The organism is Streptomyces mutabilis, from assembly GCF_046628145.1.
In the GTDB taxonomy this organism is placed as follows: domain Bacteria; phylum Actinomycetota; class Actinomycetes; order Streptomycetales; family Streptomycetaceae; genus Streptomyces; species Streptomyces mutabilis.
Genome location: NZ_CP176874.1, coordinates 628,956 through 741,202, shown reverse-complemented (window position 1 = coordinate 741,202; position 112,247 = coordinate 628,956). Strand labels below are relative to the sequence as shown.

Annotated in this window: 103 protein-coding genes and 3 pseudogenes (1 of these 106 only partly in view); 43 read left to right on the top strand and 63 right to left on the bottom strand. The window is 73.4% G+C overall.

What is annotated here, in order from left to right:
- Both ACLIN4_RS02940 and ACLIN4_RS02935 read right to left on the bottom strand, forming a co-directional pair.
- Window positions 1–566 carry the start of an alpha-1,4-glucan--maltose-1-phosphate maltosyltransferase gene (locus ACLIN4_RS02940; RefSeq protein ID WP_307653282.1) on the bottom strand. 1,435 nt of this gene lie to the left of the window's left edge, so only the first 566 of its 2,001 coding nucleotides appear in the window; its start codon is at window positions 564–566; its stop codon lies beyond the left edge, outside the window.
- Window positions 567–618: 52 nt separating this feature from the next.
- Window positions 619–891, bottom strand: a complete 273-nt coding sequence (locus ACLIN4_RS02935; RefSeq protein ID WP_100047243.1) for a DUF5133 domain-containing protein — start codon at window positions 889–891, stop codon at window positions 619–621.
- A gap of 236 nt (window positions 892–1,127) precedes the next feature.
- Between ACLIN4_RS02935 and ACLIN4_RS02930 the strand changes: the two genes are divergently transcribed.
- Window positions 1,128–1,643: a hypothetical protein gene (locus ACLIN4_RS02930; RefSeq protein ID WP_043376230.1), complete on the top strand. Its 516-nt coding sequence runs from the start codon at window positions 1,128–1,130 to the stop codon at window positions 1,641–1,643.
- Window positions 1,640–3,787: a glycogen debranching protein GlgX gene (gene glgX / locus ACLIN4_RS02925; protein WP_289907860.1), complete on the top strand. Its 2,148-nt coding sequence runs from the start codon at window positions 1,640–1,642 to the stop codon at window positions 3,785–3,787. The genes ACLIN4_RS02930 and glgX overlap by 4 nt, the downstream gene beginning before the upstream one ends.
- A 13-nt stretch (window positions 3,788–3,800) precedes the next feature.
- Here the strand turns inward: glgX and ACLIN4_RS02920 are convergent, their stop codons facing one another.
- Window positions 3,801–4,604 carry a VOC family protein gene (locus ACLIN4_RS02920; protein WP_179350409.1) on the bottom strand — a complete coding sequence of 268 codons (804 nt, stop codon included), beginning with the start codon at window positions 4,602–4,604 and terminating at the stop codon, window positions 3,801–3,803.
- A gap of 227 nt (window positions 4,605–4,831) precedes the next feature.
- Between ACLIN4_RS02920 and ACLIN4_RS02915 the strand changes: the two genes are divergently transcribed.
- Complete coding sequence (locus tag ACLIN4_RS02915) at window positions 4,832–5,155, top strand: ANTAR domain-containing protein (protein ID WP_179342312.1); 324 nt, start codon at window positions 4,832–4,834, stop codon at window positions 5,153–5,155.
- Between the two features lie 3 nt (window positions 5,156–5,158).
- Here the strand turns inward: ACLIN4_RS02915 and ACLIN4_RS02910 are convergent, their stop codons facing one another.
- The gene (locus ACLIN4_RS02910; RefSeq protein ID WP_107476764.1) at window positions 5,159–5,950 is read right to left on the bottom strand and encodes a SigB/SigF/SigG family RNA polymerase sigma factor; all 792 of its coding nucleotides are present in this window, start codon (window positions 5,948–5,950) and stop codon (window positions 5,159–5,161) included.
- 301 nt (window positions 5,951–6,251) lie between these two features.
- Here ACLIN4_RS02910 and ACLIN4_RS02905 point away from each other — a divergent pair, with 301 nt between their 5' ends.
- Window positions 6,252–6,776, top strand: coding sequence for a hypothetical protein (locus ACLIN4_RS02905; protein ID WP_100047247.1), 525 nt, complete (start codon window positions 6,252–6,254; stop codon window positions 6,774–6,776).
- Window positions 6,777–6,793: 17 nt separating this feature from the next.
- On the opposite strand, the gene hemC is transcribed toward ACLIN4_RS02905, so the two are convergent.
- The 4 genes from hemC to ACLIN4_RS02885 form a co-directional block, all read right to left on the bottom strand.
- On the bottom strand, window positions 6,794–7,729 hold the full coding sequence (gene hemC, locus ACLIN4_RS02900) for a hydroxymethylbilane synthase (protein ID WP_411575464.1): 936 nt from the start codon (window positions 7,727–7,729) through the stop codon (window positions 6,794–6,796).
- 74 nt (window positions 7,730–7,803) lie between these two features.
- A complete protein-coding gene (locus ACLIN4_RS02895) occupies window positions 7,804–8,583 on the bottom strand; it encodes an NPP1 family protein (RefSeq protein ID WP_107476734.1) in 780 nt (259 codons plus the stop codon).
- A 136-nt stretch (window positions 8,584–8,719) separates the two neighbouring features.
- The gene (gene ligD / locus ACLIN4_RS02890) at window positions 8,720–9,700 is read right to left on the bottom strand and encodes a non-homologous end-joining DNA ligase (protein ID WP_411575463.1); all 981 of its coding nucleotides are present in this window, start codon (window positions 9,698–9,700) and stop codon (window positions 8,720–8,722) included.
- Between the two features lie 98 nt (window positions 9,701–9,798).
- Window positions 9,799–11,253, bottom strand: a complete 1,455-nt coding sequence (locus ACLIN4_RS02885; RefSeq protein WP_290012144.1) for an MFS transporter — start codon at window positions 11,251–11,253, stop codon at window positions 9,799–9,801.
- 230 nt (window positions 11,254–11,483) lie between these two features.
- Between ACLIN4_RS02885 and ACLIN4_RS02880 the strand changes: the two genes are divergently transcribed.
- The 4 genes from ACLIN4_RS02880 to ACLIN4_RS02865 all read left to right on the top strand — a co-directional run bounded on the left by ACLIN4_RS02880 (window position 11,484) and on the right by ACLIN4_RS02865 (window position 15,533).
- Entirely contained in the window at window positions 11,484–12,155 is a 672-nt protein-coding gene (locus ACLIN4_RS02880) for a TetR/AcrR family transcriptional regulator (RefSeq protein ID WP_107476765.1), read from the top strand.
- Between the two features lie 135 nt (window positions 12,156–12,290).
- Window positions 12,291–12,671: a DoxX family protein gene (locus ACLIN4_RS02875; protein WP_107476737.1), complete on the top strand. Its 381-nt coding sequence runs from the start codon at window positions 12,291–12,293 to the stop codon at window positions 12,669–12,671.
- The gene (locus ACLIN4_RS02870) at window positions 12,668–13,135 is read left to right on the top strand and encodes a peroxiredoxin (RefSeq protein WP_107476738.1); all 468 of its coding nucleotides are present in this window, start codon (window positions 12,668–12,670) and stop codon (window positions 13,133–13,135) included. Before ACLIN4_RS02875 ends, ACLIN4_RS02870 begins: the two co-directional genes overlap by 4 nt.
- A 55-nt stretch (window positions 13,136–13,190) precedes the next feature.
- A complete protein-coding gene (locus ACLIN4_RS02865) occupies window positions 13,191–15,533 on the top strand; it encodes a SpoIIE family protein phosphatase (protein WP_289907863.1) in 2,343 nt (780 codons plus the stop codon).
- 73 nt (window positions 15,534–15,606) lie between these two features.
- Here the strand turns inward: ACLIN4_RS02865 and ACLIN4_RS02860 are convergent, their stop codons facing one another.
- Window positions 15,607–16,437, bottom strand: a complete 831-nt coding sequence (locus ACLIN4_RS02860; protein ID WP_289907864.1) for an aldo/keto reductase — start codon at window positions 16,435–16,437, stop codon at window positions 15,607–15,609.
- A 159-nt stretch (window positions 16,438–16,596) separates the two neighbouring features.
- On the opposite strand from ACLIN4_RS02860, the gene ACLIN4_RS02855 reads away from it, so the two are divergent.
- Window positions 16,597–17,574, top strand: coding sequence for a TauD/TfdA dioxygenase family protein (locus ACLIN4_RS02855; protein WP_107476740.1), 978 nt, complete (start codon window positions 16,597–16,599; stop codon window positions 17,572–17,574).
- Window positions 17,575–17,712: 138 nt separating this feature from the next.
- On the opposite strand, the gene ACLIN4_RS02850 is transcribed toward ACLIN4_RS02855, so the two are convergent.
- Window positions 17,713–18,468, bottom strand: coding sequence for a dienelactone hydrolase family protein (locus tag ACLIN4_RS02850; protein ID WP_107476741.1), 756 nt, complete (start codon window positions 18,466–18,468; stop codon window positions 17,713–17,715).
- A 121-nt stretch (window positions 18,469–18,589) separates the two neighbouring features.
- The gene (locus ACLIN4_RS02845) at window positions 18,590–19,210 is read right to left on the bottom strand and encodes an L-threonylcarbamoyladenylate synthase (RefSeq protein ID WP_179342313.1); all 621 of its coding nucleotides are present in this window, start codon (window positions 19,208–19,210) and stop codon (window positions 18,590–18,592) included.
- A gap of 168 nt (window positions 19,211–19,378) precedes the next feature.
- On the opposite strand from ACLIN4_RS02845, the gene ACLIN4_RS02840 reads away from it, so the two are divergent.
- Window positions 19,379–20,911: a helix-turn-helix domain-containing protein gene (locus tag ACLIN4_RS02840; RefSeq protein WP_107476767.1), complete on the top strand. Its 1,533-nt coding sequence runs from the start codon at window positions 19,379–19,381 to the stop codon at window positions 20,909–20,911.
- Between the two features lie 124 nt (window positions 20,912–21,035).
- Here ACLIN4_RS02840 and ACLIN4_RS02835 read toward each other — a convergent pair whose 3' ends face one another.
- The 3 genes from ACLIN4_RS02835 to ACLIN4_RS02825 are packed head-to-tail and all read right to left on the bottom strand — an operon-like array spanning window position 21,036 to window position 23,589.
- Entirely contained in the window at window positions 21,036–22,076 is a 1,041-nt protein-coding gene (locus tag ACLIN4_RS02835; protein WP_411575462.1) for an NAD(P)-dependent alcohol dehydrogenase, read from the bottom strand.
- Window positions 22,077–22,118: 42 nt separating this feature from the next.
- Entirely contained in the window at window positions 22,119–22,913 is a 795-nt protein-coding gene (locus tag ACLIN4_RS02830) for an SDR family NAD(P)-dependent oxidoreductase (protein WP_381944981.1), read from the bottom strand.
- Between the two features lie 10 nt (window positions 22,914–22,923).
- Window positions 22,924–23,589, bottom strand: coding sequence for a TetR/AcrR family transcriptional regulator (locus ACLIN4_RS02825; RefSeq protein ID WP_179342314.1), 666 nt, complete (start codon window positions 23,587–23,589; stop codon window positions 22,924–22,926).
- 339 nt (window positions 23,590–23,928) lie between these two features.
- On the opposite strand from ACLIN4_RS02825, the gene ACLIN4_RS02820 reads away from it, so the two are divergent.
- The gene (locus ACLIN4_RS02820; RefSeq protein ID WP_100047261.1) at window positions 23,929–25,587 is read left to right on the top strand and encodes a catalase; all 1,659 of its coding nucleotides are present in this window, start codon (window positions 23,929–23,931) and stop codon (window positions 25,585–25,587) included.
- 3 nt (window positions 25,588–25,590) lie between these two features.
- Here ACLIN4_RS02820 and ACLIN4_RS02815 read toward each other — a convergent pair whose 3' ends face one another.
- The gene (locus ACLIN4_RS02815; RefSeq protein ID WP_411575461.1) at window positions 25,591–26,460 is read right to left on the bottom strand and encodes a fructosamine kinase family protein; all 870 of its coding nucleotides are present in this window, start codon (window positions 26,458–26,460) and stop codon (window positions 25,591–25,593) included.
- A gap of 99 nt (window positions 26,461–26,559) precedes the next feature.
- Between ACLIN4_RS02815 and ACLIN4_RS02810 the strand changes: the two genes are divergently transcribed.
- Together ACLIN4_RS02810 and ACLIN4_RS02805 are read left to right on the top strand one after the other, a co-directional pair.
- Entirely contained in the window at window positions 26,560–26,883 is a 324-nt protein-coding gene (locus ACLIN4_RS02810; RefSeq protein WP_043376270.1) for a hypothetical protein, read from the top strand.
- 227 nt (window positions 26,884–27,110) lie between these two features.
- The gene (locus tag ACLIN4_RS02805; protein WP_179342315.1) at window positions 27,111–27,626 is read left to right on the top strand and encodes a hypothetical protein; all 516 of its coding nucleotides are present in this window, start codon (window positions 27,111–27,113) and stop codon (window positions 27,624–27,626) included.
- Window positions 27,627–27,719: 93 nt separating this feature from the next.
- Here ACLIN4_RS02805 and ACLIN4_RS02800 read toward each other — a convergent pair whose 3' ends face one another.
- Window positions 27,720–29,033, bottom strand: coding sequence for an MFS transporter (locus ACLIN4_RS02800; protein ID WP_411575460.1), 1,314 nt, complete (start codon window positions 29,031–29,033; stop codon window positions 27,720–27,722).
- Between the two features lie 386 nt (window positions 29,034–29,419).
- On the opposite strand from ACLIN4_RS02800, the gene ACLIN4_RS02795 reads away from it, so the two are divergent.
- Both ACLIN4_RS02795 and ACLIN4_RS02790 read left to right on the top strand, forming a co-directional pair.
- On the top strand, window positions 29,420–30,427 hold the full coding sequence (locus tag ACLIN4_RS02795) for an NAD-dependent epimerase/dehydratase family protein (RefSeq protein ID WP_289908020.1): 1,008 nt from the start codon (window positions 29,420–29,422) through the stop codon (window positions 30,425–30,427).
- On the top strand, window positions 30,424–31,233 hold the full coding sequence (locus ACLIN4_RS02790; RefSeq protein ID WP_107476769.1) for a glycosyltransferase family 9 protein: 810 nt from the start codon (window positions 30,424–30,426) through the stop codon (window positions 31,231–31,233). The genes ACLIN4_RS02795 and ACLIN4_RS02790 overlap by 4 nt, the downstream gene beginning before the upstream one ends.
- A gap of 57 nt (window positions 31,234–31,290) precedes the next feature.
- Here the strand turns inward: ACLIN4_RS02790 and ACLIN4_RS02785 are convergent, their stop codons facing one another.
- From ACLIN4_RS02785 to ACLIN4_RS02770, 4 genes are all read right to left on the bottom strand, one after another.
- A complete protein-coding gene (locus tag ACLIN4_RS02785) occupies window positions 31,291–31,854 on the bottom strand; it encodes a hemerythrin domain-containing protein (RefSeq protein WP_107476747.1) in 564 nt (187 codons plus the stop codon).
- Window positions 31,855–31,930: 76 nt separating this feature from the next.
- The gene (locus tag ACLIN4_RS02780) at window positions 31,931–32,476 is read right to left on the bottom strand and encodes a DoxX family protein (protein ID WP_107476748.1); all 546 of its coding nucleotides are present in this window, start codon (window positions 32,474–32,476) and stop codon (window positions 31,931–31,933) included.
- Between the two features lie 154 nt (window positions 32,477–32,630).
- Complete coding sequence (locus ACLIN4_RS02775) at window positions 32,631–33,122, bottom strand: hypothetical protein (protein ID WP_107476749.1); 492 nt, start codon at window positions 33,120–33,122, stop codon at window positions 32,631–32,633.
- The gene (locus tag ACLIN4_RS02770) at window positions 33,119–35,656 is read right to left on the bottom strand and encodes a molybdopterin-dependent oxidoreductase (protein WP_411575459.1); all 2,538 of its coding nucleotides are present in this window, start codon (window positions 35,654–35,656) and stop codon (window positions 33,119–33,121) included. The genes ACLIN4_RS02775 and ACLIN4_RS02770 overlap by 4 nt, the downstream gene beginning before the upstream one ends.
- A 109-nt stretch (window positions 35,657–35,765) precedes the next feature.
- Here ACLIN4_RS02770 and ACLIN4_RS02765 point away from each other — a divergent pair, with 109 nt between their 5' ends.
- Window positions 35,766–36,404, top strand: a complete 639-nt coding sequence (locus ACLIN4_RS02765; protein ID WP_411575458.1) for a GNAT family N-acetyltransferase — start codon at window positions 35,766–35,768, stop codon at window positions 36,402–36,404.
- A gap of 33 nt (window positions 36,405–36,437) precedes the next feature.
- Here ACLIN4_RS02765 and ACLIN4_RS02760 read toward each other — a convergent pair whose 3' ends face one another.
- Genes ACLIN4_RS02760 through ACLIN4_RS02750 form a run of 3 tightly spaced genes read right to left on the bottom strand, consistent with a single transcriptional unit; the run spans window position 36,438 to window position 38,184 of the window.
- Window positions 36,438–37,163, bottom strand: coding sequence for a metallophosphoesterase family protein (locus tag ACLIN4_RS02760; protein WP_107476751.1), 726 nt, complete (start codon window positions 37,161–37,163; stop codon window positions 36,438–36,440).
- Window positions 37,163–37,477: a BON domain-containing protein gene (locus ACLIN4_RS02755; RefSeq protein WP_289907875.1), complete on the bottom strand. Its 315-nt coding sequence runs from the start codon at window positions 37,475–37,477 to the stop codon at window positions 37,163–37,165. The genes ACLIN4_RS02760 and ACLIN4_RS02755 overlap by 1 nt, the downstream gene beginning before the upstream one ends.
- The gene (locus ACLIN4_RS02750) at window positions 37,474–38,184 is read right to left on the bottom strand and encodes a nucleotidyltransferase family protein (RefSeq protein WP_100044095.1); all 711 of its coding nucleotides are present in this window, start codon (window positions 38,182–38,184) and stop codon (window positions 37,474–37,476) included. The genes ACLIN4_RS02755 and ACLIN4_RS02750 overlap by 4 nt, the downstream gene beginning before the upstream one ends.
- Before the next feature lie 173 nt (window positions 38,185–38,357).
- Between ACLIN4_RS02750 and ACLIN4_RS02745 the strand changes: the two genes are divergently transcribed.
- Window positions 38,358–38,669 carry a hypothetical protein gene (locus tag ACLIN4_RS02745; RefSeq protein WP_107476752.1) on the top strand — a complete coding sequence of 104 codons (312 nt, stop codon included), beginning with the start codon at window positions 38,358–38,360 and terminating at the stop codon, window positions 38,667–38,669.
- 26 nt (window positions 38,670–38,695) lie between these two features.
- Here the strand turns inward: ACLIN4_RS02745 and ACLIN4_RS02740 are convergent, their stop codons facing one another.
- Complete coding sequence (locus ACLIN4_RS02740; protein WP_107476753.1) at window positions 38,696–39,880, bottom strand: PP2C family protein-serine/threonine phosphatase; 1,185 nt, start codon at window positions 39,878–39,880, stop codon at window positions 38,696–38,698.
- Between the two features lie 168 nt (window positions 39,881–40,048).
- Between ACLIN4_RS02740 and ACLIN4_RS02735 the strand changes: the two genes are divergently transcribed.
- Together ACLIN4_RS02735 and ACLIN4_RS02730 are read left to right on the top strand one after the other, a co-directional pair.
- Window positions 40,049–40,462, top strand: coding sequence for an SRPBCC family protein (locus ACLIN4_RS02735; RefSeq protein ID WP_411575457.1), 414 nt, complete (start codon window positions 40,049–40,051; stop codon window positions 40,460–40,462).
- Window positions 40,463–40,556: 94 nt separating this feature from the next.
- Entirely contained in the window at window positions 40,557–41,174 is a 618-nt protein-coding gene (locus ACLIN4_RS02730) for a hypothetical protein (protein WP_107476754.1), read from the top strand.
- A 24-nt stretch (window positions 41,175–41,198) separates the two neighbouring features.
- On the opposite strand, the pseudogene ACLIN4_RS02725 reads toward ACLIN4_RS02730, so the two are convergent.
- Window positions 41,199–42,065: pseudogene (locus ACLIN4_RS02725) on the bottom strand (MBL fold metallo-hydrolase).
- Window positions 42,066–42,393: 328 nt separating this feature from the next.
- Here ACLIN4_RS02725 and ACLIN4_RS02720 point away from each other — a divergent pair.
- On the top strand, window positions 42,394–43,635 hold the full coding sequence (locus ACLIN4_RS02720; protein WP_381915660.1) for a cytochrome P450: 1,242 nt from the start codon (window positions 42,394–42,396) through the stop codon (window positions 43,633–43,635).
- A gap of 9 nt (window positions 43,636–43,644) precedes the next feature.
- On the opposite strand, the gene ctaD is transcribed toward ACLIN4_RS02720, so the two are convergent.
- Window positions 43,645–45,360 (bottom strand): cytochrome c oxidase subunit I, encoded by a 1,716-nt coding sequence (ctaD, locus tag ACLIN4_RS02715; protein WP_381915658.1) that lies wholly within the window; start codon window positions 45,358–45,360, stop codon window positions 43,645–43,647.
- A 227-nt stretch (window positions 45,361–45,587) separates the two neighbouring features.
- On the opposite strand from ctaD, the gene ACLIN4_RS02710 reads away from it, so the two are divergent.
- The 3 genes from ACLIN4_RS02710 to ACLIN4_RS02700 all read left to right on the top strand — a co-directional run bounded on the left by ACLIN4_RS02710 (window position 45,588) and on the right by ACLIN4_RS02700 (window position 48,836).
- Entirely contained in the window at window positions 45,588–45,773 is a 186-nt protein-coding gene (locus ACLIN4_RS02710; protein ID WP_229830492.1) for a hypothetical protein, read from the top strand.
- A gap of 815 nt (window positions 45,774–46,588) precedes the next feature.
- Window positions 46,589–47,881, top strand: coding sequence for a cation:proton antiporter (locus ACLIN4_RS02705; RefSeq protein WP_382025088.1), 1,293 nt, complete (start codon window positions 46,589–46,591; stop codon window positions 47,879–47,881).
- 511 nt (window positions 47,882–48,392) lie between these two features.
- Window positions 48,393–48,836 (top strand): hypothetical protein, encoded by a 444-nt coding sequence (locus ACLIN4_RS02700; protein WP_289907882.1) that lies wholly within the window; start codon window positions 48,393–48,395, stop codon window positions 48,834–48,836.
- A 181-nt stretch (window positions 48,837–49,017) separates the two neighbouring features.
- Here ACLIN4_RS02700 and ACLIN4_RS02695 read toward each other — a convergent pair whose 3' ends face one another.
- Both ACLIN4_RS02695 and ACLIN4_RS02690 read right to left on the bottom strand, forming a co-directional pair.
- Window positions 49,018–50,181 (bottom strand): S1 family peptidase, encoded by a 1,164-nt coding sequence (locus ACLIN4_RS02695; RefSeq protein WP_381944402.1) that lies wholly within the window; start codon window positions 50,179–50,181, stop codon window positions 49,018–49,020.
- Between the two features lie 210 nt (window positions 50,182–50,391).
- The gene (locus tag ACLIN4_RS02690; RefSeq protein ID WP_411575456.1) at window positions 50,392–52,824 is read right to left on the bottom strand and encodes a GH92 family glycosyl hydrolase; all 2,433 of its coding nucleotides are present in this window, start codon (window positions 52,822–52,824) and stop codon (window positions 50,392–50,394) included.
- A gap of 283 nt (window positions 52,825–53,107) precedes the next feature.
- Here ACLIN4_RS02690 and ACLIN4_RS02685 point away from each other — a divergent pair, with 283 nt between their 5' ends.
- Genes ACLIN4_RS02685 through ACLIN4_RS02675 form a run of 3 tightly spaced genes read left to right on the top strand, consistent with a single transcriptional unit; the run spans window position 53,108 to window position 56,136 of the window.
- The gene (locus ACLIN4_RS02685; protein WP_107476760.1) at window positions 53,108–53,608 is read left to right on the top strand and encodes an SRPBCC family protein; all 501 of its coding nucleotides are present in this window, start codon (window positions 53,108–53,110) and stop codon (window positions 53,606–53,608) included.
- Window positions 53,601–55,220 (top strand): phytoene desaturase family protein, encoded by a 1,620-nt coding sequence (locus ACLIN4_RS02680; protein WP_411575455.1) that lies wholly within the window; start codon window positions 53,601–53,603, stop codon window positions 55,218–55,220. Before ACLIN4_RS02685 ends, ACLIN4_RS02680 begins: the two co-directional genes overlap by 8 nt.
- Before the next feature lie 34 nt (window positions 55,221–55,254).
- Window positions 55,255–56,136 carry an SDR family oxidoreductase gene (locus ACLIN4_RS02675; protein ID WP_100044083.1) on the top strand — a complete coding sequence of 294 codons (882 nt, stop codon included), beginning with the start codon at window positions 55,255–55,257 and terminating at the stop codon, window positions 56,134–56,136.
- 78 nt (window positions 56,137–56,214) lie between these two features.
- Here ACLIN4_RS02675 and ACLIN4_RS02670 read toward each other — a convergent pair whose 3' ends face one another.
- From ACLIN4_RS02670 to ACLIN4_RS02660, 3 genes are read right to left on the bottom strand one after another with little or no spacing between them, the layout of a single operon-like run.
- Window positions 56,215–57,771 (bottom strand): FAD-dependent oxidoreductase, encoded by a 1,557-nt coding sequence (locus tag ACLIN4_RS02670; protein ID WP_411575454.1) that lies wholly within the window; start codon window positions 57,769–57,771, stop codon window positions 56,215–56,217.
- Complete coding sequence (locus ACLIN4_RS02665) at window positions 57,768–58,499, bottom strand: methyltransferase domain-containing protein (RefSeq protein ID WP_289907888.1); 732 nt, start codon at window positions 58,497–58,499, stop codon at window positions 57,768–57,770. The genes ACLIN4_RS02670 and ACLIN4_RS02665 overlap by 4 nt, the downstream gene beginning before the upstream one ends.
- A gap of 41 nt (window positions 58,500–58,540) precedes the next feature.
- Complete coding sequence (locus ACLIN4_RS02660) at window positions 58,541–59,743, bottom strand: lycopene cyclase family protein (protein WP_411576727.1); 1,203 nt, start codon at window positions 59,741–59,743, stop codon at window positions 58,541–58,543.
- 500 nt (window positions 59,744–60,243) lie between these two features.
- Between ACLIN4_RS02660 and crtI the strand changes: the two genes are divergently transcribed.
- The 4 genes from crtI to ACLIN4_RS02640 are packed head-to-tail and all read left to right on the top strand — an operon-like array spanning window position 60,244 to window position 64,274.
- Window positions 60,244–61,761 carry a phytoene desaturase family protein gene (gene crtI, locus ACLIN4_RS02655; protein ID WP_307653294.1) on the top strand — a complete coding sequence of 506 codons (1,518 nt, stop codon included), beginning with the start codon at window positions 60,244–60,246 and terminating at the stop codon, window positions 61,759–61,761.
- The gene (locus ACLIN4_RS02650) at window positions 61,758–62,756 is read left to right on the top strand and encodes a phytoene/squalene synthase family protein (RefSeq protein WP_100044079.1); all 999 of its coding nucleotides are present in this window, start codon (window positions 61,758–61,760) and stop codon (window positions 62,754–62,756) included. The genes crtI and ACLIN4_RS02650 overlap by 4 nt, the downstream gene beginning before the upstream one ends.
- The gene (locus ACLIN4_RS02645; protein WP_257101579.1) at window positions 62,753–63,775 is read left to right on the top strand and encodes a Rieske (2Fe-2S) protein; all 1,023 of its coding nucleotides are present in this window, start codon (window positions 62,753–62,755) and stop codon (window positions 63,773–63,775) included. The genes ACLIN4_RS02650 and ACLIN4_RS02645 overlap by 4 nt, the downstream gene beginning before the upstream one ends.
- A 16-nt stretch (window positions 63,776–63,791) precedes the next feature.
- Window positions 63,792–64,274, top strand: a complete 483-nt coding sequence (locus ACLIN4_RS02640; protein ID WP_411575453.1) for an MSMEG_6728 family protein — start codon at window positions 63,792–63,794, stop codon at window positions 64,272–64,274.
- 7 nt (window positions 64,275–64,281) lie between these two features.
- Here the strand turns inward: ACLIN4_RS02640 and ACLIN4_RS02635 are convergent, their stop codons facing one another.
- Complete coding sequence (locus ACLIN4_RS02635; RefSeq protein WP_107477567.1) at window positions 64,282–65,031, bottom strand: hypothetical protein; 750 nt, start codon at window positions 65,029–65,031, stop codon at window positions 64,282–64,284.
- Window positions 65,032–65,255: 224 nt separating this feature from the next.
- On the opposite strand from ACLIN4_RS02635, the pseudogene ACLIN4_RS02630 reads away from it, so the two are divergent.
- Window positions 65,256–66,174, top strand: a pseudogene (locus ACLIN4_RS02630) (EamA family transporter).
- Here the strand turns inward: ACLIN4_RS02630 and proP are convergent.
- Window positions 66,138–67,625, bottom strand: a complete 1,488-nt coding sequence (gene proP / locus ACLIN4_RS02625) for a glycine betaine/L-proline transporter ProP (protein ID WP_381915303.1) — start codon at window positions 67,623–67,625, stop codon at window positions 66,138–66,140. The pseudogene ACLIN4_RS02630 and the gene proP overlap by 37 nt on opposite strands.
- 1,119 nt (window positions 67,626–68,744) lie before the next feature.
- Here proP and ACLIN4_RS02620 point away from each other — a divergent pair.
- Window positions 68,745–69,803, top strand: coding sequence for a hypothetical protein (locus ACLIN4_RS02620; protein ID WP_411575452.1), 1,059 nt, complete (start codon window positions 68,745–68,747; stop codon window positions 69,801–69,803).
- A 46-nt stretch (window positions 69,804–69,849) separates the two neighbouring features.
- Here the strand turns inward: ACLIN4_RS02620 and ACLIN4_RS02615 are convergent, their stop codons facing one another.
- The 7 genes and pseudogenes from ACLIN4_RS02615 to ACLIN4_RS02585 form a co-directional block, all read right to left on the bottom strand.
- A complete protein-coding gene (locus ACLIN4_RS02615) occupies window positions 69,850–71,193 on the bottom strand; it encodes a lipase family protein (protein ID WP_411576726.1) in 1,344 nt (447 codons plus the stop codon).
- Window positions 71,194–71,418: 225 nt separating this feature from the next.
- Window positions 71,419–71,526 (bottom strand): annotated as a pseudogene (locus ACLIN4_RS02610) (DNA polymerase III); the annotation flags it as partial.
- Window positions 71,527–71,609: 83 nt separating this feature from the next.
- Window positions 71,610–73,679 carry an iron ABC transporter permease gene (locus ACLIN4_RS02605; protein WP_107477565.1) on the bottom strand — a complete coding sequence of 690 codons (2,070 nt, stop codon included), beginning with the start codon at window positions 73,677–73,679 and terminating at the stop codon, window positions 71,610–71,612.
- A gap of 7 nt (window positions 73,680–73,686) precedes the next feature.
- On the bottom strand, window positions 73,687–74,670 hold the full coding sequence (locus ACLIN4_RS02600; RefSeq protein WP_107477564.1) for an iron-siderophore ABC transporter substrate-binding protein: 984 nt from the start codon (window positions 74,668–74,670) through the stop codon (window positions 73,687–73,689).
- The gene (locus ACLIN4_RS02595) at window positions 74,667–75,527 is read right to left on the bottom strand and encodes an ABC transporter ATP-binding protein (protein ID WP_307653300.1); all 861 of its coding nucleotides are present in this window, start codon (window positions 75,525–75,527) and stop codon (window positions 74,667–74,669) included. The genes ACLIN4_RS02600 and ACLIN4_RS02595 overlap by 4 nt, the downstream gene beginning before the upstream one ends.
- 103 nt (window positions 75,528–75,630) lie before the next feature.
- The gene (locus tag ACLIN4_RS02590) at window positions 75,631–76,194 is read right to left on the bottom strand and encodes an MSMEG_1061 family FMN-dependent PPOX-type flavoprotein (protein ID WP_107477562.1); all 564 of its coding nucleotides are present in this window, start codon (window positions 76,192–76,194) and stop codon (window positions 75,631–75,633) included.
- 99 nt (window positions 76,195–76,293) lie between these two features.
- Window positions 76,294–77,472, bottom strand: a complete 1,179-nt coding sequence (locus ACLIN4_RS02585) for a spore photoproduct lyase family protein (RefSeq protein WP_100044068.1) — start codon at window positions 77,470–77,472, stop codon at window positions 76,294–76,296.
- A 159-nt stretch (window positions 77,473–77,631) separates the two neighbouring features.
- Here ACLIN4_RS02585 and ACLIN4_RS02580 point away from each other — a divergent pair, with 159 nt between their 5' ends.
- Window positions 77,632–77,817 (top strand): hypothetical protein, encoded by a 186-nt coding sequence (locus ACLIN4_RS02580; RefSeq protein ID WP_100044067.1) that lies wholly within the window; start codon window positions 77,632–77,634, stop codon window positions 77,815–77,817.
- A gap of 20 nt (window positions 77,818–77,837) precedes the next feature.
- On the opposite strand, the gene ACLIN4_RS02575 is transcribed toward ACLIN4_RS02580, so the two are convergent.
- The 7 genes from ACLIN4_RS02575 to ACLIN4_RS02545 form a co-directional block, all read right to left on the bottom strand.
- Window positions 77,838–78,629, bottom strand: a complete 792-nt coding sequence (locus ACLIN4_RS02575) for an SAM-dependent methyltransferase (RefSeq protein WP_100044066.1) — start codon at window positions 78,627–78,629, stop codon at window positions 77,838–77,840.
- 112 nt (window positions 78,630–78,741) lie between these two features.
- Complete coding sequence (locus tag ACLIN4_RS02570; protein WP_411575451.1) at window positions 78,742–79,383, bottom strand: sugar O-acetyltransferase; 642 nt, start codon at window positions 79,381–79,383, stop codon at window positions 78,742–78,744.
- Window positions 79,384–79,467: 84 nt separating this feature from the next.
- Window positions 79,468–81,519 (bottom strand): glycoside hydrolase, encoded by a 2,052-nt coding sequence (locus tag ACLIN4_RS02565; RefSeq protein WP_411575450.1) that lies wholly within the window; start codon window positions 81,517–81,519, stop codon window positions 79,468–79,470.
- Window positions 81,520–81,651: 132 nt separating this feature from the next.
- A complete protein-coding gene (locus tag ACLIN4_RS02560) occupies window positions 81,652–83,697 on the bottom strand; it encodes a beta-galactosidase (RefSeq protein WP_289907898.1) in 2,046 nt (681 codons plus the stop codon).
- 104 nt (window positions 83,698–83,801) lie between these two features.
- Window positions 83,802–85,142: an ABC transporter substrate-binding protein gene (locus ACLIN4_RS02555; protein ID WP_107477558.1), complete on the bottom strand. Its 1,341-nt coding sequence runs from the start codon at window positions 85,140–85,142 to the stop codon at window positions 83,802–83,804.
- Between the two features lie 81 nt (window positions 85,143–85,223).
- Window positions 85,224–86,177 carry a carbohydrate ABC transporter permease gene (locus tag ACLIN4_RS02550; RefSeq protein ID WP_107477557.1) on the bottom strand — a complete coding sequence of 318 codons (954 nt, stop codon included), beginning with the start codon at window positions 86,175–86,177 and terminating at the stop codon, window positions 85,224–85,226.
- Between the two features lie 6 nt (window positions 86,178–86,183).
- Window positions 86,184–87,110: a carbohydrate ABC transporter permease gene (locus ACLIN4_RS02545; protein WP_369179384.1), complete on the bottom strand. Its 927-nt coding sequence runs from the start codon at window positions 87,108–87,110 to the stop codon at window positions 86,184–86,186.
- A gap of 203 nt (window positions 87,111–87,313) precedes the next feature.
- Here ACLIN4_RS02545 and ACLIN4_RS02540 point away from each other — a divergent pair, with 203 nt between their 5' ends.
- From ACLIN4_RS02540 to ACLIN4_RS02530, 3 genes are all read left to right on the top strand, one after another.
- Window positions 87,314–88,381 (top strand): LacI family DNA-binding transcriptional regulator, encoded by a 1,068-nt coding sequence (locus ACLIN4_RS02540; RefSeq protein WP_373420291.1) that lies wholly within the window; start codon window positions 87,314–87,316, stop codon window positions 88,379–88,381.
- A gap of 298 nt (window positions 88,382–88,679) precedes the next feature.
- A complete protein-coding gene (locus ACLIN4_RS02535; RefSeq protein ID WP_289907899.1) occupies window positions 88,680–90,482 on the top strand; it encodes a thiamine pyrophosphate-requiring protein in 1,803 nt (600 codons plus the stop codon).
- Window positions 90,479–91,603, top strand: coding sequence for an SDR family oxidoreductase (locus ACLIN4_RS02530; protein WP_289907900.1), 1,125 nt, complete (start codon window positions 90,479–90,481; stop codon window positions 91,601–91,603). The genes ACLIN4_RS02535 and ACLIN4_RS02530 overlap by 4 nt, the downstream gene beginning before the upstream one ends.
- A 109-nt stretch (window positions 91,604–91,712) precedes the next feature.
- Here ACLIN4_RS02530 and ACLIN4_RS02525 read toward each other — a convergent pair whose 3' ends face one another.
- A complete protein-coding gene (locus tag ACLIN4_RS02525) occupies window positions 91,713–92,510 on the bottom strand; it encodes a ribonuclease BN (RefSeq protein ID WP_100044059.1) in 798 nt (265 codons plus the stop codon).
- A gap of 163 nt (window positions 92,511–92,673) precedes the next feature.
- On the opposite strand from ACLIN4_RS02525, the gene ACLIN4_RS02520 reads away from it, so the two are divergent.
- Entirely contained in the window at window positions 92,674–93,783 is a 1,110-nt protein-coding gene (locus ACLIN4_RS02520) for a glucose 1-dehydrogenase (protein WP_307653306.1), read from the top strand.
- A 152-nt stretch (window positions 93,784–93,935) separates the two neighbouring features.
- Here ACLIN4_RS02520 and ACLIN4_RS02515 read toward each other — a convergent pair whose 3' ends face one another.
- The 11 genes from ACLIN4_RS02515 to ACLIN4_RS02465 all read right to left on the bottom strand — a co-directional run bounded on the left by ACLIN4_RS02515 (window position 93,936) and on the right by ACLIN4_RS02465 (window position 104,485).
- Window positions 93,936–94,337: a hypothetical protein gene (locus tag ACLIN4_RS02515; RefSeq protein WP_107480166.1), complete on the bottom strand. Its 402-nt coding sequence runs from the start codon at window positions 94,335–94,337 to the stop codon at window positions 93,936–93,938.
- Between the two features lie 136 nt (window positions 94,338–94,473).
- Entirely contained in the window at window positions 94,474–95,697 is a 1,224-nt protein-coding gene (locus ACLIN4_RS02510; RefSeq protein WP_381915287.1) for a cytochrome P450 family protein, read from the bottom strand.
- Window positions 95,694–96,926, bottom strand: coding sequence for a cytochrome P450 (locus tag ACLIN4_RS02505; protein ID WP_381944367.1), 1,233 nt, complete (start codon window positions 96,924–96,926; stop codon window positions 95,694–95,696). Before ACLIN4_RS02505 ends, ACLIN4_RS02510 begins: the two co-directional genes overlap by 4 nt.
- On the bottom strand, window positions 96,923–97,540 hold the full coding sequence (locus tag ACLIN4_RS02500) for a GTP-binding protein (protein WP_269959334.1): 618 nt from the start codon (window positions 97,538–97,540) through the stop codon (window positions 96,923–96,925). The genes ACLIN4_RS02505 and ACLIN4_RS02500 overlap by 4 nt, the downstream gene beginning before the upstream one ends.
- Window positions 97,521–97,868 carry a DUF742 domain-containing protein gene (locus ACLIN4_RS02495; protein ID WP_100044056.1) on the bottom strand — a complete coding sequence of 116 codons (348 nt, stop codon included), beginning with the start codon at window positions 97,866–97,868 and terminating at the stop codon, window positions 97,521–97,523. Before ACLIN4_RS02495 ends, ACLIN4_RS02500 begins: the two co-directional genes overlap by 20 nt.
- Window positions 97,865–98,272, bottom strand: a complete 408-nt coding sequence (locus tag ACLIN4_RS02490; protein WP_100044055.1) for a roadblock/LC7 domain-containing protein — start codon at window positions 98,270–98,272, stop codon at window positions 97,865–97,867. Before ACLIN4_RS02490 ends, ACLIN4_RS02495 begins: the two co-directional genes overlap by 4 nt.
- Window positions 98,269–100,128: an ATP-binding protein gene (locus tag ACLIN4_RS02485; RefSeq protein ID WP_289907903.1), complete on the bottom strand. Its 1,860-nt coding sequence runs from the start codon at window positions 100,126–100,128 to the stop codon at window positions 98,269–98,271. The genes ACLIN4_RS02490 and ACLIN4_RS02485 overlap by 4 nt, the downstream gene beginning before the upstream one ends.
- Before the next feature lie 179 nt (window positions 100,129–100,307).
- Complete coding sequence (locus ACLIN4_RS02480; protein ID WP_381944363.1) at window positions 100,308–101,621, bottom strand: cation:proton antiporter; 1,314 nt, start codon at window positions 101,619–101,621, stop codon at window positions 100,308–100,310.
- Between the two features lie 81 nt (window positions 101,622–101,702).
- Complete coding sequence (locus ACLIN4_RS02475; protein ID WP_107479759.1) at window positions 101,703–102,395, bottom strand: GAF and ANTAR domain-containing protein; 693 nt, start codon at window positions 102,393–102,395, stop codon at window positions 101,703–101,705.
- A 129-nt stretch (window positions 102,396–102,524) separates the two neighbouring features.
- Entirely contained in the window at window positions 102,525–103,169 is a 645-nt protein-coding gene (locus ACLIN4_RS02470) for a response regulator (protein ID WP_100044051.1), read from the bottom strand.
- Window positions 103,166–104,485 (bottom strand): sensor histidine kinase, encoded by a 1,320-nt coding sequence (locus ACLIN4_RS02465; protein ID WP_381944360.1) that lies wholly within the window; start codon window positions 104,483–104,485, stop codon window positions 103,166–103,168. The genes ACLIN4_RS02470 and ACLIN4_RS02465 overlap by 4 nt, the downstream gene beginning before the upstream one ends.
- Before the next feature lie 197 nt (window positions 104,486–104,682).
- Between ACLIN4_RS02465 and ACLIN4_RS02460 the strand changes: the two genes are divergently transcribed.
- Entirely contained in the window at window positions 104,683–105,771 is a 1,089-nt protein-coding gene (locus ACLIN4_RS02460) for an FtsX-like permease family protein (protein ID WP_289907906.1), read from the top strand.
- Window positions 105,768–106,451, top strand: a complete 684-nt coding sequence (locus tag ACLIN4_RS02455) for an ABC transporter ATP-binding protein (RefSeq protein ID WP_381915298.1) — start codon at window positions 105,768–105,770, stop codon at window positions 106,449–106,451. Before ACLIN4_RS02460 ends, ACLIN4_RS02455 begins: the two co-directional genes overlap by 4 nt.
- A gap of 7 nt (window positions 106,452–106,458) precedes the next feature.
- On the opposite strand, the gene ACLIN4_RS02450 is transcribed toward ACLIN4_RS02455, so the two are convergent.
- Window positions 106,459–106,893 carry a hypothetical protein gene (locus ACLIN4_RS02450; protein ID WP_269959339.1) on the bottom strand — a complete coding sequence of 145 codons (435 nt, stop codon included), beginning with the start codon at window positions 106,891–106,893 and terminating at the stop codon, window positions 106,459–106,461.
- Between the two features lie 99 nt (window positions 106,894–106,992).
- On the opposite strand from ACLIN4_RS02450, the gene nsrR reads away from it, so the two are divergent.
- Window positions 106,993–107,439, top strand: a complete 447-nt coding sequence (gene nsrR / locus ACLIN4_RS02445; protein ID WP_107479757.1) for a nitric oxide-sensing transcriptional repressor NsrR — start codon at window positions 106,993–106,995, stop codon at window positions 107,437–107,439.
- 69 nt (window positions 107,440–107,508) lie between these two features.
- A complete protein-coding gene (locus tag ACLIN4_RS02440) occupies window positions 107,509–108,705 on the top strand; it encodes a globin domain-containing protein (protein WP_107479756.1) in 1,197 nt (398 codons plus the stop codon).
- A 24-nt stretch (window positions 108,706–108,729) separates the two neighbouring features.
- Here the strand turns inward: ACLIN4_RS02440 and ACLIN4_RS02435 are convergent, their stop codons facing one another.
- Window positions 108,730–109,080, bottom strand: coding sequence for a hypothetical protein (locus ACLIN4_RS02435; protein WP_043376371.1), 351 nt, complete (start codon window positions 109,078–109,080; stop codon window positions 108,730–108,732).
- Window positions 109,081–109,236: 156 nt separating this feature from the next.
- On the opposite strand from ACLIN4_RS02435, the gene ACLIN4_RS02430 reads away from it, so the two are divergent.
- Window positions 109,237–109,920: an adenosylcobinamide amidohydrolase gene (locus ACLIN4_RS02430; protein WP_100044046.1), complete on the top strand. Its 684-nt coding sequence runs from the start codon at window positions 109,237–109,239 to the stop codon at window positions 109,918–109,920.
- A gap of 9 nt (window positions 109,921–109,929) precedes the next feature.
- On the opposite strand, the gene ACLIN4_RS02425 is transcribed toward ACLIN4_RS02430, so the two are convergent.
- Both ACLIN4_RS02425 and snpA read right to left on the bottom strand, forming a co-directional pair.
- On the bottom strand, window positions 109,930–110,190 hold the full coding sequence (locus ACLIN4_RS02425; protein ID WP_100044045.1) for a hypothetical protein: 261 nt from the start codon (window positions 110,188–110,190) through the stop codon (window positions 109,930–109,932).
- 134 nt (window positions 110,191–110,324) lie between these two features.
- Window positions 110,325–111,008, bottom strand: coding sequence for a snapalysin (snpA, locus tag ACLIN4_RS02420; RefSeq protein WP_355563812.1), 684 nt, complete (start codon window positions 111,006–111,008; stop codon window positions 110,325–110,327).
- Window positions 111,009–111,249: 241 nt separating this feature from the next.
- Between snpA and ACLIN4_RS02415 the strand changes: the two genes are divergently transcribed.
- Window positions 111,250–112,239 carry a LysR family transcriptional regulator gene (locus ACLIN4_RS02415; protein ID WP_307653311.1) on the top strand — a complete coding sequence of 330 codons (990 nt, stop codon included), beginning with the start codon at window positions 111,250–111,252 and terminating at the stop codon, window positions 112,237–112,239.
- The last annotated feature ends 8 nt before the right edge of the window (window positions 112,240–112,247 follow it).

The following is a 112,247-nucleotide window of genomic DNA, read 5'->3' as shown; positions in this document are numbered from 1 at the left end:
AGCGGGTCGGAGGTGGTGACCAGCTCCCGCAGCGGGTACCGGGCCAGCACCGCGTCCACCTCCGGCGTCAACGCCCCCGCCAGCCGGGTGGCCACGGGGAGCGTGTCGTCGAGCAGGGTCTCGGCGGCGTCCAGCACCACGGCACGGCCGGCGTCCTTCGGCACCCCCGCGGCGGCCCGCCGGTACAGTTCGGCGCCCTCCTCCAGGACCAGTCCGGTGTCGATGCCGGCCGGTACCTTGATCCGGGCGTGTCGCTGCCAGGTGGTGACCGGATCGCTCCACGCCTCGACGCGGTAGGTCCAGTTGCCCGGGGCGTCCGGGGTGACCTCGGCGCCCCAGCGGTCGCTGCCCGGGGCCAGCTCCCGCATCGGCGTCCACGGGCCCGGCCGGCCCTCTGGGTCCTTGAGTACGACGTTGGCGGCCACCGCGTCGTGTCCCTCGCGGAACACGGAGGCGGTGACCTGGAACGTCTCTCCCGCCACCGCCTTCGCCGGGCGCCTGCCGTGATCCACCACCGGGTGGACGTCCCGTACCGGGATACGCCCGATCTCCACGGTCGTGCTCATCCGTTCTCACCTCCGCCGTGCTCGGGGCCGGGCGCCGGCCCGGCCGAATGGGTCAAGCCGCGCCGGAGGGGGTCTTCCGCCCCGACGGGGAGAGCAGTTCCGGCTGCTCCTGCGCACAGGTGACCAGGTTCGTCCGCAGGTACCGTTCGGCCGCCTCCGCGGCCTCGCGTGCGCACCGCTTTCCCATCAGCACGCACAGGGTGTAGCCGGAGTCCTCGAAGGTCGCCCGGACGGAGACGTCCGAGGGGGACGCCAGCATGGAGCGTTCCCAGGCGCGGTAACGCCGCAGCTGCCGGGCGACCTCTGACTTCGCAGGGAGCAGCATGGCCGGTCACCTTCCGGACGGTCCGGTACGGACGATCGAGTTCTTCACACATGGTGCACGCGCGGTGACTCGCCGTCTTGTTGGATCTTCAACCGCTCTCTCGTGTTGCACGAATGGACTACGGCTCCCACTCTGGAGTGACTCAGAAGCGATCAATGCTCACGCTTCGTGATCGGGGAGCCCGTCCCCCACGGGACGAGGAGGAGCGAGAGCCTTCGCGGTGAGGAGCCACGACGATGAAGACCGCAGTGCCCTGCTACTACCACCTCGACGTGGAAGTGAGCCCGGAACGGGTCGGACAGGTCAGGCGCATCCTGGCCGCCCACCTCCGGTTCTGGGACCTGGAGAACCTCGTCGAACCCGTGTGCACCGGCGCCGAGATGCTGCTCAGGGCGATCGACGAGCACGCGAGCGACAAGCACACGTCGATAGAGATGTGGTGGAACCGCCAGCACCTCATCACGGCAGTGGGGGGCAACGACCACGCGCTCCGTCCCGACCAGGACCTGCGCACCTGCCTGCAGCACCTCGCCGCGACCAGCGACGGCTGGGGCTGCTGCGCCGCCGACACGGGGGCCAAGGTCATCTGGTTCTCGCAGCGGGCCCGGGCCGGCGAGCGCGTGCCGCTGGTCGCGAAGGGGCCGGAACCGATCACCCAGGAGGGGCTGGAAGTGCCGCGAGAGATCATGCCGATGGCCCGGCTGGGCCGTCCCGCCGACATCGTGAACGGCGTTCTGGAGGAGGCCCGGTGACCCGCTCCCGGCCGAACTGGAAGGGGGCGCCCGTGTGGAGCGGGCTCCCCTGTCCCCTGGGGGCCGTGTACGACGGGCAGGGCACCAACTTCGCCCTGTTCAGCGAGGTCGCCGAACGCGTCGACCTCGTCCTCGTCGACGACGACGGCACCCACAGCACGATCCCGCTGCCCGATGTCGACGGCTTCGTCTGGCACTGCTACCTGCCCGGCGTCGGCCCGGGGCAGCGCTACGGCTACCGGGTCCACGGTCCGTGGGCCCCGGCCGTGGGCCACCGGTGCAACCCCAAGAAGCTGCTCCTGGACCCGTACACCCGCGCGGTGGACGGCCAGGTGGACAACCACGCCTCCCTCTTCGAGCGGGCCCAGAGCAAGGCCGACCCGGGCGACAGCGCCGGGCACACCATGCTCGGCGTGGTCACCGACCCGTTCTTCGACTGGGGCGACGACCGCCCGCCCCGGCGCCCGTACTCGGAGACCGTGATCTACGAGGCCCACGTGCGCGGCCTCAGCCGCACCCACCCCGACGTGCCCGAGGAACTGCGCGGCACCTACGCGGGGCTCGCGCACCCCGCGATCGTGGACCACCTCAAGTCCCTCGGCGTGACCGCCGTGGAGCTGATGCCGGTGCACCAGTTCGTGCACGACGGCCACCTCCAGGACCGGGGCCTGTCCAACTACTGGGGCTACAACACCATCGGCTTCTTCGCGCCCCACAACGGCTACGCCGCCCTGGGCACCCGCGGCCAGCAGGTCACCGAGTTCAAGTCGATGGTGAAGACCCTGCACGAGGCCGGCCTCGAAGTGATCCTCGACGTGGTCTACAACCACACCGCCGAGGGCAACGAGAAGGGCCCCACCCTCTCGTTCCGCGGCATCGACAACGCCTCCTACTACCGCCTGGTGGACGGCGACTGGCAGCACTACTACGACACCACCGGCACCGGCAACAGCCTCCTGATGCGGCACCCCTACGTCCTCCAGCTGATCATGGACTCGCTGCGGTACTGGGTCACCGAGATGCACGTCGACGGCTTCCGCTTCGACCTCGCGGCCACACTCGCCCGGCAGTTCCACGAGGTGGACCGGCTCTCCGCGTTCTTCGACCTCATCCAGCAGGACCCCGTGATCAGCCGCGTCAAGCTGATCGCCGAGCCCTGGGACGTCGGCGAGGGCGGCTACCAGGTGGGCAACTTCCCGCAGCTGTGGTCGGAGTGGAACGGCATGTACCGGGACGCGGTACGGGACTTCTGGCGGGGCGAGGACCACACGCTCGGCGAGTTCGCCTCCCGGCTGACCGGCTCCTCCGACCTCTACCAGCACAGCAGGCGCCGCCCCCGCGCCAGCGTCAACTTCGTCACCGCGCACGACGGGTTCACCCTGCGCGACCTCGTCTCGTACAACGACAAGCACAACGAGGCCAACGGCGAGGGCAACCGGGACGGCGAGAGCCACAACCGGTCGTGGAACTGCGGCGTCGAGGGCGAGACCAAGGACCCGGCCGTCCGGGAGCTGCGCGGCCGCCAGCAGCGCAACTTCCTGGCCACGCTCCTGCTCTCGCAGGGCATCCCGATGCTCTGCCACGGCGACGAACTCGGCCGCACCCAGCGCGGCAACAACAACGCCTACTGCCAGGACAACGAGATCTCCTGGATCGACTGGCGGCTGAACGACGAGCAGCGCGCGCTGCTGGCCTTCACCCGGCGCCTCATCGCGCTGCGCGCCGACCACCCCGTGCTGCGCCGGCGCCGCTACTTCCGCGGCGAGACCGTCACCCACGCGGACCAGCCGCTGCCCGACCTCGTGTGGCTGCGTCCGGACGCGCGGGAGATGACCGACGACGACTGGCGACGCGGAGACGCGCACACCGTCGGCGTCTTCCTCAACGGCGACGCCATCGCCGAACCGGACCCCCGGGGTCGGCCCGTGACCGACGACTCCTTCCTGCTGCTGCTCAACAGCCACTGGGAGTCGGGCCGCTTCAGGCTGCCCGACGCCACCTACGGCGAGCGCTGGACGACCCTGATCGACACCGCAGACCCGGAGGGCGTCCCCGACGAGGCGGAACACAAGGCGGGCACCCGGGTCCACGTCGAGCAGCGCAGCCTGGTGCTGCTCTCCCGGCCCTCCCGCAGCGGCCGGTGAGCAGCCCGTGAGGTCAGCCGCCGAAGCGGCGCGCGGTCACCGTGAACTGCGCGCCGTCGGCGTCCCGCAGCACGGCCTCGTCGCCGCCAAGCGACAGCACGCTGCCGCCGTGCCGCTCGGCCGTGCGGGCACAGGCGGCGACGTCCTCGACCGCGAAGTGCACCTGCCAGTGCGGCCGGATGGCCGGGTCGGGCGCCGCTTCCAGAGCGCCCGACTCGATGCGCGCCACCACGTCCCCCTGGCTGCGCAGAACCACCTCGTCGCCCTCGTACTGGACCTCGCAGCAGCCGTCGGGTCCCGCCCAGTCGAAGATCTCGCCGTAGAAGATGGCGGCGTCGAAGGCGTCCCGCGTGTGCAGCCGGATGAAGGCGGGCCGGGAGGCGCGCCACGTCTCCCAGTCGGAGAACAGCTCGCCCTCCCAGATGCCGAAGGTCGCGCCGTCCCGGTCGGCCAGCAGGGCCGCCCGCCCGGGCGGCAGGGAGATCGGCCCGACCGCGGCCGTGCCGCCGCGCTCGGCCACCCGCGACACCGCCTCGTCCGCGCTGCGCACGGCGAAGTACGGCGTCCACGCCACCGCCATCTGCCACATCGCGGCGACCGCGGCGATCCCGGCGACGGGCGCCCCGTCGGCCAGCGCGATGCGGAACGGCTCGCCCAGCTTGGCGGGCCGCCACTGCCAGCCCAGCACGGCGGTGTAGAACTCCTCGGTGGCCTTGAGATCACGGCTGGTCAGGCTCACCCAGCAGGGGGCCCCGTACACGGAGTGCGTGGACAGGAGGCTCTCCCCGCCGGCGGGGATGGGCATGTCGTGTTTCATGGCAGTCGCGTCCTGGTCTCGTCCACCGGCAGCCACCGGCTCCACACCAGTGTCCGGCCGGGAGTGCGGCGGGCGCCTGCCGAGTACCCCCGGCGCGGCGCCGAAACGGTGGTGGTCCGGCCCCGGACGGCCCAGTGGCGCGGGGCGGCACATGTGACCACGATGGATGCGTCGGAGCCGTCCCGCGCGGCACAGGCGGCGGTGACCCGCCGGATCCGGAGGTGACCATGCCCACGGACTGGGGCTCGGACCAGATCTTCCAGCTGCAGGAACAGGTCAGGCAGCTGAAGGAGGCGGTCGTCTCGCACGCCGTCGTCGACCAGGCGATCGGGATGATCGTCGTCCTCGGCCGCGTCACCCCGGACCAGGGGTGGATCGTACTGAAGGAAGTTTCCCAGCATACGAACATCAAACTGCGCAATGTGGCAGAAATGATACTCATCTGGGGGCGCACCGGAGTGATGCCGGCGGAGATCCGGGCCGCGCTCGAGGACGCCCTGGACCGGCACGGCCCGACCCAGATCCCCGGGGCCCCGCCCCAGGTCGGCTGACGGTCAGCGCGCCTCCGTGAGGATCTCCTCACGGATCCGGTCGAAGCAGCCGCTGAGCAGCCGGGAGACGTGCATCTGGGAGATGCCGAGCTGCTGCGCGATGCGGCTCTGCGTCATGCCGCCGAAGAACCGCAGGTACAGGATGGTGCGCTCGCGCTCGGGCAGCGCCTCCAGGCACGGTCGCACGGCCACCCGGTCCACCACCGCGTCGAAGGCCGGGTCCGGGCCGCCGAGCGCGTCCCCCAGGGCGTACCCGTCGGTGCCGGGCATCTCCGCCTCCAGGGAGAGCGCCGAGAAGCACTCCAGGGCCTCCATCCCGGTACGCACCTCGGCCGTGGTCAGCTGGGCGTGCTCGGCGATCTCCTCGACCGTCGGCGCGCGTCCCGGTGTGGTCTGGGCCAGCTCCTTCGCGGATCTGCGGACCCGGTTGCGCAGGTCCTGGATGCGGCGCGGCACGTGCAGGGTCCACATGTGGTCGCGGAAGTGCCGTTTGATCTCGCCGGTCACGGTCGGCACGGCGTACGCCTCGAAGGCGTGGCCGCGCTGCGGATCGTAGTGGTCGACCGCCTTCACCAGTCCCAGGGCCGCCACCTGGTAGAGGTCCTCCAGGTTCTCGCCGCGGCCCCGGAAACGGACCGCGATCCGCTCGGACATGGGCAGCCAGACCCGGATCAGTTCGTCCCGCAGCGCCTGGCGCTCGGGGCCTTCGGGCAACCCGGCGAGCCGGTCGAACGCCGCGGCCGTGTCGGGGGCGTCGTCGTGGGGGTGGGGCTTGGTTCTGCCGGCGATACGCATCAGGCGCACCTCCCTCAGCAGGGGTGCTGGCAAGTCCTCATATATATGGATACTGAGCGCGAAAGCCCCGGACTGCCACCCGAACGGCGGCGGACCGGTGACCGGGCCGCCGCAGCCGCCGGACGTGATGTGCGGCACGCCGCGGATGATCGCCCCGGACCGGCCCCGGCGGATCGTTGCTGGGCAACGCTTGATCACCGATCAAAAGGGGTGAAGCCGCTGGCCACAGCGCATTCCACTCATTTGACAGTGCGCTGAGAGCACAGATAGGAAGCAGCGTCGAGAGGTCGAGAGGGGCACCGTGTACGAGCCGAACGTGGTCGGGGACTGGCAGGAGTACGACGGGCACGCCGGGCTGCGGGTCCGCGTCCACCGTCTGGAGCCGGCCGAGCCGCCGCGTGGGCGCGACGACGCCGCCGAGGGGCTGACGTACTTCTGTGTCCGGGTGACCGTGGAGAACCGGGGACCCGGGCACGTCACCGTCCACCTGGAGGACGGTCAGATCGACGTACGGATCGGCCCCGACGGGGAGAGTGCCTTCATCGACTGGCGCAACTCCCAGTTCATCGAGGGCTTCGACGTCTACCCGCTGCGCCGGGCCACCGCCGTGCTCTACGCGGCCGGGCCCGAGGCGAGCCTCGGCCAGGTGGACGTCCAGGTGCAGTTGCGGGTGGACGAGGAGTGGGCCGACCGCCGGCTGTGGACCGGCGGCCTGGGGCTGCCCGACGGGGAGTGCGGAGCCCTCCCCGGTACGGTGCGCGAGGACGGGCTGGCGCACCAGGTGAGCGCCTTCCTGCGGGACCAGGCGGAGGAGGGCACCGCCTGACCCACGGCGCGCGGCGCTCAGTGCGCGATGCCGTCGATGATCTCGCGGGCCCCCTGCCGCAGCAGCGCCACGGCGACCGAGGTGCCCAGGGTCGCCGGATCGAGCCGGCCGGCCCACTCGTGGGCGTTCAGCCGGGTCTTGCCGTCCGGGGTGAAGACGCAGGCCCGCAGGGAGAGTTCCCCGCTGCGGTCCACCCGGGCGAACCCGGCGATCGGGCTGTTGCAGTGCCCCTGCAGGACGTGCAGGAACATGCGCTCCGCCGTCGCCTCCCGATGGGTCTCCGGGTGGCCGAGGCCGCTCACCGCGTCGATCACGTCGCTGTCGCCCTCGCGGCACTGCAGGGCGAGGATGCCCGCACCGATCGGCGGCATCATCGTCTCGGGGGAGAGGACCTCGCTGATCACGTCGCGGCGGCCGATGCGCTCCAGTCCCGAGACCGCGAGCAGCAGGGCGTCCGCCTCGCCGGCCGCGAGCTTGGCCAGCCGCCGGTTGGCGTTGCCGCGGAACGGCACGCACGTGAGGTGCGGGTGGGTGGCGGCCAGCTGGGCGACGCGGCGCACCGAGGAGGTACCGACGCGGGCCCCGGCCGGAAGCTCGTCCAGGGTGAGCCCGCCCGGGTGGACCAGGGCGTCCCGGATGTCGTCCCGCTCGAGGAAGGCGGCGAACACCGTGTCGGCCGGCAGCGGGCGGTCGGCGGGCACGTCCTTGACGCAGTGCACCGCGAGGTCGGCCTCGCCCGACAGCAGCGCGGCGTCGACCTCCTTGGTGAACGCGCCCTTGCCCTCCACCTGCGACAGGTCGCCGAGCCACTTGTCGCCGGTGGTCTTCACCGGTACGACCTCGGTGCGCACGCCGGGGTGGAGGGCCGCCAACTCGGCCCGGACGCGCTCGACCTGCGCCAGGGCCATGGGGGAGTCACGGGAGACGATGCGGATCAGTTCGGGGACTGCCATGCGGACACGATAGTGCGCGCGGGGGAGGTCCGGGGTCGCGGTTCGCTCGACCGGCCCTGTTCTCTCCGGTTGTCTCAGGCGTTCGGGTCGAAGGGGATGCCGGCCGGCTTGGCGGCGGCCAGGTGGGAGGCGAAACTTCCGTCCTTGAGGCCGAAGTTGGCGCTGCCGAAATCGTAGGAGCTCAGCTTCTCGCGCACTCCGGCGGGATAGCCGTTCCAGCCGACCAGGGTCGGATACTGCCACCCGCCCTTGTGGTTCTCCGGCGGCTCGTCCCCGGCGCCGGCCAGGCGGAAGCAGTGGGTGCTGATGCCGTCCTTGTGGTAGACGATCTTCGGATGCGTGCCGTCGAAACGGACCGCCGACCTCGCGTGCACGCTGAACGAGCCGTGGTTGGACGTCGAGACGTACTCGACCACGCCGTCGCGCACCCACACCACGACGTGCTCCCAGTCGTGCCGGTGACCGCCGAGGCTGCTGCCGGGCAGCGCCTGGTCCTTCTCGAAGTAGAGGCCGTACATGTAGGCGCACCAGCCGTTGTCGCACTTGGCGCGTGCGTAGCCGTTGGTGTTGTCCAGGTCCGCCGCGTCCCGGCAGTTGCCGTTGAGGGCGCCGGTCGGGTTGAGCCCGCCGTTGACCGTACCGTCGGCACCGATGGCCGGAGTCGGGTAGCAGCCGTCGGTGTCGTAGTCGTAGGCGGGCTGGTACGCCCGCTCCAGGCTGTCGGCGTTGCCGGGCAGTCCCGGGGGCGGGGCGGCGAAGGCGGTGGCGGGGAAGGCGACGACGAGGGCGAGGGCACCGAGCGGTGCGGTGAGCCATCTCTTGCGGCGGGCGGGGGTGGTGGCACGCGACGGCATCGCGTCCTCCTCTGAGTCCGGGCGCAGCCCAACGGCTGTGGGGGGAAGGGGAGTTCAGGGTGCCGTCATTCCACTTCCGTGCCAAGGGCGCACAGGCGTCCCTGTGGTGAAGACCGGCCCAATACTTGATCACACGTCACGTCAGGTCGTCCGGAAGGTCGGCGGCCGACTCCTCGGGAGCCAGATCCGGGCGGAGCCTCAGCCAGGACGGCTGGCGCAGCATGCCCTGGCGGGTTCGGGTGCTGTAGCGGACCTCGCCGACCAGCCGGGGCACCACCCAACGCGCTCCCGGAACCGGCGGCACGGGGTCGAAGGGGCACACGTCCGTCGCCGCGGACCGCAGCAGCGCCGCCAGTTCGGTGCGCTCGGCCGAGCTCCAGCCGGTGCCGACCCCGCCGACGTAGCGGAGCCGGCCCGCGGCGCGCTGGCCGACCAGGACGGCGCCCGGGAGTCCGCCGAGCCGTCCCTTGCCGGGCAGCCAGCCGCCGACCACGACGTCCTCGCTGCGCATGTTGCGGATCTTGATCCAGGCACGGGAGCGGACCCCCGGTTCGTACACCGAGTCCAGCCGCTTGCACACCAGGCCCTCGAGACCGTGCTCCCGGGTGGCCCGCAGGGCCTGTTCTCCGTGGCCGACCAGTGCGGCCGGGGTCGACCAGGACGGACCGCCCAGGCCGAGGTCCGTGAGCCGTTCGCGGCGGCGGGTGTAGGGGAGCCGGAGCAGGGGCTCGCCCGCCAGGTGCAGGACGTCGAAGAGCACCAGATGGACGGGGGCCTTCGCCGCCCGGTGCGCGGCCCGGCCCGGGGTGTGCGCCAGGCCCATGCGGGACTGCAGCAACTGGAAGTCGGCGCGGCCCTGTTCGTCCAGGGCCAGTACTTCCCCGTCCAGTACGGCCGGAGTGGGGCCGAGCGCGGTGGCGAGCGGCGCCAGTTCCGGATAGGCGGCCGTGATGTCCTGTCCGGAACGGGCCCGCAGCAGCACGCTTCCGTCGCCCGGCAGGTAGACGATCACCCGCTGGCCGTCCTGCTTGGTCTCGTAGGCCCAGCGCGCGTCCTGCGCGGCGGGCGGCAGGGTGCCGGAGGTGGCGAGCATCGGAGGGATCAGCGGCAGCTCCACGGGTCAGTCTTCGACGCGCCCGCACGCCCTCACGCGGGTTGCCCGGCAGGTTCGCCTGAACGGCGCCGGTCCCGCGGAGCGGGCCGGCGCCGTCGCCGTCAGTGGACGGAGGCGGCCCGAGCCCCGACGTCACCGGTGGGTGCCGGGTGCGCCGTGCCGGCGGCGGGACGGTGCCGCGGGATGAAGGAGGCGATCACGAAGGCGAGGAGGGCCGCGCCCGCCCCGATGCCCATGACCACCTTGAAGGCGTTCTCGGACGGCAGGGCGAAGCCGCCGAGGCTGATGGTCATCTGGGCAAGGACCACGCCCGCGAGCGCGCTGGCGAGGGACGTGCCGATGGACCGCATGAGGGTGTTGAGGCTGTTCGCGGCGGCCGTCTCGCTCGCCGGCACCGCACCCATGATCAGGGCGGGCATCGCGCCGTAGGTGAAGCCGATGCCCGCGCTGATGACACAGGAGGCCAGCACCAGCTGCCACACCTCGGCCATCAGCACGATGTTCAGGCCGTAGCCCGCCGCGACGATCAGCGCGCCGATCATCAGGGTCACCTTCGGGCCCTTGGCCTTGGAGACCTTGGCGGAGACCGGGGCGAACGCCATCATCACCAGGCCGGACGGTGCCATGACCAGGCCCGCGGTCAGCAGGGAACGGCCGAGGCCGTAACCGGTCGCCTCGGGCAACTGCAGGAGCTGCGGGAGGACCAGGGACATCGCGAACATCGAGAAGCCGATGGCGATCGACGCCAGGTTGGTGAACAGCACCTGACGGCGGGCGGTGGTGCGCAGGTCCACCAGCGGCTGCGGGGTGCGCAGCTCCCACCAGCCCCACACCAGCAGGATCACCACGGCCGCCGCGAACAGGCCGAGGGTGGTGCCGCCGGTCCAGCCCCAGTCGGCGCCCTTGGAGATCGCCAGCAGCAGGCACACCAGGCCGGCCGCCATGCCGACGCCGCCGGGCACGTCGAAGCGGCCGCCGGTGCGCACCGCCGACTCGGGCACGAGCGCCAGCACCAGCACCAGGGCGACGGCGCCGAGCGCGCCGGAGAGCCAGAACAGCATGTGCCAGTCGAGGTTGTCCGCGATCAGTGCGGCGGCGGGCAGGCCCAGCGCGCCGCCGACCCCGAGCGAGGCGCTCATCAGGGCCGTGGCGCCGGCCAGCCGCTCGGCGGGCAGCTCGTCGCGCATGATGCTGATGCCGAGCGGGATCACCGCGGCGGACAGGCCCTGCAGGGCACGGCCGACGACCATCGGCACCAGGGTGTCGCTCAGTCCGCAGACCGCCGAACCGGCTATCAGCAGCACCAGGCTGAGCAGCAGCATCCGCCGCTTGCCGACCATGTCGCCGAGCCGGCCGACGACCGGAGTGGCCACCGCCGCGGCGAGCAGCGTGGCGGTCACCGCCCAGGCGGCGTCCGAGGCCGGCGCGTCCAGGAGCTCGGGCAGCTCGGGCACGATCGGGATGACCAGGGTCTGCATCAGTGAGACGACGATCCCGGCCAGGGCCAGTACCGCCACCACGGCGTTGGGCCGCAGCGCGGTGGGGGAAGCGGGCATGGAGCAGCCTTTCCAGGGTCGGTGCGAAGTCGAGGGGCGAGTACTTAAGTCAGTCGCTTGAATTACTCTAAGGGGCAGAGGAGCGGGCATGCTCGTCGGGGCCCCTGCGGCGCCCCGGATCCGCTGCCCCGTACGCTGCCTGGAGAGCCCGCCGCACGGCGGCGGACCTGCGACGACTCGAGGGACTGGCCGTCGTGGGCCGTGAGGAGAGAGTCCCGGCGGTGGTGATCATGGCGGGCAGGACGGTACGGACGGAACAGGTCAGCGCGACCCGGCAGCTGATCCTGACCACCGCCGAGCGGTTGTTCGCCGAGCACGGGGTGTACGCGGTCTCCAACCGTCAGGTCAGCGAGGCCGCGGGACAGGGCAACAACGCCGCCGTCGGTTATCACTTCGGGACCAAGTCCGACCTCGTCCGGGCCATCGCCCAGCGGCACTCGGAACGGGTCGAGGCCCTGCGGGCCCGGCAGCTCGCCGCCCTCGGCGACTCGGCGGAACTGCGGGACTGGGTGGACTGCCTGGTGCGACCGCAGTTCGACCACCTGGCGGCGCTGGGCAGCCCCACCTGGTACGCGAGGTTCTGCGCCCAGGTCATGACCGACCCGGCGCTGCGGGAGATCATGACCGCGGAGTCCCGCGCCTCGTCCTCGCTGCGCGAGATCGTCAAGGGCCGGGACCGCTGCATGCCCGCGCTGCCGGGCGAGGTCCGGGCCGAGCGGGGGGACATGGCCCGCCACCTCATCGTCCACGTGGCGGCCGAGCGGGAGCGCGCCCTCGCCGAGGGGCGGCCCACCCCCCGCGCCAGTTGGCAGGACGCCGCCGACGGGCTCGTCGACGCGATCGTGGGCATGTGGCTGGCGCCCGTCACGCCCCGGGGGCGGGGCGTGACGGGCGCGCGGTGAGCGCGCGGGAGCCGCCAGGGATTCGCCGTACGCCCACGGACCGGTGCGCCCTCGCCCGCGGCCGTACCCCGGTCGGACGCACCCCAGTGCCTACCGTCGAGTAATATCGCGCGGCAGCCCCCTGGAGGAGGAACCGTGCCCCGTTCCCGACGCTCACCCCTGCTGCTCGCCGGCCTGCTGGCCACCGCGGGCGCCGCCCACTTCGCGCGCCCCCGCACCTTCGACGCGATCGTCCCGCGAGGCCTGCCCGGCACGGCCCGCGCCTGGACGTACGCCAGTGGCGTCGCCGAACTGGCGCTGGCCGCGGGCATCGCCGTGCCCCGCACCCGCAGGGCCGCCGCGCTGACCACGGCGGCCTTCTTCGTCGGGGTGTTCCCCGCCAACGTCAAGATGGCCGTGGACTGGCGGCACCGCCCCGCGCCCCAGAAGGCCGCCGCCTACGCACGCCTGCCGGTGCAGGTGCCGCTCGTCCTGTGGGCCCGCGGCGTCGCCAAGGGCAGCGAGGGCCGGTCGTGAGCCGGACGCCGGCCGTCGGTGACACGGTCGACGACTTCATGTTGCCGGACGAGACCGGCACCCCGCGCCGCCTGTCCGAGCTGCTCGCCGACGGCCCGGTCGTGCTGTTCTTCTACCCCGCCGCCCTGACCCCCGGCTGCACGGCGGAGGCCTGCCATTTCCGCGACCTCGCCGCCGAGTTCGCCGCGGCCGGTGCCCGTCCCGTCGGCGTCAGCGGCGACCCCGTCGAGCGGCAGCGGGAGTTCGCCGGGCGCCACACCCTCGGCATGCCGCTGCTGTCCGACACCGACGGCGCCGTCCGCGAGCTGTTCGGGGTGAAACGGGGCTTCAGCCTGGCCCCCACCAAACGGGTCACCTTCGTCATCGCCCAGGACCGGACCCTGCTGGAGGTCGTCCGCAGCGAGCTGCGGATGAACACGCACGCCGACCGCGCCCTCGCGGCACTGCGCGCCCACCGAGCGTAGGCATTCGTGCCCGTTGCGGTTGAAACCCCGCCGCAACGGGTCAATCCTGGACGCTATGGAGCAAGCCTCCGCCGTGGCGACCCTTGACATCCGCGGCACGGTGACGGGGTGGAGCGAGGGCGCCCGGCGGCTGACCGGCCACTGCGCCGAAGACGTCGTGGGGCGGGACGCGCGAGAACTGCTCGCCCGGGACGTGCCGCCCGAGGCGGTGTCCGAACTGTCCGCCACCCTGCTGCTCCGGCACCGCGACGGCTCGACCGTGTCCGCGCCCGTGCGCGCCCTGCCACTGCTCGGGGCGGCCGGCACCCCGCAGGGGTACGCGGTGACCGCGGGCCCGCCCGACGACGGGACGCTCCTGCTGACCGGGGAGACCTTCCAGCAGGCGTCCTTGTCGATGTCCGTGCACGACACCCGGCAGCGCTACCTGAGGGTCAACGACACGGCGCGCCGCATGCTGGGACTGCCGCAGGAGAATGTGATCGGACGGCGGCTGTCGGACGTCATGGAGGAGATCGACGCCGACGGGGCGGGCTTCATGCGGCACCTGCGGGAGGTCACCGAAACCGGTCGATCCCTGCGGTACGAGACATACACCCCAGCTTCCTCCCGGCTCGGCGAACATGCCTGGACCGTCGAGATGTGGCCGGTCCGCGACGCGTCGGACCAGGTGACCGCCGTGGCCGTGGCGGGATTCGAGACCACCGCCCAGCGCCGGGCGAGCCAGCGGCTGGCCCTGCTGAACGAGGCCGCCGCCGGTATCGGCACCACCCTGGACGTCGTGCGCACCGCCGAGGAGCTCATCGCCTTCCTCGTCCCGCGCTTCGCCGATTTCGCCAGCGTCGACCTGCTCGAATGGGTCCTCGGCACGGAAGAACCGATCGCGGCGCCGACCGCGGGCATCGCCCTGCGCCGCGTCGCCCACGACGCCGCCGACGAGGGGAGCCCCCGGCCCTCCGTGCACCTGGGCGAGACCGATGTCTACCCGCCGTACTCGGCACCCGCCCGGTCGCTGGCCCAGGGGCGGCCGGTGCTGTCCGGACCGGGGGATCCGGACTTCGACCGGTGGATGCGGGTCCGCAACGAGCAGGCCCCGCACAACCGCCCCTATCGGGAACGCGTCCGCTCCGCCCTGGCCGTGCCGCTGATGGCCCGCGGCACCACCCTGGGAGTCGCGGTGGCCGTTCGCGTCGCACCCCAGGAACCGTACGTCGACGACGACATCGTCCTCGCCCAGGAACTCGCCAGCCGGGCGGCCGTCTGCATCGACAACGCCCGCCGCTTCGCCCGCGAGCGTGCCACCGCGCTGGCCCTCCAGCACAGCCTGCTGCCCAGGGGCCTGCCCGGACCGGCGGCGGTCGAGGTTGCCCACCGCTACCTGCCCTCCGCCTCCGCGGCCGGCATCGGCGGCGACTGGTTCGACGTGATCCCGCTGTCCGGCAGCCGGGTCGCCCTCGTCGTCGGCGACGTCGTCGGTCACGGCATCCCGTCCACGGCGACCATGGGCCGCCTCTGCACCGCCGTCCGCACCCTGGCCGACGTCGACCTGCCGCCCGACGAGCTCCTCACCCACCTCGACGACCTCGTCACCCACCTCGTGGCCGGCGACACCGGGAACGAGGTCGCGGAACTGGGCGCCACCTGCCTCTACGCCGTCTACGACCCGGTCACCCGCCGCCTCACCGCGGCCGGCGCGGGCCACCCCGCACCGGCCGTCGTCCTGCCCGACGGCACCACCCGCATGTTCCCGATGACCGCCGGACCCCCGCTCGGCGTCGGCGGGCTGCCCTTCGAGGCGACCGAGCTGGAACTGCCCGAGGGCTCCGTCGTCGCCCTCTACACCGACGGCCTGATCGAGGACCGCGACCGCGACGTCGACCACGCCACCGGGGAACTGCGCCACGCGCTGACCGCGCCGGCCGCCTCGCTGGAGGCCCTGTGCGACAGCGTGCTCAAGGCCGTCCTGCCGGAGGAGCCCAGCGACGACGTGGCGCTGCTGCTGGCCCGCACCCGTGCGCTGGGCGCGGACCAGATCCGCACCTGGGACATCCTCCCGGACCCGGCGCACGTCGCCGCCGTGCGGCGGTCCGCCACCGAGGCGCTGACGGCGTGGGGACTGGACGAGGCGGCGTTCGTCATGGAGCTCGTCGTCAGCGAACTCGTCACCAATGCCATCCGGTACGGCGATCCGCCCATCCAGCTCCGCCTCATCCGCGACGGCGCCCTCATCTGCGAGGTCTCCGACGGCAGCTCCACCTCACCGCACCTGCGCAGGGCCCACGCCTACGACGAGGGCGGCCGGGGCCTGCTCCTGGTCGCCCAGCTCACCGAGCGCTGGGGGAGCCGGCAGACCACCACCGGCAAGACGATCTGGGCCGAACAGTCGCTGCCCACCGGGTGACCCGCCGCCCCGCAGAATGCCCACCTGCCGCTTCTTCCCGGGGTGACCGGCGCCGACGGAACCGGGTATCCGGTCAGAACTCCTCGTGCGCCTCCGGGTCGCCGCCGATCCGTCGGTGTGCGCGGTCCGCGATCGCGCGCATCTGCGCGTCGTCCAGCTCGAAACCGAAGACGTCCAGGTTCGCCCGCTGCCGGGCGGGGTCGGCGGACTTGGGGATCGGCACCGCGCCGAGCTGCGTGTGCCAGCGCAGGACCGCCTGGGCGGGCGTCACGCCGTGCGCGTCGGCGACCGCCGCCACGGCGGGATCGTCCAGCAGGTCGCTGCCGCGGCCCAGGGGACTCCAGCTCTCGGTGCGGATGCCCTTGCGCTCGTGGAAGGCGCGCAACTCCTCCTGCGGGAAGAGCGGGTGCAGTTCGATCTGGTTGACGGAGGGCAGGACGCCGGTCTCCTTCTCCAGCCGTTCGATGTGCCCGGCCGTGAAGTTGGAGACGCCGATCGAGCGCACGAGCCCGTCGTCGCGCAACTTCACCATGGCCTTCCAGGAGTCGGCGTACTTGTCGACCCGGGGCAGCGGCCAGTGGATCAGGTACAGGTCGACGTACTCCAGGCCGAGCCGCGCGCGGGACTGCTCGAAGGAGGCGAGCGTCTCCTCGTAACCGTGGTGCCGGCCGGGCAGCTTGGTCGTCACCACGATCTCCTCGCGCGGGACGCCGCTGTCGGCCACGCCGCGGCCGACGCCGGTCTCGTTACGGTAGTTGGCCGCCGTGTCGATCAGGCGGTAGCCCGTCTCCAGGGACTCGCGGACCGCCCGCCGGGCCTCGTCGTCCGTCATCGGCCAGGTGCCGAGCCCCAGAGCGGGGAGCGCGGTGCCGTCGTTGAGCGTGTGCGTCGGGATGCTGATCACCGTGGGACCTTCCCTCGAATGTGCGCGGCGGTGTGCTGCCCGTCCAGCCTCGCCCAGCCGGGCGGTGGTGATCAACCGGACGGGGCGGGCGCGGCCCGTCCGTCTGCCACGATCAGTCCCGGAGCCGAAACGGACGACCGACCGACCACGGGAGCGCGCATGACGACGGACAGGGAAACGGCGGCACGTACGGCGGCGGACGCGGCCGGGATCGAGGTGGCGCCGGCGGCCGGGCACATCGGCGCCGAGATCCACGGCGTCGACCTGGCAGCCGGCCTCGACGCGGCGCGGGTCGCGGCGATCCGGGCGGCGGTGCTGCGCTGGAAGGTGGTGTTCTTCCGCGGTCAGCGCCTCGATCACGCCGGACACGTCGCGTTCGCGCGGCACTTCGGCGAGCCGGTCGTGCTGCCCCGGCGCGGCAAGGCCTCGCCGGCCGGCCACCCGGAGATCGAGACGACCGCCGACCGACTGGAGCTGGGCGGGCGGTTCGGGATGGACCACGAGGAGTGGCTGCGGCGCCGCCGGCACACCCTGCTGCGCGGCTGGCACTGCGACCACGGCGCCCGCGTCGACCCGCCGGCCTTCACGATCCTGCGCGCCGAGACCGTCCCGCCGTACGGCGGCGACACCACCTGGTCGAACCTCGCCGCCGCCTACGCCGGACTGTCCGCCCCGATGCGCGCGTTCGTCGACGGACTGCGCGCCGAACACCGCCTCGGCGTCGGCTACCAGCCCCGGCCGGGCGACGACGCCTACGTCCGGCACCTGCTGGACCACCAGACGGCTACCGTGCACCCGCTGGTCCGCGTCCACCCGGAGACGGGGGAGCGGGTGCTGTTCGTCAACGGCTACTACGTCGAGCAGATCGCCGGCCTGACCCGCCCCGAGAGCGCGGCGGTCCTGGAGCTGCTGCTGGAGCAGGCGACCCGGCCCGAGTACACCGTCCGCTTCCGCTGGGAGCCGGGCAGCGTCGCCTTCTGGGACAACCGGGCCACCATCCACCTGGCCCCCAGCGACAACGCCCACCTCGACCACCCCCGGACCATGCACCGCGTCATGCTCGCGGGTGACGTACCGGCCGGGGTCGACGGCACCCCCTCCGAGGCGATCGTCGGCAGCGAGCCGGGACGCTGGTGAACCGTCGGCCGAGCGGGACGGTCACCCGATGGGCGAGCGGGACGGCCACCCCGTCCTCGACCCGCGGGCCGACCTCCTGCCCCGGTCGCCGGTGGCGGCGCGGCGGCGCGGCCGGAGGGCGGTACGCGGGGAAGCGGGTCAGAACGTGCGCTTCAGCAGGTCGAGCAGCGCCTCCCAGTGCCGCTCGGTCGCCGCCGGGTCGTACGCCGCGGTGTCGGCCTGCGTGTATCCGTGGTGGGCTCCCTCGTACACCTCGCAGCGGTGCCGGACGCCGGCCTCGCGCAGGGCCGCGGTCAGGCGCTCCTGCTGCTCGGCGGGCATGCCCCGGTCCTGGTCCGCGTGGCCGAAGTACACCTCGGCGGTGATCCGGCCGGCCATCAGGTGCGGACTGTCCGGCGCCTCGGTGGCCAGGTTGGCGCCGTGGAAGCCGGCCGCCGCGGCGACCCGGTCCGGGTGGGCGCCGGCCGTGCGCAGGGCGAGACCCGCACCCATGCAGTACCCCGTCAGCGCGACCGGGCCGTCGGCCGCCGCCGGACACCGCTCCAGCCACCGCAGGTAGGCGTCCGCGTCCCGCGTCGCCCGGTCGGGCGTGAGCGCCTCGAAGGCCGGTCCGAGGAGCCGGAACAGCTCCGGCCGCGCCGCCGGGTCGATGAACTCGGGCAGCTCCACGATCGGCGCCCGCCCGTTCCGGTAGAAGACGTTCGGCACCAGGACGGTGTACCCGGCGCCGGCCAGCCGGTCGGCCATCTTCCGCAGCTGCGGGCGCAGCCCGAAGGCGTCCATGTAGAGCAGCACCGCGGGACGCGGTCCACCGTCGGCGGGGTGCGTCACGTAGGCGTCGGCGGTGCCGTCCTCGGTGCGGATGTCGACGGCGGTTCCCTGTACGGCGGTCACGGCGGGCCTGCCTCTCGTTCGGATGCTCGCGGGCGACCCGCCGGCCGCACCGGCGGATCATGGCCATCTTGGCACGCCGGACCCGGGGGGACGCCCAGCCCCCCGCACGGCGGGCGGCCCGCTACTCGAACCGGTCCGTGTCGCCCGCGCCCCGCCGCACGATCTCCGCCTCACCGCCGGAGAAGTCGACGACCGTGGTCGGCTCGGTGCCGCAGTCGCCCGAGTCGATCACCGCGTCCAGCACGTGGTCGAGCCGGTCCTTGATCTCCCAGCCCTGCGTCATCGGCTCGTCCTCACCGGGCAGCAGCAGCGTGCTGGACAGCAGCGGCTCGCCGAGTTCCGCGAGCAGGGCCTGGGCGACGACGTGGTCGGGGATGCGCACGCCCACGGTCTTCTTCTTGGGGTGCTGGAGCATGCGCGGCACCTCCCGCGTCGCGGGCAGGATGAACGTGTAGCTGCCGGGCGTGGACGCCTTGATCGCCCGGAACACGTCGTTGTCGATCTGCACGAACTGGCCGAGCTGCGCGAAGTCCTGGCAGACCAACGTGAAGTGGTGCCGGTTGTCCAGTTGCCGGATCGACCGGATGCGGTCCGTGCCGTCACGGCTGCCCAGCCGGCAGCCGAGCGCGTAGCAGGAGTCCGTGGGGTACGCGATCAGCGCGCCGGAACGGACGCTGTCGGCGACCTGGGCGATGCTGCGCGGCTGGGGGTTGTCGGGGTGCACGTCGAAGTACTTCGCCATTCACCGAGCTTATGCCCGCCGGCGCGCACCGACCGGCAGGCCCGGTCGACGGCAACGGCGCGAGCCCCTGGCGACGGCCCGATCCGGCCGGGGCACCGTGCGCGCGGGGCCATGCGGTACCGTCCGCACTTGGGCCGGGGTCGAGGCGAGGACGAGGAGAAGGCCGACGTGGCGGGCCGAGAGGACGGGACGCGGCAGCGGACGGCGGGAGCCGGTGCGCACGCCGACTGGGCGGCGGAGCTGCTCGATCACCTGCGGCCGGCCGGACGCGACGTGCACAGGGTGGTGACCTGGCTGGCCTCGGCCGCGCACGCGACCGTGTCGTTGCAGGACGGCACCGGCCGTCTGCTGGCCGGCACCCGTGCCTGCCCGGACGCGTCACTGGCGGCCGACATCACCTCGGGCCGGATCGCCACCGCCGCCCTGGAGGACCGGGGCCGCCACCTGAGGCTCGTGCGGGTGGACCGGGTCCATCCGGCCTCGCCCGCCGTCCTCGCGGTGACCCGCGACGCGCCCTTCGACCGCCGGACCTCCGACATCGTCACGCACACCGCCCAGGTCCTGGAACTGCTGCTGGCCGGCCACGAGTCGACCGCCGCCGGCCACCGGCTGCGGCGCGCCACCGCCGACCTGCGCCTGGCGATCCTCCAGCTGCTGATGGTGGAGGACACCGTCTCCGCCCGCCGCGTGGCCGCCGGACTGTGGCCGGGTCTCCTCGACACCGACGTGGCGTGCGTGTACGTCGTGGAGAGCGACCCGGAGGAGCGCGACCGCCTCGCCGATGAATGCCTGTCGGTCACGGGGGACCGGGCACTGGTCGTGCGCTGCCCGGCGATGGACGGTCACGTGATCGTCCTGACGCCCCGCGACGCGGCCGGGCAGGAGCTGCGCTCGCTCGTCGGCCGCCTCCCCGGCGTCTTCCTCGGCGGCAGCGCGCGGCAGAGCCTCGCCCGCACCGCCACGGCGTACGGCCAGGCCGTGAGCGCCCTGGCCGTGGCCCGCTTCCGCCCCCAGAAGGCGGCCGTGTACGCCGAGCGCACCCGCCCGGAACGCCTGATGGACCCGGCGGCCCTGTACGGCTGGACCGCCCACCTCCTGCGACCCCTGGACGCGCTGCCGCACCACACCCGTGCCGAACTGCTCGCCACCACCCGGCTCGGCCTGGAGTTCACCGCCGTCAACACCGCGAAGATCCTCGGCGTCAGCCGCAACACAGTCCGCGCCCGGATGGACCGGGTCGAGGCGCTGCTGCGCACCGACTTCACCGACCTGACCGTGCGCGCCACCGTCCACCTCGCCGTGAACGCCCAGGCCGCCGCCGACCAGGCCCGTGCCGACGGCGACGCCGGACGCGTCGGAACCGCCCGGCTCACCGATCTGCTCGCCGGACCCGCGCTGCGTGCCTGGGCCGGGGACCTGCTGGGCCGCCTGGAGCCGGACGCCCGGAACCTGCGGCGCACGCTGCGCACCTGGATCGCCGTCGGCGGCAACGCCGAGCGGGCCGCCCAGACGCTCGGCGTGCACGCACAGACGGTGCGCGAGCACGTCCGCAGCGCCGAGCCCGTCCTCGAACGCCAGCTGCTCGCCGCCGGCAGCGACCTGTACGAGGTCGTGCTCGCCCACTTGGTGGCGGGGGACCTCGACCAGCCCGCACTGCACGGGACGAAAACGGATCATCCGGACTCACCTGTGCACGGGTGAGTCCGGATGGTCCGGCAGCGGGCATCGGCGCGATTCACAACGGCGGAGCCGTCCACGTAGGTTCAACTGGCCGCGGGGGGCCGACCGGAACGGGGGACCGGTCGCGCCCCGCGGCCTCCGACGGTCAGCCGTGCGGCAGGATCACCGCGCGGCCGTTGACCTTGCCCTCGTGGAGCCGCTCGTACGCGAGCGGCGCGTCGTCCAGGGAGTACGTCTCGGTGTGCACGGACACGGCTCCCGACCGGGCCAGGTCCAGCACCTCGATCAGCTCGCCGCGGCTGCCCCAGTAGGGGGCGCTGACGGACACCTCGAAGGGCAGCAGGCCGAACCCGACGGGGATCGATCCGCCGCCGATCCCGACCAGGGTGACATCGCCCTCGACGGCCGCGACGGCGCCCGCGGTCCTGACGGTCGGAGCCGCGCCGACGAAGTCGAACACGGCCTCGGCGCCGAGACCGCCGGTGAGTTCACGCACCGCGTCCGCCGCCTTCTCGTCCGACAGCACCGCCTCGTGGGCGCCCACCTCGCGGGCGAGGCGCAGCTTGTCCTCGCTGACGTCGAGGGCGACGACCCGGGCGGAGGTCAGCGCGCGCAGCAGCTGGATGGCGACGTGACCGAGGCCGCCGGCGCCGATGACCACTGCGGTCGACCCGGGGACCAGCTTGGGCAGCGACCGCTTGACGGCGTGGTACGGCGTCAGCCCGGCGTCGGTCAGCGGCACCGCCGCGACGGGGTCCAGCCCGTCCAGCGGGACCAGGTGCCGGGGGTCGTCGACGAGCAGGTACTCGGCCATGGACCCGGGGCGCCCGAGCCCCGGCGGGTGGATGCCGAGCTCATCGGCGCGCAGGCAGTAGTTCTCCTTGCCCTCGGCGCACTTGGCGCAGGTGCCGCAGCCCCAGGGGCCGTACACGGCGACCGCGTCGCCCTCGTTCAGTCCGGTCACCCCGTCGCCGAGCGCGGCCACCGTGCCGACACCCTCGTGGCCGAGGGTCAGCGGCAGTTCGTACGGGAAGCCCTCCGCGGGCCAGCCCATCACCGCGATGTCGGAGTGGCAGACGCCGGCGGCGGTGACCTTCAGCAGCACCTGGCCGGGGCCGGGCTCGGGTTCGGGGACCGCGACCACCTCGGGCGGGGCCCCGATGGTGCGGTACTGAAGTGCCTTCATGGTCGAACTCCTTCGTTCTCCCCCCGGGGTGGGTGACTGACCTCAGACGGCGGTGTAGGCGCCGTCGACCAGGTGGTAGCTGCCGGCGACGAACGAGGCCCGGTCCGACAGCAGGAAGGCGATCAGCTCGGCCACCTCCTCGGAGCGTCCGAGCCGGCCGGCCGGGTGCAGGGCGACCAGGCCGTTGTAGGCGGCCTCGTCCATGGTCTTCAGCAGCGGGGTGTCGATGAAGCCGGGGCCGACCGCGTTGACCCGGATGCCCTTGGCGGCGTATTCGGCGGCGGCGGCCTTGGTCAGCCCGACCACGCCGTGCTTGGCGGCGACGTAGGCGGGGGAGCCGGCGAAGCCGACCGAGCCGAGGATGGAGGCGACGTTGACGATGGCGCCGCCGTTGCCGGCCGCCTCCATGGCGGGCAGTTCGTAGCGCATCGAGTAGAAGACGCCGTCGAGGTTGGTGCGTACGACGCGGTTGTACGCGTCCACGTCGTACTCGCCGGTCGGGGCGCTCGGGCCGCCGATCCCGGCGTTGTTCACGGCGAGGTCCAGGCCGCCGAAGGTGTCGGCGGCGAACTGCACGGCGGCCTCGACGGACTCCGGGCGGGTCACGTCCAGCTCGACGGCCGCCGCGCGGATGCCCGCCGCCGCCAGCTCGGCCGCGGCCTTCTCGGCGCCCTCGGCGTTGTAGTCGGCGACGACGACGTTCGCGCCGCCGGCGCCGAGACGGCGGGCGGTGGCCAGGCCGATTCCGGAGGCCGCGCCGGTGACGAGGGCGGTGCGGCCGGCGAACTCGGCCGCGTCGGTGGTGGGGGTGGTGCCGGAGGTGCTGGTGGTGCTCATGGTGTGGTTCTCACTCTTCGGTGGTGCTGTCGGGGGTCGCGGCCGCGGCCTCCGTAGTCAGGGCGTCGTAGGCCCGCTCCACGAGGGCGGCGAGGTCTGCGGCTCCCGAGTCCCGCTCGTCGCCGCGCGCCCACAGGCGCATGGCGGCGATCAGGACTCCGGCGGCGGCGTCGACGACGGCTGCCGGGCGCACGTCCCGGGCGTCGTCGGTGCCGAGCCGGTCGGCGACGATGCGGATCGACTCCTCCTGGGCGTCGACCCGGATCCGCTGGTAGGCGGCGAACAGGTCGGGCTCGCTGTCGGCCAGGGCCAGCAGTCGGCGCATCCTGGGACGGACGTGCCAGGCCGGGTCGCCCGGGTCGGTCAGCCAGTCGCGCACCGCCCTGCGGTAGGCGAGCAGGGGCGGCTCGTCGGCGGGCCGGGACCGCAGCAACGCGTTGATGCGGTCGCCGTCCCGGCGGACGAAGTCGAGTGCGGCGTCCTCCTTGCCGGCGAAGTGCCGGCTGAACGTGCGGCGCGTGACGTCGGCGCGCTCGGCGATGGCCTCCACCGTGGTCGCGGCCGATCCGCGCTCCAGGATCAGGTCGCAGGCGGCGGTGGCGAGCGCGTCGCGGGTCCGCAGCGCCTTGCGCTGCCGCCGGTCGCCGGAGGCGGGGGAGGGCTTCGTTGCCGTCATGCCTCCGAGCGTACACCCGAAAATGTCCCAGTGAGACATGTGACCCAATGGGACATGACTTGGCGGGCCGGGTGCGGAAGTGTTCCGCAAGGCGCGGGCGGACGGCCGCAAGGGCGCCGAGCCGGACAAGGGGCTGCTGCGCGCCCGTCCGAACGGCGGCTGACGCGCCCCGCCTCCGGCCGGGCCTGTCATGTGGGCTGCCGCGAAAAGATGTGCAAAACGGCATGTGTCGGACGCTTCGTGGTGGGGTACCCGGAGCGCCCATGTGCGCGGCCCACGGCCGCCTCGCAGCTCAGGGCCGCGTCCGAGGGCGGCCACGAGTCGAAGGAGCCCACGAACATGACGGACGTATCGAGCCAGGGACCCGCCCCCGGCGACGACCGCAAGGTGCTCACCAACCGACAGGGGCACCCCGTCTACGACAACCAGAACCAGCGCACGGTCGGCGCGCGCGGCCCCGCCACGCTGGAGAACTACCAGTTCCTGGAGAAGATCAGCCACTTCGACCGCGAGCGCATCCCCGAGCGGGTCGTGCACGCCCGCGGTGTGACCGCCTACGGCTACTTCGAGGCGTACGGGGCCTGGGGCGACGAGCCCATCGACCGCTACACCCGGGCCAAGCTGTTCCAGGAGCGGGGCAAGCGCACCGACCTCGCCGTGCGGTTCTCCACCGTCATCGGCGGACGCGACTCCGCCGAGACGGCCCGCGACCCCCGGGGCTTCGCGGTGAAGTTCTACACGGAGGACGGCAACTGGGACCTCGTCGGCAACAACCTCGCCGTCTTCTTCATCCGCGACGCGATCAAGTTCCCGGACGTCATCCACGCCCTCAAGCCGGACCCCGTGACCTTCACGCAGCAGCCCCGGCGCATCTTCGACTTCATGTCTCAGACGCCGGAGTCCATGCACATGCTGATCAACCTGTTCAGCCCGCGCGGCATCCCGGCGGACTACCGCCACCAGCAGGGCTTCGGCGTCAACACCTACAAGTGGGTCAACGCGGCGGGGGAGACCAAACTCGTCAAGTACCACTGGATGCCCAAGCAGGGCGTCCGCAGCATGACCGAGGAGGACGCGGCCAACGTCCAGGCCCACGACCTCGGCCACGCCACCAAGGACCTCTACGACGCCGTCACGCGCGGCGACTACCCCGAGTGGGAACTGCTCGTCCAGATGATGGACGACCACGACCACCCGGAGCTGGACTTCGACCCGCTCGACGACACCAAGACCTGGCCGGAGCAGGAGTTCCCGGCGAAGCCCGTCGGCCGGATGGTGCTCGACCGGATGCCGGACAACTACTTCGCCGAGAACGAGCAGATCTCCTTCGGCACCGGCGTCCTCGTCGACGGTCTCGACTTCTCCGACGACAAGATGCTGGTCGGCCGCACCTTCTCGTACAGCGACACCCAGCGCTACCGGGTCGGCCCGAACTACCTCCAGCTGCCCGTCAACCAGGCCAAGAACGCCGATGTGCGCACCAACCAGCGCGACGGACTGATGGCCTACCACCAGGACGGCGGCGGCGAGAACCCGATCGTCAACTACGAGCCGTCCATCACCGGCGGCCTGCGCGAGGCCGAGTACCCCACGCACGACGAGCAGGGGCCCGAGATCCAGGGGCGGCTCACCCGCAAGCGCATCCCGCGCACCAACGACTACATGCAGGCCGGGCAGCGCTACCTGCTGATGGAGGAGTGGGAGCGCGACGACCTGGTGGCGAACTTCGTCAACCTGCTCTCCCAGTGCGACCGGCCGGTGCAGGAGCGCATGGTGTGGCACTTCCTGCTGGTCGAGAACGACCTCGGTCTGCGGGTCGGCGAGGGCATCGGCATCAGCCCGCAGGACGTGAAGCACCTGGAACCGCTGGCGAGCCAGGACCTCACCGACGAGGACCGCGAACGCCTGGCCAACCTCGGCAAGAATCCGCCGCGCGACGTCGAGGGCCTGACGATGACCCACTGCGTCCCGAACGAGCGGCACGTCGTCACGCGGTGACCCTCACCCCGCACGCCGCAGTACCGCCCGGGCCGCCGTGAGGGCCTGCTCGGCGTAACCGCGTCCGAACAGCACGGCGTGCACCAGCAGCGGGAAGAGCTGGTGCACGCCCACTCGGTCGGTCCAGCCGTCGGCGAGCGGCGCCTCCTCCTCGTAGGCCGCCAGGACCGGCTCCAGGTGCGGGCAGCCGAAGAGGCGCAGCATCGCCAGGTCGGTCTCCCGGTGCCCGCCGTGCGCCGCCGGGTCGATCAGGTGCACCTGCCCGTCGGCACCCCACAGCACGTTCCCGTTCCACAGGTCACCGTGCAGCCTGGCGGGCGGCTCGGCCGGCCCCGCCAGTACGGGCAGCAGCTCGCAGACCCGCTCGACGTCCGCCGCCTCGGCCGACCGGACGGTGCCCGAGTCCACCGCGCCCCGCAGATACGGCAGCACGCGGTGCTCGGCGTACCAGCGCGGCCAGTCGTCCCCGGGGACGTTGCGCATCGGCGCGAGACCGATGTACGCGTCCTCGGGCCCGCCGGGCGGCGCCGCGCCGAACGCCGGCGCCCCCGCGGCGTGCAGGGCGGCCAGGTCCCGGCCGAAACGGGCCGCCGCCCCCGCACTCGCCCGGCCCCGCGCCACACGGTCGGTGACCAGCCAGTGCTCGTCGTCACCGTGCACCACCGGGATCCGGACCGTGCCGGAGCCGGCCAGCCAGCGCAGCCCCGCGGCCTCGGCCCGCGCCGCCCCCGCACCGTCACCGCGCTTGACCATCACCGTGCGCCCGTCGTCGAGGGCGACCTCGGTGAGCGAACCGGACAACGGGCGTTCACCGGTCACCGAACGGCCGGTGAACCGGGCCGCGGCGGCCGAGGGCGAGGCGGTGCGATACACGGCCGACAGACTAGCCACACGGCGCCCACTGCGGCCGACCCGGTGAAAATCGCCCGGTACGCCGATCGAAGGCCCCGGGCACGGGGGAGCAGTGGGATTATGACCAGTTCAGCGTTCCATCGCACCATCACCCTGCCCGCCCCCGTGTGCGAACAGGCCGCCCACCACCTCGAGCAGGCGGTCCACAAGGCCATCGACGGGGCCGCGACGCCCTGGCGCGCCTTCCGCGGGGCCGACGGCGACGATTTCGCCTTCTCGGTCCCGGTCGTCGAGCAGGCAGCGGGCTGTCTGCTGGTGCTGGCGGCCGAGAGCGCGCAGAGCCTGCGCCCGTCGGCCCTGCGCGCCCTGATCACCGTCGCCCTGCATCTGCGGGACGCCGCCGAAGCGGTACGCCGTCCCGCGATCCCCAGCGTGGCCTGGTGAGCGGCACCGTCGACGAGGCGCGGTCGAGGGAGGAGACGGGAACACCCGTGCTCCGGTCCTGAGCGTGCTCGGCTCGGCGGCACGGGGTCCCGGGTTTCGGGCCGGGTCGATGTGGCCGAGGCCACGCCGTGGACGAGAGCCGGGCCATGTTCCGTGCGGTGGGCCGCGGGCTACGGTTCTCGCCGATCCCCTGTCCTCCCTCGACGAGCAGTTCGGACGATCCGGCAGTGCACGCAGATCTCTCCCCCGTCATCGCGGCGACCGCCCAGTGGCTCACCCGCGCCTACCCGGCGTCGGGTGGGGCGCTGGCCTGTGCCCTCTCCGAGGCGCAGGCACGGCAGGCGGTGACGGTGGCCGCCCGGCTCCGCTACCCGACCGCGATGGACGTCGGCCTGATGGGCGTGTCCGGTCCGGGGGGTTCCGCCCGCCTCGACTGGATCACCGGCGCGGACGGCGCGGGGAGCGTGGACGTCGAGGAGGAGGCCTGGCGGAGCTGGGTGGACGAGGTCGTCGTGAGCTGGGCCGCCTGCCTGCTGACCGACCCGGAACTCGCCGCCCGCGCGGTGGCCGCGCTGGCCGAGGGCGGTACGCCCGTCGAGTTCCGCCGCCTGCTCGCTCCCGACGACCGCGACCGGCGGGCGGCGGCGCTGCTGCGCCACCCCGACCTGGTCGCGCCCGTGGCCGAACTGCACCACGCCGCACTCGTCGCACGGCTGGACCCGGGGCAGGCACTCGTCGCCTGACGGGAGGCGGGGCGCGGTGCCTCCCTCATCGCCTGTCCGGCCCACGCGACGCGAGAAGGCCCTGCTCGGCCCGCGCCCCGGCCCCCGCGAGGCTCAGGCCGCCGTTCCCAGCGCCGCCCGGGCCGGCGCCTCCGTGTCGCCGCCCCGGACGGGCACCGCCCCCACGGGCAGGCGGGCACGCAGGACGTGCCCCGCGCCGATCGTGCCGGCGATGATGAGGCCGCCCGCGATGAGGGCGCCGCGCGTGCCGGCCAGTTCCATCAGCAGGCCCAGCGCCGGCGGGCCGCCCAGGCTCCACACCGTGCCGATGCTGCCCCACACCCCGAGGACCCGGCCCCGCATGTGCGCGGGCGGGTCGGTCTGGAGCACCGCCGTGCCGGCCGTGTCGGAGACGGACTCCACGACGGCCATGGGCAGCACCATCACCAGGAGGACGGCCAGCGACGGCGACAGGCCGGCCACCACCTGCAGCAGTCCGCCCGCTGCGGCCAGCGCGCCCACGACCCGCACCGAGGGCCACCGCAGCCGGGCCCCCAGGACCGCGCCGACGATGCCACCGGCGGCCAGCACCGTGGAGACCGTGCCGAACGACCCGGCGCCGCCCGCGAGCGGCCCGGTGACGAGCACCGCGAGGGTCAGCTGGTAGTTGCGCCCGAAGACCGCGCTGACCCCCGTGACACCGGCCAGCGCCAGCAGCCGGGGACGGCGGGCGAAGAAGGCCAGCCCCTCGCGCACGCCCATGGCCTCGCGGCGCTCGGCCGCCACCTGCTTGACCGCGCCCCGTGCCGGGCGCAGGAAGGGTATGACCGAGGCGACGAACAGGAACGACAGGCCGTTGGCGACGTAGGCGGCGGCCGTGCCCAGGAAACCGACGGTCACCCCCGCCAGCGCGGCGCCCGTGAGGCGGCCCGCCTGGTGGACCAGCGCGCCCACGCCGATCGCGGAGGGCACGTCCTCGGCCGGGACCAGGTCGTTGCCGAGCAGGGAGCACGCCGGGCCGTCGACGGTGGCGATGACACCTGTGACGGCGGCCAGCACCATCAGGGAGGTCACGTCCAGCCGGTCGAGCGCCACCATGAGCGCCGTCACGAACGCGATCGCGCCGAGCATCGCCTGGCTGACCGCGGCGGTCAGCTTCCGCGGCCAGCGGTCGACGGCCGCACCTCCGAACACGCTGATCAGCAGCGCCGGCGCGGCCTGGACGGACATGGACAGACCCGTCGCGGCGGCCGACCCGGTGATCTGCAGGACCAGCAGGTTCTGCACCGTGAGCTGCATCCACGTACCGGCGTTCGAGACGAAGTTCGCGACCGACCACCAGCGCATGCTGCGGTATCTCAGTGACCGCCACGGTGAACGGGACGGTGCGGGCGTGGGAGGCGGGGCGGAGGCAGGGGAAGAAGACACAGTGCGCCACTCGAAGACGGGTCGGTGGACCCGGAAGGGGAAAGGACGGGAGCGAGAAGGCCGGCTGCACTGCGCGGCCGCTCCACTGAGCCGGATGACGGCGCCGACCATCGTGGCAGAAGGGTCGGATGAGTCCTTGCCGGCCCACCTCCCGTACCAGGGGCAGGAGCGCCGAAGTCCGTTTCCGTGGAGGGCACTTGGTCGCGTGAGTGGGTTTGATCACAGGTCCGGGCCGCCCCGGCCGACGGATGCGGGCCGGCGTGACGGTGACCACAGCGACCGGCCCGTGCGGGAGGGGCCGCGGCAGGCGTCAGAGCATGAAAGCTACTCGGTGGGGCACCCGGGGCACGCTCGTCAGCGCTTCCGGAGGAAGGAAGGTCGTCCTCATGATGCCGATGGCGGCGTTCAGCCCGCGGGAGGAGGCCCGGCCGCCCTGGCACCGAGTCCTGGTGACCGGCGGTGCGGGGTTCCTCGGGTCCCACCTGTGCACCCGCCTGCTCGATTCGGGAGTCGAAGTCGACTGCCTCGACAACCTCTCCACCGGGCGAGCCGAGAAGGTGGCCCACCTCGCCGGCCGACCCGGCTTCCGCTTCCTGGAACGCGACATCGCGCAAGAGGGCTGCGCCGATCTGCTCACCGGCCCCTACGACCTGGTCCTGCACCTGGCGGGCCCGGGGACCTCCGCGGCGTCCTGGCCAGAGCGGCCCGTGGAGGTCCTCGACACCGGCAGCCTCGGGACCCGGGCCGCGCTGGCCGTCGCGGAGCGGGACGGCGCCCGGTTCCTGCTGGCCTCCTCGCCCCCGGCGCCCTTCGGTGACGGTGGCGATCCGGTCGGTCCGCACACGGCCCGTGCCGAGGCCGTCCGGTTCTCCGAGGCCCTGGTCGCCGCGCACGCGGCCGCCCACGGTTCGAACGCCGGGATCGTCCGCCTCTTCACCGGCTACGGGCCCGGCATGCGCACGGACGACGGGGGTACGCCGGGCTCCTTCATCGAGCAGGCCCTCGCCGGCCGGCCGGTCACCGTCACCGGGGACGGCACCCTGACCCACCCGCTGTGCTACGTCGACGACATGGTCGACGGCGTGCTGCTGGTCGCGGCCGGCCGGTCGGTACGACCCGTGGACATCGGTGGCGACGAGGAGCCCACGGCGGTGGAGATCGCCCGCCGGGTGATCGAACTGACCGGCTCGGGATCCACGCTGGAGTTCGTCGAGGGGGTGCCACCGGCACCGGTCGAGTCCCGGCCGGTCACCGGCTTCGCCCGCGAGATCTTCGGCTGGCTGCCGAGCGTGACCTGGCAGGACGGTCTGGAACGCACCGTCGCCGCCCTCGCGGAGCAGCCCGATCCTCTCCCGGCGGCGCCGGCCGGGCGCACGGGGGAGTGGTGGGCGTGAAGGCACTCGTCGCCCGCCCCGGCGGACTCGGCGACGTCCTCCTCGCGGGCCCGGCGGTCCGCGCGGTGGCCACCCGGGCCGACCGTGTGACCATGCTGTGCGGCCCCCGCGGAGCGCCCGCCGCCCGGCTGCTGCCGCACGTCGACGACGTCGTGGAGTGGGACCCGCCCGCGGAACCGGACGACGCCGGCACCGACGGCCTGGTGCGCCGGCTGCGCGAGGAGTCGTACGACGTCGCGCTCGTCCTCGCTCGCGGACGGCATGCTCCCTCGTCCGCGACGAGCCTCCTGCGCTCGGCGCGCGTGCGCCGTATCGGTGCCGCCGTGGGCCCCGCCGGCCGCCCCGAGGAGGAGGCGGCCCTCGACGCCGCCGCGGCGATGGGGTTCGGGCTGCGGCGCGGCGACGACGGCGCACTGCGCGTGCGGCCGGTCCCCGACACCGCCGGGCTGACCGGGAACGGCCCGTACGTCGTCGTCCACCCGGGAGCGGGGGACCCCCACCGTGCCTGGGACGCCGAGTGCGGTGCGGCGGCGGTCGCGCACCTCGCCGACGCCGGGCACCGCGTCGTCGTCACCGGCGGACCGGACGAGACCGCGCTGACCCGCCGGGTCGCCGGCGGGACGGGCATCGACCTCGGGGGACGTACCGACCCGCGGTCGTTCGCGGGGGTGCTGCGCGCCGCCGACGCGCTCGTCACCGGGTCCGGCGGACCCGCCCGGCTGGCCGCCGCCGTAGGCACCCCGGTCGTCTCCGCCCCGCCCCGGGACCTGCCCCGGGCCGTGCGGGGGTTGCCGGGCGACCACTGACCGCGCGAGGGGCCCGTCGCCACGGCGACGGGCCCCTCGCGGGCGGTGGCGACGCGTTCAGCCGGACTTGCCCCGGCCCGACAGCGCGTCCCGCACCCGGTCGACCATGCCCGCACCGGGCGCCAGCAGCTTGTTCATCGGCGGCTTGTCCGGGGCGGACGGGTGCGGTCGTGTCGGCGCCGTCTTCTTCGCCTGCCGGACCTTGTCGCCCAACTCGTTGAGAGCCTCGGCCGGGCACGCCTCGCGGAGCCGGGGGAAGAGGTTGCCCTCCTCGTCGGCGACGTGCTCACGGATCTCGCTCATCAGCATGCCGATCAACCGGTCGAACTCGGCGTCGTCCGCCGCGCAGCCTTCCAGATCCTTCATGATCTGCTCGGCCTCGGCGTGATCCTCGAGTTCCTTGTCCGCGAGGGCGTTCCCGTTCGCCACGTGCTCACGGACGGCGGGGTAGAGGTAGGCCTCCTCCGCCACCGAGTGCCGGATCAGCTCGATCGTCGCCTGATCGGCGTACAGCTTGCGGTCCTTGTGACCGGACGGCAGCGCCTCGATCTTGCCGAAGAGCTCCTCGACCTCACGGTGATCGGTCGTCAGCTCGTCGATGACGTTTCCACCGTGTCCCATGTTTCACCTCCAGCCAGGTCGTGGCGGGTCGGGGGCCGACCCGCCACGAGCGTCGGGTCCCCCCGCAGCCGGTGGGCTAACGCCTGGTGCAGGCGCCCAGCTTCGCCCTGACGCCCCCCGCCGTCGCCGCCGGACCCGCCGTGGCCCGGACCGAACGCCGCACCAGGTGGGCGTCGTGGCGCAGGTCCTGGGCGGCGTGCCGGCCGCGCCACAGCAGCGAGGGGGCGCTGCCGGTGTCGTCGGCCGCGATCAGCAGCCCGCCCATCATGGACAGGTTCTTCAGGAAGTGGATGCGCTGCTGGGCGCGGTCGGAGGGGTCCTCCGCGTCCCAGTAGCGGTGCGCCGCCAGTGTGGTGGGGACCAGCGTCGCGGCGAGGGCCAGCGCGGCCAGGCGCGGGCAGCGGCCGAGGCCGAGCATGAGCCCGCCCACGACGTGGACGGCGCCGTTGAGCCGTACGAGTTGTTCGGTGCGGTCCGGCAGTACCGGCACGCGGTCGGTCACCGGCCGCACGATCGGCTCGGCGATCGGGGCCACGTCCTCGGGCCGCCGCAGGGACTGCAGACCGCCCGCGACGAACATCGAGGCGAGCAGCGGGCGGCCGGCGATACGCAGAAGACTCATGACGCTCTCTCCAAGAGATACCGGAGCAATGCCAGGGACGGAGGGGGTGTGGTGCCCCACTGGGATCATCGGGTGGCCGGGGCGGGTGGCGCCATTCGGCGCCCGGTACCGCGTGGACGCGGACGGGCGCCGCGGCGCCAGGTGCCGGCGCAGGTCACAGGCTGTTCAGGATCTGCGGCGACAAGATCTTGATCATGGTGTTGGTCCAGCGCATCTGGCGCAGTGTCCGCGGATGGCAGGCGGAGGCGAGCCCCAGCAGCTCGCTGTCCCCGGAGGCCTGCGCGGCCTGCGCGAGCATCTCCCAGTGCAGCGAGTTCTCCGCGGCGGCGACGTGCAGTTCGCGCAGGTCGCGCAGGAGCAGCAGGCCGGGCTCGGGCCGGTGCACCACCGCGTCCGACGCCTTCTCGCGCAGCGTCGCGAAGAAGCCGTCCGGGGAGGTGTCCGGTGGATCACCGAGCTTCACGCCATGGTGCGCGGCGACCTCGGCCACGCGGCGGACGTGTTCGCGGGACCAGACGGCGAGGTCGGTGGCGACGTGATGGACCTCGTGCTCGGTGCGGTGCCGCTCGGCGACGGTCACCAGGTCGTGCGCCAGGCGCCGCTCGCCGCGGTGCAGCGTGCGCAGGGTCAGGGTGATGCCGTTCACTGTGCCCCTTCCTCGCGGCCGTGCGGGAACTGTGCCGGCGCCTGCGTCGCGTGTGCCGCGTCCCCGCCCGCGGTGGGGTGTGCGGCGCCGACGGTGGCGGGTGCCGACGCGGTGGTGGTCGGCGCCGGGGACGGGCGGCCGTCGCCGCGCTCGACGAGGGTGAGCGACGCGGTGGCCGTCTTGAAGAGGGGCTGCTTGGAGACCGGGTCCCAGTCGGTGACGGTCGTCTCGTTCGCGGCGCGCCCGGGAGTCTCCGGGCCCGGTCCCGACCCGTTCCCGGTGTCCCAGTAGCCGTAGTGGAACGGGACGAAGAGCAGCCCGGGCCGGATACCGGTCACCCGCAGCCGTCCGCGCAGGGCGCCGCGCCTGCTCGCGACCTCGACCAGGTCGCCCTCGCCGAGGCGATGGTGGAGCGGGTCGCGCCGCTGGAGGAGGTGCGGCTCGCCGAGGCCGAGCCGGTCCGCGTCCGCGGTGGAGATCTCCACCCACACGTCCGGGGCGGCGTCGCGCAGCTGCGGCGCCCGTCCGGTCTTCGTACGGGTGTGGAAGTGGTAGACCGTCCGGCCCGTGGTCAGCTGGAACGGGTACTCCTCGTCCGGCTCCTCGTGCGGCGGCCGGTAGTCGGCCGCCTTCAGCATCGCCTTGCCGTCCGGGTTGAGGGAGCGGTACTCCACGACCTCCTGCGACGCCCCGGTCTCGAGGTCCTTGCCGTAGCTCTCGCACAGGTCCGGGTGTGCCCAGCTGATGCCGTCCGTGTAGAGCCGGGCGGTGCCCTCGGGGGCCGACTCGCCGCAGGGCCACTGGATGCCGCTGGTGCCGCGCAGCCTGGCGTACGACAGGCCGGTGTAGTCGCAGGGGCGGCCCGCGCTGCAGCGCTTCCACGCCTCGAACGCCGACTCGGGGTCGTCCCAGGTGATCAGCGGGCCGCCGTCCTTGTCCCGGAAGTCCATGCGCCGGGCGTAGTCCAGGAAGATGTCGAGGTCGGGCCTGGCCTCGCCGGGTGGTTCGACGGCCTTCTCGGACAGGTGCACCGTGCGGTCGGCGTTGGTGAGCGCGCCGGTCTTCTCGCCCCAGGTGGCGGCCGGCAGCACCACGTCGGCCAACTGCGCCGTCTCCGTGAGGAACAGGTCCTGCACCACCGTGAACAGCCGCTTCTGCGTGAGGATCGAGCGGATCCGGGAGAGTTCGGGCAGCGAGACGGCGGGGTTGGTGCCGCTGATCCACAGCATCCGGATCGAGCCCTGCTCGGCGTACCGGTACATCTGCATCGCGTGCGTGGGCGGCGCGTAGTGCGGGATCTTCTCGGGCTCGACGTTCCACACCTTCGCGAGGTCGGCGACGTGGGAGTCGTTCTGCCAGTTGCGGAAGCCCGGCAGGTCGCCGTTGGCGCCGCACTCCCGCGTGTTCTGTGCGGTGGGCTGGCCGTTCATCTGGAGCAGTCCGGCTCCCGGGCGGCCCAGCATGCCCCGGATCAGGTGCAGGTTGTTGATCTGGACCGCCGCCGCGGTGGCCTGGTGGGACTGGTAGACGCCCTGGAGGACGGTGGAGACCAACGCGTCGGTGGTGCCGACCAGTTCGGCGGCCTCCTCGATCCGGGCGGCCGGCACGTCGCAGATGCCCGCCGCCCACTCGGGCGTGCAGTCGGCGACCCGCTCGGTCAGCTCCTCGAAGCCGACGGTGTGCGCGGCGATGAAGTCCCGGTCGATCCGCTCGTGCCGGATCGTCTCGTGCAGCAGGGCGTTGAGCAGCGCGACGTTGGTGCCGCCGCGCGGCGCGAGGTGCACGGCTGCGTGCCGGGCGACCTGCGTGGGCCGGGGGTCCACGCACAGCATGCGCGGCGGATCGGCCCCCTCCAGCCGGTCCAGCAGCCGCATCCACTGCACGGGCTGGGTCTCGGCGATGTTGTGGCCGAACAGCGCGACCGCGTCGGCGTGGTCGAAGTCGTCGTAGCTCCCGGGCTGTCCGTCGCAGCCGAAGGTCTCCTTCAGCGCCTCCGCCGCCGTCGACGTGCACAGCCGGGTGTTGCCGTCCAGGTGGTTGGTGCCGATGCCGGCCCGGGCCAGGACCGCGAGCGTGTAGTACTCCTCCAGGAACAGCTGACCGGTCGTGTAGAAGCCGATCGAACCCGGGCCCCGCTCCTCGAGCAGTTCGCGTGAGCGGGTGGCCACCAAGTCCATCGCGGTGTCCCAGTCCGTCTCCACCAGCCGCCCGTCGCGCCGGACAAGTGGCCGGGTCAGCCGGTCCCGGGAGGCGTTCGCCTGCCACCCGAACAGGTCCTTGGGACCGAGACGGCCCCGGTTGACCCGGTCCACGTCGCGGCCTCGCACACCCACCATCCGGCCGTCGGCCACGGCGATGTCCATGGCGTCGCCGTCGGAGTGCAGGATCGACGCCGACTGCACCCAGCGCTCCACCGCACCGGGTTCCACCCCCGCCGCGAGGAACGTGTCCACCCGGGCCGGCCAGGTCTCGTGCCGTCCGTAGGGCGTCCTGTCGCCCCAGGGCCGCGCGATCCGGTCCGTCGCCTCCTCCATGGCCGGCCTCCCGCCAACGTCCGCCACACTGCCGGCCGGCGGGTACCCGGGCGCCGCCGATCGAAGCGAACCACTTGTGGGAGCGCTCCCAAGCGGGCAGGATGCTGCGGTGACCCCGACTGCCGCCGTACGCCCGTACCGTCCGGCCGACGCCCCGGCCCTCGACGACATCTGCATCCGCACCGCGCACAACGGCCGGGACAGCCGGCCGGTGTACGCCGACCCCACCGTCCTGCCCGCCATCTTCGCCACCCCCTACGTCCACCTGGACCCGGACCTGGCCTTCGTGCTGGACGACGGGACCGGACGGGCGGTCGGCTACATCCTCGGTACGGCGGACACCCCGCGCTTCGCCGAGGAGTTCCGCGCCAAGTGGCTGCCGCGCGTCGCCGACCGCTATCCGGCGCCCGCGGGCCCGCCCGGCACACCGGACGAGGTCATGGCCGGACTGCTGCACGACCCGGAGCGGATGATCGTCCCCGAACTCGCCGCCTACCCGGCCCACCTGCACATCGACCTGCTGCCCGAGTGGCAGGGCCGCGGACACGGCCGGGCGCTGATGCGGACGTTCTGGCGGGCGCTGCGCGAACGCGGGGTCCCGGCCGTGCACCTGGTCATGGCCACGGCCAACACACCCGCCAGGGCCTTCTACGACCGCCTGGGCTTCCACGTGATCGAGGCGGCCGGACTCGACCCCGCCGACGTCACCTGCCTCGGGCGTACGACGCGGGACCAGCAACAGCCCTGACGAGGACGGCGGCGACGGGGGCGGCGCACGTGGTCAGGCGGAGTGCAGCCGATAGACGTTGAAGGCCCGGCGGATGACCGGCTGGGCCACGTTGCGCACCCGCACGCCGCCCGCCGTCATCCCGTGCTCGGTGCCCAGGTGGGCGTGGCCGTGGACGGCCAGGTCGGCGCCGGCCGTGTCGATCGCCTCGGCCAGCAGATAGCTGCCGAGAAACGGATGGATCTCCGGCGGCTCCCCGGCGAGCGTGTCGGCGACGGGGGAGAAGTGGGTCAGCGCCACCCGCGCCGCGCAGCCCTCCTCGGCCAGTTCCTTCAGCGCGGCGTGCAGACTGTCCGCCGAGCGGCGGGTGGTGCGTACGAACTCCTTCATGACCGGCTCACCGAACTCGCCGGCGCTGCGCCCGACGAAACCGCCGCCGAACCCCTTGGTCCCGGCGACCCCCACCCGGCCCCCGGCGCACTCCACGACCGTGCCCTCGCCCTCCAGGACGGTCACCCCGGCCTCCCGGAGGATCGCGGTGACCTTCTCGGGCTGTTCGTCGTGGTGGTCGTGGTTGCCGAGGACGGCCACCACCGGCACCGGCAGGTCGCACACCTCCCGGGCCACCACCCGAGTCTCCTCGGGGGTGCCGTGCCGGGTGAGGTCCCCGGCGAGCAGCAGCAGGTCGGCACAGTCGGGCAGGGTCTCGAACGCGGGGCGCAGCAGTCCCTCGCTGTCGGGCCCCATGTGGATGTCTCCGACGGCGGCGACGCGGATCATCACAGCTCCTCCGCATGGTCGGGGCGGGTGGTCTCCGCCACCACGATGTCGGTGTGCACGGTGAGTCCGGCCAGCTCCTCGCGGGCGATCCGCAGGACGCTCTCGCGGCACTGCGCCGAGGGCACCGTGCCCGTGAGCGCGATCGCCCCGGCCCGGATCTCGGCCCGTACGCCGAGTTCGCCCAGCTCCTCGGCGGCGAGCCGGTCGTGCAGGTGGGCCACGCGGTACTCGACGTTCTCGGGGCCTTCGGTGTGCCCGGCCGCGGAGGCGGGGCCGCTCGCCGCGGGGCCCTGGTGGCCTACGGGGTCGCTCATCGCTGCTCCTCCTTCGAGGCGGTGGCCGCGGGGGCGGCCGGGGAGATGATCTCCAGCCGTTCGAGGATGAAGAAGAACGCGGCGGGCATCGGGGCGTCGCCGCAGTCGCGGCGCAACTCGTCCCAGTCGATCTTCTCGCGCAGCGTGCGGGCGATCGGCAGCACCGCCCCGAAGTCGCAGTGGTGCTCGGAAAAGGCCGCCAGCAGACCGCGCAGCAGATCGGTCGGTGCCAGCACCGGCATGAGGACCGAGTCGACCGAGAGGTCCTGGGCCCGGGCCAGCAGCTCCGTCGTGACGGGCTCGTGGGCCAGCTCGAAGATGAGGTCGACCTGCTGTCCCAGGCAGCTCGCCTTCAGCAGCCAGTCCTCGGGCGGCGTGTACACCGCCAGGCCCGCCTCCCGCAGGGTCTCGGCGACGGCGGTCGCGTCGTCGGGACGGATGCAGAAGTCGACGTCGTGCTGGAGGTTCTGGGTGCCGCCGTGTGCGTAGACGGCGACGCTGCCCGCCAGCGCGAACGGGTGTTCGTTGCGCTTGAGGATCGCGCCCACCTGCTTGGCCGCCTGCAGGATCGCCTGGTTGCGGTCGAGCGGGAGGTCTTCGGGGCGGACGTCGTGCGGGGGGACCGGTCCGGGGTCCCCCACCGTCGGACGGAGCTCGGAAACGCCGGCGCGCTGGTCGAGAGCGTGGTCGTCGGCGGGCTGCGTCATTGCTGTCCCCTTCCCCGGGCTGCTGTCTGTCGCGGGCCGGACCGGACGGACCGTTGCGGGGTACGGGCCCGGCCGGTCGTCCCCTGTCCGTGCGGGTACCCGGCGAGGTACCGCCGACACGACGGCCGTGCCCGGAGCTGTGGCGGCCGGGCGAATGCGGGCACCCGGGCGGCATGAACGACAAGCAGACGCGGCGGCGGACCGCATCCGACGACCGCCGGACCGTGGAACGGCTGGTGGCGGCGTGGCTCGCGGAGACCGAACACCACGACCGTGCCGCGGCCCGTGAGGCCCGCGCGGGCTGGGACCGGGGCGCTCTGTCCGAGCGGGCCGCCCAGGACCTGGCCACATGGGTCACGGCGAGGATCACGGACACCGGATTCACCCAGGACGAGGGCCCCTACGTGGAAGGACCCGTCCGGATCACCCCGGCCGACAAGGACACCGTGCACGACTGGCTGCGCGCGCGGGGGTACCGGGTCTGACGTCCCGGACCACCTCGCCGCGGCACTCAGCGGTCCGGCGGCCGCCACTCGAACATCAGGATCGTCGCGTCGTCCCGCAGCTGCCCCCCGGACTGCGAGTCCAGGATCGAGTGGATCAGCCGCCGCAGCGTCTCCGGGGCCAGCTCGCCGCCGGCCGTGGCCCGGATGACGTAGTCGGCGAACCGTTCGAGCCCGAACAGCTTCTCCTCCCGGGTGCGCGCCTCGGTGATCCCGTCGGTGTACAACAGGACCCGGTCACCGGGCTCCAGCCGCATCTCGTGGGTCCGGCGCGGCTCGGCGGACAACTGGGCCGGCGCGCCCATCGGCGGGTCGGCCTCCCGCTCCAGGGCGTCGACGACCAACTGGTCACCGCGGATGAGCAGCGGAGCGGGGTGGCCGCAGTTGTTCCACCGCAGCAGTCCGGTCTCGAACTCCAGCTGGGCGAGGACCGCGGTGCAGTACTGCTCCGGCAGCCACCCGGCCAGCGCTTCGTCGACGCACTGCACGAGCGCGGGCAGGTCGGCCCCGTTGCGCCGGGCGTTGCGGCAGGCGGCCAGCGCCACCGCGCTGGTCAGTCCGGAGGCGAGGTCGTGTCCCATGGCGTCGATGACCGACACGTGCAGCGTCGTCTGGGTGAGCGAGTGGTCGAAGGCGTCGCCGCCGAGCTTGTACGCGGGTTCCAGCACGGCCGTCGACACCACGTGCGCGTTGCCGATGGTGCGGGGCGGCAGGAAGGCACGGAGCATCTCCGAGGTCAGGTGCATGGGCTCGGTGCGCGTGTGCCGGACGAACGAGTCCTCGAAGGCCCTCTTCGACGTGATCATCATGGCCAGCAGCGAGGCCAGCGCCCGGCTCCGGATCAATGTGGCGGTGGTGAGCGCCGACGAGTGCACCCCCAGCACACCGAGTCGTTCGGCGCCGTCGAGCAGGGGCAGCCACGCCGTGACGCCGCCCGTGTCGGACTCCTCGACGCGCAGCGCCTGCGTCCGGTAGGCCCAGCCGGCGAGTGAACCGTCGACGGGGATGGGCGGCGCCACGTCGGTCTGCGGCACCAGGTACCGCTGTTGCAGGTCGACGAGGTAGACCACGGCGTGCTGCAGATCCAGCGCCTTGGCGCATCGGGTCACGGCGGTGGCCAGGTCCAGTGTCAGATGGGCCGGATCGGCGAGGAAGTCCTGCAACAGCGCTTCGCTCGCCTCTGACGTCGACACCTCGTCTCCCCTCGTCGAGAAACCCGCCGGTACGGGGCACGTTGCCAGCAGTCTGGCACCGCGCGCCCCCGCCCGCCCGCCGGGCCGGTCACCCGCGTGGCGCTTCGGTCGGGGCAGAGGGGGCACGCGGGAGGTCGTAGGACCCCGAACGCCGAGGAGTGGTGCCACATGACCGAGTACGAGCGCTCCCGCACCATGCCCGCTCAACCGGAACATGTATTCGACCAGGCTGCGAACGTCGGGCAGCTGGACACGTGGCTGCCGCGGGACCTGCACGTGGAGCCGGAGGAACCGCCCGCCGTCACCGTGCACGAAGACCGTACCGACCAGGACACCTCCGCGCTGCTGAGCGCCCGGCCCGAGCAGATGAGGCTCGAATGGGGCACCCGCGAGCAGGGCAGCTACGCCGGCTGGCTGCAGGTCGCCGGGCTGGACAGCGGGGCCAGTGAGGTGACGGTGCACCTGTCGTTCTTCGACGAGGGCCACGACCCGGGACAGCGTGCGGTGGTTGAGGCTCTGGACGGGAGCCTGCGGCGCCTGGAGGAGCAGGTGCGGATGCGCACCGACAACTCGGCCGGCTGACGAGTACAACCCATGGCGGTCATGTCGGGTCGTACAGGGAAAGCTCCACCGACACCGACACAGACTCCGACGAACCGACATGGGGGAATCAAGCATGAACGTCCGTGCCCGAGGGACCCGCGCCGCCCTGACCGCGCTGGTGGCCGGTGCCGCCCTCGCCGTGGCCGCGGTCCCGGCGACCGCCGCGACACCGCCCTCCGACCCGCCCGCGTTCCTGGAGCCGGCCGAACTGCCGCCGCACCCCTCCTCGGACTGGTTCGCCGGCCCGGTGACCGCCGGGCAGCCGGACCCGCTGCCGATGTGCGTCGGCGAGGCCCTGCCGTCCACGGCGTCCCACCGCCGGTACTGGACCGAGTACGACACGGGCGCCCTGCAGGTGACGGTCGTCGAGCGCAGCACGCAGCGGGCCAGGGAGTTCGCCGCCCTGCTGCGTGCGGACCTGGCCGACTGCGCGCGGACGGTGATGGAGCAGTATCCCGACATCACCGCCACGCAGAAGTACTACGGCCGGCTGGACGTGGAGGAGGGCGCGCACGTGTACGGCGTCCACACGGTCGCCGAGTGGGGAGCCTCCGACATCAACCTGTTCTCGGTCGGGCGGGACGGCAGGACCGTGACGGTCGTGAAGTGGGGCCAGATGGGCACCTTCGCGCACGCGCAGGTGCCCGACTTCCGGGCGACCACGGTCACGGCCGTCGACAAGCTGTACTGAACGATCCCGCCGGCGGACGGCCCGTCACGTCACGACGGGCGGTCCGCCGTCCGGGCGCAGTACGGCCCGCTGACCGTGCCGGCAGTGCACGAGCCGGTCGGCGAGCCCCTTTCAGTCGGCCTCGGCCAGGAACGCGTCGAGCGGCGAACGGAAGACGGTGTAGTCGTCGTAATGCACCGGCAGGATCAGGCGGGGGTCGAGACGCCGGGCGAGTTCCGCGCCCTGGCGCCCGTCCATGGTCACCACGAAGCCGCCCGGCAGGGTCGTCCCGCCCAGGTGCAGCACGGCCAGGTCCAGACCCGGGAAGCGCCGGGCGATCTCGTCCAGGCCGTCGAAGAGCAGGGTGTCGCCGGAGACGTACAGCCGGTGCCGCGGGGGACCGGCGGCCGGGCCGAACTCCAGGAGGCTGCCCATCACCGGCGGCAGCAGGCGCCGCAGTAGCGGATGCCCGGCGTGCCGTCCGGGCAGTGAGGTGATGCGCACCTGCGCGTCCGCGTGCCGCACGGTCTCCTCCTGCCAGGTGCGCAGCCCCACGGCCCGGTGGAACCCGTGCACGCCCTGCAGCCGGCGGGAGGCGTGCGGGGTGGTGACGATCGGCAGCGACCGGGACAACAGGCGCCGGGCCCTGCGGTCCCAGTGGTCGCCGTGCAGGTGTGACAGCACCACGGCGTCGAGCCGCGGCAAGTCGCCCGGGTCCAGGGCGGGCTCGGTCAGGCGGCGGCTCACCAGCCCGTAGCCGAGGTGGGCGCGCTCGCCGCGGTGGAGGAAGTTCGGATCGGTGAGCAGACTCAGCTCGCGGTACCGGAGCAGCACGGTCGCGTTGCCGATGAAGTGGATCCGCAGGGAGTCGTCCGGGGTCTGGACCGGGGACGCGGGCGTGGACGGGGACATGAGGTGGTCCGATCCTGTCCGGGGCTGAGGGCTGAGGGCTGAGGGCTGAGGGCTGAGGGCTGAGGGCTGAGGGCTGAGGGCTGAGGGCTGAGGGGTCACGGACGCGGTGCCCGGACCGCCCGAGCGCCGGCTCCTCGTGGGAGGACGGAGTACCCGTCCTGCGGCCCCTCACCCGACCGCCGCGGTCAGACCACCGCCGGTCACCCCACGTGCCGCGCCGCGAGAGGCGATCGGCCCGCCCCTCGCGCCGGTACGAGCCCGTCCACCCGCACCACCGCCCCGTACCCGCCCCGGGTGTCCCCGTCGCCGCCCTGGGCACTCGCCGGCCATGGACGCACATCGCCGCCCGCTACTGGACCGCACCCTGTCACTGCTCACCCAGGGGTACGCCTGGCTGCCCGACCGGATGCGCGACAGCGCCGACTCCGTGGTGCGCACGCGCCTGCTCGGCAGGCCCGCGCTGGCCGTGCGCGGCCCGGACGCCGTGCGCTTCTTCTACGACGAGGCACACGTCCACCGTCACGGCGCGCTTCCCGCTCCCGTGCTGGACTCCCTGTTCGGGCAGGGCGCGGTGCACACCCTCGACGGCGACGCCCACCGGGCCCGCAAGGAACTGTTCCTGCCGCTGCTCGACCCCGACCGGGTCACCGGCCTCACCGAACACGTCACCGCGGCCTGGGACGAGGCCGTGCACGACTGGAGCGAACGCCCCCGCCTCGTGCTGTTCGACGAGGCGGGTGTGGTGCTCACCCGCGGGGTCTGCCGTTGGGCCGGCCTCCCGCGGGAGGTTGTGGACGCGGAGCCGCTCGCCCGGGACCTGATCGCGATGGTCGACGGCTTCGCCACGCCGGGACCGCGGCATCTGCGGGCCCGCCGGGCCCGGTCCCGGCAGGAGACCCGGATGGCCCGCCTGATCGAGGAGGTACGGTCCGAGGCGGTCGCCGCCCCCAAGGGCTCGGTGCTCGAACGGGTTTCCCGGCACCGCGACACCCCGGACGGCCCGTTGGACGCCCGGACCGCCGCGGTGGAACTCCTCAACGTGCTGCGCCCCACGGCAGCCGTCAGCTGGTTCGTGGCGTTCTCCGCCCACGCCCTGCACCGGTGGCCTGCCCACCGCGAGCGGCTGCGTGCCGGCGACGGCGCGTTCGCCACCGCGTTCGCGCACGAGGTCCGGCGCTTCTACCCGTTCGCCCCGTTCCTCGGCGGACGGACCGTCACCGAACTCACCTGGCACGGCGAGTCCGTCCCGTCCGGCGGGATCCTGCTGCTCGACGTCTACGGCCAGAACCACGACGAAGAGCTCTGGACAGACCCGTACGCCTTCCGACCCGAGCGGTTCCTGGACCGGCCCCCCGAGCGCGACGACCTGATCCCACAGGGCGGCGGGGACCCGGACACCGGCCACCGCTGCCCCGGCGAGCGCATCACCGTGGGCCTGCTGGAGGCGCTGGCGGTGCGACTCGCCCGCCTGGAGTACACGGTCCCCGAGCAGGACCTGCGCATCCCGCTGCACCGCATCCCGACCCGGCCGCGCAGCGGCTTCGCCGTCACCGGCGTACGGGCTCCCTGACGCGGTCCCCTACGAGCGGTCGCCCTTGTGACCCCCACCCGGCTCCAGGGCGTCGCGCCGGCCCGTCTGCTCGGCCTGGTCGAAGCGGACCAGCTCGGGGTGGTTCAGGTCGAAGGCCGGTGACTCCGACCGAACCCGCGGCAGTGCGTGGAAGTTGTGGCGCGGCGGGGGACAGGACGTGGCCCACTCCAGCGAACGCCCGTACCCCCAGGGGTCGTCGACCCCGACCGGCCGCCCGTACCTGGCGGTCTTCCAGACGTTGTAGAGGAACGGCAGCGTCGACAGCCCCAGCAGGAAGGCGCCGACGGAGGAGACGGTGTTGAGGGCCGTGAAGCCGTCGACGGCCAGGTAGTCCGCGTACCGGCGCGGCATGCCCTCCACGCCGAGCCAGTGCTGCACCAGGAACGTCGTGTGGAAGCCCACGAACAGCGTCCAGAAGTGCACCTTCTCCAGCCGGTGGTCGAGCATGCGGCCCGTCATCTTCGGCCACCAGAAGCTGAAGCCGCCGAACATCGCGAACACGATCGTGCCGAACAGGACGTAGTGGAAGTGCGCGACGACGAAGTAGGAGTCGGTGACGTGCCAGTCCAGGGGCGGCGAGCCGAGGATCACCCCGGTCAGTCCGCCGAAGAGGAACGTCACCAGGAACCCGGCCGCCCACAGCATCGGCGGCTCGAAGGACAGCGACCCGCGCCACATGGTGCCGATCCAGTTGAAGAACTTCACGCCCGTGGGGACGGCGATGAGATACGTCAGGAACGAGAAGAACGGCAGCAGCACGGCGCCGGTGGCGAACATGTGGTGCGCCCAGACCGTGGCCGACAGCCCCGCGATGGCGATGGTCGCGCCGACCAGCCCCATGTAACCGAAGACCGGCTTGCGGGCGAAGACGGGGATGATCTCGGTGACCACCCCGAAGAACGGCAGCGCGAGGATGTACACCTCGGGATGGCCGAAGAACCAGAACAGGTGCTGCCACAGGATCGCCCCGCCGTTCGCGGCGTCGAACACGTGCGCCCCGAAGTGCCGGTCCGCCTCCAGCACCAGCAGTGCCGCCGCAAGTACCGGAAAGGCCAGCAGCACCAGGACCGAGGTCAGCAGGACGTTCCAGACGAAGATCGGCATGCGGAAGACGGTCAGGCCCGGCGCGCGCATGCAGATGATGGTGGTGATGAAGTTGACCGCTCCCAGGATGGTGCCGAAACCGGACAGCGCCAGCCCCATGATCCACAGGTCACCGCCGAGGTAGGGCGAGTGCAGGGGCCCGCTGAGCGGTGTGTAGGCGGTCCAGCCGAAGTCGGCGGCGCCCTGGGGGGTGAGGAAGCTCGCCAGGACGATCAGGCCGCCGAAGAGGAAGAGCCAGTACGACAGCATGTTCAGCCGTGGGAAGGCCACGTCCGGGGAGCCGATCTGCAACGGCATGACGGCGTTGGCGAAACCGGCGAAGGTCGGGGTGGCGAAGAGCAGCAGCATGATCGTGCCGTGCATCGTGAAGGCCTGGTTGTACTGCTCGTTGGAGACCAGTTGCAGCCCGGGGCGGGCCAGCTCCGCCCGGATCAGCATCGCCAGCGCCCCGGCGATCAGGAAGAACGCGAACGACGTGATGAGGTAGAGGTGGCCGATGCGCTTGTGGTCGGTCGTGGTGAGCCAGGAGATGATCACCCGCCCCTTGTGGCGGCGTCCCGCCGCCGGGACCGGAGCGATCGGTTCGGTCTGTGTCGCCATCCGACCACAGCAGCCGACCGTCGGCCGCCTGCGTCGACGCCACGTCACACACCCACCCGGTTGGGACCGATTGGCTGATCGTTTCTATCCGTCCGGGTGTGTCGCCGCCTCCAAGGGGCGAAGCGGCCGTCACCCGAATGGCCCCCGCTCGCTACTGGTGCGGGCCGATCCGGTGTCTCCTGGAGTATGTCAGCGGCGTCCAGGCTGGGAGGCCGATCATGTACGAAATGTGCGTGGGCCCGGAGAAGGCGGGCGGAGCGTTGGTGTGGCACGTGATGGCCAAAAAGGCAGCGGCCACCCTGTGCGGAGAGAAGCTCCGCGAACGTATCGAGGCATCCGACGGCGAACGGGCGCGTCACTGCCCGGACTGCATGGCTTCCTTCGAGAAGCTCATGGCAACCACGCCGTGCTGACGGACCGTCCGCAAACCGTCCGCCCCGTCGCATCCCGCGGCGGGGCGGACGGCGTACGGGGGTCGGGCGGGACGCGGTGATCACTCGCCTGGTGCAGTGTCGCGGTCCTCGCCCGGGGCAGACGCAGGTAGTGCCCGGGCGCGCGGTCCTCCGGCGCCGGGGCCGCAGGGCGTGCCGCGGTCGGGATCCCCGAGTCGGCCGCGGTACGCCCTCCTGCTCCGCACGGCACGTATCCTCCCGGGCGCGCCGTGGAGCCGGTCCGCTCGGCCGCGGCGGGTCCGTCCACCGGGCCCGCGGCAGCGCCGCGGCGGAACCGTCCACGCGCAGCGGCCCGTCCGCCGCCGACGATGGGTGTCGGCCACCGCGGGTTATGGGTGCCGTCCCCGATGGCCGCGTACCGGCCCGGCGTGCGACCGTGGAGCGACGCCGCGCCCCGGGGGCTCTGTCCGGGGGCCGGGGAGCGTTGCGGGGAAGCCTCATCTCGCCCGTCGTTCACGGGCGTTGCCGCGTGGTCCGTTCCGGGTGTGCCGTCCGCACCCCGAGTGCCGGCGCGGCCGGTGGTCATCGGTGCGTACGGCCGTAGGGCACGGCCCGGGTCCGGACATCCGTCCGTCCGCGCACGCCGACGGGCATCCGTCCGTCCGCGCACGCGGCGGCCCGGCCGGCGCCCCGTCAGGCCCCGAAGCGGTGTCACAGTGCCGGCCGACGGTGTCCGGCGGTACGACAGACGACGCGTCACAGCTGAAGGAGAACCCGCATCCATCCCCGTCAAGTGAAGCCCTGCCGACCCTCCGTACGGTCGAAGGCGGTGACCCGTGGGACACGCTGACACCCTGCTCGCCATGGGCGGTGCCTTCGTGGCCGCCGCGTTCCTCGCCCGCCTCGGCGGCCGGATCGGACTTCCGACGATTCCCCTGTTCATGCTCGCCGGCATCCTGCTCGGCCCCCACACACCGGGCTTCGTCCTGGTCGAGGACGCGCACGACTTCGAGATGCTCTCCGCGCTCGGACTGGTGCTGCTGCTCTTCTACCTGGGTCTGGAGTTCCACCTCGACGACCTCAAGAGCGGCGGCAAACGGCTCCTGACCGCGGGCGGCGTCTATCTGCTGCTGAACGTCGGCGCCGGGCTCGGCTTCGGGTTCGTCCTCGGCTGGGGCGTGCGCGAGGCGCTGGTGCTCGCAGGCGTGCTCGGCATTTCCTCCTCCGCGATCGTCACCAAGATCCTCATCGACCTCGGCCGGATCGGTCGCCCCGAGACCCGCCTGATCCTGGGCGTCATCGTGGTCGAGGACATCTTCCTCGCGCTGTACCTGGCCGCCCTGCAGCCGATCATCGCGGGCGCGCACGGCGTCGCCGACATGGCCCTCCAGGCCGGCAAGGCCTTCGGCTTCCTGCTGGTGCTGGCCGCCGCCGCCCGCTACGGCACCCGGCTCGTGGGCCGCCTGATCGCGACCCGCGACAACGAACTCCTCGTCATCAGCTTCCTCGGCGCCGCGGTGCTCGTCGCCGGCGTCTCCGAGGTCCTCGGCGTCGCCGACGCCATCGGCGCCTTCATGGTCGGCCTCATCCTCGCCGGCACCCCCTCCGGACCGCGTATCCGGGAACTGGTGCACCCGCTCCGCGACGCCTTCGCCGCCATCTTCTTCTTCGCCTTCGGGCTCGCCATCGACCCCGGCGACATCGCCTCCGTCGCCGGCCCGGTGGCCGCGGCGGCGGCACTGACCGTCGTCATGAACGTCGCCGCCGGACTGTGCGTCGCCCGCGTGTACCGCTACGGCGCCCAGCCCGCCGCGGAGATCGCCACCACCCTGGTCGCCCGCGGGGAGTTCGCGCTGATCCTGGCCGCCATGGCCGCGGGCGCCGGACTCGACGGACGGCTCGCCCCCTTCATCGCCGGATACGTCCTCGTCCTTGCCGTCCTCGGTCCCATCGTCGCGGGACGGGCCCACGTGCTCGCCGGCTGGCTGCGGGCCGCCGGCCGGCTGCTCCCCGGGACGCGGACGCCGGCCGGAGCGGGGGAGGAAGGGCCCGGCGAGGAGACGGACGCGGACGCGCCACCGGTGCCGGCGGCGGCCCCGTCCGCACCGCGCGCGGAAGCCGACCGGTAGGGCGGCCGGGCAGAGGGACGGCGGTGCCGCGGCGGCGTGCGCGGCACCGCGGCGGTTGCCGTGCGGCTTCCCGACCCCGTCGAGCCGGCGCGCGTACACCTCGGGCGGTCTGCCCCGGGCGGGAGACGCCGTCCGCGAGCCGATGGCCAAGGTGCCCCGGACGAGCGGCTCGTGGGCGCCGATCGTGCCGCCGCCCGAGCCGAGACGACCGGGCGCCGCCGGGGCCGGGGCCGGGGCGCGCACGGCAGGGCTTCTCCCGCACCGTGCGCCGCGATATCTCGGTTCGTGCCCCGCGGCCGCCGGACGGGGACCGGGCGCCCCAGCGGCCGTGGGAAGAGCACCGAGGTGCCGGCGTGCTCCGTGCCGGGGCCCGGGCGGTACGGACGGACGGGCGGGGCCGGGTCGCTACTCCGACCGCAGCGTCACTCACCGCCCCGGTGGGACAATCTGCCCGCAGGGTCGGTGTCCGATGCCGTGGTCGGAGCCGTCCGGGACCGGAAGGAGCCGTCAGATGATCGAGTGGGTGCCCCTGGGCAGCGGCCCCAGACCCGTTCCCCGGCCCGTCGCCGCTCCGCTGGTGTGGGCCGGAGCCTTCGGCGGCGCCCTCGCCCTGGTGGCGCTCGTCAACGGCACCGTGGGGTACGGCCGTCCGGGACTCGCCCTGACCCTGCTCTCGTTGCTGGCGGCACTGCTCGGGCTGTGCGCCCGGTTCACGGCCGCTCCCGGAACGGCCCTCCTGTGCTGGCTGTCCCTCAACGGCTTCGCCGTCCCGCCGGCCGGCACCCTCACGTGGGGCGGTCGGCGGGACGCGTTCTGGCTGGCCTGCCTGCTCGGCGCGGCCCTCGCCGGCACGGCGCTGGCCCGCCTGGTGCACGCACGGGCCGCCTACCGTCGGCTGACGACGGCGAGCGGCCCCGAGGCGATGGACGGGGCTGCCGGGCCGGGGAACTTCTGAGCACGTCCGCCCCGCCTGCGTCCGCCCCGCCTGCGACCGGCGCCCGGCGACGGAGCCCGCCGGGCAGACGCGGGACCGGCGGGTCACCGGCGAAGCCCTCCGCCGTCGGCCCGCCGGCAGCCCGCCGGTCACCCGGCGAAGCATCCTGCCGCCCCGCGAGACCTCTTGCCGCCCCCGGAGGTCAGGCCGTGTGCAGGGTCAGCCCGTAGCGGTTCAGGATCTCGTTGACGGGCTGGAACCACGTCTCCCCGCCGCTGGAGCAGTTGCCCCAGCCGCCCGACGTGACGCCCTGCGCCTGGTCGCCGCTGATGAAGGAGCCGCCCGAGTCACCGCCTTCGGCGCAGACACTGGTCTTCGTCATCTGGTGCACGGCGCCCTGGCTGTAGTTGACCGTCTCGTTCTTGGCCAGCACGGTGCCGCAGTGCCAGTGGGTGGTGGAGCCGGAGCGGCAGATCGACGCGCCCACGGGCGCCTCGTTCGAGCCGCGCACCAACTGGTCGGAGACCGTGCCCCAGCCGAGGACCACCGGTACCGTCCACCAGCCGCTGCCCACGCTGACCCAGGCGTAGTCGTCGCCCGGGAAGGACGAGCCCTGGAACGTCCCGATGTGCGAGCCGTCCCAGCCGCGGACCGCCGCGCCCGCCCCGCCGCAGTGCCCGGCGGTGACGAATCCGCCGTGCACCGAGAAGCCGATGGAGCAGCGGACGTTGCCGGTGTAGTACGGGTCCCCGCCGACCGTGCCGGCCGCGAAGGTGCTCGGCGCCGAGGCCACCGTGCGTACCGTGACCGGGCCGGCCTCGCGGGCTTGTTCCAGGAAGTTGCGGACATCGTTGTCGCCGCGTTCGCCCCTGACCACGTCCACGACCACCGAGTTGGCGGCCGGGTCGACGTGCCAACTGCTGACGCCCGCGGGGGCGTCGAGGCGGTCGATACGGTTCTTGGCCGCGTCGAGTCGCCGCGCGCTGTGCTCGACCGTGCGTACCTGAGCACCGGTGGCGGCCACCGCCCTGACCGTCGTGGGCGAGGCGTCCGAGGTGACCGCCACGGTCAGTCGCCCTCGGCCGGCGTCGAACCAGGAGCCGCCGAACGCGTCCCCGGCGGCCCGTCGTGCCGTGGGCACGAGGTCGGTGGCGCGGCGTTCGGCCGCCAGCCGGTCCTCGGCCTCGGCACGGGTGAGACCGAAATCCCGCTGCATGGCGTCCAGGAGACCGGCGGAAGCCGCCTGGTCCTCGGCGGAGCCGGTGGGGGTGTCGGCCGCCGAGGCGGGCAGGGTGCCGGTCGCGGTGAGGCCGCCGAGCACGAGGAGGGTGGCCAGGCCGAGATGCCTGAGTCTGCTGCGTCTCACGGGAGTTGCCCTTCGTCGTTCCAGCAAGGTGGGGATGGAACTGATGGGTGGAGCAACCGCGGATCTGAGAGCGCTCTCATCGGGGTCGCTTCGAGCTTAGCCAGGGCGGGAGATCAGGTCCATGCCAATGCAGGGCCTTTCCGGGAGAGCTTCGCGCGGAAGGCCGGCCGGCACCCGCGCGCGCTCCCGCGGGTGCCGGCCGGCGCCGGCTCACTTCGGCAGGTCCGCCGGGTCGGTGCCCCACCGCGTGTCCGGCCGCTCCGCCAGCCCGAACGCGAGCGTGCCACCGCGCAGCGTCAGCCGTGCGCCCGTCCACGACGTGTCGTGCGCACGCCCGTTCAGGCGTACGGAGTCCACGTACCGGTGCGCGGCGTCTGCTTCGGGTGCCGTCACCGTGATGTCGGTGCCTCCGGGCCGGTCGAGCACCGCCTCGGTGAACACCGGGGCGCCCAGCAGCAGATCGGCGCTGCCCGGCGTGCGCGGATACAGGCCGAGGCAGGCGAAGACGTACCAGGCGGACATGGTGCCCAGGTCGTCGTTGCCGGGCAGCCCGGACGGCCCGGTGCCGTACACCGTGTCGACGATCTGCCGCACCGTCGCCTGCGTCTTCCACGGCTGCCCGAGCGCGTTGTACAGCCACGGGGCGTGGATGCCGGGCTCGTTGGTCGGGTCGTAGCGCAGGGCGTCGCCGCCGCCCACCGACCAGGAACCGTCCGGCTCGTGGAAGAAGCCGTCCAGCCGGGCCGCCGCGACCTCCCGGCCGCCCGTGGCCGCCGCCAGCCCCCGCACGTCCTGGGGCACCATCCATGTGTACGTGGCGCTGGTGCCCTGCGCGAATCCGGTGCCCGTTCCCGGGCCGAACGGCGTCACCCAGGAGCCGTCGAGGTTGCGCGCCTGGACGTAACCGCCCTCGGGCGTGGCGTCCGGGTTGAAGACGTTGCGCCACCACCCGGCCCGGTCGGCGAAGACCTCGGCCTCCTTCTCGCGGCCCAGCAGCCGCGCCCACTCGGCGAGCGCCGAGTCGGCCACCGCGGCCTCCAGCGTCTCGGCGGCGCCGCCCCAGCAGTGGCAGGCGTCCTGGGCCGCGTAGTGCGAGGCCAGGTACTGCTCCAGGTTGGGCCGCTGCCCCTCGCACTGGCCCGGGCAGCCCGCGTCGGACAGCCCGTCGGGGTGCGGCACGGTGGCCTGCCGGACCAGGGAGTCGAAGGCACCCTCGTGGTCGAAGTCGCGTACGCCCATCGCGTAGAAGGTGGCCAGCGTCGCCGCGGAGGGGTCGCCGGTCATCACGTGCGTGGCGCCGCTGACGTGGACCCAGCGGTCCCACACCCCGCCGTTCTGCCGGGCGAAGTTGTACAGCGACTGGGCGAAGTCCCCCGCCACCTTCGGCTTGAGCAGCGCGAGCAGTTGGACGTGGGCCCGGTACTGGTCCCAGCCCGAGAAGTTGCTGTACTGCGCTCGTTGGCCGCGCTCCACGCGATGGACGGCTCGGTCCATGCCGACGTACCGGCCGTCGGTGTCGCTGATCAGGTTGGGCTGCATGAAGGAGTGGTAGAGCGCCGTGTAGAAGGCCGTGCGGCGCTCCGGGGTACTGCCCTGCACCCGCACGGAGTTCAGCTCGCGGTCCCAGGCCCGGGAGCCCGCCCGCGCCACCTGGTCGACGCTCGCGCGCGGCGGGATCTCGTCGCGCAGGTTGGCCTCGGCGCCCGCGAGACTGACGTAGGAGATGCCGATCCGCATCCGGACATCGTTGTCGGAGGAGGTGTCGAAGCCGACCCAGCCGCCGGAGCCCCGGTCCGCGCGCTCGGCGCCGGTCGCGTAGCCCTCACCGCCGGACGCGCTCGTCGAGCCGGGGGAGAGCGTGTCGTCCCTCCAGGTGCCGACCTCGGAGAAGGCGCGGTCGAAGGAGGCGCTGAAGTACAGCTTGTAGTAGCTCTTGCGGTTGTTCTCCCCGCCGTTGGCCCGCCGGCCGCAGAAGGCACCCGTGTGCACCCAGCCGGTCACCTTGCGGTGGGCGGCGTCGATGTCGACGTGCGCGTCCTCGCTGCCGTTGAGCGAGTTGGAGACCCGGAAGAGCAGGTTGGCCGGCTCGTCCTCGGGGAAGCTGAAGTCGGCCACGCCCGCCCGCTCGCTGACGGCCAGGTCGGCGGCGGCGCCGGAGGCGAGGCCGAGGGTGTAGCGGCCGGGAACGGCCTTCTCGTCGGAGTGGCTGAAGTCCGAGGCGTACACCCGGTCCCCGGTGTCCGCCGAGGGGGACGAGGTGACGTCGCCGACGAACGGCATGATCGGTACGTCCCCGGCGGCTCCGGGGTGGCAGCCGGCCCCGTTGACGTGGGTCAGGCTCAGTCCGCGGATGCGGGTGGTGTCGTACGAGTAGCCGTTGGCCGCCGCCGTGTTGGTCTGGTCGCCCGCCGTGCTGGTGGGCGACCAGGCGATCATGCCGAAGGGGAGGGTGGCGCCGGGGTAGGTGTTGCCGCCGTTCGCCGAGCCGATCAGGGGGTCGACGAACGAGGACGGCCGGGCCGGGGCACGGTCCGCCGCACCGGCCGGGAGCGGAGCGGCACCCACGGCCAGGACGGTGGTGATCACGGCCGCGGCCGATCTGGTGCCGAGACGTCTCAGTGTGCGTACGCCAGGACGACGCATAGGGAAAGTCGCCTTTCGAGTCGGGACAGGGACCCGGGCGCGCCGCGGGGGACCGAGGCGCGGGACGATCTTCGGGCGGGGCAAGGCTAGGAGACGGCGTGGAGGGGCGGAAGAGCCCGCCGGGACCTCCGGGCGACCGCCAGGTGAACGGTCGCGGTCCCGCCGTCGCGGTGCCGCGGTCCCGGCCGGTCTGCCCGCGTGCCGTGCCCCCGGTTGGTCTGCCGCGGGCTGGGCACTCAGTGCTGCGTCCTTGCAGTGACGGCTTCGGGCGTGGGAGGCACGCGTGGCGGTGCGGCATCGGTTGATCCAGGCGAGTCCGCAGGCGGTGTGGAACGTCCTCGCGGACGGCGACCAGTACGTCGAGTGGGTGGTCGGACCCTCCGACGTCACCCCCAGATCCGGCCAGTGGCCGCAGGTCGGCGCGACGATCGGCTACGAGGTCCGGCTCGGCCCGGTGCGGCTGAACAACGAATCCGTGGTCAGGCGCTGTGTGGCGGGCTCCGAGCTGGAGATCGAGGCCAAGGCGGGCCGGCTCGGCACCGCCCGCATCGCCATCGAACTGCGCCCCTGGGGCGAGCAGTGCCTGGTGATCGTGGACGAACACCCGTTGCGCGGGCCCGGCGGCTTCGTGCACAACGTGGGCGTCGAGGCGCTGATCCAGGTGCGGCACCGCGCGATGCTCGCCAGGCTCGCGAAGCTCTGCGAGTCGGGCGACGGCTGCCGGCCTGACCCGGCGGACACGGGCGGGTCGGTGCGGTTCGGGACGGACACCGGCCGTGCCTGACGCCGTGGTCATCGGGTCGGGTCCCAACGGGCTGGTGGCGGCCAACCTGCTGGCCGACGCCGGCTGGAGCGTCGAGGTCCTGGAGGAGCAGCCCGAACCGGGCGGCGCGGTGCGCCACGACAGCGAGGTCGCCCCCGGCTTCGTCAACGACCTCTTCAGCTCCTTCTACCCGCTCGCCGCCGCCTCCCCGGTCCTCGCCGGACTGCGGCTGCACGACCACGGCCTGCGCTGGGCCCACGCCCCGCACGTCCTCGCCCATCCCCTGACCGACGGCACCTGCGCCGTCCTCGACCGCGACGCCGGCACCACCGCCGCCTCGCTCGACGTCTTCGCGCCCGGCGACGGCGCCGCCTGGGAACGGCTGCACGAGGTGTGGGACCGCTACCGGGCCGACATCCTCGACGCCCTCTTCACGCCCTTCCCCCCGGTCCGCGCCGGCGCCCGGCTGGCCCTGCGGCTGCGCGCCGGGGGCGGCCTGCGGCTGGCCCGCACCCTGGTGCTGCCGGTGCGCCGGCTGGGCGAGGAGGAGTTCCGAGGCGAGGGCGGCAAGCTGCTCCTGGCCGGCAACGCGCTGCACGCCGACCTCGCCCCCGAGGCGGCCGGGAGCGGCGGCTTCGGCTGGCTGATGTCGATGCTCGGCCAGACCTACGGCTTCCCCGTGCCGGTCGGCGGCGCGGGCGCGCTCACCGCCGCCCTGGTCCACCGGCTGCGGGCCCGCGGCGGCACCGTGCGGTGCGGGCAGCGCGTCGAGCGGGTCGTGGTCCGCGACCGCCGCGCGGTGGGCGTCCGCACGGCCGGCGGCGAGACGGTCGCCGCACGCCGCGCGGTCCTGGCGGACGTGTCGGTGCCCGCGCTCTACGGCGATCTCGTCGCCCCCGAGCACCTGCCCGACCAGGTCCTCGCCGATCTGCGCCGCTTCCAGTGGGACTTCGCCACCTTCAAGGTGGACTGGGCGCTGGACGGCCCCGTGCCCTGGCGGTGCCAGGACGCGGCCCGGGCCGGCACCGTGCACCTGGCCGACGGCCTCGACGAGCTGACCCGGTTCGCCGCCCAGATCGCCATGCGGCAGGTCCCCGACCGTCCCTTCTCGCTGTTCGGCCAGATGACGACCACCGACCCGTCCCGCTCACCGAGCGGCACCGAGTCCGCCTGGGCCTACACCCACGTCCCCCACGACATCCGGTCCGACGCGGGCGACGAGGGCATCACCGGCAACTGGGACGCCCAGGACCGGGAACTCATGGCCGACCGGGTCGAGCGCCAGGTGGAACGCTTCGCGCCCGGCTTCCGCGCGCTGATCCGGGCCCGCCGGATCCTGGCCCCGCCGACGCTGCAGGCCATGGACGCCAACCTGGAGGGCGGCGCGATCAACGGCGGCACCACCGCCATGCACCAGCAGCTCTTCTTCCGGCCCGTGCCCGGCACGGGGCGCCCCGAGACCCCGGTGGCCGGCCTCTTCCTCGCCTCCGCGGGCGCCCACCCGGGCGGCGGAGTGCACGGGGCGCCGGGTGCCAACGCCGCCCGCGCCGCCCTGCGCCGGCACCGGTTCGCCGACCTCACGCGGGTGCAGCGCGCCCTCACCCGCCGCGACCGGACCGGAGACAAGAAGTGACCCGCCCCGAGCACCCCGGGGAAGGGGCCGGCCCGTGACGGACTCTCCCCTGCGCGACCGCACCGTCGTGGTGACCGGCGCCGCACGCGGACTGGGCGCCGCCCTCGCCCACGCCTGCGCCCTCCGCGGCGCCCGGCTCGCCCTGCTCGGCCACGAGAAGCCGCTCCTGGACGCCCTGGCGGCGGCCCTGCCGAGCCCGGCGCTCGCCGTCGAGGCCGACGTCACCGACCCCGCCGCGCTGGACGAGGCGGCCGGTGAGGTGCGCGGGCGCCTCGGGCCGCCGTCGGTCGTCGTCGCCAACGCCGGCATCGCGCTGGGCGGACCGTTCGCCACGTCGGACCCGGCCGAGTGGCGCCGCGTCGTCGAGGTCAACCTGACCGGCAGCGCCCACACGGCCCGCGCCTTCCTCCCGGACCTGCGCCGCACCGCCGGATACCACCTTCAGATCGCCTCGCTGGCCTCCCTGGGCGCCGCGCCCATGATGAGCGCCTACTGCGCCTCGAAGGCGGGCGTGGAGGCGTTCACCCACTCGCTGCGCGCCGAGGTCGCCCACCACGGAATCGCCGTGGGCATCGCCTACCTCAACTGGATCGACACCGACATGATCCGCGACGCGGACCGGTACGCGGTCCTGCGCGAGCTGCGCGCCCACCTGCCGGCTCCGGTCCGCGGTGTCCTCCCCGCGGACGCGGTCGCCGACCGGGTGGTCCGCGCCGTGGAACGCCGCCGCACCGCCGTGTACGTGCCCCGTCGGCTGCGCCTGGCCCAGGCGGGGCGTACGGCGATGCCGCCCGTGGTCATGCGGGTCACCCGGCGCCACCTGCCCCGGTTGGAGAGCGAGGGGGCCACGGATTCGACCGGTCCGCTCGGCGCGGGCGGACGGGCGGACCAGGAGGCGGAGGGCACGGGGGCGTAGCCGCCGTACGGCACCGCGGGCGTTCCGGTGTCGTACGGCACCGGGTGCCGGCCGTGCCCGCCGTGCCCGGCGCGGGTGTCAGCGCGGCGGCCCGAACCGTCGCGCCAGGGCCCGCAGCAGTGCCGACCGGCCCCGGTCGGGCACCGTCCACAGCGTCTCGCCGCGCACCCCCCACCGTTCCAGCAGGGCGTTGGCCGCGAGGAACCCGGAGGTGGCGGCGCGTTCCATCAGGGCCACGGGCAGACCCGTACGGACCAGGTCCCCGGCGACCACGACGGACGGGTCGGGGGTGCGCACCGTCGGACGGTTGCGGTAGCCGCCGACGGGGAACAGCGGGCAGTCGTCCCGCCACTCGTGCCGGGCGGCCACGACGCGCGCCCTGCGGGTCTCGGGATACACCTGGTGCAACTGATCGACGACGCGCTTCTGCTCGACCTCCCGGGCGGCCGTGGCCGGCACGGCGTAGGCGTGGAGTTCGACGACGGACCCGCCGGTGCGCGCCGCCCAGCGGGCCGCCTCGCCCTCCCACCGGGAGAGCACGCTGACGTTGTCCAGCGAGCCGTAGCCGCTGGTGCCGAGGAAACCGGGCCGCCCGGACGCGACCGGCCGGTCCAGCCACAGCCGGGACACCAGGAACGGCGGGGCGTTCCGCAGCCGCGCCACCCGGTCCCGCCAGGCGGCGTCGCCCAGCTCCGGTGAGCGGTCCACCAGCCCGCGCAGACCGCCGGTGTCCAGGGCGAGCACCACGGCGTCGTACGGCCGGGCACCCGCGTCGTCGACCACCAGGTGACCGCCAAACGGCCCGGGCCGCACGGACCGCACGGGCGTGTCCGTGCGCACCTCGGTCCCGAGCCGCGTCAGGTGCCCGGCCAGCGGATCCCACAGGGCCTCGGGGAACGGCTCGCGCGGGACGTCGAACAGCAGCCCCTCGCTGGAGCCGAGGAAGTAGATGTGGAACATCAGCGCCATCTCCGCGGCCGACAGTTCCCGAGGGTCGGCGAAGAAGCTGCGGGAGAACACCTCGAAGGCCAGGTGCCGGGCGGCGGCGGGGAAGCCCAGGGTGTCGAGGAAGTCGTGGGCGCTGACGTCGTCCAGACGCTCGTGGACGCCGCGCGTGCTCACGTCCAGGAGCGGAAGGGCCGCGGCGGGCCGCATGGCCATCAGGTCGCGCGGCCCGAAGCTGGGGCTCAGCGCGACGAAGCCCAGGGCGCTCAGCGGAGGAGTGCGCGGCACCCGGCGGAACCCGTCGCGCAGCCCGCCGCGGTGCTGCAGCGGGTAGTCCGGCAGGCCCGTCAGCATGCCCAGCGCCGGATCGCAGCGGCGCAGCAGGCCCCGCAGGTTGTAGTACTGGCGGAAGAAGGCGTGGAAGCCGCGGCTCATCGTGGCGGGCGTGCCGTCGGGCAGGGCGACCGGCCATCCGGAGACCCGTCCGCCCAGCACGGGCTCGCGTTCGTGCAGCACCACCCGCACCCCACGCTCCGCCAGGACGGTCGCCGCCGCCAGCCCCGCGATGCCCCCGCCGACCACCGCCACCGACGGCGGATCACCACCCACCCGCTCCCGCCCCGGCCGGGGCGGCACGGCCCACGCCCGCCGGTCCCGGCCCGGGGGCCGCACCCCGCCGCGCCGGCTCACCGCGCACCGTCCGTCTCCCCGACGGCCCGGCGGCCGACGAAGGTGTGCGTGATGCCCGTCTGCCAGCCGGGCAGCGGCAGCACCCGCACGTCCGCGAACCCGGCCCGGCCCAGCCGCGCGCCGAAGGCGGGCGCCGTGTCGAACTCCGCGACGCTGCGCCACAGGTGCCGGTACAGCGCCCGGTCGCCCGTGGCCGTGCCGAGCGGCAGGATCACCCCCCGGCACACCGCGTCCCACACCAGCCGGTCCGCGCGCCGCCCCCCGAGCGCGTACTCGTGCACCGCCAGCCTTCCGCCTGGCACCAGCAGCCCCCGCACCGCGCGCAGGACGGTGTCGGGATCGGTCAGGTTCCGGAAGAGGTAGGCGGCGAGGACCGCGTCGAACGGCCCGTGCACCCCGGCCCGTCGCAGTTCCTCCGCGGGCGCGTGCACGAAACGCACCCGCGACGGCCAGTGCTTGGCCCGGGCCCGCTCCAGCATGCCCGCGGAGGCGTCGACCCCGACGATCTCCGCGGCGGGGAAGGCCGCGGCCAGCGCCGCCGTCGACGCGCCCGTACCGCAGCCCAGGTCCAGCACCCGACGGCCGGCGCCGCCGTCCGGGAGGCCGAGCCGGCGGGCGGAGCGGCGCAACTGGGCGTGGTAGCCCGGGTTGAGCGAGACCAGACGGTCGTAGCGGCCGGCGCCGTGGTCGAAGGCGTCGGCCAGCGCGGTGTCGCGCAGCAAGGACATGTGTCGCTCCCGGATCTCTCGACATCTCTCGACGGACGTGGTCAGCGGACGGACCGGGGCCGGCGCGGCAGCCACGGCAGTTCGGCCGCCGTCCGCAGCATCGGCAGCACGGGAGTGCGCACCCCGACCGCGAGGTCCTCGAACAGCCGGGACCGTCCGTCGAGGAAGCGCAGCAGCCGCCCGGCGGGTACGCGCTCGAACAGCCGGAAGAACAGGTCCGGCCCGTCCACCCGGCCGGTGTCCAGCGCCCGCAGCAGCACCGCGTCCATCAGCCGGGCCCGCGCCCGGTGCGGGGGCGGCGGCTCCGGGCGGCGGCCCGCGAGCACGGCACGGGCGACGGCGTCGGACTGCCGCTGCACGGCGGCGAACGTGTAACCGGTGGACGCGCGCGTCGCCCCGCCCGCACCCCCGATCCGGAGGACGGAACCGGAGCCTGCGACCCGCCGTTCGAAGACGGCGTCGGTCATCGGGATCACCCCCTGCTCCGTCGACAGGACCTCCACGTCACCGGTGCGCAGGACCCGGCGGGTGTAGTCCTCCAGGGCCCGGTCGTACGCCTCGGAGGTCAGCGGAGCCGGCCCGAACTCGGTGTACTCGACCAGCGCGGTGTGGCGCCCGGTCGGCAGGACGTAACCGAAGGACAGACCGCGCCCCGGCTGCCCGGTGCGGAAGTCCATCAGATCGACCACCGACGGGTCGAAGACCGGCCGTTCGGCGCGGACGAACCAGCCGCGGAAGTGCTGGAGGAGCAGGGAACGGGCGGGCGGCAGACGTCCGGGCGGGCGGGAGTCGAAGACCCAGCGGGCGCGCAGGTCGATCCGCGTCCCGTCGGCGCCCGTGGCCGGGACGCGGGCCGTCCCGTCCGGCAGCGTGGCCGGCGCGCCGACGGTGGCCTCCAGGCGCCGCAGCCCCGGCCGGTCCGCGAGGTCCCGGTCCACCAGTGCCTCGAAGTCGTCCGAGCGGATCATCTTGTAGCGCGCCGGAGCGATGTGCCGCCGCACGACCGCCCCGTCCCGGCCGCGCACCCGCAGCCACTCCCACGACGCCGTCGCCGCCGCGTCGTACCGGCCGGGGCCCGTCTCCCAGAAGCACCACGTGCGGCGCGGTGGCCGCAGCGGTCCGGGCGGGGCGTCGACCAGCACCACCGAGGGCGTCCCGCCGTGCGGGGTGCCGGCCACGAGCCGGTGCGCCAGGGAGAGACCCGCCGCGCCGGCCCCGACGACGACGATGTCCGCGTCCACCACGGCCGCCGCCTCCCTCTCGTCCTCGTCCTCGTCCGTCGGCCGCTCCCGCCCCGGCACCCGGCGACGGCGCCCCGGGCCAGGTGTTCTGGCCCGGGGCGCCCGGACGCGGACGCTGCGCGCGGTGGCGGCTCGGCTCCGGCGGAGTATTCCGTCCCCGTGCGTCCACGGGCGCACGGCGCGCTGGACGGTCAGGGGCGGGTACCCGACGGGGCGGCGGGTACCCGCCGCCCGGGTGACTGCCGGGTGTGATCGGGCCCGGGGGGCGTCGTGCCGGAAGCGACGGGGGAAGGCATGACGGCGAGTCACCTCGGTGGGCCGCGGAGGATCCCGCACGCCGCGACCGCGGCGCGCCGTCCGGCCGAAGCCCTCCCGGTGACGCACCAGGCACGTTGCCCGCCGCAGCCGACGACGAGAGGACCCGGGATGCGCCTTCCCAGCACCGCCGACGACGGCGCGGAGCATCCGCGTGACCGGGCTCCCGCGGGCCGCGGGAGCCCGCGATGACGCGGACGGTGACCGGCCGCACCGACCACGTCGTGGTCGTCGGGGCCGGGCTGGCGGGCCTCTCCGCCGCCCTGCACCTGCTGGGCTCCGGGCGGCGGGTGACCGTCGTCGAACGCGACGCGCTGCCCGGCGGCCGGGCCGGAAGCCGCGAACTCGGCGGCTACCGCCTCGACACCGGACCGACCGTGCTCACCATGCCCAACCTGGCCGACGAGGCGTTCGCCGCCGTCGGAGACCGGCTGGCCGACCACGTCGAACTGCTGCCCCTGCACCCCGCCTACCGGGCCTGCTTCGCCGACGGCGGCACCCTCGACGTGCACACCGACGCCGCCGCCATGGAGGCCGAGGTCGAACGCTTCGCCGGGGCCCGGGAGGCGGCCGGGTACCGGCGGCTGCGCACCTGGCTGACGCGGCTGCACGCCGTACAGATGCGCCGGTTCATCGACGCCAACTTCGACTCACCGCTCGGCCTGCTCACCCCCGACCTGGCCCGGCTCGCCGCCCTCGGCGGCTTCGGGCGGCTGGACGCGCGCATCGGGCGGTTCCTGACGGACGAACGGCTGAAGCGGGTCTTCTCCTTCCAGGCCCTGTACGCCGGCGTCGCACCGGCCCGCGCCCTGGCCGCCTACGCCGTCATCGCCTACATGGACACCGTGGCCGGCGTGTACTTCCCGCGCGGCGGCATGCACGCCCTGCCCCGCGCCATGGCCGCCGCGGCGGCCACGGCGGGAGCCGACCTGCGCCTCGGACGGGACGTCACCCGGCTGGAACGGTCCGGCTCCCGGATCACCGCGGTCGTCACCGCCGACGAACGCATCCCGTGCGACGCCGTCGTCCTCACCCCCGACCTGCCCGCCGCCCACCGGCTGCTGGGCCGCCGCCCGCGCCGCCCGGTCCCCCTGCGGCACGCCCCCTCCGCGGTCGTCCTGCACGCGGGCACCACCCGGACCTGGCCGCACCTCGCCCACCACACGCTCTCCTTCGGAACCGCCTGGCACCGCACGTTCGAGGAACTGACCAGGACCGGCACCCTGATGACCGACCCCTCCCTGCTGATCACCCGCCCCACCGCGAGCGACCCCGCCCTGGCCCCCGAGGGCCGCCACCTGCACTACGTCCTCGCACCCTGCCCCAACACCGACACCGGCCCCGACGCCCGCGCCTGGTCCGACCTCGCCCCCCGCTACCGCGACCGGCTGCTCGCCACCCTCGAAGGCCGGGGACTGGCCGGGCTCGCCGCCGCCATCGAGGAGGAATGCCTGGTGACCCCCGCCGACTGGACCGCTCAGGGGCACGCCGCCGGCACCCCCTTCTCCGTCGCCCACACCTTCGCCCAGACCGGACCCTTCCGCCCCCGCAACCTGGTGCGCGGCACCGACAACGCGGTCCTCGCGGGCTGCGGGACCACCCCCGGGGTCGGGGTGCCGACCGTGCTGATCTCCGGGAAGCTGGCCGCCGCCCGCATCACCGGAACACCCGGGCGCCGTACGGCGGCGAAGGGCGGGCGGCGATGACCCGCCGCGAACTGGACGCCGCGGGCATCACCGACCCCGCCCTGCGCGCCGCCTACACCCGCTGCCGGCACCTCAACGCCCGCCACGGCCGCACGTACTTCCTGGCCACCCGCCTGCTGCCCGCCGACCGCAGACCCGCCGTGCACGCCCTGTACGGGTTCGCCCGGTGGGCCGACGACATCGTCGACGACATGGGGGCCGGGGCGACGACCGCCGAGCGCGCCGCCGCCCTCGCCCGGCTGGAGGAGCAGTTGGGGCGGGCGCTGACCGGCACCCGCCCCTCCGGCGAACCCGTGGTGCTCGCCCTGGCCGACACCGCGGCCCGGTACGCCATCGACCCGGCGCACTTCACGGACTTCATCGCCTCGATGCGCAGCGACCTCACGGTCACCGACTACGCCACCTACGCGGACCTGCGGACCTACATGCACGGCTCGGCCGCCGTCATCGGCCTCCAGATGCTGCCCGTCCTCGGCACCGTGACCGCCCGGGACCGGGCCGCGCCGCACGCCGCCGCGCTCGGTGTCGCCTTCCAGCTGACCAACTTCCTGCGGGACGTCGGCGAGGACCTGGACCGTGGCCGGATCTACCTCCCGGCGGACCTGCTGGCCGCGCACGGCGTCCAGCGGGACCTGCTGCTGTGGAGCAGGCGGACCGGCCGCCCCGACCGGCGCGTCACCGCCGCCCTGCGGGCCGCCGAGGACCTCACCCGCGCCGTCTACCGCGAGGCCGCCCCCGGACTCGCCATGCTGGACCCGGTGGCCCGGCCCTGCATCCGCACCGCGTACGTGCTCTACCGCGGCATCCTCGACGCGATCGCGGAGAGCGGGTACGCGGTACTGCACCGGCGCGCGGTGGTGCCCCGCCGCCGGCGCGCCGCCGTCGCCGCCGACGGGCTCGCCCGGGTGCTGGCCGCCCGGCTGGGAGCCGCCGCGCACGGGACGCCACCGGTGCCGCCCCGGCACGACGCCCACTGCGCGAAGGAGAGCGGATGAGGCAGAACCCCGGGCCCCGACGGGGCCGCTACCCCCTGCGGCTGCGCCGACGCCCCGTCCCCTGGCGGCACCAGCCCCCGACCTGGCGCGAGGCCCGCCCCGCGCTCATCGCCGGAGCCCTGAAGCGCGCCCTGGCCCGCCCTTCGGGCAACTGGTACGTCCTCGGCGCCAGCACCGGCGTACGGGCCGACCGTCCACTGTCCGGCACGGTCGCCGGCGTCGAGGTCGTCGTCTGGCGGGACGCGGACGGCCGTCCGGTGGGCGGCCCCGGCGCCTGCCCCCACCTCGGCGCCCCGCTGGCCGACAGCCCGGTGCGGTGCGGCACGCTCGTGTGCCACTGGCACGGACTGGCCCTGGACGGCACCCCGTTCGCCGGCTGGGAGCCCCTGCCGGTCCACGACGACGGCGTACTGGTGTGGGTACGGCTGGACGCCGTGGGCACGGAAACCCCGACGCCCGCTCCCGTCGTACCCGGCCGGCCGGCGCGGGCGACGGCCCTGACGTCCGTGTGGCGAGGGGTCGGCGTCTGCGACCCCGAGGACGTCGTGGCCAACCGGCTCGACCCGTGGCACGGTGCCTGGTTCCACCCGTACTCCTTCGTGGACCTCACCGTCGTCGAGGCGCCCGGCGAGGGGCCGGAGGCCGGCGGGCACGAGGACCGCTTCGTCGTGGACGTGTCCTTCCGGCTCGCCGGACGGCTCGTCGTGCCCGTGCGCGCCGAGTTCACCGCGCCCGGGCCCCGCACCGTCGTCATGCGCATCACCGACGGCGAGGGCACCGGTTCGGTGGTGGAGAGCCATGCCACGCCACTCGGCGCGGACGGGCGGGGCCGGCCGCGCACCGCGGTCACCGAGGCGGTGCTGGCCACCTCGGACCGGCCGGGCTTCCTCGTGGCCCGCCGCCTGGCGCCCGCCCTGCGGCCCCTGATGCGCGCCGCCGCCGGCCGCCTGTGGCGCGACGACCTCGCCTACGCCGAACGCCGCAGACACCTGCGCGACACGGGCCGGTTCCCCGGCTGACAGGGGAGAGGACAGCATGCAGACCTTCCTGCCCCACCCCGGATTCCGGGAGTCGGCACTCACCCTGGACCGCCGCCGCCTGGGCAAGCAGCGGGTCGAGGCGCTCCAGGTGCTGCGCGGCCTGACCGTGCCCGGGTACGGCTGGCGCCGGCACCCGGCCGTGCGGATGTGGACGGGCTACGAGGAGGCACTCGTCCGGTACGGGCTGGAGATCTGCCGGGTCTGGCGGGAGCAGGGGCACCAGGACAGCTGCGCCGCCTCGCTCGTCGCCGGGCTCGCCGCGTGCCGTCCGGGCGAGCCGGTGCGGGGCCAGGCGGAGCTGGCGGACGCCGGGGAACTGCCGCCCTGGCTCGGCGACGACGCCTTCCACCGCAGCCACCGGTCGGCGCTGGTGCGCAAGGACCCCGAGGCGTACGCCGGGCTGTTCCCCGGTGTGCCCGACGACCTGCCCTATGTGTGGCCGGCCTCGGACCGGGAGGGCGGGGCGGGGAGCGCCTGAGAGTGCGTCAGTCGCGCTGCTCGGCCGCGAGCCGCTCGAGGTCGACGGTCTGGTCGGCCGGCGGCTGCTCGGCGTTCACCGGCTCGTTGTACTCGCCGAAGGTGACGCTGCCGGGGCTCTTGCCGCCCTCGGTGGTGCTCTTGAGGATGTACGGCTCACCCTCCGTGGCGACGTACAGGGCGAGCGTCTCACCGCCGGAGGTCTTCTTGGTCAGCTTCAGGGCGTCCTCCCCGCCGACCTCCGTCGTGCCGTCCCGCTTCATGCCCTGGCGTTCGGACTCGTCCTCGTCCATGGCCGCGAGGAAGCCCTGCTTGTCGCAGACCCCGGCGGTCGCCGCGTCGCTCGCCGGCATCTTCACCCACTTGCCGTCGAGCTTCTGCGGCATCTGCCGCGCCGCGGCGGGCTGCTGCTCCAGGGCGGTGCGCCAGTACTGCTCGTCACCGCGCAGGTAGAGCGTCGCGTCGGTGTGCCGCACGTCGGCCCGGGCCTCACCGGTGCCGATGGTGCCCTCGCAGTTCTTCTCCTGGTCGACCGAGACGTCGATGGTGACGGTGCCGCCGTTCTCCGGCCGGACGTCGCCCTTCATGTGCAGGGACTTCGCCTGCTTGGTCGCTTCGACCGCCTTCGCCGCGATGTCATCGGCGCTCTGCCCCTCGAACGGCTCGCTGCCGCCACCGGAGTCGCCACCGCAGCCGGTCAGTAAGGCGAGGGAGACGCTCGCGGTCGCCACAGCGGTCGTCACTTTGATGGTGCGCACTGGAGGATTCCTCCTATGTCTGCTCATGACATCCCATGACTGTCAAATGCCTTGGTTTCCCGACGTGTTGGCACCGGGACGTTCCGACTACCCCGATTCCTGTGACATGCACGCGGTGGAGAACCCGTGATGCCCGTGTGAGAGCCGGCCGGGCCGATTGGTCCCCGATGGCGCTCGTTCGGTGGACCCCTTGACGGGCCGCCGAGCTTCCTGACGTCGTGGCCATGAACGCCACGACCACGCGCGGGGCCCTGCTCGCCGCGCTCGCCTGTGTCCTCGTCGGGGGCTCCTTCACCGCAACAGCCTGCTCGACGACTACCCGTACGCGGCGGCCAGTTCCTGCGCTACGCACTGGCCTTCCTGCTGCTCGTCCCGTTCGCCGGACCCGGTGCGAGGGACCGGCTGCGATCGCTCGGGGCCGGCCGGTGGCTGCGGCTCGCGCTGCTCGCGGCCGTCGGCATGGTCGGCTTCAACCTGGCCGTCCTCGCCGCCGAACGCACCGCGGAACCGGCGGTCCCCGGCGTCTGAGTGGGTTGCGCCCCGGTGGTGGTCGCCGTGCTCGTCCCGCTGCTGGACGACCGACGGCCGCAACGCGTCGTGCTGTACGGGGCGCTGTTCGTGGCCGTGGGCGCCTTCACCGTCCGGGGCTGGGGGCGCACCGACGGCGCGGGCATCGCCTTCTCCGTGTGCGCGTTGATCGGCGAGGTCGGTTTCGCCGTCCTCGCCGTGCCCGTACTGCGCCCCTTGGGCCCCCGGCTGCTGTCCACCGTGGTGTGCGGTGTCGCGGCGGCCGAGTCGGCGTTGGCCGGGGTGCTGATCGACGGCTCGGGCTGGCTGCGGCGGCCGGACGCGGTCGAGGCCGGGGCCCTGCTGTGGCAGGCGGTGGTGGTCACCGTCGTCGGGTTCGTGTGCTGGTACATGGGCATGCAGCGGATCGGGGCCGAGCGCGCCACCCTCTTCTCCGGCCCGATCCCGGTCGCCGCCGCCTGCACCGCTCCGCTCGTCGGCACCGGCTCCTACGGCGCCGCGCAGGCCGTGGGCAGCGCCGGGGTCGCGGTGGGGTCGGGCGCCTCGCCCCGATTCAGGGGCCGGGTACCGACGAGGCGTCAGCGGGTCTCGGAACGCTCCTTGGAGAAGCTGTAGAGGTCCTTCGAGGTGGTGATGAGCTCCCGCCGCTCCTGGCGGGAGCCCACCATGGGCTGCGAGCCGCGCAGCGGCACCTGGGCGCTCTCCGGCAGGAACCGTACGGTCACCAGGCCGATGACGCCGGCCACCATCAGGTAGTAGGCGGGCATCAGCTCGTCACCGGTGATGCTCACCAGGGCCTCGGTGAACAGCGGTGTGGTGCCGCCGAACGCCGCGACGGCGAAGTTGAAGCCGATGCCCATGGCCGCGTAGCGCACGGCGGTCGGGAAGAGCGCGGGCAGGGTGGCGGCGCTCGGCGCGGCGAAGCAGGCCAGCAGGGTGGACAGGAGCAGGACCCCGGCGACCGGCTGCCAGGTGCCGTCCGCCTTGAGGAGCAGGAAGGCCGGCACGGCGAGGACGATCATCGCGGCGGCCCCGCCGGCGTAGAGCGGGCGGCGGCCGACATGGTCGCTGAGCCTGCCGAGGAAGGTGATCAGGAGCACGATCCACACCATGCCGATCAGCACCAGCACGTCGGCGAAGCCGCTGGAGCGGTCCAGGGTCTCCGTCTGATAGGTGGGCAGGTAGCCGGTGACCATGTAGTTGGTGACGTTGTACAGCAGCACCAGGCCCATGCAGATGAGCAGCGGGCGCCAGTGCTCCGTGAGGATCGTCTTGAACTCGCTGCCCGCGGACTCCTGCGCGAGGCCCTTCTCGTGCTCGTCGAGTTGCTGCTGGAAGGCGGGGGACTCCTCCAGTTTGAGCCGCATGTACAGGCCGATCAGGCCCAGCGGACCGGCGATCAGGAAGGGGACGCGCCAGCCCCAGTCGAGCATCTGGCCGTCGGTCAGCGCCAGGTTCAGCACGGTGACCAGCGCCGAGCCGAGCGCGTAGCCGACGAAGGTGCCGAAGTCGAGCCAGCTGGAGAGGAAGCCGCGCCGCCGATCGGGTGAGTACTCGGCGACGAAGGTGGTGGCGCCGCCGTACTCACCGCCCGTGGAGAAGCCCTGCAGCATGCGGGCGAGCAGGAGCAGGACGGGGGCGGCGATGCCGATGGTGGCGTAGCTCGGGATCAGGCCGATGGAGAAGGTGCCGACCGCCATGAGGATCATGGTGGTGGCGAGCACCTTCTGCCGCCCGATGCGGTCCCCGAGCGGACCGAAGACGAGTCCACCGAGCGGTCGTACGACGAAGGCGGCGGCGAAGGTGGCGAACGACGAGATGAGCTGGGCGGTCGGGGACGCCCCCGGGAAGAACACCTTGCCGATGGTGGCGGCCAGGTAGCTGTAGACGCCGAAGTCGAACCACTCCATGCAGTTCCCGAGCGCGGATGCCCCGACCGCCCGTTTGAGCAGCGGCCCCTCGACGACCTGGACGTCCTCCTCGCGGAAGGCCCGCTTGTTGCGGCGCAGCCGACGGGTCAGTTCCTCGCGTACCTGCCGGGGCAGGTGCGCGACGGTACTCGGCATCTTCATACGGCCCAGGGGGCCGGGCCCGTCGTCAGGCCTCGCGTTCACCACGCTGCCGCCTTTCTGTCGCTTCACCACTTTTCGCCTGAGCGAATTCTGCGCCGCAGTGATCGTCCGGCGCACGCGGAGCGACTGCCCGGGCTCGCCATGGGTCACACCGGCGGGGGCGCGAACCTGGGCCCCCGGTCCCGGTCGCCTCCCGGTCCGGTCGGCGCCCGCCGTCGGTACGGACGTCCCAGCTCACGGCTGCGGACAGATGCCGAGAGCAGTCGGCGGCGACCGTGCGACGGCGATCGGCACCGGGCGGCTGCCCGTACGGGCACGGCGCCGGACGCCGGACTTGGGCCCGCCCGGTGCCGGAATGGGCACCCGGGCCCTGCCGATGGGCCCCGCGCGCCGCCTACCGTCACCGCACCGGACGTGGAGACGAGGAGCAGGGGAGGCGCGAGGTGCCGCTGTTCGGCGGGGCGGGGCAGGAGCGCGCGGGCCGGGGCGCCGGGCGCGACGGTGGCCAGGCGGCCGTGGAGTACCTGGGCATGGTCGCGGTGGCCGGCGCCGTCGTCCTGGCCATCGCGGGCACCGCCCTCGGCACGGAGATCGACGACCGGATCATGTGCCAGGTGCAGCGGGTCGTCGGCACGGACGGGTGCGGCGGGCACGACACCGAGGGCGCCCCCGGCCCCGACGACCCGCTGCCGCCCGGCGGTGACCCTTTCCAGCCCGCCAAGTGCCTGCTCTCCTCGGAGGAGACCAAGGACACCGTGGTGGTACAGATCCTGTTCATCAAGATCTCCAGCACCGAGCAGGTCAAGGTGATGCAGTGGTCCGACGGCTCCGTGATGCTCGAACGGGTCACCAGCACCGGCGGCGGCGTGACCGCGAGCATCGGCGCGGACATCCCGGGCCTGAAGAACTGGGGCGGCGGCGCCTCGCTGGGCGGAAGCTACGTCAAGGGCAGCGGCAGCGGCGGCAGGTGGCTGTTCGACGCGCACGACTCCGACGATCCGCAGAAGGACCTGGAGGCCAACCTCGCCGACGCCCGGCAGTTTCGCCGAGTACCTCAAGGCCGCGCACAAGTGCCGCAGCCGCCCACCGGGAGCCCGGTCCGCGGAACTCGGCATGATCTGCAGTCACGCCGCGGACGACAAGAAGCCGGACGTCGACCCGGAGAAGGCCCCGGACGTCGACATCACGAAGACCACCACGGAGATCTCCGGCGAGGTGAGCTTCGGCGGCAAGTACGCCAAGGACGACAAGGAGATGAAGTCCCTGAAGGACGACATCGCCGCCGAGGTCAGGAGGAACAACCCGAAGGCGTCCCCGAAGGAGCTGGCGGAGAAGACCGAGAAGGCCCAGGAGACGGTGATCGGCTCGGCCCCCGACACCAAGGACATGGGCAACGGCTCCCTCCAGGGACTGTCCGGGACGATGAGCAAGGACGTCGTGGTGATGCGGGCGAAGACCGGGCCCGACGCGGGCAAGATCACCTTCGTCTACACCTTCGAGATGAGCGGCAGGTCCGGCGCGGGCGACCTGACGGGCGCCACGCGCATGCAGCAGATCGCCGTCACCTACGACGCCGCGGCGTACGACCGGGAGACCGAGGAGGGACTGCCGCACCGCCCCGAGAAGCTGAAGATCACCACGAGCGAGGAGAGCGGCGGCGGCCCCGGCGTCAGCGTCGGGGCCGGGGTGAACACCGGCCCCGTCACCATCGACGTCGGCGGTGGTGGCGGCAGCACCGAGACCCGCCTTCACACCGAGATCGCGGAGATCACGCTCTCCGACGACACGGACCGCGAGACGGTGGAGGACTGGATACGCGGACGCGGCGGCAACCCGGCCGAGCAGGGCGTTCCCTCGCCGTCCTCGCTCGTCGGCCCGCTGCCTTCGGACGCCGGCCCGATCGACCGCCTGCTGCACGGCAAGGCCCAGATCAGCAGCCTCGACTACGACGTGAACACCGACTGGTGGAACGCCTCGCTCGGCATCGGATTCGGCGTCTCGGCCGGCTCCCTCAACGCGGGCTTCAAGCTGTTCGGCATCGACGTCACCCACGAGGAGCGCACCCAGACCATCACCGGCAACCCGGCCTACGCCGGAGCGCCCTCGGACGACGGCAGCCGCCCGTGGAAGCCGTTCACCAACTGCAGCGACACCGAGCCGATCACCACCTGAGCCGGGGTGCGGCGGAGCGCTCCCGCCGCACCCGGACCGCTCCGGCTCAGGGCTGGGCGGGCATGCTCCAGCAGTTGGAGCGGGCCGGCTCGCCGGAGAGCCGGTCGGTGAGCCAGGAGATGGCCTTGCCCTGGTCGGCGAGGAGCGGGGCGAAGTGGTTGAGCAGGCCGCTGCCGACGCCCGGCAGCAGGACGGGGTCGTAGGTGACCTTCGCGCCCTTGCGGCACCAGTCGACGGCCAGTTGCCGGGACTGGTCGTGGGGGACCAGGTCGTCGCTGACACCCGTGGCCACCCGGACCGGGCTGTCCGGCTTCAGCGCGCCGATCCGCTGTTCGGCGAGGAAGTCCTGCAACGCGGGCTCGGCCCGGATGACGTCGCCGAGCGACTGACCGGTCTTCGTCCAGGCGGTGCTGCTGTCGCCGCCGTAGGCGAAGAGCGCGTCGCCGACGCACATCGTGGACAGGTCCTTGAGCGCTTCCTCACCGGCCGGGTTGATGTACCGGTCGGCGATCGGCCGCAGCGCGGGCTCGCTCTGCAGGAAGCCGTTGAGCGACCAGCCCAGGGCGCCGGCGAGGTCGCCGCCGTCGATGGCCTCGGTGACCTCGACCAGGTCGGCGGGCGGAGCACCGGCGTAGGTGCCCGCCAGGGGCACGTCCGGGGCGTAGGACGGCTGGAGCTCGGCCGCGGCGGCCGCCGCCCCGCCGCCCTGGCTGTACCCGAACAGCCCGACCCGGGAGTCGGAGGTGACCGACGCCGAGTCGAGCGAGCGGGCGGCGCGCACGGCGTCCAGCACGGCGTGGGCGCCGTCGACACGGTTGACATAGGTGTGCAGCCGGTCGGTGGCGCCGAGGCCGACGTAGTCGGTGACGACGACGGCGACACCGCGCAGCAGCAGCCGGTAGATCGACAGGTCCTCGTACCCCACCGAGACCGTCTCGCCGTTGAAGCGCAGCGGGTGCTCCAGGGCCATCGAGGCGGCGCACTGGTCGCCCTGGCCCATGGTGCCGGGGGCGACGGCGACCATCGGCCTGGGCCCGTCGCCGCGCCACCGGGCGGACGGCTCTATGTAGGCGCCGGTCACGGCGACCGGTTCGCCGTTCGCGTCGGTGGACTTGTACATCAGCCGGGTCGCCCGGCCCGGGAGTGGACCGCCGAGGCTGGGCAGGCTCAGGGCCAGACGCAGCGGCTCGCTCCGGACCAGCGCGCCGTCGGCCTCGGGCAGGGTGGCCGGCGGGGTGTAGAAGGCGGGGATCTCGATGCCGCGGGAGACCTCCGTGGCGGTGGCCGGACCGGCTGACGTTCCGTCGGCCGCGGCGGCCGGGACGGCCTGTGCGCCGAGGGCGAGTGCGACGGCGATCGCCGCGGCGAGCGTGCATGGGCGTGGGGGGATGGCGAACCTCCTGGGGAAGGGCCGGAACCGGTCGTCCGCGGTCCGGTGGGAGAGGGCCGTGGTCGCGCTGCTCCTGTGGGGTTACGGGACCGTAACCGGAGAGGGGTTACCGCGGGTAGCGCCATGCTCATTACGGTTCAGTAACTTGACGTACTGTCTAACAGCGGTCACGCCCGGGTCCGGACACGCCAGGTTCCGTGAGGACCCGCCGGGCCGTCGCCTCCATCAGGGCGCGGGCCACGAACCCCGCTCCGCGAGCCCCAGCACGAGGGCGGCGATGTTCCAGGCGTCGTCCGCGCCCCGGTGGTGCCGCCCCTCCAGCGGCAGCCCGGCCCCCGTCCGTGCCGTGCCGGTCCATGCCGGCACCGTACGGGGGCACGCGAGCGTCATCATCCGGATTTCCGTCCGGCAAGCGGCTACCGGCGGCTGCGCACCAGCAGGTACAGGAAGTACGGCGTGCCGATGACCGCCGTCATGAGCCCCGCGCCGAGCTGGGCCGGCGCGATCACCGTGCGGCCGATCAGATCGGCCGCGCACACCAGCGTCGCGCCGAGGAGGAGCGCGACCGGCACCACCCGCACGTGCCGCCGCCCCACGAGGGCGCGGGCCGCGTGCGGGGCGACGAGCCCGACGAACCCGATGGTGCCCGCGCACGCCACGGCCGTCGAGCTCAGTACGACGCTCAGCACCAGGAACCCGAGGCGTCCCGGGGCCAGCCGCAGGCCGAGCAGCCGCGGGGTGTCCTCGTCCAGCGAGACCAGGTCCAGCTCGGTGCGCCGGGCGAACGCCACACCGATGCCGACGGCCAACGCGAGCGCGACCGGCACCACGTCCGGCATGGTCCGCCCGTAGGTGGAACCCGACAGCCAGGTCAGGGCCTTGGTGGCGTTGAACGGATCGGTGAGCACGATCAGCAGGCTGATCAGCGCCGCCGACCCGGAGGCCACGCCGATGCCGACGAGGACCAGCCGGTTCTGCTGGAAGCCGCCCCGGGCGGCGAGCCCGAAGACGACGACCGCGGTGATCGCCGACCCGGCGAACGCCGCACCGGCGACGCCCCAGGTGCCGGCGACGGGCGCGGTGGTCACCAGGATCACGGCCCCCAGCGCGCCACCGCCGGTGACGCCCAGGACGCTCGGTTCCGCGAGCGGGTTGCGGGTCACGGCCTGCACCAGCGTGCCGGCCAGGGCGAGCGCCGCACCCGCGCCGAGCGCGGCGAGCACCCGCGGCACCCGCGTGTCCAGGACGAAGGACACGGTCCGTCCGGCCCGCCCCTGCGCCCAGTTGACCACGTCGCCGAGCAGCAGCTTGCTGTCGCCCACCAGCACGGCGGCGATCACCAGACCGACCAGGACGACGACCAGGACGGCCACGGTGACCAGGAAGACCGTACGGCTCGGGGTGCGCAGCCGGTCGGGAGCCCCGGCCCCGGCGGTGTCCCGCAGCCGCAGCGCCATCACGACCAGGAACACGGCACCGACCAGGCTGGTGACGACGCCGGTGGGGACGGCCACCGAGAGGTCGTCGGCGGCGAGCGTCCGCAGCAGTACGTCCGAGCCGAGGACCAGGGCCGCGCCGGTCAGCGCCGCCGCGGGCAGGACGGCACGGGATCGCGCGTAGCCGCGGAAGCGCCGGGCCAGCGGGCGGACCAGGGCGGGGGCGCACAGGCCGACGAAGCCGATCGGCCCGGCGAGCGTGACCGCGGCGGCCGACAGCAGCGCCGCCAGGACGACGACCGTGACCCGGGTGGCCCGGACCGGGACGCCCAGCCCGCGTGCGGCGTCGTCGCCGAGGGCGAGCGCGTCCACCCGGCGGGCCGTCAGCAGCAGCCCGACGAGCCCGACGATCGCGATGGGCAGCATCTGCAGGACGCCGTCGAAGCCGTTCTGGCCGATGCTGCCCTGGTTCCACTGGTAGAGGCCCTCGGTCTGCTCGGGGAAGAGCAGCAGCAGGCCCTCCGTCATGGAGTTCAGGCCCAGCATCAGCGCCGTGCCCGCGAGGACCAGCCGGACGGTGCCCGTGCCGAGCCCGGACAGACCGAGCACGACGGCCGCCGCCGCCAGGCCGCCGAGGAAGGCGACGCCGGAGGAGGCGATCATCGGCAGGGAGAGGCCGGTGGCGCCGGCCAGCCCGAGCGCCAGGTAGGAACCCGCGTTCACGGCCAGGGTGTCGGGTGAGGCCAGCACGTTGCGGCTGACCGCCTGGAGCACGGCGCCGGCCATGCCGAGGACGGCGCCGACCAGCAGGCCCGCGGTCATCCGGGGGAGGCGGGAGGCGACGACGACGGAGGAGTCGCCCGCGTCGGCCCGCCCGGTGAGGGCCCGCCACACCTCGGAGGGTCCGACGGCGGCGGTGCCCTGGGTGATGTCGACGACGGCGAGGACGGCGACGAGCAGGACGAGTCCGGCCGTCACCGCGGCCGCACCCGACCGGGGCGTGGGAGCCGTCGAGGGACGGGCAGCGGGTTTGGTTGCGGTGACGGCCATGGCCTCGCTACTTCGTCAGTGCGCCGACGACGGAGTCGATGTACGCCTCCATCGATCCGGGGCCACCGAACATCCAGATCCCGTCGTCGAGCCGGTGGACGTCGCCGGCCTTGACGAACGGCAGGGACTTCCACACCGAGTTCTTGGTGAGCGCACCGGTGAACGGGGTGCTGTTCTTGTCCTCGTCGTTGGCGATGTAGGCGAACTGGACGTCCTTCGGCAGGGCGGTCAGGCCCTCGACGTCGGTGGCGCCGAGACCGTAGGCCTCGTCACCCTTCACCTTCCAGGCGTTCTTCAGACCGATCGCCTCGTTGACCTCACCGAGGAGCGAGGTGGCGGTGTAGGGGCGGATCGAGACCTGGTTGGAGGTCACGTAGCCGTCGGCGAAGGCGATCTCCTTGCCGGCCATGCCGGCGTCGGCCAGGGCCTTCTTGCCCTCGGCGACCTTCGCCTCGAAGCCCTCGCGGACGGCCTCGGCCTTGTCCTCGGTGCCGGTGGCCTTGGCGATGAGGTCGACGTTCTTCAGCATCTGGCCGATCTGGTCGGCGCTGTCCGTGGACTTCACCTCCAGCACCGGGGCGACCTCGCGCATCTGCTTCACGGCCGCCGGCGGCAGGTCCGTGGTGGCGACGATGAGGTCGGGGGCGAGGGAGGCGACGGTGTCCATGCTCGGCTCGCCGCGGGTGCCGATGTCCTTGGGGTCACCCGTCAGCGGGAACGCCTTGTTCCACGTCTTGTAACCCTTGACGTCCGCGACACCCGCCGGCTGCACACCGAGGGCGAGGAGGCTCTCCACCACGTTCCACTCGGTGGCGACGACCTTGGTGGCCGGGCCGTCGAGCTTCACCTCGGCGCCCTTGCCGTCCTTGAGCGTGATGGCCTCGGAGGCCTTCTCCTCGGACTTGTCGGCGGCGGGTTCGGTGGTGCCGCAGGCGGCAAGGGTGAGCGCCGCGGCGGTGGTGGCGGCCGCGGTCAGCAGCAGGCGTCTCATGAGGTGGTGCCGAGCCTTTCGGTTCGTATGTGGTGGCGGCCGATCGGGCGGGTGCGCAGCCGGCCGGTGAGGGGGTCGGTGTCGACGTCGATGCGGATGCCGTAGACGGCACTCAGGCGCTGCGGCGTCAGTACGTCCTCGGGGAGGCCGTCGGCGACGATCCGGCCCGCTTCGAGGAGCGTGATCCGGTCGGCGACGGCCGCCGCCTGGTCGAGGTCGTGCAGGACGACGCCGACGGCGATGCCGTGGTCGTCCGCCAGGTCGCGGATGAGGTCGAGGAGTTCTACCTGGTAGCGCAGGTCGAGATAGGTGGTGGGTTCGTCGAGGAGCAGTACGCCGGTCTCCTGGGCGAGGCAGCTCGCCAGCCAGACCCGCTGCAACTGTCCGCCCGACAGGTGGTCGGCGCCGCGGTCGGCGAGGGCGTCGACGCCGGTGAGCGCGAGCGCCCGGTCCACGGCGGCCGGGCCGTCCGGATCGGGGCGGCCCCAGCGTCCCCGGTACGGGTACCGGCCGAACTCGACGACGTCCCGCACGGTCAGCCCGCCCGGCGTCGGGCGGCCCTGCGTCAGCAGGGCGACGTACCGCGAGAACTCACGGGAGGTCAGGGCCAGGCCGTCCGTGTCGCCGTCGATGCTGAGCGTGGCACTGCGGGCCCGCTGCAGCCGGGCGACGGTCCGCAGCAGCGTCGACTTCCCGCTGCCGTTGGGACCCACCAGGACGGTCACTTCACCGGGCCGGAGCCTGACGGCCGCGCCGTGCACGACATCGACACCGTCGTAGGCCACGGTCACGTCCGTGGCCGACAGTTCGTGTCCGCGCAGGCGTGGGCTGTCGGCTGTGTCTTCACCAGATCTCACGTGGCGAAGGTTAGCCTAACCTAAAAAGCGCTGGTAGGGGCGGGGGTCACACGGCTCGGAGGGCGAGTCCGGCCCGCTGGTTCCTCGCGGTCGTGCCGTGCTCTCAACTCGCCTGCCACGACTGGGGTTTCCACAGTCCCGCCCGGTTCAGGGACTGCGGGCAGTGCAGGTAGATCTCGTCGATCTCCAGCAGGAGCGCCAGGTCCGGACGCCGTCCGTCCCGTGTCATGGCGTCGAAGAAGGGCGCGTCGGTGAGGATGCGGGCCCGGCCGTTGACCCGCAGTACCTGCTTGCCGCCGGGGACCAGGTAGAGCAGGCCGGCGTGCGGATTGTCGAGGATGTTGTGGAAGCTGTCCCCGCGCCGGTTCCCCGGGCGGTCCGGAACGGCGACGGTCGCGGGGTCGAGCACGTGCGTGAAGCCGGGGGCGTCGCCGCGCGGTGAGACGTCGCAGTTGCCCCGGGCGTCGGAGGTGGCGAGCAGGCAGAACGGGGAGAGGGACAGGATGTCCCGGTCGTCGTCGGTGAGCCGGTCGTGCACCTTGTCGATGACGACGGGCCAGGGCTCGCCCAGCAGCTCGCGCAGCTCGGCGTGCGAGCCGAGCTCGGTCCAGCCGGCTCCACCGGCGGTGTCCGGCCGGTCTCCGGCGGCGTCGATCGTGTGTGGCAAGGCCGGCTCCCGGGTCCGTGCGGGCCGGAAGGGTGCCCTTCCGGCGAGTAGTTGCACGTAGAACGGTATCTGGCGTCAGGTCCGGCCCGTCCGCCGCCGTCAGAAGGCGTACCGGATGCGCAGCCAGGGCGCGTGCGCGGCCACCAGCGCCCGGACCCGCGCCACCGCGTCGGCCTTGACGCCGACCCGGTAGCGCACGTTCAGCGCGCCGTTCTCGGAGCGCTTGGCCTGCTGGAGGTCCGGCCGCCACAGGACCTCCTCGGCGCGCGGATGCCAGCCCAGGTTGACCTCGTGCAGCTCCCGGTTGTGCGTCAGCATGATCACCTCGGCGGCGGCCTGCCGCTTGACCCGGTCCGGCAGCACGTCGTCGAGGTGCCGCAGCAGTTCCGTCCAGGCCTCCTCCCAGCCCGGCCGCACGACCACGGGGGAGAGGTTGAAGTGCACCTCGTACCCGGCGTCCAGGAAGTCGGCCGCCGCGGCGATGCGCTCGGCGACCGGAGAGGTGCGCACGTCCAGCAGCCGGGAGTCGTCCGGCGGCATCAGCGAGAAGCGGACGCGGGTGCGGCCGCGAGGGTCGAGGGCGAGCAGGTCGGGATTGACGAATTTGGTGGCGAAGGACGCCTTGGCCGTCGGCCACTGCCGGAAGGCGTGCACCAGGTCGGCGGTGTTGTCGCAGATCAGGGCGTCCACCGAGCAGTCGCCGTTCTCGCCGACGTCGTACACCCAGGCCTCGGGGTCGCACTGGTTCGGCTCCGGCTTGGGGCCCTGCCGGGCGATGTGCCGGCCGAGGTGGGCGATGATCCGGTCGATGTTGGTGAAGACGGTGACGGGGTTGGCGTACCCCTTGCGCCGGGGGACGTAGCAGTAGGCGCAGGCCATCGCGCAGCCGTTGGAGGCCCCCGGGGCGATCCAGTCCGCGGACCGGCCGTTGGGACGGGTGGTCAGGGTCTTCTTCTCGCCCAGCACCAGCGTCTCGCCCTTGACCCGCACCCAGCGCTCCACATTGCCCTCGTTGCCGTGCAGGCCGGGGATGCGCCAGTGGGAGTCCACCTCGACGACGCGGGCGTCGGGGAACCGGGCGAGGACCTGCCGGCCGCGCGCGGACGCGGCCGCCGCCGGTTCGGCGTGGATCTCCCGGACGGGCAGCAGGCGCCGGGCGGCGGCGGAGTCCCGGAAGAGCGGCCCGGCGGGCGGGGCGGCCGGCGGGCCGGGCGCCAGGGCGTCGAGGCCGAACAGGGTGCCGGAGCCGTCGTCCGGTGCGGTGGACGGGTCGTGCATGAGGGCTCCGGGGCGAGGGGGCGGGCAGGGACCGGGCGGTGGTGCCGAGGTCCCCGTCCCTCCACTGTACGGAGCCCGCGCCCTCGCCGGCCGTGTCACGGCTCCCGTCGGGGGCATACGCGAGGCACGGCACCGCCCCGGTGCCCCCGATCCGAAGGGATGTACACCGTGCTCGCCATCATCGCGGCGGTTCTGTTCCTCATCGCCTGGCTGATCAACGCGGCGGAGATCTCGACCAACGACATCTTCACCTCGACCAACGTCATGCTCGTCGGCCTCGCCCTGCTGGCCCTGCACGTCGCCGGCATCGGCAGCGGCTGGGCGGCGCGCGGCCGTCGCCGCTGAACCACCGCCCACGGCCCCCGTCAGGGGATGCGCGCCACGCCCGCGTAGATGCCGCTGTCCTCCCGCGCGGGCGGCTCCTGGCCCTCGCCGTACCACTCGGTGGCCGTGACCAGGCCCGGCGGCAGCAGCTCCAGCCCGTCGAAGAAGCGGGCCACCTCCGCCCGGGTGCGGAAGCCGAGCCGGATGCCGCCCTTGGCGTACTGGGCGATCACCTGCTCCGCCAGTTCGGGGAAGAGGTCGATCGCGGCGTGCGAGAGGACGAGGTGACTGCCGGAGGGCAGGGTCTCGACCAGTCGGCGCACGATGCCGTGGGCGTCCTGGTCGTCCGGGACGAAGTGCATCAGGGCGATCAGCGACAGCGCCACCGGCCGGTCGAAGTCCAGGATCTCGCGGGCGTGCCGCACGATCTCGTCCGGCTCGCGCACATCGGCCTGGATGTAGTCCGTGGCCCCCTCGGGGCTGCTGACCAGCAGCGCCTGAGCGTGCCGCAGGACGATCGGGTCGTTGTCCGCGTAGACGACCCTGGCCGACGGCACCGTCCGCTGGACGATCTGGTGGAGGTTGGGCTCGGTCGGGATGCCCGTGCCGATGTCCAGGAACTGGTCGACCCCCCGGGCGGCGAGGTGTGCCACCGCGCGGTTCATGAACGCGCGGTTCTGCCGCGCCGCGTCCCGCGCCTCGGGAGGCAGCGTCTCGCCCACCGCCTCGTCGACGGGGTAGTTGTCCTTGCCGCCCAGCAGCCAGTCGTAGACCCGCGCCGGGTGGGCCCGGCCGGTGTCGATCCGAGGGGTCTGGGGATGGTCCGTCGTCATGGCAGGCTCCGTGGTCCGGGAGGTGACGCTCGCCGCGATTTCGATCATCGTACTGCTCTGCGCGGGGTGCCATGTGCCCGGACGACGGGGGAAGTTGAGGATGCCCTCCGGGTCAGGCGGAGTTCCGGCGAGCGGTGCGCGGCGGACGGTAGGACCACTCCCGGTCGGCGTCGGTGATCTCGCGGATCACCCGTGCCGGGGACCCCGCGACCACCACCATGGGCGGCACGTGCGCCGTGACGACGCTGCCCGCGCCGACCACCGAGCCCCGGCCGATGGTGATCCCGGGCATGATCTGCGCGCCCGACCCGATCCACACGTCGTCCTCGATGCGCACCGGCGCCGAGAACTGGGTGCCGTCCCGGCGCAGGTCCGGGTGGACGGGGTGCCCGGTGGTGCTGACGGTCACGTGCGGGGCGAACATCACCCGGTTTCCGACGAAGACCTCGACGTCGTCGACGAGCGTGAGTCCGAAGTTGGCGTACACGTCGTCGCCCAGGTGCACCCGGTTGCCGTACGCCACGTGCAGCGGCGGCTCGATCCACACGCCCGTGCCGAGGGAGGCGAGCAGCTCCTTCAGGAGCGCCCGGCGGCCCTCCTCGTCGCGGGCGCCGGTGCGGTTGTAGGCGTCGGCCAGCTCCTTGCCCCGCGTCCGCTCCTCCGCCAGGCCCTCCAGACCGGGCGCGCCGTCCGAGTACAGCTCGTGCGCCGCCATCCTGCGGCGTACCTCGAGTTCGCGCGGGTCGGTGGTCATGCCGTCTCCTTCTGCTCGTACGGGGGCCGGGGCCCCGTCCGCACTCCCGGTGGCCGTGCGTACGGGGCCCCACGGGGGCGGGGGTCAGCCGGCGGACACGTCGGTCACCGTCCAGCGCTGGTTCGCGCCGGAGTTCGGCGGCCAGGTGGTGACGGCCGCACCCTCGTGCGTCGCCTGGCCGCCGACTTCGAGCAGGCGGCCGGTGGCGGCGTTGACCAGGGTCCAGGTGCCGTCACCGGTGGTCGACATGATCCACTCGGTGGCCCTGTCCCGCTTGCCGGTGTCGGGTTTGGCGACCGGGACGTCGTCCCGCACGGCGAGTCGCGTGCCGTCCTGCGGGTTCGTGAAGACGTAGCGGTCGCGGACGCCGGCGTCGTGGCGCACCGCGCTCAGCCGCCACTGCCGGGCGCTCGTGGCGTCCCCGGCGCCGAGGACCAGGCTCCTGCCGTCGTCCGCCACGGTGACGGCCTTGCCGCTCTGCACGCCGGTCAGCGTGTAGCTGTGGCCCTTGCGGAGCAGGTGGGCGTCCTCGGCGACGCCCGAGACGCCCTTGATCTCGAAGGACGTCACGGACTGGGCGGGCACGGTGAAGGTGGCCGCGCGGTCGCTCACCCTGATCGGGGAACGCCTCTCCAGCTTGCCGTCCGCGCTGGTCACGACCGGGGTGACGGTGGCCCCGCGGCTGACGTCGCGGAACTTCGACAGGTCGATGGTGACCGTGCGGGCCTCGGTGGCGCGGTTGACGTGGATCAGTGAGGCGCCCTTGCCGTCGCGGGTGACGGCGGCGGCGCTGGAGGTGTCGTCGGTCCTGATCAGCCGGTCGCCGGGCTTGATGAAGTGGGTGAAGTTGCGGGCGGTGTCGAACTTGGTGTTGGTCCGGATCGGGCAGGTCTCGAGGGTGTCCTCGTCGGTGCAGTCGAACGGGAGCTGGATGCTGCCCCAGTTGCCGCCCTTGTCGGACTCGCCGCCGGGCTTCATGTTGTCGTAGTCCTCGACGGGCTGCCAGAACACCCAGGCACGGGGCTCCAGTTCACGCAGGTCGTCGACGATGTGCTGGGCGAGGCCGAGGCCGGGCCGCATGTCCTCGAAGTCCTGGCCGTCGCCCCAGTCGCCGCCGACCTCGCTCATCCACAGCGGCTTGTCCGCCGCCTTGGCGAGGTCCCGGACGGTGGTGCGCTGTCCGGTGCCGTAGGTGTGGACGTTCATCTGACCGACGAGGGCGCGGTCGGCGGGGGAGTAGGCGCTCCAGTTCCGGGCGAAGGTGCCGGGGTTGGTCTCGTCCATCGCCGAGATGTCGGCCTTGACCTTCGCCTTCCTCAGCGCGGGGGCGAGGGCCTGGAGGACCTTGCGCTGGAGCTCGGGGCCCATGTGGGCCCCCTCCTGCCGGCCGCCGACGGGTTCACCGTCCGCGCCCAGCTGTGTCCCCCAGTACGGGGTGTTGGGCTCGTTGAACGGGTCGACGGTGTCGACCTCGATGCCCTCGGCCTGCTCCAGCCGTTTCGTCGCGCCCGCCAGATAGGCGGCGAAGTCGTCGACCGACTCGGTCTTCAGCTGGTCGGCGGAGGAGTCGAAACCACCGGAGACGTAGCCGCTGACGGTCATGAACCAGGGCGGGGAGTTGCTGAAGGTCTCCCAGTGGTCGATGTCGTCCTTGATCCGCTCGACCCACCAGCGCTGGGTGGCGTCGGCGTCCTCGTTCCAGTCGGCGGGGTCGTCGGCGCTCCACCAGTCGGTGTCCTCGCGGGTGGTGCCCGCGGGGGCCTTCCACCAGCCCTGGACGGCGCCCCCGGCGCGCAGGTAGTCCTTTACGTCCGGCGCGTTCCCGCCGCCGATGTTGTAGCGGGCGATGTTCAGGCCCAGGCCCTCGTCGTCGAAGAGGAGCCGGGCGAGCCGCTCGCGGATCTCGGGCGGGTAGTCGCCGGTGGCGTTGGCGAACCAGACCAGGCTGGTGCCCCACCCCTCGAACTCCTCCTGCTGGTACGACGGGTCCGGCCGCACGGTGACGGAGGCGGTGGCGGAGGCGGTGGCGGAGACCGGTCCGGCCTGGGCGGGTACGCCGATCAGGCCGGCGCCCGTGGCCAGTGCGGTCAGGACGGCGCCCGTGAGGAGGCGTCTGCTGCGGGTAGGGCGTGCCATCGTGTGCTCCCAACTGGAAGGTGTGGACGCTGCGGTGGCCCCCGGCCGCCCGGATCGGGGCAGCGGGGGACGGCCCCGGAGCGGACGCGTGCCGCTCCGGGGAGAAGAGGGGGGCTGCGGGGTGGTACGCCCTCAGTCGGTGGGCGTGCGCAGGACGGCGACGCCTCGGCCCGCGAGGACCACGGTGCCCTCCTCGCCGGCGTCGCCCACCAGGACCTCTCCGGTGAGCCCCGGGACGGTCACGGTCTCGTCGGTCCGGTTGACCAGGAACAGGAACCGTCCGCCGGGACCGCGGCGCACGGTGGCCTCGACCCGGCCGCGTGCCTCGGCGGGCAGGTCGCTCGTCACGCCGGCCGGTTCCAGCAGCCGCGGCAGGAGGGACGCGAGCCCCTCGGCGCCGAGCCGGGTGGAGACGTAGGCGGCCGATCCGCGGCCCGTCGGGCGCCGGGTGACGGCCGGGCGGCCCGCGTGGACGCCGCCGCGATAGTGGGCCAGGACCTCGGTCTCCGGCGCGGTCACGGAGATCCGGTCGGTCCACAGACCGCCGGTGCCCGCGCCGTCCAGCTCCACCGTCTCACCGGCGGGCAGCGGGCCGAACTCCTCGATGCGGATGCCGAGCAGGTCCCGCAGGGCGCCCGGGTAGCCGCCGAGCCACACGTGGTCGTTCTCGTCGACGATGCCGGAGAAGTACGTGGTGACCAGGTGGCCGCCCTGCTCCGCGTACCGGGTGAGGTCCTTGGCCAGCTCGGCCGGCACCAGGTGCAGCACGGGCGCGATCAGCACCCGGTGGCGGCTCAGGTCGGCACCGGTGGGGACCACGTCGGCGCGGATGCCGAGGGTGAGCAGTGCCGAGTACCAGTCCAGTGCCTCCCGGTGGTAGTCGAGCAGCGAGGTGGGGTGCGAGTCCTGCTCGCTCGCCCACCACGACTCCCAGTCGAAGAGGATGCCGACCTCGGCGGGCTCCCGCTCGGCCCCGGCGACCGGCGCCAGCGTCTTGAGGGTGTCGCCGAGCGCGGTGACCGCGCGGAACAGGTCGCTGTCCGCGCCGGCGTGCGGGACCATCGCCGAGTGGTACTTCTCGGCGCCGGCCGCCGACTGGCGCCACTGGAAGAAGCAGACCGCGTCGGCGCCGTGCGCGACGTGCGTCAGCGAGTCCCGGGCCAGCTCGCCCGGCTTCTTGGCCAGGTTGACGGGCTGCCAGTTCACGGCGCTGGTGGAGTGCTCCATCAGGAACCAGGGCCGGCCGCCCGCGATGCCGCTGGTGAGGTTCGCCGAGAACGACAGCTCGTCGCGGTCCCGGGGGCTCGGCACCACGTAGTGGTCGTTGGCGACGAAGTCCACCTCGGCGGCCCAGTCCGCGTAGTTCATGCCCTTGGTGCCGGGCATCACCATGAAGTTGGTGGTGACGGGGACGTCGGGAGTGAGGTTCCGAAGGATCTCGCGTTCGGCGCGCAGGTGGTCCTTGAGCGCGTCCGACGAGAAGCGCTTGAAGTCGAGCTGCTGCGTCGGGTTCGGGTGGGAGGCGGCCAGCCGCGGCGGCAGGATCTGCTCCCAGTCGCTGTAGCGCTGCGACCAGAACGCCGTGCCCCAGGCGTGGTTGAGGGCGTCCAGGGTGGCGTACCGGGCGCGCAGCCAGACCCGGAAGGCGCGGGCCGCGTCGTCGGAGTAGTCGTAGACGTTGTGGCAGCCCAGCTCGTTGTTGACGTGCCAGGCGACCAGGGCCGGGTGGCCGGCGTAGCGGGTGGCCAGCTCGCGGACCAGGCGCAGGGCGTGCTCGCGGAAGACCGGTGAGGTCGGGCGCCAGTGCTGGCGGGCTCCCGGCCACAGGGTCTCCCCGCGGTCGGTGACCGGAAGGATCTCCGGGTGCGCGGCGGTCAGCCACGGCGGGGGAGAGGCGGTGGCGGTGGCCAGGTCGACGCCCACGCCGTTCTCGTGCAGCAGGTCCATGACGTCGTCGAGCCAGCCGAAGTCCCAGGCGTCCGGGCCCGGCTGGAGGCGGGCCCAGGAGAAGATGCCCACGGAGACGACGTTGACGCCGGCCTCGCGCATCAGCCGTACGTCCTCCTCCCACACCTCCCTGGGCCACTGCTCGGGGTTGTAGTCGGCGCCGTAGCCGAGACGGGGGGCGGGCGCGCCGTCCGGCCCGCGGTGAAGGCGGGACAGGAGGGTGGAGATCATGGCGGTCCTTCCGGTGTGGTGCGTGCGGTACGGGGGTGGCGGCGCGTGTCACGCGCCGCCGGCCGCCGGCCGTCGCATCGTGTGCTGCGTCAGCTGCTTCGCGGCTACTTCTCGACGGTGAAGCCCTGCTCGGTGCCGTACTTGACCGACGCCTCCTGCCAGGACTTCAGGCCCTCGGCCAGCGTGGTGTCCGAGACGTAGGCCTTGCCGACGGTGTCGTTGAAGATCGAGTTGGCGTACACCTGGTAGGGCAGGTACGACCAGTCGTCGGCGACGTTCGCGGCCGACTCGGCGAAGATCTTGTTGGCCTTCTGGCCGCCGAAGTAGGGGAACGCGGTGTCCTGGAACTCCGCGGACCGCAGGTCCGCGGTGGTCGCCGGGAAGGCGCCGTTGTCCAGGCGGGTCCGCACGCCCTCACCGGCGTTGGCGTACTCGACGAAGGCGTACGCCAGCGCCTCGTTCTTGCCCAGCTCCGGCAGGGCCAGCGCGCTGCCGCCGTTCTCCGCGCTCGCCTCGGCGCCCGCGGTCCACTGCGGCAGCGGGGCGACACGCCAGTCACCGGCGGCGTCCTTCACGCCCGAGGCGAGGTTGGCGGGCATCCAGGCGCCGGTGGCGAGGGTCGCGATGCTGCCGTCACCGAGGCCCTTGTACCAGTCGTCGGTCCAGTTGGTGACGGGGGCGAGCAGCTTCTCGTCGATGAGCTTCTGCCAGGTGTCGGTGAACGTCTTCGCGCCCTGGTCCGTGAAGTCGACCTTCACCTCGGTGCCGTCGACCGTGTAGGGGCGCGAACCGGCCTGCCAGAGCATGCTGGTGGCGAACCCGGCGTCGCCGGCGTCGGCGGTGATGTACGCCTTCGGGTCGGCCTTGCGCAGCTTCCGGGCGGCGTCCAGGTACTCGGGCCAGGTGGTGGGCACCGCGATGTCGTACTTGTCGAAGACCTTCTTGTTGTAGAACAGCGCCATCGGGCCCGAGTCCATCGGCAGGGCGTAGACGCCGTCGCCGCCGGCCTTCACACCGTTCCACGGGCCGGGGGAGAACTTGCCGGAGAGCTTGTCGGCGCCGAAGCCCTTGAGGTCGGTGAGCTGCTCGGTCAGCGCGTACTGGCCCATCGCGTAGTACTCGATCTGCGCGACGTCGGGGACGCCCTTCTTGGCCGATATGGCGTTCTGCAGCGCCGTGTACTGGTCCGCGTTGGTGCCCGCGTTGACGAGGTTCACCTTCACGCCGGGGTGCTTCTTCTCGAAGTCGGCGGCCACCTGCTTCAGCGTGGGCTCCCACGCCCAGACCGTGAGGGTGCCGCCCTTCTTCAGGGCCGCCTGGACGTCCTCCTGGGAGACCGACTTCCGGCTCGGCCCCCCGTCGTCCGAACCGCAGGCGGTCGCCCCCAGGGCGAGGGCGCAGACGAGGCCGATGCCGCGCAGCAGGCGGCGCGAGTGCTTGTGCATGGGCGTGCTTCCACTTCTTCGTGGGCCGGGACCGGCACCGTTGAGGGTCGGAGGGCAGGGACGGACGGGCAGGCGGAGGGGCTACTCCTTGACGCTTCCGGCGGCGAGTCCGGACTGCCAGTACCTCTGGAGCAGCAGGAAGGCGGCGATCAGCGGCAGGACGGTGATGAGCGACCCGGTGACGACCAGGTTGAAGACGGCCTCGCCGCCCGCGGTCGCGGCCTGGGCGTTCCAGCTGTTCAGGCCCAGGGTCAGCGGATACCAGTCGGGGTCCTTGAGCATGACCAGCGGCAGGAAGTAGTTGTTCCAGGTCGCGACCATGGTGAACAGCAGGACGGTCACGATGCCGGGCGCCAGCAGCGGCAGCGCGACCCGGAAGAAGGTGCGCACCTCGCCGGCGCCGTCGATGCGGGCGGCCTCCATCAGCTCGGTCGGGATGGCCTCGCTCGCGAACACCCACATCAGGTACAGGCCGAACGGCGAGATCAGGGACGGGATGATCACCGCCCAAGGGGTGTTGGTGAGCCCCATCTTGCTGAACATCAGGAAGGTCGGTACCGCCAGCGCCGTACCCGGCACGGCCACCGCGCCGATGACCACGGCGAAGACGGCCCGCCGTCCGGGGAAGTCGAACTTCGCCAGCGCGTAACCGCCGAGCACCGCGAGGAAGGTGGCCCCTCCCGCGCCCAGACCCACGTACAGCAGGGTGTTGAGCAGCCAGCGCGTGAACACACCGTCGTCGTAGGTGAACGTCTGGCTGATGTTGTCCCACAGCGCGAAGTCGCCGTCGAACCACAGGCCGAAGGAACGGGACAGCCCCTCCTGGGTCTTGGTGGCGCTGAGGGCCAGCCAGATCAGCGGCACCAGGCTGTACAGCAGCACGAGCGAGGTGAGCAGGGTCAGCAGGACGCTGCGCCGGGGCTTGTCCGCGGAGTGCCGGCGCCGGGGTGCGCGCAGCCTCGGCGGCGCGGAGCCCGGGGTGCCGGCGGGCTCGGCCGCGGAACGGTCGGAGACGGTGACGGCAGGACTGGTCATCGTCGCTCACACTCCCTTGCGCATGCCGCGCAGCTGGACGACGTAGGCGATGATCATGGTGATCAGCCCCATGACGATGGCGACCGTCGCGGAGTAGTTGTGCTGCTGTCCGTTGAAGGACAGCGAGTACGTGTAGAAGTTCGGCGTGTAGTCGGTCGTGATGGCGTTGGGCGCGAGCGGCTGGAGGATGTTGGGCTCGTTGAAGAGCTGGAAGCTGCCGATGACCGAGAAGATCGTCGCGATCACCAGGGCGCCGCGGATGGCCGGGAGCTTGATCGCCGTGATCACGCGGATCTGGCCGGCGCCGTCGATCTGTGCCGCCTCGTACAGCGAGTGCGGGATCACGCGCAGCGCCGAGTAGAAGATCAGCATGTTGTAGCCGACGAACTCCCAGGTCACGATGTTGCCGATGGAGGCGAGCACCAGGTCGGGGGAGAGCGGGTCGGGCAGCGAGACGCCGAAGGCGCTGTTGATGTCGCCGACCAGGCCGAACCGGGTGCCGTACATGAAGCCCCACATCAGGGTGGCCACCACGGCGGGCACGGCGTACGGCAGGAAGATCGAGATGCGGAAGAAGTCCCGGCCGTACAGGCGTCCGCTGTCCAGTGCCAGGGCCACCAGCAGCGCGATGCCGAGCATGATCGGCACCTGCACCGCCAGGAACAGCGACACCCGGCCGAGCGCGGCCCAGAACTGCTCGTCCTTCAGGGCCTGGGTGTAGTTGTCCAGGCCGACGAAGGTCGTGCCGCCGATCAGCTGGTCGCGGAAGAGGCTGAGGTAGACGGAGTACGCGATCGGCGCGAGGAAGACCAGGGCGAACACGGCCACGAAGGGACCGAGGAAGCCCCACCCCGTCCAGGAGCGGCGGTCCCGCCTGGCCCGGGGCGGGGCCGGCCGCGGGGCGGCGGCGGCCGGCGGTTGCAGCGTCGTCATGTCGTTCCTCGCTCGTCCAGGTACGGGAGCATCAGCATGTTTGCGTAAACATCACACGGCGCGACGTGCGGTCCGGGGCGGTGGAAGGCTGCTATGTTTACGTAAACATTTGATGGCGGCATGTCTACACTGCCCCGTGGAGGACGGTCAAGGGTCCTTCGCGAACCGGGACTCGGACGGCTGCGGAGAGGTGGCGGACGCAAGTGGACACGGCTGAGGGGGTCGCGGACCCGCGGGAAGCGGGTGCGCGGCGTCGGCGTGGCGGCCGGGTGCCCACGGCGTCCATGGCGGACGTGGCGCGGCTGGCGGGGGTCTCGTCGCAGACCGTCTCCCGCGTCTCCAACGGCTACGCGGGCGTGACCGAGGAGACCCGGCGGCAGGTCCTGGCGGCCATGAAGGAGCTGGGCTACCGGCCCAACAGCGCCGCCCGCGCGCTCAAGCGCGGCGAGTTCCGCACCATCGGCGTCATCACCTTCTCGCTGGCCACCACCGGCAACGTGCGCACCCTGGAGGCCATCGCCACCTCCGCGGCGAGCGAGGGCTACGCGGTGACCCTCCTGCCGGTCGCCGTCCCCACCCAGGACGAGGTGCGGGGCGCCTTCTCCCGGCTGGAGGAACTCGCCGTCGACGCGGTGATCGTCATCATGGAGGTGCACCTGCTGGACGCGGCGACCCTCCAACTGCCGCCCCACGTCCAGGTCGTCGTGGTCGACTCCGACGCCGGCGACCACTACACGGTCGTCGACACCGACCAGGCCGGCGGCACCCGCGCCGCCGTGCGCCATCTGCTGGACCTCGGGCACGACACGGTGTGGCACCTGGGCGGGCCCGAGGGTTCCTTCGCCGCCCAGCGCCGCGCGGACGCCTGGCGGTACACCCTCGCCGAGGCCGGCCGCACCCCGACGCCCCTCGTCCGGGGCGACTGGTCGGCGGAGTCCGGATACCGGGCGGGCCTCGAACTCGCCGCGCGCGAGGAGTGCACGGCCGTCTTCGCGGCCAACGACCAGATGGCCCTCGGCCTGATGCGGGCCCTGCACGAACGCGGGCGGCGCGTCCCCGAGGACGTCAGCGTCATCGGCTTCGACGACATCCCCGAGTCCGGCTCCTTCCTGCCGCCGCTGACCACCGTCCACCAGGACTTCGCCGAGGTCGGACGGCTGTGTGTCGAGGCCGTGCTGCGCAAGATGCGCCAGGACGGCCCGGAGGTGGGCACGACACTCGTGCCCACCCGGCTGGTGACCCGGGCGAGCACGGCGCCGCCGCCGCGGTAGCGGCGCGCGCTCCTGGCCGGCCGCGCTCCTGGCCGGCCTCGCTCCCGAGCGGCCTCGCTCCCGAGCGGCCCGCACCGCGGGAGGCGCGGGTCCGGTCCAGAGCGGCGTACGGCGCGGAAGCTCGGGCGTTCCCGAGGCTCCGCGCCCGCCGACGGCGAGACGGGTGCCCGCCATCCTTTGCCCTGGGCAAACGTCGGTCGGTTCGCGGCCGAACGGGTGAGTACCGCCCGGTTTACGGGCGGCCGGGGAGGCAACTCCACAAGCCGACCGTTGTCCCCGCACGCCCCGGGAGAGCTCCATGACCCAAGTCGCCGACTATGTGCTCCAGCGTCTGTCCGAGTGGGGCGTCCGGCGTGTGTACGGCTATCCGGGCGACGGCATCAACGGTCTGCTCGGCGCGTTCGACCGGGCCGACGGGGAACCGGAGTTCATCCAGGCGCGGCACGAGGAGATGGCCGCGTTCATGGCCTGCGGCCACGCGAAGTTCACCGGCGAGGTGGGCTGCTGCGTCGCCACCTCGGGCCCCGGGGCCATCCACCTGCTCAACGGTCTGTACGACGCCAAGCTCGACCACCAGCCCGTGGTGGCCGTGGTGGGCCAGCAGAAGCGACTCTCCCTCGGCACCCACTACCAGCAGGAGATCGCCCTCGACCAGCTGTTCGCGGACGTGTCCGAGTACTGCCAGATGGTCGTGCACCCGGGACAGGCCCGTCACGTGATCGACCGCGCCTTCAAGACCGCGCTGACCACCCGGGGCGTCGCCACGGTCATCATTCCCAACGACGTGCAGGAGGAGGACGCCATGCCCTCCCCGCCCAGGGAGCACGGTTCCGTCTTCTCCAGCGTGGGCTGGAGCCGTCCCCGGGTCCTGCCCGACCACGACGAGCTGCGCAAGGCCGCCGACGTCCTCAACGCGGGCGACAAGGTGGCCGTGCTGGTCGGCCAGGGCGCGGCGAACGCGGAGGCCGAGGTGATGGAGGTGGCCGAACTGCTCGGCGCCGGCGTCGCCAAGGCGCTGCTCGGCCGCGAGGTCCTGCCCGACGACCTGCCGTACGTCACCGGGCCCATCGGTCTGCTGGGCAGCAAGGCCAGCGACAAGATGATCCGGGGGTGCGACACCCTGCTGATGGTCGGCAGCAGCTTCCCGTACGCGGAGTGGCTGCCCGAGGAGGGGCAGGCCAGGGGCGTCGAGATCGACATCGACGGCCGCATGATCGGCATCCGCTACCCCATGGACGCCCACCTCGTCGGCGACTCCAGGGAGACCCTGCGCGCCCTGATCCCGCTGCTCCAGCGCAAGAAGGACCGAGGCTGGCGGGAGAAGATCGAGAAGGACGTGCGGGAGTGGCACGACCTGGCCGACCGCTGGGCCGGCGAGCACTTCGGCAAGACCATCAACCCGCAGGCCGTCGCCGCCGAACTCTCCTCCCGTCTGCCGGACGACGCCATCCTCACCGCCGACTCCGGTTCGGGCACCAACTGGTGGGCCCGGCACCTCAAGCTGCGCGAGGGCATGCGCGCCTCGCTGTCCGGCACCCTGGCGACGATGGGACCCGGGACGCCGTACGCCATCGCGGCGCGGTTCGCGTACCCGGACCGGCCCGTGATCGCCTTCGTCGGAGACGGCGCGTTCCAGATGAACGGCATGAACGAGATGATCACCGTCAAGCGCTATCTGGACCGCCTGTCCGGACCTGCCCCGCTGGTCTTCTGCGTGTTCAACAACCAGGACCTCAACCAGGTCACCTGGGAGCAGCGCGCCATGGCCGGCGACCCCAAGTACCCCGGCTCCCAGGACATCCCCGACGTCCCCTATGCCGCGTACGCCGAACTCCTCGGCCTCAAGGGCATCGTCTGCACCGACCCGAAGAAGGTCGGCTCCGCCTGGGACGAGGCGCTCGCGGCGGGCCGGCCCGTCGTGCTGGAGTTCAAGGTCGACGCGGAGATCGCGCCGATCCCGCCGCACATCATGAAGGAGCAGGGCAAGAAGGCCGTCAAGGCGGCGCTGCACGACCCGGAACTCGCCGGTATCGCCACCAAGGGAGTGCGCCAGAAGCTCACCGAGTACGCCGGGCACCTCCCCGGCCGGGGGAAGAAGTGAGCGGCCGCACACGGGGCCCGCGGGGCGTACGGCGCCGCCGGGCGCGCGGCACCGGCGTCGTGGTCGTCACCGGGGCCACCGGCGGCGTCGGCCGGGCCACCGCCCGTGCCTTCGGCGCCCGCGGGAGCTCCGTGGCCCTGCTCGCGCGCGGTGAGCACGCCCTCGAACGGGCGGCGCAGGAGGTCCGGGAGGCCGGCGGACGTGCGCTGCCGCTGGTGGTGGACGTCGCCGACGCGGATGCCGTGGACGCGGCGGCCGACCGGATCGAGGAGGAACTCGGCCCGATCGACGTGTGGGTGAACGCCGCGTTCTCGACCGTCTTCGCGCCCGTGGCGGAGATCAGGCCCGAGGAGCTGCGACGGGCCACCGAGGTCACCTACTTCGGCTTCGTCCACGGCACCCAGGCCGCCCTGCGGCGCATGACCCCGCGCGACCGCGGCACCATCGTCCAGGTCGGTTCCGCCCTGGCCCAGCGCAGCGTTCCGCTCCAGGCGGCGTACTGCGGGGCCAAGCACGCCATCCAGGGCTTCACCGAGTCCCTGCGCTGCGAGCTGCTGCACGACCGCAGCGGGGTGCGGGTGACCATGGTCCAGATGCCCGGGCTCAACACGCCCCAGTTCAGCTGGGTGCTCACCCGGCTGCCGCGCCACCCCCGCCCGGTGGCCCCGGTCTACCAGCCCGAGGTGGCCGCCGAGGCGGTCCTGCACGCCGCGGACCGGCCCGAGCGGCGCGAGTACTGGGTCGGTGGCTCCACCGTCGCCACCCTGCTCGGCCAGAAGCTCGCCCCGGGACTGCTGGACCGCTACCTGGCCCGGACCGGCTACGACGGGCAGCAGACCGGCGAACCCGTCGACCCGTCCCGACCGGTCAACCTCTGGAAGCCGCCGGACGACACCGCTCCGGCCGACTTCGGCGCACACGGGATCTTCGACGACGAGGCCCACCCGCGCAGTCTCCAGTTCTGGCTCTCCCGCCACCGCCGCCCGCTCGCCCTGGCCGCCGCCGTGACCGGGACGGCCGCCGCGGCGCTCGCCGACGGCATGCGCCGGCGCTCCCGGCCAGGTGCCGCCGAGGCGGTGTCGCGACGGACCGCGCGCTCGGCCCGGAGGGCCCGGACGTAGCCCAGGAGGACGGGTGCCACGACATCCGGTGCCGGGGGCCGGCAGGCGGGGGCGGGCCGGCCTCGGCACGGCCGCCCGCCCCGTGGCCGGACAAGGAGACCCCTGACACTCACTCCCGGTCGACGGTCCGCGTCCACCAGTGGTGCTCGCAGAACCAGTGGCCGACCATCGCGCCGCCGAAGACGACGAACCCGACCCCGATCAGCCAGGACTCCACCACCAGCACGATGCCGACGGTGCCGTAGCTGATCGCGTTGTCCAGGATGAGCGGAGTGAAGACCAGGTACGAGAAGCCCCGCAGCCCGATGAGGCCGATCATGGTCGCGACGGCCCCGGGCAGCAGATCGCGCCAGCGGACCTGGCTGCCGAGCAGGAAATGCTGCCCCCACCAGAAGAACAGCATGCCCGTCGCCGTGGACAACGCGATCCGCACCGACCCGTGCAGCGCGGTCCGCGTCTGCACCTCCTGGTAGAGGTAGGCGGTCAGCATCACCACCCAGGTCAGCTGGCGCCACACCCGGTGCCACGGGCCGGAGGGCAGCTCCCAGATGCGCTCGTAGCCGTTCTGCACGCTCGCCGCGAAGGAGACGCCGAACACGGCGAGCGCGATACCGCCCCACACACTCGTGGTGCCGATGACCTTGGTCGGCGGACTGATGATGTCGGTCAGCACCCGCGCGGACCGGCCGGACAGCCCCATGCCGTCGGCCAGCCAGGCCCCGAAACCGCCGCGTCCCAGCGGGTCGAAGGCGGCCACCACGATGAGCAGCGGCGCCAGCGTGACCAGGGCGAGGGTGGCGAACCCCATGGCACGGTGCATCAGCTCCAGGTCCCGGCCGCGCCGGACGAGGGCGGAGGCGGCCAGCCGGTCCCACACACGGTGGAACGGCTGCCAGAACCGGTTCACGGAGTGCTCCTCGGGCGGTCCCTTCGATGGCTCGTGGACGCGCACCTGAGTGACCCGGCAGGGGCCGGGCAAACGTGACACCACCCGGACGCCGCACACGGTCGCCGCATGGGCCCGGCGATGCGGGGAACCGGCCCCGGGGAGGCGAGCCGAGAGGATGACCATGCGCGCACTGACCGTCCGCCCCGGCCGGGACGGATCGCTCGGCGTGGAGGAGGTCCCGGACCCGGAACCGGCTGCCGGGGAACTCCTGGTCCAGGGCATCGCCCTCGGCGTCTGCGGCACGGACCGGGAGATCGCCTCGGGCATATACGGCCAGGCACCGCCGCACCACGACCGGCTGGTCCTCGGCCACGAGTCCCTCGGCCGCGTGGTCGAGGCACCGCACGGCAGCGGCTTCGGCCCCGGCGATCTGGTCGTGGGCGTGGTGCGACGCCCGGACCCGGAGCCGTGCGGCGCCTGCGCGCACGGCGAGTTCGACATGTGCCGCAACGGCCGCTACCGCGAACGCGGCATCAAGGAACTCGACGGCTACGGCGCCGAGCTGTGGTGCCTGGAGACGGACTACGCGGTGCGGATCGACGCGGACCTGGGACTCGCAGGCGTACTCATGGAGCCGACCAGTGTCGTGGCCAAGGCCTGGGAGCAGATCGAGAGGGTCGGCGCCCGGGCCTGGTTCGAACCCCGCACCGTACTGGTGACCGGAGCCGGCCCCATCGGGCTGCTCGCCGCCCTGCTCGGCCGGCAGCGCGGCCTCGACGTGCACGTCCTGGACCGGGTCACGGATGGTCCCAAGCCGGACCTCGTGCGCGCCCTCGGCGCCGGCTACCACAGCGACGCGGCGGACGAGGTGCTCGCCGACCTGCGCCCCGACGTCGTGGTCGAGGCCACCGGCGCCGGCCGGGTGGTGTTCGACGCGATCCGCGGTACGGCGGCGTACGGCATCGTCTGCCTCACCGGCGTCTCGCCCGCGGGCCGGTCCCTGACGGTCGACGCGGGCACGGTGAACCGCGACATCGTGCTGGAGAACGACGTCGTGGTGGGCTCCGTCAACGCCAACCTCCGCCACTTCCGGCAGGCCGCCGACGCGCTGGCACGGGCCGACGTGGACTGGCTCCACCGGCTCCTCACCCGCCGTGTGCCCCTGGCGCGGGCGACCCGGGCCTTCGAGCGGAGCCCCGACGACATCAAGACGGTGATCACGCTGGAGGGCGGCGCCGACCGGCCGCCCGCGGGAGGGCACGGGCAGGGCGCCCGAAGGACGACCCGCTGACGCCCGTCACCGGACCCGCCGCGCGGGCACCGGACCGTCCGGGGGGGGGCGAAGCGGTCGACACGCACGCCTTCGAGATCCCACCGACGGCCCGGACGGCAGGGCGCAGGACGGCACCCTGGAGCGGGACTCCCCGGACCGCGCCGGGGCGATCAGGGGTCGGTGCGCTGCTGCTCGCGCATGCGCTCGTTGTGCCAGGCGATGGCGGCGCGTATCTGCGGGTCCTGGAGGCCGGTGCGGCAGCCGAGTTGGTCCATGGAGAGCGCCGGCGGCCCCGTGGTCAGGGCCCGGGTGAGCTTCGCCGCCCACAGCTCCTCCTCGACGAAGGGCCGGTGTGCGTAACCGTCCTTGATCACGTCGAAGTGGTCGTCGCAGCACGCGGTGATGAGCCGCAGCCCGTCGAAGCACGGCTGGGTGGCGTGCGCCGCGGAGGAGTCCGGCACGTACCCGCGCACGGCTTCGTCCTCGGGGAAGACCCTGGCGCACAGGTCGCACAGCTCCATGGGTACCGGCCTCGCGGCGCGACGGCCCTTCCTGCCCTTGCGCTTCCACATGGCGCCTCCCGGGGTGTCCTACGACAGTGCCGACGCCGGCGTGCCGGAACGGATCGGCGTCCGGAATGCCGGAGTTACCCGCAGGGCGCGGAGCAAACGCCCCACGGGTGAAGGTACGGGCCCCACAGGGAGGGCGCTAGGCCAGCCTGACCGGCAGCTCGAACAGGTCGTTCTGCGTGACCACAGGCTTGTTGCGCAGCTCCGACGCGGGCACCGCCAGGTCCAGGCGCGGGAAGCGGGCGTAGAGCGCGGGCAGCGCCACGCCGGCCTCCAGCCGGGACAGGGCCGCGCCCGGGCACACGTGCGGTCCGTGCCCGAAGGAGATGTGCCGGTTCGGGGAGGTGCGGGTGATGTCGAAGTCGCCCGCCGTCGGGCCGTGCGCCCGCTCGTCCCGGCCCAGCGCGCCGTACGACACGATCAGCGCGTCCCCGGCGGGAATCACCCGGTCGCCGACCGGGACGTCCTCGGTGGCGAAGCGGATCAGGACGTGTGAGGTCGGCGTCGAGAAGCGCAGCGTCTCCTCGATCACCGCGGACCAGTCGGCCTTCCCCGAGAGCACCAGGGCCCGCTGCTCGGGGTGCGTGGACAGGTTGACCACGGAGTTCACGATCAGCGAGATCGTGGTCTCGTGCCCGGCGGCCACCATCAGCTGGAGTGTGGAGACGATCTCCGCGTCGGTGAGGTGGTCCCCGTCCTCCGAGGCCAGGATCAGCGCGCTGGTCAGGTCGTCGCCCGGCGCCGCGCGCTTCGCGGCGACCGTCTCGCCCATGATCCCGGCCAGTTCGGTGAGGGTCGAGACGACCTCCTCGGGCGGTGTCTGCGTCGAGAAGAACTTCTCGAACAGCACCTTCAACCGCGGCAGCCGCACCTCCTCGATACCCATCAGGTCCGCGACGACGTACATCGGCAGCGGGTAGGCGAAGGCGGCCTTCAGGTCGACGACCCCGCCGTCCGCGGGCAGCTCGTCCAGCAGCCGGTCGGTCAGCTCGGTGATCCGCCCCCGCATGTGCTCCACCCGGCGCACCGTGAGTGCCTGCGCCACGAGCGAACGCAGCCGGCGGTGCTCGGCGCCGTCCACGGTGAGCATCGAGCGGCCCGGGTTGGCCAGCCCGATCAGTGGCCAGTCGGCGGGTATCTCGCCGCGCTGCCACGCCCCCCACACGTTGATGTCCTTGACCAGCCTGGGGTCGGTGAGGAGGGCCTTGGCCTCCGCGTGGTGCGTCACCGCCCAGACGGGCACGCCGCCCGGCAGTTCCACGGCGGCGAGCGGTCCGGCCGCGCGCAGCCGGGCGCTCTCACCGTCCAGGTCGGTGACGAACGGGTCCAGCGGGATCCGGGCTTCTTCGGTGCCGGTCGTCATGCTGACGTGCCTCCCAGGGCAGGGGTCGGGGTGAACCGCACGGGCAACTCGGTCAGCCCCCGCAGCCAGGGCGAGGGGCGACGGGTGAGGGAGGCGGCGGACACCGCCAGGTCGATGTCCGGCAGCCGGTCGAGGACGACCTCGATGCCCGTGCGCGCGATGACCTCGGCCACCTCCTGCGCGGGGAACGGGCAGCGGTGCTCGCCGTGACCGAAGGAGAAGTGCGCGTTGTTGCCGCCGGTGAGCGCGGAGCCGTCGGTGCGGACCTGCGGGTCGGAGTTGGCGCCCTGCAGCCCGAGCAGCACCAGATCGCCGGCGCGGATGTGGCGCCCGCCGAGCCGGGTGTCGCGCGCGGCCCAGCGGCCGGCCACGTTCTGCGTGGGCGTGTCCTCCCACAGCACCTCGTTCATGGCCTCGGCGACGCTGTTGCGGCCGCCGAAGAGGGAGGCGGCGAAGCGGTCGTCGGTCAGCATCAGGCGCAGCGAGTTGCCGATCCAGTCGGCGGTCGGCTGGTGGCCCGCGGCCATCATCACCATCAGGTCCTGGGCGACCTCCTCCTCGCTGAAGCCGCTCTCGTCGGCCAGCATCCGGGAGGCGACGTCGTCGGCGGGCGCCGCCTTCCGGTCGGCGAGCAGACCCGCCATCGACGTGGCGAGGTGCGCCTGGCCGGCGATGGCCCGCTCCCTGCCGTCGATCATGTCGTTGAGGGCGGTGACGAGGGCCGGGCCCTGCTCGTCGGAGAAGCCGTACAGCCGGGCCAGCACGCGGACCGGCAGCAGCATGGCGTAGTCGCCCACGAGGTCGGCCTCGCCCTTGGCACAGAGCCGGTCGACGAGTTCGTCGGCGAACCGCTCGGCGTGGCCGCGCAGCACGTGCGGGTCCACCGCCTCCAGCGCGTTGCTGATCATCGCCGCGCGCTCGCGGTGCCGTTCGCCGACCGTGTAGAGGATCGACGGCTGCCCGCGGCCGATCATCGGCAGCAGCGGCCAGTCCTCGGGGATGTTCTCCCACTGGTTCCACAGGCCGGAGTCCCGGCTGAACAGCGCCGGATCGCCGGTCACCTGGTGCAGTTCCCGGTATCCGAGCACCAGCCAGGCAGGGACGTCACCGTCCAGCAGGACCGGGGTGACGGCACCGTGCTCACGCCGCATCTGCCGGTACAGCAGGGCGGGTTCGGTCTGGAAGCGGGGGCCGCCGAGCGGTACGGCGCCGGTCGCGTCGGTGCTCACACGAACTCCTGTCGGGGCAGGGCCGCCCGGTCGGCGTAGTGGGCCCGGAGATGCTCGACCAGCGTGATCAGCACCTGCTTGCCGGACTCGCGGGACCGGGCGTCGCACGGGACCAGCGGCACCCGCGGGTCCAGGTCGAGGGCGTCGCGGACCGCCTCGGGCGCGTGCCGGGGACCGCCGAAGTCGTTGCAGGCGACGATGAAGGGCGTGCCGTGGTGCTCCAGCCGGTCGATGGCGTACCAGGAGTCGTCGATGCGCCGGGTGTCGACCAGGACCACCGCGCCGAGCGTGCCGGAGAACAGCCGGTCCCACAGGAACCAGAACCGCTCCTGGCCGGGCGCGCCGAACAGGTACAGCACGTTGCGCGCGTCGAGGCTGATCCGGCCGAAGTCGAAGGCCACGGTCGTCGCGGACTTGCCGCGCACCCCGCTGGTGTCGTCGACCGACTCGCCGGCCTGCGTCATCGTCTCCTCGGTGTTGAGCGGGCGTATCTCGCTCACCGAGCGGACCAGGGTCGTCTTGCCGACACCGAAGCCGCCCACGACCACGATCTTCAGGCCGTTGTCGGCGGACGCACCCAGCGGGGTGCGGGTGTCAGAGGTTGCGGAGTCCAACGAGCACCTGCTCCAGGGTTTCGGGGTCGGGGACGGCTGCGGTGCGCGGATGGCGCGCGCTCACCCGGCCCGCGGCGTGCAGGTCGGCGAGCAGGATCTTGGTGATGCTGACCGGGAGCCGCAGCTCGGCGGCGATCTCCACCACGGCCGTGGGGGCCTCGGTCATCCGCAGGATCGCCGTGTGCTCCGACTGCATGCCGGGCGCCGGCTCGCACTCGGCGACGACCAGGGTGACCAGGTCGAAGGGGTTGCCGGGGCCCGACCGGCTGCGTCCCTGGGTGAGCGTGTAGAGGCGGTCGGGAGCGTCGTCCCTGCCGGGCCGGCTCATGACGTACGGGGCTGCGCGGTCAGGTGGTCGCCGAGCTGCTCGATCAGCTCGCTCATGTTGTGCCCGACCAGCCCCGCGTCGGCGTCCTCCGAGGTGACCACCGCCAGGTGTGCGCCCTCGCCCGCCTCCACGATGAACAGGACGCCGCCGTAGAACTCGGTCATGGCCGACCGCACCCCGCCGCTGCCGTCGCCGAACTCCACGGACGCGCCGTGCGACAGGGACTGGATGCCGGCGGCGATCGCGGCCAGCTGGTCGGCCTGGTCGACGGAGAGCTCCGGAGTGCGGCACAGCTTGAGGCCGTCCCGGGAGAGGACGAGCGCGTGCCGCGCGCCCGGAGTGCGCTCCAGGAGACCCTCGATGAGCCAGGTGAGCTTCTCGTCGGCGGTGGTCGAGCCGGTCATGAAGTGGTGTCGCCTTCCGGGTACGCGTGCGAGTGGGACGGGTGGTCGGGGGCCGTCTCGGCCGGTGGGGCTGCGGTGGGGTCCGCCGGCGGGGCGTCGTCCCGAGGAGCCTCGGGGGCGGGGCCCGCGGCCCGTACGGCCTGACGGAAGCTGCTGAAGCGGGCCGCACGCGTCTTCGCGTCCTCGGCGGAGGGGGTGGCGCGCGGCTCGGCGGCCCGGGCGGTGGCCCGCGCGCGTTCGGCGGCGGCGAGGGTGCGGCCGCGGCGGCGTCTGGGCAGCCCGGTGTCCGGTCCGGCGGAGTCGGCCGGCGTGCCGGGACCGTCCTCCCGGTCCGCGGACTCGTGCGCGGGCAGGGGCTCGGGGCCGAGGTCGCCGGAGGCGGACCCGGTGCCGGGTGACTGCGGGGTGGAGGACGCGGGCGTGCGTGGCGGGCCGGCCGGCGGCTCGGTCGACGGAGCCCCGGTTCTGGAGTGCGTGGGTGACGGTGTCTCCGCCGACCGTGTCTCCGCCGACCGTGTCTCTCTCGACGGTGCCTCGGTCGGCAGGGGCGTGGGTGACAGCGTCCCGGTCCGCGGGGGAGCGGCCGACCGGGCCGCGGCCTGCGTCGGCCCGTCGGTGGCGGACGGGCCGCTCAGGATGTCCTGGGGGACCAGCATCAGTACGCCGGTACCGCCGCGCGCGGACGGCCGGAAGGAGACCTTCAGCCCGTACTTGGCCGACAGCCGGCCCACCACGGCCAGGCCCAGCCGCGTCCCGGTCAGCCCGCCCAGCCCGGCCGATTCGCCGGACACCGCCCGCTCGGCGCGGCGCAGCTGCACCTCGCCCATCACGAGCCCGCTGTCCTCCACGGACACGATGACACCGGCCGGCACCTCCTCGACGTACACGTGGACCTCGGCGGTCGGTGGCGAGAAGTTCGCGGCGTTGTCCAGGAGTTCGGCCAGCGCGTGCATCACACCCTCGGCGGCGTGCCCGGCGACCGCGGCGTCGCTGACCGAGTGCACCCGCACCCGCTGGTAGCCGGCGATACGGCCCATGGCGCCGCGCAGGATGGACTCCATGCCGATGGGGCGGGCCCAACGGCGCCCGGAGCGGGCCCCCGTGAGGACGGCGACGGAGTCGGCGAGCCGGCCCGCCTGCGCGGTGCGGTGGTCGAGGTGCAGCAGGTCGGCGAGGACGTCCTCGTCGCTGTGCCGTTCCTCCATGGCGCGCAGGTCGGCGAGGGTCCCGGTGGCCAGCGCCTGCATCCGGCCGGCCGCGTTGGCGGTCGCGGCGACGGCGGCCGCCCGCTCACCGGACGCCTGGTCGAGCCGCGCCCGCAGCCGCGTGGCCTCCTCGGTGAGCCGGGCGACCTCCCGGGCCCGCTGCTCGGCCAGTCCCGCCCGCTCCTGGTCGAAGCCCTCGGCGAGCCGCTCGGACTCCCGCTCGAAGTCCTCGGTGAGCCGCCTGCGTTCCTGCTCGAACCCGTCGGCCAGTCGCCTGCGTTCCCCGTCGAACTCCGCCAGGAGGCGCGCTCGCTCGTGTTCCGCCTCCGCCCGCAGGCGCTCCTGCTCCTCGCGCGCCCGGTCGGCCAGCCGCGCCCGGTCCCGAGCGAGTCCGTCGGCCTCCGTGCGGGCCGCCTCCAGCAGCCGGCGAGTGGTCCGTTCCCCGCGCACGGCGTGCACGGCCGCGGTCACGGCCACGCAGAGCAGGATCGCCGCGGCACTCGCGCCCAGGGCGAGCGGAACGCGGACCGAGGAGGGTGCCGCGGCGACGGCACCGCCGACGGCGAGCGCCGACACCACCGCGCAGGGCAGTGCGACGGCCATGAGAGCACGGGGAGCGGGGCGGGCGTCCGGGCGGGCGGGGGCGGTCATCTGTCGGGGTCCTCGCCAGGCCACCGAAGCGGCCCTCGTGTCGTCCTTCGGGGCGGGCACGCGCCGAACATCTGTCCCACGGCACGCAACAGGCGATCACTATAGGGGAGTTAGTGATCTGATTGTGAAGGGTATTGCTCAACTCCCGCGTGCTTCGGGTCGGTTCCCTGGGCGGCGGATCAGATTCGCTCGCCGGCCACGTCGTCCTCGTTCGGTTTCCGTCCGGTGCGCCGGCGGCTGTGGGCCTTGAGCAGCCGCAGCCGGTCGAGGCGGGAGATCGCGGGGGAGGCCGTCACCCCGTGCAGGACGACGGAGGCCAGCACGGTGAACGCCACCACGGCCCACAGCTCACCGGCCGGGACGTGGAAGCCCTCCGTACCGAGCGCGTGGGCCAGGTAGAACAGCGAGCCGATGCCGCGGATGCCGAAGAACGCGGTCACGAGACGTTCCCGGGGGCCGGCCGCCGCGCCGAACTGCGCGACCCAGCCGGTCACCGGCCGGACGACGAGCAGTACGAGCAGACCGACGGCCGCGCCCCGCCAGGTCAGGTCGGCCAGGGCGCCCTGCGCGACGCACGCGCCCAGCAGGAAGAGGAGCCCGGCGGTCAGCAGCCGTTCCACCTGCTCGACGAAGTCGTGGAGCACGGCGTGGTAGCCGTGGTCGCGCTCGGCGGCGCGGATGCGGCAGGCGGTGACGAAGACGGCCAGGAAACCGTAGCCGTGGGCGAGTTCGGTGACCCCGTAGGAGAGGAACGTGGCACCGAGGGCGACGAAGCCCTCCCGGTGCTCGGACAGCCGTACCGCCTGCCGGCCTGCCCGGAAGAAGAGCCAGCCGAGCAGCTTGCCGACGACCAGGCCGGCCAGGACGCCGATCACGCACTTGTACAGCACATCGACCAGCAGCCAGTGCCCGACCCAGTCGCCGGACAGCCCCGTGCCCGCCGCCGCGGTCAGCGCGATCGCCGCCATGACGACGGGGAAGGCGAGGCCGTCGTTGAGTCCCGCCTCGCTGGTGAGCGCGAAGCGCACCTCGTCCTCGTCGTGCTCGGAGTCGGTGGGCGCACCCACCCGTACCTCGGAGGCGAGCACCGGGTCGGTGGGCGCGAGCACGGCCGCCAGCAGCAGTGCCGCGGCCGGCGGCCAGTCCAGCAGCCACCAGGCCAGCAGTCCGGTGGCCGCGACGGTCAGCGGCATGGTGACGCCGATCAGCCGCCAGGGTGCCTGCCAGCGCCGTAGGCCGAACGGGCGGTTCAGCGCGAGGCCGGCACCCATCAGGGAGACGATGACGCAGATCTCGGTGAGGTGTTCCACCCACACCCGGTCGCGGACCGGGTCGATCTCCGGCAGCGGAGTGGGCAGCAGTTGCAGGGCGACGCCGAAGGCGAGGAAGACCAGCGGCATGGACAGCGGCCGTCCCGCCACCAGCCGCGGCAGCACGGCCGCCGCGAGCGCGCCCGCCCCGAGCACCGCGAAGAGGAAATCAGCCAAGGTCACCGCTGACGTGTGCCCGCTGTCGCCCAGCGGTACGCCCTCCGGCCGGCCGTGCCCCGGGTGAGGCACCGGCCGAGCGGCGGCTCAGGGCAGGCCGCCCTGTTCGCACACCCGGCGGGCCACCTCGCGGAGTTTCACGTTGTGGTCCTGCGAGTACCGGCGCAGCGCGGCGAAGGCCTGGTCCTCGGTGAAGCGGTGTCTGCCCATGAGGATGCCCATGGCCTCACCGATGGTGTGCCGGGTACCGATGGCCTGCTGCAACTGGGCGTGCGTACGGGCGCTGGAGAAGGCGACCGCGGCGTGCGAGGCGAGCAGCCAGCCGGCCGTCTCACTGGCCTCCGTGAACGCCCCCGGCTTGAAGGAGTAGAGGTTCAGTGCCCCCAGGTCCTCGTCCTCGGTGAACAGCAGGAAACCCATCATGCTGCCCAGACCGAGCTTGCGTGCCTCGGGCACGTACTTGGGCCAGCGCCGGGCCTGGTCGGTGAAGTCGGCGATCCGGAACTGCCGCTGCCCCTCGGTGGTCCGTGCGGCGTCGAAGCACGGTCCCTCCCCGACGCGCCCCTGCAGTTCGTCGCTGTCGACGACCACCTGGCCGGTCGGAGCGAGGGACTGCACGTGGCTGCCGCGCAGGATGAGGATGCCCGCGGCGTCGCAGCCCTCGACCAGTTCCGTGGCTGAGAACGAGATCCGCTTCAGCGTGTCGTTCACCGACTCCTGCGCCAGGAGATCGCGCGCCAGCGACGCCATCTGCTCGGCGAACTCGCGCCAGTCGTCCATGCCGTCTCCTCCTCGCTCCGTTGCAAGGGTTCCCACGAAGGACGGGAGGACAACCGTGGGACGGGCCGTCCATGTCTTGTTTTCAACGTACACCTGGATGCGGAGCGCGCTGGTGAACCGAATTCCGGCTCAGCGCCGGATGAGACCGAGGGCCGTGGCGGCGGCGACCGCGGCGGTGCGGGAATCCACGTCGAGCTTGGTGTAGACCCGGGCGAGGTGGGACTTGACCGTGCCCTCGGTCAGATGGAGCCGGGCGGCGATGTGCTGGTTGGACAGGCCCTCGGCGACCAGGGACAGGACCTCGGTCTCCCGGCGGGTCAGCGAGGTCCGCGGCTCCCGCAGACGGGTCAGCAGCCGGTCGGCGACCGTGGGCGCCAGCGCGGTGCGGCCCGCCGCCGCCGTGCGCACCGCCGCGGCGAGGTCCTCGGGCGGCGCGTCCTTGAGGAGATAGCCGGTGGCACCGGCCTCGATGGCGGGCAGGGTGTCGGCGTCGGTGTCGTACGTCGTCACGATCAGGACCCGCGGCGCACCGGCGCGCGCGGTGATCGCGGCCGTGGCCTCCGCGCCGCCCATGCCCCCGCCGAACCGCAGGTCCATCAGCACCACGTCGATGTCGCCCCGTCCCGCCCGGGCGACGGCCTCCTCGGCGGTCGCGGCCTCGGCGGCCACGGTGATGCCCTCCTCGGTCTCCAGCACCGCGCGCAGCCCCGCGCGGACGACGGGGTGGTCGTCGGCGAGCAGCAGACGGATCGGTGTCGGAGCTGTGTCGGTCACGGCTGGGCCTTGGGGTCGTGGGGGTCGGGTTCCGGCCGGGGACGGGGCTCGGGGGCGTGGGGCTCCGGCCCGGGACGGGGCTCGGGCTCGGGGGCGTGGAGCTCCGGCCCGGGACGGGGCTCGGGCTTGGGGACGGTCGGGGGCGCGAGCGGGAGCCGTGCGGTGAGCGCGGTGCCGTGTCCCCGGGCGGACTCGACGGTGAGCGTGCCGTCCAGGGCGTGCACACGGGCCCGCATGGCCGGCAGGCCGAACCCGCCGGCGTCCGGACCGCGCGCGGACGCGGCGCCGGGGTCGAAACCCACCCCGTCGTCGGTGACACCGAGCGTGACCGAGTCGTCGAGGTAGGCCAGGGCCACCTCGGCGTGGCCGGCCCGGGCGTGCCCGACCGTGTTGGCCAGCGCGGACTGCGCGACCCGCAGCAGCGCGACCTCCTGCGCGGTGGCCAGCTGGCGGGGCCGGCCGGTGAGGCGGAAACGGACGTCGATACGGTGCCGGTCGGTCGTGGTCGCGCACAGCCGCTCCAGCGCGTCGGCGAGCGTGGTGTCGTCCAGGGCCGGCGGTGCGAGGGCCGCGACGAGCCGGCGGGCCTCGGCGAGATTGTCCAGCGCCGCCCGGCGGGCCTGGCCCACGTAGGTGGTCGCGGACCCCGGCCGGTCGGGCAGGGCCCGCTCGGCGGCGCGCAGCAGCAACTGGATGCTGGACAGGCCCTGGGCGAGGGTGTCGTGGATCTCCCGGGAGAGACGCTCGCGCTCCTCCAGCACCCCGGCGGCCCGCTGCGCGTCGGCCAGGTCGGCGCGGGTGACCGTGAGCTCCTCGATGAGCCGCCGCCGCTGCTCGCTCTCGCGGTACAGCGCCTGGTAGCCCCACACCACCGCGACGGCGACGGCGGCCCCGAGCCCCGGTCCGATCACGGTGGCCGCCGTGAAGGTGCCCTGGTGGGTGGCGAACGCCGCGATCGCCGCGACCGCCGTGCCGACGACCGCCGTCAGTCCCGCCCGGCGGGACAGCAGGTGGAGCTGGACGAAGTACAGGGGGAACGCCAGCCACACCCCCTCGGCGGACAGCGCCAGCAGCACGAGCCACACCGCACCGACCGCCCCCAGCCACAGTGCGGCCGCCCGGCGGGAGGAACGCACGGGTTCGAGCGCGGGGCCCACGGCGTACACCAGGCCCACCACCGCGGCCACCGCGACCACGGCGGCGGCGTGCGGCCGGCCGTCCGACACCGCCCGCACCGCCGCCAGGGCGAGCAGGCCGGCCACGAGCAGGTGCAGGCTCCAGGTCAGGGCCCGGGTGGTGGGAGTCAGCGCGTTCACGATCGCTCCAGCCTACGGACCGCGCCGGGGGTCGGGCATCTGCCGAAAGTTGCAAGTCCGACCGCACCCTTCGGCCCCGGAAGTGCCCGCCCAGGAGCGATGCCCACGGGCCGTCGAGCGGCGACGGTGGAGCCCTCGCCGATCGCGTCGGCGAGAGGTTCCTGACTCCCACCGTTGTCGAAAGGCCGGGCGAAGACGTGTTTGTCGCCTTGAGAGACCTGACGTTCGCCAAGGGGCGGTTCGCCCTGATGGGCGGCGTCATCGTACTGATCACCCTGCTGGTCGGACTGTTGTCCGGCCTGACCGCGGGCCTGGCCCGGGAGAACGTCTCCGCCGTCACGTCCCTGCCCGCCGACCGGATCGCCTTCGCCGCACCGAGCGGTGGCCAGGACCTGTCCTACGCCGACTCCACCGTGTCCGAGGACCAGTGGCGCCGGTGGGCGCAGGCACCCGGCGTCCGCCGCGCCGAACCGCTGGGCATCACCACCACCAGGGCCACCGCGGGCGACCGGAGCACCGGCGTGTCCGTCTTCGGCGTCGAACCCGGCTCGCACCTGGCACCCGACGGCGCCCGCGTCGACGACCGTACGGTACTGGTGCCGCGCTCCGTGGCCGGGGAACTCGGCGCACGCGAGGGCGACACCGTGGCCCTCGCCGGGCGGCGCCTGACCGTCGCCCTCACCGGTCACGACGTCTCCTTCAGCCACACGCCCGTGGTGTGGACGAGCCTCGGCACCTGGCAGGCCGTCGCCCCGCCCGCCGGCGGCACCGACGGACCCACCGCCACGGTGATCGCCCTGGACACCGCATCCGGTGCCGGCATCGCGGCGGCGGACCGGGCGGCGGGCACCGAGACCGTGACCAAGGACGCGTCGCTGTCCGCGATCGGCTCCTACACCTCCGAGAACGGTTCGCTGCAGCTGATGCGCGGCTTCCTGTTCGCCATCTCCGCCCTGGTCGTCGGCGCCTTCTTCACCGTGTGGACGATCCAGCGCAGCGGCGACGTCGCCGTGCTGAAGGCCCTCGGCGCCACCACCGCCGGACTGCTGCGCGACGCGCTCGGCCAGGCCGTCGTACTGCTGACCGGCGGCACCCTGATCGGCATCGCCGGCGCCGCCGCGCTCGGTGCCGCCGTGTCCGGCTCCGGTGTTCCCTTCGTGCTCACGCCCGCGACCGTCCTCGTCCCGGCCGCCGTGATGATCCTGCTCGGCGGGCTCGGGGCCGGCCTCGCCGTCCGCCGCATCACCTCCGTCGACCCGCTGACCGCCCTGGGGAGCGCCCGATGAGCCTGAACCTGACCGGCGTCACCCTCACCTACCCCGACGGCGACGGCCGCCTGACCGCCCTCGACCGCGTCACCCTGGAAGTCCCCCGGGGCGGTCTGACCGCCGTCATCGGCCCCTCCGGCTCGGGCAAGTCCAGTCTGCTGGCCGTGGCCGCGACCCTCATCACGCCCGACTCCGGCACCGTCACCGTGGACGGCGCCGACACCACCGGGATGAGCCGCGGGGAGCTGGCGGACCTGCGCCGGCACCGGATCGGCATCGTCTTCCAGCAGCCCAGCCTCCTGCCGTCCCTGACCGCGGCCGAGCAGCTCCAGGTGATGGCCCACATCGACGGGCGCCGGGCGCGCGCTGCCCGCGGCCGGGCCATGGAACTCCTCGACGCGGTGGGTCTGGCGGACCGGGCCGGCCGCCGGCCCCACCAGCTCTCCGGCGGCCAGCGCCAGCGTGTCAACATCGCCCGCGCCCTGATGAACGACCCCGGTGTGCTGCTCGTCGACGAACCCACCAGCGCCCTCGACCACGAGCGTGGCGCGGCCGTCATCGACCTGATCACCCGCCTCACCCGGGAGCGCGGGACCGCCACCGTGCTGGTCACCCACGACCACGCCCATCTGGCCGCGGCCGACCGGGTCACCGAGGTGCGTGACGGCCGCATCGGTCTTCCCGCACGGGCCGGCTGACCCGGGCTCAGCCGCCCCCGGGCCGCAGCCGGTCGGCGGCGTCCGGCGGCTGGATCCGCATCCCGGGACGCCGCCGGTGCACGGTCAGGTACGTCACGCCGTCCGGGCCGGCGGCGACGCCCCGAGCCGAACCGTGGGGCAGCCAGGTCAGGGCACCGGCGCGCAGCGGTCGCTCGCCGTCGGCGCAGACGAGGGCCGCCTCGCCGGCCAGGACGAGCAGCAGGACGTCGAGGTCCGGCTCGGTGTGCGTGCCGACCCGTCCGCCCGCGGGGACGCGGACGACGTTGGCGTCGAGCTGCCGCCCCGGTTCCGCGAGCTTCCACAGGGCGCCGGCCGGCCCGTCCCCGACGAGCGACACGAGTTCCGCCGTGTCGCACAGGACCCGGGGGAGGGGCGTGTCCGCCGCGCCCCCGACCGGGGGGCCGCTGTCGTCCGCTGCCATCAGCCGTCACCGTCCGTCATGCGCCCCGTGACGCACTCCACAAGATCATTACTGTCAGTAAATGCGAATCTATCATGCGTGTTTGATAGCGTCCGGGCCGTGCGGCTGACGAAGTTCACCGACCTGGCGCTGCGTTCGGTCATGCGCCTGGCGGTCGCGAGAGACGGCGACGACCCGCTGACCACCCGTGAGGTGGCCGACGTCATGGGCGTGCCGTACACGCACGTGGCCAAGGCCGTCACCCGCCTTCAGCACCTCGGCGTGGTGGAGGCGCGGCGCGGCCGCGGCGGCGGGCTGGCGCTGACCGGCGCGGGCAGGCAGGCCTCCGTCGGATGGCTGGTGCGCGAACTCGAAGGGGACGGCGAGGTGGTCGCCTGCGAGGACGACCCGCCCTGTCCGCTGCGGGCGGCGTGCCGGCTGCGCAGGGCGCTGCGGGACGCGCAGGAGGCCTTCTACGCCGCGCTCGACCCGTTGACCGTGGCCGACCTGGTGGCCTCGCCCACCGGCCCGGTCCTGATCGGCCTGACGGCACGCCCCTCGGGGTGAGGGCTGCCCCCGCCCGGCGCCGAGCCGTGCCATAAAACACGAATACCATCTACCGATTAAGGAGTCGCTGTGCTCTCCGAACAGTCAGTCCCCGTGGTCCGTGCGACCCTCCCGGCGGTGGGGGCGGCCATCGGTGACATCACCGCGCTGTTCTACCGGAAGCTGTTCGACGCCCACCCCGAGCTGCTGCGGGACCTGTTCAACCGCGGGAACCAGGCCAACGGGGAGCAGCAGCGGGCCCTGGCCGGCTCCATCGCCGCGTTCGCCGGCATGCTGCTGGAACGCCCCGACGCACGCCCGGACGCGCTGCTCTCCCGGATCGCGCACAAGCACGCCTCCCTCGGCGTCACCTCCGACCAGTACAAGGTCGTCCACCGCCACCTGTTCGCCGCGATAGCGGACGTGCTCGGCGACGCCGTCACCCCCGAGGTCGCCGCGGCCTGGGACGAGGTCTACTGGCTGATGGCCAACGCGCTCGTCGCCGTCGAAACCCGTCTCTACCAGGAGGCGGAGGTCGCGGAGGGCGAGGTCTGGCACTCCATGGAGATCACCGAGCGGCGCGAGGAGACTCCCGACGCGGTCTCCTTCGCGCTGCGGCCCGTCGACGGCCGCCCCACGAGGCCGTTCCGTCCTGGCCAGTACGTCAGTGTGCGGTCCTCGCTGCCCGACGGATCCCGGCAGATCCGCCAGTACAGCCTGTCCGCGGCGCCGGGGCGGACCGACTGGCGCATCACCGTCAAACGCGTCCGGGGCGACGGACGGCCCGACGGCGAGGTCTCCTCCTGGCTCCACGCGCACGCCCGCCCGGGCGACGTCCTCACCGTGTCCGCGCCCTTCGGCGACCTGGCACTGGAGGAGAGTGACGGACCACTGCTGCTGGCCTCGGCCGGAATCGGCGTCACGCCCGTGCTGTCCATGCTGGACCACCTGGCGGCCACCGGCTCCACCCGCCCGGTGACCGTCGTCCACGCCGACCGCGCCCCCGCCGACCACGCCCACCGGCAGGAACAGCTCGACCTCGTACGCGCGCTGCCCGACGCCCGGCTCCACCTCTGGTACGAGGAGCCCGGCGACGGGGCGCCGGAGGCGGCGGCCGGCCGCGCCGACGTCACCGGCCTCGAACTTCCCCGGGGGCTCACCGCCTACCTGTGCGGCCCGGTGCCCTTCATGCGCGCCGTCCGGGGCGACCTGCTGCGCCGCGGTGTGCCGGCCGCGGCCGTCCACTACGAGGTCTTCGGCCCCGACCTCTGGCTCGGACAGCGGTGACGGTGCAGGGCACGCGCCCCGGTCTCAGGCCGCCGCGGTGAACGCGGTGGCGATGGCGGTGTCGGCACGGGCGTGCACGACCAGCCGGGGACCGGAGGTGTCGGCGTTGTTCTCCAGCAGCCGCCGGACCGGCGCGCTGTGGGTGACGACGCTCATCAGCACGCCGAGGCGACCGCACCACTGATGGGCCCGGAGCACGGCACTGACCGCGGCATGACTGCCGGCCCGGTCGGTGAGAACGATGACGACGGGGGTCGGCTTGTGCGCGTCGACCAGGTTGGTGATGTGCGTGGTCAGCGCGGCCCGCCCGTCGATTCCCGGGTCCTGGTCCAGCGTGATGACCAGGACTCCATGCTCCAGGGTGTGGGACAGCATCGTGGCCTCCGATCCGACGCCTCGCGGCGAAGTTGAGTCCAGTGAAAGTGCCCAGGACGCGGTCCGCAATGCGCCCGCCCGGCCCCGTCCCACCGCGGCACCTGTGCCGAGTACGATCATCCGGTTCGTCCCGACCGCCACGAGGAGCCCCGACCGGTGCCCGCCCTGCTGCCCCAGCCCCGTACCGGGGTCCGTCTGCTGGACCCGGAGTGCCTGACGCGGGTGGAGGACGGCGAACGGCTGCACGCCCTGCTGTGGCGTCCGGGGCCGGGCTGGCGCACGGTCAGCAGCGCCGTACTGGGCGGCGGGATCGCCGAGTGCGAGTGGGTGCTCAACGCCCAGGTGGCTCACGGCTACCGGCGCACCGACCCCGCCCGGCACCTGGCCGGGCTGGCCCGTGACGCCGGCGCCCGGGGGCCGGGCGTGGGCCTGATGACGGCGGCCGACGTGTCGGCCCGTGCCGGTGCGCGGGACGGCGGTGCCGAAGCGGTGGTGACCGCGGGCATCTCGGTGCGCGGGTGGGCGGCCTCGCCCGACGCGGGAGCCACCGGGGCCACCGCACCGGGGACGATCAACATCGTCGCCGCGCTCCCGGTCGCGCTGACCGACGCGGCCCTGGTCAACGCGGTGATGACGGCCACCGAGGCCAAGGTCCAGGCGCTGCTGGACGCGGGCCTCGACTGCTCCGGCACCCCCACGGACGCCGTGTGCGTCGCCGCCCGCACCCCGCGGGACGGCGGCGAGGTCCACTCCTTCGCCGGCCCCCGCTCCGAGTGGGGAGCCAGGCTGGCTCGCGCCGTCCACCGGGCGGTGCTCGCCGCACTGCCCCCCGGTCCCTGAACCGGGCCGCTACAGCGACGTCCTGCGCCGTACCGCGAGCATCCGCAGGGCGAGCGCCGCGGCGAGCAGCACCCAGGCCACCACGCAGTACGCCCACGCCGTGGCGTCCCGCGCCACACCGACGGCACTCCACACGGCCCACAGCGCGAGGACGACGCACAGTGCCGTCCACACGATGTCGGCGACACGGGTGCGCAGCTGCGCGCGCTGGCGCGTGCCCGGCTCCAGCTCGCCGGGACCGTCGTCCACGGGTGCCTTGCGCTCGTCCACCTCGGGCTCCTTCGGAGATCGCTGAAGAGTGAACTCCGGGTACCCCGGGGGACGTTGCCCAAGCGGTGGGCGCACGCACGAGCACGGGGGCGGCCCCGGCAGGCCGCCCCCGTGCTCGTGCGTGCGCCCGGACGTCAGCGCTGCGAGGTCTTCTGCAGCGCCTTGTCGAGCGCGGCCTCGAAGCCGTAGGCCCACAGCTGGTTGACCCGGCTGCGCTCGGCGGAGTTCGGGTAGGCGTTGGTGCAGGACGGGCCGGGGCCGCCGCCCGACATCAACTCGCTGCACGGGCCGGAGTAGTTGTCGGGCAGACCGAGCACGTGCCCGGTCTCGTGAGCGGTCACGCGGGTCGAGTCGTACTGCTGGTTCTGCCGGTAGTCGAGGAAGATGTAGCCGTTGCCGTGTCCGTCGGTGGACGCGTACGAGCCGCGCGAGTCGTTGCCCTCGTAGTACGCGAAGTCCGCGCCCGAGCTGCTCTCCGCGAGTCTGACGTTGGACACCGAGCTGTTCCAGATCTGGGTGGAGCGGGCTATCTGGGTGCGGAAGCTGGGTGCGTTGGCGGCGCTGTAGTAGACGGTGACGGCCGCCGCGGAGGACGGGGCGGCGGCGCGCTTCTCGGCGACGGACTTGATGACCGCCTCGAAGAACGCCCGGTTGGCGGCGGCGTCCTCACCGGAGCCGGCGGTGGACCGGTAGCCGACCTGGGCGGCCTGGACGGGCGCCTGGGGAGCGGCGGCCGTCGCCGCCGGTCCGGTGCCGAGGGCTGCCACCGTCAGGCCGAGGCCGACCGCGGTGGAGAGCAGGGGCAGGCTGATGCGCATCGATGACTCCTTGTGTGGGGGAGTGGGGAGAGAAGTCGTCACCGGTGAGTGTGGAGCGCCCGTCAGCCCGCTGTGATGATGGCAACCGGTGATAGGGCGGAGCTATCACCACCGGGGCCGGTACCGGGCGTTCGCCTCCGCCGGGCGCCGGAAACAGCTTCGACCGGAGTGCAGAACTCGCCCTGGTCCGCCGCGTTTTGTTCACCTGGCGCAACCAACTGTTCCGCTTTACGCTCCCTGCATGGAGCTCGAGGTGAGGCACCTACGCGCGCTGTGCGCCATAGCCGACGCCGGCAGCCTGCACCGGGCGGCACGTCAACTGGGCGTCGCCCAGCCCACCTTGAGCACACAGCTGACCAGGATCGAGCAGGCCCTGGGCGGGCCGCTGTTCGTGCGAGAACGCACCGGCTGCCGCCCCACCCCGCTCGGCCGGACGGTCCTGGGCCGGGCCCGTCCGCTCCTCGCCGACATGAGCGCCCTGGTCCGCGAGGCCCGCGCCGCCGCGGCCGGCGGCGACAGCCGGCTGCGCGTCGGCTCCACCGCCAGCCGCGCCCTGGCCGGCTGGCTGCGCCGGCTCAGACGTCCCGGCCTGGAACCCACCCTCCAGATGGACGTCTCCGCCAACGCCCTGCTGCGCAGGGTCACCGACGGGCAGCTCGACGTCGCCTTCGTGCACGAGGTCGAGGGCTGCCCGCTGCACATCCCCGAGGGCCTGCGCCTGCGCGTCCTCGTGGAGCGTGAACCGCAGTTCGTCATGCTTCCCGCCGATCACCCGGCGGCCGGCCGGCCCGTGGTCCGCCTCGCCGACCTCGCCGACGACCGCTGGATGGTCGACCCCACCGTCGACGGCGAGTGGGACGGAGTGCACCGCATGCTGCGCGCCGTCGGGCTCAACCCCCGTGTCCTGCACGGCGACTACCACACCGCCGCCTCCCTCGTCGCCACCGGCGAGGTCGTCACGGTCTGCCAGCCCAGCTCCCAGTCGCGCCCCGACACGGCGGTACGGCGTCTGCACGGCGACCCCCTCGGCGTACGCCTGCTGCTGGCCGCGCGTACCCGGGCCGAGCTTGACGCCGTCTACCCGGCGCTGGAGGAGGCGTACTGGGAGGTGGCCCGCCAGTCCACCGCCTACCGGGAGTGGCTGGAGCGCGCCGGGCCCCGCCCCGGCCCTCCGTTCCCGGCCGGAGTCCTTACGGCGACGGACCGGGCGGTGTTCGTACCGGCGCGCTGAGCCGGATC

Bases quoted from the DNA above. Each gene is read 5' to 3' on its own strand.
- ACLIN4_RS02910 (WP_107476764.1), bottom strand. From the start codon at position 5,950: ATGCGTATCGCCGGCAGAACCAAGCCCCACCCCCACGACGACGCCCCC.
- ACLIN4_RS02455 (WP_381915298.1), top strand. From the start codon at position 105,768: ATGAGCCTGAACCTGACCGGCGTCACCCTCACCTACCCCGACGGCGAC.
- ACLIN4_RS02855 (WP_107476740.1), top strand. From the start codon at position 16,597: ATGACGACGGACAGGGAAACGGCGGCACGTACGGCGGCGGACGCGGCC.
- ACLIN4_RS02605 (WP_107477565.1), bottom strand. From the start codon at position 73,679: ATGGCCGTCACCGCAACCAAACCCGCTGCCCGTCCCTCGACGGCTCCC.
- ACLIN4_RS02645 (WP_257101579.1), top strand. From the start codon at position 62,753: ATGAGGCAGAACCCCGGGCCCCGACGGGGCCGCTACCCCCTGCGGCTG.
- ACLIN4_RS02920 (WP_179350409.1), bottom strand. From the start codon at position 4,604: ATGAAACACGACATGCCCATCCCCGCCGGCGGGGAGAGCCTCCTGTCC.
- ACLIN4_RS02415 (WP_307653311.1), top strand. From the start codon at position 111,250: ATGGAGCTCGAGGTGAGGCACCTACGCGCGCTGTGCGCCATAGCCGAC.
- ACLIN4_RS02930 (WP_043376230.1), top strand. From the start codon at position 1,128: ATGAAGACCGCAGTGCCCTGCTACTACCACCTCGACGTGGAAGTGAGC.
- ACLIN4_RS02555 (WP_107477558.1), bottom strand. From the start codon at position 85,142: ATGCACAAGCACTCGCGCCGCCTGCTGCGCGGCATCGGCCTCGTCTGC.
- ACLIN4_RS02895 (WP_107476734.1), bottom strand. From the start codon at position 8,583: ATGCCGTCGCGTGCCACCACCCCCGCCCGCCGCAAGAGATGGCTCACC.
- ACLIN4_RS02665 (WP_289907888.1), bottom strand. From the start codon at position 58,499: ATGTCCTTGCTGCGCGACACCGCGCTGGCCGACGCCTTCGACCACGGC.
- ACLIN4_RS02835 (WP_411575462.1), bottom strand. From the start codon at position 22,076: ATGAAGGCACTTCAGTACCGCACCATCGGGGCCCCGCCCGAGGTGGTC.
- ACLIN4_RS02780 (WP_107476748.1), bottom strand. From the start codon at position 32,476: ATGAGTCTTCTGCGTATCGCCGGCCGCCCGCTGCTCGCCTCGATGTTC.
- ACLIN4_RS02820 (WP_100047261.1), top strand. From the start codon at position 23,929: ATGACGGACGTATCGAGCCAGGGACCCGCCCCCGGCGACGACCGCAAG.
- ACLIN4_RS02565 (WP_411575450.1), bottom strand. From the start codon at position 81,519: ATGGCACGCCCTACCCGCAGCAGACGCCTCCTCACGGGCGCCGTCCTG.
- ACLIN4_RS02755 (WP_289907875.1), bottom strand. From the start codon at position 37,477: ATGAGCGACCCCGTAGGCCACCAGGGCCCCGCGGCGAGCGGCCCCGCC.
- ACLIN4_RS02490 (WP_100044055.1), bottom strand. From the start codon at position 98,272: ATGACCGGCTCGACCACCGCCGACGAGAAGCTCACCTGGCTCATCGAG.
- ACLIN4_RS02810 (WP_043376270.1), top strand. From the start codon at position 26,560: ATGACCAGTTCAGCGTTCCATCGCACCATCACCCTGCCCGCCCCCGTG.
- ACLIN4_RS02510 (WP_381915287.1), bottom strand. From the start codon at position 95,697: ATGACGACCGGCACCGAAGAAGCCCGGATCCCGCTGGACCCGTTCGTC.
- ACLIN4_RS02865 (WP_289907863.1), top strand. From the start codon at position 13,191: ATGGAGCAAGCCTCCGCCGTGGCGACCCTTGACATCCGCGGCACGGTG.
- ACLIN4_RS02515 (WP_107480166.1), bottom strand. From the start codon at position 94,337: ATGTGGAAGCGCAAGGGCAGGAAGGGCCGTCGCGCCGCGAGGCCGGTA.
- ACLIN4_RS02825 (WP_179342314.1), bottom strand. From the start codon at position 23,589: ATGACGGCAACGAAGCCCTCCCCCGCCTCCGGCGACCGGCGGCAGCGC.
- ACLIN4_RS02885 (WP_290012144.1), bottom strand. From the start codon at position 11,253: ATGCCCGCTTCCCCCACCGCGCTGCGGCCCAACGCCGTGGTGGCGGTA.
- ACLIN4_RS02650 (WP_100044079.1), top strand. From the start codon at position 61,758: ATGACCCGCCGCGAACTGGACGCCGCGGGCATCACCGACCCCGCCCTG.
- ACLIN4_RS02750 (WP_100044095.1), bottom strand. From the start codon at position 38,184: ATGACGCAGCCCGCCGACGACCACGCTCTCGACCAGCGCGCCGGCGTT.
- ACLIN4_RS02545 (WP_369179384.1), bottom strand. From the start codon at position 87,110: ATGACGACGCTGCAACCGCCGGCCGCCGCCGCCCCGCGGCCGGCCCCG.
- ACLIN4_RS02710 (WP_229830492.1), top strand. From the start codon at position 45,588: ATGTGCGTGGGCCCGGAGAAGGCGGGCGGAGCGTTGGTGTGGCACGTG.
- hemC (WP_411575464.1), bottom strand. From the start codon at position 7,729: ATGGCAGTCCCCGAACTGATCCGCATCGTCTCCCGTGACTCCCCCATG.
- proP (WP_381915303.1), bottom strand. From the start codon at position 67,625: ATGCCGAGTACCGTCGCGCACCTGCCCCGGCAGGTACGCGAGGAACTG.
- ACLIN4_RS02520 (WP_307653306.1), top strand. From the start codon at position 92,674: ATGCGCGCACTGACCGTCCGCCCCGGCCGGGACGGATCGCTCGGCGTG.
- ACLIN4_RS02770 (WP_411575459.1), bottom strand. From the start codon at position 35,656: ATGGAGGAGGCGACGGACCGGATCGCGCGGCCCTGGGGCGACAGGACG.
- ACLIN4_RS02845 (WP_179342313.1), bottom strand. From the start codon at position 19,210: ATGGCGAAGTACTTCGACGTGCACCCCGACAACCCCCAGCCGCGCAGC.
- ACLIN4_RS02915 (WP_179342312.1), top strand. From the start codon at position 4,832: ATGCCCACGGACTGGGGCTCGGACCAGATCTTCCAGCTGCAGGAACAG.
- ACLIN4_RS02735 (WP_411575457.1), top strand. From the start codon at position 40,049: ATGACCGAGTACGAGCGCTCCCGCACCATGCCCGCTCAACCGGAACAT.
- ctaD (WP_381915658.1), bottom strand. From the start codon at position 45,360: ATGGCGACACAGACCGAACCGATCGCTCCGGTCCCGGCGGCGGGACGC.
- ACLIN4_RS02550 (WP_107477557.1), bottom strand. From the start codon at position 86,177: ATGACCAGTCCTGCCGTCACCGTCTCCGACCGTTCCGCGGCCGAGCCC.
- ACLIN4_RS02570 (WP_411575451.1), bottom strand. From the start codon at position 79,383: ATGACCACCGACCCGCGCGAACTCGAGGTACGCCGCAGGATGGCGGCG.
- ACLIN4_RS02935 (WP_100047243.1), bottom strand. From the start codon at position 891: ATGCTGCTCCCTGCGAAGTCAGAGGTCGCCCGGCAGCTGCGGCGTTAC.
- ACLIN4_RS02730 (WP_107476754.1), top strand. From the start codon at position 40,557: ATGAACGTCCGTGCCCGAGGGACCCGCGCCGCCCTGACCGCGCTGGTG.
- ACLIN4_RS02575 (WP_100044066.1), bottom strand. From the start codon at position 78,629: ATGACGACGGACCATCCCCAGACCCCTCGGATCGACACCGGCCGGGCC.
- ACLIN4_RS02700 (WP_289907882.1), top strand. From the start codon at position 48,393: ATGATCGAGTGGGTGCCCCTGGGCAGCGGCCCCAGACCCGTTCCCCGG.
- ACLIN4_RS02435 (WP_043376371.1), bottom strand. From the start codon at position 109,080: ATGCTGTCCCACACCCTGGAGCATGGAGTCCTGGTCATCACGCTGGAC.
- ACLIN4_RS02485 (WP_289907903.1), bottom strand. From the start codon at position 100,128: ATGACCGCCCCCGCCCGCCCGGACGCCCGCCCCGCTCCCCGTGCTCTC.
- ACLIN4_RS02535 (WP_289907899.1), top strand. From the start codon at position 88,680: ATGACCCAAGTCGCCGACTATGTGCTCCAGCGTCTGTCCGAGTGGGGC.
- ACLIN4_RS02450 (WP_269959339.1), bottom strand. From the start codon at position 106,893: ATGGCAGCGGACGACAGCGGCCCCCCGGTCGGGGGCGCGGCGGACACG.
- ACLIN4_RS02690 (WP_411575456.1), bottom strand. From the start codon at position 52,824: ATGCGTCGTCCTGGCGTACGCACACTGAGACGTCTCGGCACCAGATCG.
- ACLIN4_RS02560 (WP_289907898.1), bottom strand. From the start codon at position 83,697: ATGATCTCCACCCTCCTGTCCCGCCTTCACCGCGGGCCGGACGGCGCG.
- ACLIN4_RS02585 (WP_100044068.1), bottom strand. From the start codon at position 77,472: ATGCACGACCCGTCCACCGCACCGGACGACGGCTCCGGCACCCTGTTC.
- ACLIN4_RS02580 (WP_100044067.1), top strand. From the start codon at position 77,632: ATGTACACCGTGCTCGCCATCATCGCGGCGGTTCTGTTCCTCATCGCC.
- snpA (WP_355563812.1), bottom strand. From the start codon at position 111,008: ATGCGCATCAGCCTGCCCCTGCTCTCCACCGCGGTCGGCCTCGGCCTG.
- ACLIN4_RS02640 (WP_411575453.1), top strand. From the start codon at position 63,792: ATGCAGACCTTCCTGCCCCACCCCGGATTCCGGGAGTCGGCACTCACC.
- ACLIN4_RS02620 (WP_411575452.1), top strand. From the start codon at position 68,745: ATGATCTGCAGTCACGCCGCGGACGACAAGAAGCCGGACGTCGACCCG.
- ACLIN4_RS02600 (WP_107477564.1), bottom strand. From the start codon at position 74,670: ATGAGACGCCTGCTGCTGACCGCGGCCGCCACCACCGCCGCGGCGCTC.
- ACLIN4_RS02475 (WP_107479759.1), bottom strand. From the start codon at position 102,395: ATGGACGACTGGCGCGAGTTCGCCGAGCAGATGGCGTCGCTGGCGCGC.
- ACLIN4_RS02785 (WP_107476747.1), bottom strand. From the start codon at position 31,854: ATGGGACACGGTGGAAACGTCATCGACGAGCTGACGACCGATCACCGT.
- ACLIN4_RS02495 (WP_100044056.1), bottom strand. From the start codon at position 97,868: ATGAGCCGGCCCGGCAGGGACGACGCTCCCGACCGCCTCTACACGCTC.
- ACLIN4_RS02720 (WP_381915660.1), top strand. From the start codon at position 42,394: ATGGACGCACATCGCCGCCCGCTACTGGACCGCACCCTGTCACTGCTC.
- ACLIN4_RS02760 (WP_107476751.1), bottom strand. From the start codon at position 37,163: ATGATCCGCGTCGCCGCCGTCGGAGACATCCACATGGGGCCCGACAGC.
- ACLIN4_RS02795 (WP_289908020.1), top strand. From the start codon at position 29,420: ATGATGCCGATGGCGGCGTTCAGCCCGCGGGAGGAGGCCCGGCCGCCC.
- ACLIN4_RS02880 (WP_107476765.1), top strand. From the start codon at position 11,484: ATGGCGGGCAGGACGGTACGGACGGAACAGGTCAGCGCGACCCGGCAG.
- crtI (WP_307653294.1), top strand. From the start codon at position 60,244: ATGACGCGGACGGTGACCGGCCGCACCGACCACGTCGTGGTCGTCGGG.
- ACLIN4_RS02830 (WP_381944981.1), bottom strand. From the start codon at position 22,913: ATGAGCACCACCAGCACCTCCGGCACCACCCCCACCACCGACGCGGCC.
- ACLIN4_RS02745 (WP_107476752.1), top strand. From the start codon at position 38,358: ATGAACGACAAGCAGACGCGGCGGCGGACCGCATCCGACGACCGCCGG.